Annotated in this window: 84 protein-coding genes, 1 CRISPR repeat array and 1 riboswitch (1 of these 86 running past the window's edge); of the genes, 12 read left to right on the top strand and 72 right to left on the bottom strand. The window is 38.0% G+C overall.

All coding sequences use genetic code 11. The features are described 5' to 3' along the window. The 3 genes from F3D3_RS11365 to F3D3_RS11355 all read left to right on the top strand — a co-directional run. The coding region (locus tag F3D3_RS11365) for an integrase core domain-containing protein (RefSeq protein WP_139132073.1) at positions 1 to 524 on the top strand (524 nt) is incomplete at its 5' end. Continuing rightward, a complete protein-coding gene (locus F3D3_RS11360; protein WP_242877126.1) occupies positions 521 to 1,327 on the top strand; it encodes an ExeA family protein in 807 nt (268 codons plus the stop codon). The genes F3D3_RS11365 and F3D3_RS11360, both read left to right, overlap by 4 nt. A 10-nt stretch (positions 1,328 to 1,337) precedes the next feature. Beyond that, positions 1,338 to 1,658, top strand: coding sequence for a DUF6618 family protein (locus F3D3_RS11355; RefSeq protein WP_069873694.1), 321 nt, complete (start codon positions 1,338 to 1,340; stop codon positions 1,656 to 1,658). Between the two features lie 193 nt (positions 1,659 to 1,851). Continuing rightward, positions 1,852 to 5,019: a CRISPR direct-repeat array (repeat unit 30 nt; unit sequence ATTTCAATACATCAAATGTTAAGGTTCAAC). Positions 5,020 to 5,206: 187 nt separating this feature from the next. Here the strand turns inward: F3D3_RS11355 and cas2 are convergent. From cas2 to F3D3_RS11310, 9 genes are all read right to left on the bottom strand, one after another. Continuing rightward, a complete protein-coding gene (gene cas2, locus F3D3_RS11350) occupies positions 5,207 to 5,458 on the bottom strand; it encodes a CRISPR-associated endonuclease Cas2 (protein WP_069874028.1) in 252 nt (83 codons plus the stop codon). Positions 5,459 to 5,494: 36 nt separating this feature from the next. Next, complete coding sequence (gene cas1b / locus F3D3_RS11345; protein WP_069873998.1) at positions 5,495 to 6,496, bottom strand: type I-B CRISPR-associated endonuclease Cas1b; 1,002 nt, start codon at positions 6,494 to 6,496, stop codon at positions 5,495 to 5,497. Between the two features lie 25 nt (positions 6,497 to 6,521). Then, entirely contained in the window at positions 6,522 to 7,013 is a 492-nt protein-coding gene (locus F3D3_RS11340; protein WP_069873996.1) for a CRISPR-associated protein Cas4, read from the bottom strand. A gap of 37 nt (positions 7,014 to 7,050) precedes the next feature. Next, positions 7,051 to 9,570: a CRISPR-associated helicase/endonuclease Cas3 gene (locus F3D3_RS11335; protein ID WP_069873994.1), complete on the bottom strand. Its 2,520-nt coding sequence runs from the start codon at positions 9,568 to 9,570 to the stop codon at positions 7,051 to 7,053. A gap of 59 nt (positions 9,571 to 9,629) precedes the next feature. Beyond that, complete coding sequence (cas5b, locus tag F3D3_RS11330) at positions 9,630 to 10,361, bottom strand: type I-B CRISPR-associated protein Cas5b (RefSeq protein ID WP_069873989.1); 732 nt, start codon at positions 10,359 to 10,361, stop codon at positions 9,630 to 9,632. A gap of 1 nt (position 10,362) precedes the next feature. Further along, the gene (locus tag F3D3_RS11325) at positions 10,363 to 11,310 is read right to left on the bottom strand and encodes a type I CRISPR-associated protein Cas7 (protein WP_069873987.1); all 948 of its coding nucleotides are present in this window, start codon (positions 11,308 to 11,310) and stop codon (positions 10,363 to 10,365) included. Next, positions 11,297 to 13,066, bottom strand: coding sequence for a hypothetical protein (locus F3D3_RS11320; RefSeq protein ID WP_069873986.1), 1,770 nt, complete (start codon positions 13,064 to 13,066; stop codon positions 11,297 to 11,299). Before F3D3_RS11320 ends, F3D3_RS11325 begins: the two co-directional genes overlap by 14 nt. A gap of 14 nt (positions 13,067 to 13,080) precedes the next feature. Beyond that, positions 13,081 to 13,764, bottom strand: a complete 684-nt coding sequence (locus F3D3_RS11315; RefSeq protein ID WP_069873984.1) for a hypothetical protein — start codon at positions 13,762 to 13,764, stop codon at positions 13,081 to 13,083. Positions 13,765 to 13,846: 82 nt separating this feature from the next. After that, positions 13,847 to 14,809, bottom strand: a complete 963-nt coding sequence (locus tag F3D3_RS11310; RefSeq protein ID WP_069873982.1) for a YafY family protein — start codon at positions 14,807 to 14,809, stop codon at positions 13,847 to 13,849. 487 nt (positions 14,810 to 15,296) lie between these two features. Here F3D3_RS11310 and F3D3_RS11305 point away from each other — a divergent pair, with 487 nt between their 5' ends. Next, on the top strand, positions 15,297 to 16,874 hold the full coding sequence (locus F3D3_RS11305; RefSeq protein WP_069873980.1) for a hypothetical protein: 1,578 nt from the start codon (positions 15,297 to 15,299) through the stop codon (positions 16,872 to 16,874). Positions 16,875 to 16,973: 99 nt separating this feature from the next. Here F3D3_RS11305 and F3D3_RS11300 read toward each other — a convergent pair whose 3' ends face one another. From F3D3_RS11300 to F3D3_RS11100, 41 genes are all read right to left on the bottom strand, one after another. Next, positions 16,974 to 17,201, bottom strand: coding sequence for a hypothetical protein (locus F3D3_RS11300; RefSeq protein WP_069873978.1), 228 nt, complete (start codon positions 17,199 to 17,201; stop codon positions 16,974 to 16,976). A gap of 176 nt (positions 17,202 to 17,377) precedes the next feature. Continuing rightward, a complete protein-coding gene (locus F3D3_RS11295; RefSeq protein WP_069873977.1) occupies positions 17,378 to 18,196 on the bottom strand; it encodes a Cof-type HAD-IIB family hydrolase in 819 nt (272 codons plus the stop codon). Positions 18,197 to 18,297: 101 nt separating this feature from the next. Next, positions 18,298 to 20,412 carry a ribonuclease R gene (rnr, locus tag F3D3_RS11290; protein WP_069873975.1) on the bottom strand — a complete coding sequence of 705 codons (2,115 nt, stop codon included), beginning with the start codon at positions 20,410 to 20,412 and terminating at the stop codon, positions 18,298 to 18,300. A 206-nt stretch (positions 20,413 to 20,618) separates the two neighbouring features. Further along, positions 20,619 to 22,490 carry a copper amine oxidase N-terminal domain-containing protein gene (locus F3D3_RS11285; RefSeq protein ID WP_069873973.1) on the bottom strand — a complete coding sequence of 624 codons (1,872 nt, stop codon included), beginning with the start codon at positions 22,488 to 22,490 and terminating at the stop codon, positions 20,619 to 20,621. 94 nt (positions 22,491 to 22,584) lie between these two features. Further along, a complete protein-coding gene (locus F3D3_RS11280) occupies positions 22,585 to 22,842 on the bottom strand; it encodes a hypothetical protein (RefSeq protein ID WP_069873972.1) in 258 nt (85 codons plus the stop codon). A gap of 177 nt (positions 22,843 to 23,019) precedes the next feature. After that, the gene (locus F3D3_RS11275; protein WP_069873970.1) at positions 23,020 to 25,002 is read right to left on the bottom strand and encodes a sodium-translocating pyrophosphatase; all 1,983 of its coding nucleotides are present in this window, start codon (positions 25,000 to 25,002) and stop codon (positions 23,020 to 23,022) included. A 294-nt stretch (positions 25,003 to 25,296) separates the two neighbouring features. Next, positions 25,297 to 25,530 carry a preprotein translocase subunit SecG gene (gene secG / locus F3D3_RS11270; RefSeq protein ID WP_069873968.1) on the bottom strand — a complete coding sequence of 78 codons (234 nt, stop codon included), beginning with the start codon at positions 25,528 to 25,530 and terminating at the stop codon, positions 25,297 to 25,299. Between the two features lie 291 nt (positions 25,531 to 25,821). Beyond that, positions 25,822 to 27,111 (bottom strand): phosphopyruvate hydratase, encoded by a 1,290-nt coding sequence (gene eno / locus F3D3_RS11265; RefSeq protein ID WP_069873967.1) that lies wholly within the window; start codon positions 27,109 to 27,111, stop codon positions 25,822 to 25,824. A 138-nt stretch (positions 27,112 to 27,249) separates the two neighbouring features. After that, entirely contained in the window at positions 27,250 to 28,782 is a 1,533-nt protein-coding gene (gene gpmI, locus F3D3_RS11260; protein ID WP_069873965.1) for a 2,3-bisphosphoglycerate-independent phosphoglycerate mutase, read from the bottom strand. Positions 28,783 to 28,789: 7 nt separating this feature from the next. After that, positions 28,790 to 29,536: a triose-phosphate isomerase gene (gene tpiA / locus F3D3_RS11255; RefSeq protein ID WP_069873964.1), complete on the bottom strand. Its 747-nt coding sequence runs from the start codon at positions 29,534 to 29,536 to the stop codon at positions 28,790 to 28,792. A 10-nt stretch (positions 29,537 to 29,546) separates the two neighbouring features. Continuing rightward, positions 29,547 to 30,737 carry a phosphoglycerate kinase gene (gene pgk / locus F3D3_RS11250; RefSeq protein ID WP_069873962.1) on the bottom strand — a complete coding sequence of 397 codons (1,191 nt, stop codon included), beginning with the start codon at positions 30,735 to 30,737 and terminating at the stop codon, positions 29,547 to 29,549. A 79-nt stretch (positions 30,738 to 30,816) separates the two neighbouring features. Further along, positions 30,817 to 31,875, bottom strand: coding sequence for a type I glyceraldehyde-3-phosphate dehydrogenase (gap, locus tag F3D3_RS11245; protein ID WP_069873960.1), 1,059 nt, complete (start codon positions 31,873 to 31,875; stop codon positions 30,817 to 30,819). A 20-nt stretch (positions 31,876 to 31,895) separates the two neighbouring features. Then, entirely contained in the window at positions 31,896 to 32,981 is a 1,086-nt protein-coding gene (locus F3D3_RS11240; RefSeq protein ID WP_084388973.1) for a sugar-binding transcriptional regulator, read from the bottom strand. Positions 32,982 to 33,239: 258 nt separating this feature from the next. After that, the gene (gene rpoN, locus F3D3_RS11235; protein WP_242877125.1) at positions 33,240 to 34,694 is read right to left on the bottom strand and encodes an RNA polymerase factor sigma-54; all 1,455 of its coding nucleotides are present in this window, start codon (positions 34,692 to 34,694) and stop codon (positions 33,240 to 33,242) included. Between the two features lie 214 nt (positions 34,695 to 34,908). Beyond that, positions 34,909 to 35,838 (bottom strand): ABC transporter permease, encoded by a 930-nt coding sequence (locus F3D3_RS11230; RefSeq protein WP_069873957.1) that lies wholly within the window; start codon positions 35,836 to 35,838, stop codon positions 34,909 to 34,911. Then, positions 35,838 to 36,953 carry an ABC transporter permease gene (locus F3D3_RS11225; protein ID WP_069873955.1) on the bottom strand — a complete coding sequence of 372 codons (1,116 nt, stop codon included), beginning with the start codon at positions 36,951 to 36,953 and terminating at the stop codon, positions 35,838 to 35,840. Before F3D3_RS11225 ends, F3D3_RS11230 begins: the two co-directional genes overlap by 1 nt. Positions 36,954 to 36,998: 45 nt before the next feature. Then, a complete protein-coding gene (locus F3D3_RS11220) occupies positions 36,999 to 38,522 on the bottom strand; it encodes an ABC transporter ATP-binding protein (RefSeq protein WP_069873953.1) in 1,524 nt (507 codons plus the stop codon). A gap of 238 nt (positions 38,523 to 38,760) precedes the next feature. Next, positions 38,761 to 39,852, bottom strand: a complete 1,092-nt coding sequence (locus F3D3_RS11215; RefSeq protein WP_069873952.1) for a BMP family protein — start codon at positions 39,850 to 39,852, stop codon at positions 38,761 to 38,763. A 344-nt stretch (positions 39,853 to 40,196) separates the two neighbouring features. Further along, positions 40,197 to 40,514: a co-chaperone YbbN gene (locus F3D3_RS11210; RefSeq protein ID WP_069873950.1), complete on the bottom strand. Its 318-nt coding sequence runs from the start codon at positions 40,512 to 40,514 to the stop codon at positions 40,197 to 40,199. 11 nt (positions 40,515 to 40,525) lie between these two features. After that, positions 40,526 to 41,467 carry a thioredoxin-disulfide reductase gene (gene trxB, locus F3D3_RS11205; protein WP_069873949.1) on the bottom strand — a complete coding sequence of 314 codons (942 nt, stop codon included), beginning with the start codon at positions 41,465 to 41,467 and terminating at the stop codon, positions 40,526 to 40,528. 104 nt (positions 41,468 to 41,571) lie between these two features. After that, positions 41,572 to 43,224, bottom strand: coding sequence for a Na/Pi cotransporter family protein (locus F3D3_RS11200; RefSeq protein ID WP_306455950.1), 1,653 nt, complete (start codon positions 43,222 to 43,224; stop codon positions 41,572 to 41,574). A 152-nt stretch (positions 43,225 to 43,376) separates the two neighbouring features. Then, a complete protein-coding gene (gene trmL / locus F3D3_RS11195; RefSeq protein WP_069873947.1) occupies positions 43,377 to 43,847 on the bottom strand; it encodes a tRNA (uridine(34)/cytosine(34)/5-carboxymethylaminomethyluridine(34)-2'-O)-methyltransferase TrmL in 471 nt (156 codons plus the stop codon). A 17-nt stretch (positions 43,848 to 43,864) separates the two neighbouring features. After that, positions 43,865 to 44,329, bottom strand: a complete 465-nt coding sequence (locus F3D3_RS11190) for a chemotaxis protein CheX (RefSeq protein WP_069873945.1) — start codon at positions 44,327 to 44,329, stop codon at positions 43,865 to 43,867. Between the two features lie 243 nt (positions 44,330 to 44,572). Continuing rightward, positions 44,573 to 45,169, bottom strand: a complete 597-nt coding sequence (gene cobC / locus F3D3_RS11185) for an alpha-ribazole phosphatase (protein WP_069873943.1) — start codon at positions 45,167 to 45,169, stop codon at positions 44,573 to 44,575. Between the two features lie 3 nt (positions 45,170 to 45,172). After that, entirely contained in the window at positions 45,173 to 45,898 is a 726-nt protein-coding gene (locus tag F3D3_RS11180) for a DUF2225 domain-containing protein (protein ID WP_069873942.1), read from the bottom strand. Next, positions 45,898 to 47,985 (bottom strand): cell division FtsA domain-containing protein, encoded by a 2,088-nt coding sequence (locus tag F3D3_RS11175; RefSeq protein WP_069873940.1) that lies wholly within the window; start codon positions 47,983 to 47,985, stop codon positions 45,898 to 45,900. Before F3D3_RS11175 ends, F3D3_RS11180 begins: the two co-directional genes overlap by 1 nt. Continuing rightward, a complete protein-coding gene (nth, locus tag F3D3_RS11170; RefSeq protein WP_069874023.1) occupies positions 47,982 to 48,617 on the bottom strand; it encodes an endonuclease III in 636 nt (211 codons plus the stop codon). The genes F3D3_RS11175 and nth overlap by 4 nt, the downstream gene beginning before the upstream one ends. Positions 48,618 to 48,744: 127 nt before the next feature. Continuing rightward, positions 48,745 to 49,521: a folate family ECF transporter S component gene (locus F3D3_RS11165; RefSeq protein ID WP_175438355.1), complete on the bottom strand. Its 777-nt coding sequence runs from the start codon at positions 49,519 to 49,521 to the stop codon at positions 48,745 to 48,747. 59 nt (positions 49,522 to 49,580) lie between these two features. Then, positions 49,581 to 49,674: riboswitch (THF riboswitch) on the bottom strand. Positions 49,675 to 49,751: 77 nt separating this feature from the next. Then, the gene (locus F3D3_RS11160; protein ID WP_069873937.1) at positions 49,752 to 50,102 is read right to left on the bottom strand and encodes a PilZ domain-containing protein; all 351 of its coding nucleotides are present in this window, start codon (positions 50,100 to 50,102) and stop codon (positions 49,752 to 49,754) included. Between the two features lie 111 nt (positions 50,103 to 50,213). Next, positions 50,214 to 51,875 carry a glutamine--tRNA ligase/YqeY domain fusion protein gene (locus tag F3D3_RS11155; RefSeq protein ID WP_069873935.1) on the bottom strand — a complete coding sequence of 554 codons (1,662 nt, stop codon included), beginning with the start codon at positions 51,873 to 51,875 and terminating at the stop codon, positions 50,214 to 50,216. 81 nt (positions 51,876 to 51,956) lie between these two features. Continuing rightward, entirely contained in the window at positions 51,957 to 53,762 is a 1,806-nt protein-coding gene (locus tag F3D3_RS11150) for an HD domain-containing phosphohydrolase (protein WP_069873933.1), read from the bottom strand. Between the two features lie 18 nt (positions 53,763 to 53,780). Further along, positions 53,781 to 54,929 carry an aminotransferase class V-fold PLP-dependent enzyme gene (locus F3D3_RS11145; RefSeq protein ID WP_069873932.1) on the bottom strand — a complete coding sequence of 383 codons (1,149 nt, stop codon included), beginning with the start codon at positions 54,927 to 54,929 and terminating at the stop codon, positions 53,781 to 53,783. 11 nt (positions 54,930 to 54,940) lie between these two features. Next, positions 54,941 to 55,963: a lysylphosphatidylglycerol synthase transmembrane domain-containing protein gene (locus tag F3D3_RS11140; RefSeq protein WP_069873931.1), complete on the bottom strand. Its 1,023-nt coding sequence runs from the start codon at positions 55,961 to 55,963 to the stop codon at positions 54,941 to 54,943. A 190-nt stretch (positions 55,964 to 56,153) separates the two neighbouring features. Then, positions 56,154 to 56,807: a phosphate signaling complex protein PhoU gene (gene phoU, locus F3D3_RS11135; protein ID WP_069873929.1), complete on the bottom strand. Its 654-nt coding sequence runs from the start codon at positions 56,805 to 56,807 to the stop codon at positions 56,154 to 56,156. 26 nt (positions 56,808 to 56,833) lie between these two features. Continuing rightward, positions 56,834 to 58,996, bottom strand: a complete 2,163-nt coding sequence (locus tag F3D3_RS11130) for a methyl-accepting chemotaxis protein (RefSeq protein WP_084388971.1) — start codon at positions 58,994 to 58,996, stop codon at positions 56,834 to 56,836. Positions 58,997 to 59,045: 49 nt separating this feature from the next. Continuing rightward, positions 59,046 to 59,825, bottom strand: a complete 780-nt coding sequence (pstB, locus tag F3D3_RS11125; protein WP_069873927.1) for a phosphate ABC transporter ATP-binding protein PstB — start codon at positions 59,823 to 59,825, stop codon at positions 59,046 to 59,048. Positions 59,826 to 59,850: 25 nt separating this feature from the next. Next, positions 59,851 to 60,774: a phosphate ABC transporter permease PstA gene (pstA, locus tag F3D3_RS11120; protein WP_084388970.1), complete on the bottom strand. Its 924-nt coding sequence runs from the start codon at positions 60,772 to 60,774 to the stop codon at positions 59,851 to 59,853. Next, the gene (gene pstC / locus F3D3_RS11115; RefSeq protein ID WP_069873926.1) at positions 60,774 to 61,697 is read right to left on the bottom strand and encodes a phosphate ABC transporter permease subunit PstC; all 924 of its coding nucleotides are present in this window, start codon (positions 61,695 to 61,697) and stop codon (positions 60,774 to 60,776) included. The genes pstA and pstC overlap by 1 nt, the downstream gene beginning before the upstream one ends. A gap of 75 nt (positions 61,698 to 61,772) precedes the next feature. Then, positions 61,773 to 62,822: a PstS family phosphate ABC transporter substrate-binding protein gene (locus F3D3_RS11110; protein WP_069873924.1), complete on the bottom strand. Its 1,050-nt coding sequence runs from the start codon at positions 62,820 to 62,822 to the stop codon at positions 61,773 to 61,775. A 314-nt stretch (positions 62,823 to 63,136) separates the two neighbouring features. Then, the gene (pnpS, locus tag F3D3_RS11105; RefSeq protein ID WP_069873922.1) at positions 63,137 to 64,903 is read right to left on the bottom strand and encodes a two-component system histidine kinase PnpS; all 1,767 of its coding nucleotides are present in this window, start codon (positions 64,901 to 64,903) and stop codon (positions 63,137 to 63,139) included. A gap of 44 nt (positions 64,904 to 64,947) precedes the next feature. Further along, complete coding sequence (locus F3D3_RS11100) at positions 64,948 to 65,646, bottom strand: response regulator transcription factor (RefSeq protein WP_069873921.1); 699 nt, start codon at positions 65,644 to 65,646, stop codon at positions 64,948 to 64,950. Between the two features lie 161 nt (positions 65,647 to 65,807). Between F3D3_RS11100 and F3D3_RS11095 the strand changes: the two genes are divergently transcribed. Further along, on the top strand, positions 65,808 to 67,169 hold the full coding sequence (locus tag F3D3_RS11095; RefSeq protein WP_069873918.1) for an MATE family efflux transporter: 1,362 nt from the start codon (positions 65,808 to 65,810) through the stop codon (positions 67,167 to 67,169). Between the two features lie 9 nt (positions 67,170 to 67,178). Here the strand turns inward: F3D3_RS11095 and F3D3_RS11090 are convergent, their stop codons facing one another. The 19 genes from F3D3_RS11090 to F3D3_RS11000 form a co-directional block, all read right to left on the bottom strand. Beyond that, positions 67,179 to 68,168, bottom strand: a complete 990-nt coding sequence (locus tag F3D3_RS11090; protein WP_069873917.1) for a methyl-accepting chemotaxis protein — start codon at positions 68,166 to 68,168, stop codon at positions 67,179 to 67,181. A 4-nt stretch (positions 68,169 to 68,172) separates the two neighbouring features. Then, positions 68,173 to 69,306 carry an FIST signal transduction protein gene (locus tag F3D3_RS11085; RefSeq protein WP_069873916.1) on the bottom strand — a complete coding sequence of 378 codons (1,134 nt, stop codon included), beginning with the start codon at positions 69,304 to 69,306 and terminating at the stop codon, positions 68,173 to 68,175. A 232-nt stretch (positions 69,307 to 69,538) separates the two neighbouring features. After that, entirely contained in the window at positions 69,539 to 69,847 is a 309-nt protein-coding gene (locus tag F3D3_RS11080; RefSeq protein ID WP_069873914.1) for a hypothetical protein, read from the bottom strand. Continuing rightward, positions 69,847 to 70,044, bottom strand: a complete 198-nt coding sequence (locus F3D3_RS11075) for a hypothetical protein (protein ID WP_069873912.1) — start codon at positions 70,042 to 70,044, stop codon at positions 69,847 to 69,849. Before F3D3_RS11075 ends, F3D3_RS11080 begins: the two co-directional genes overlap by 1 nt. Positions 70,045 to 70,062: 18 nt before the next feature. Then, complete coding sequence (cobC, locus tag F3D3_RS11070; RefSeq protein ID WP_069873910.1) at positions 70,063 to 70,680, bottom strand: alpha-ribazole phosphatase; 618 nt, start codon at positions 70,678 to 70,680, stop codon at positions 70,063 to 70,065. A gap of 4 nt (positions 70,681 to 70,684) precedes the next feature. Beyond that, positions 70,685 to 72,007, bottom strand: coding sequence for a DVU_1553 family AMP-dependent CoA ligase (locus F3D3_RS11065; protein WP_084388969.1), 1,323 nt, complete (start codon positions 72,005 to 72,007; stop codon positions 70,685 to 70,687). Between the two features lie 30 nt (positions 72,008 to 72,037). Beyond that, positions 72,038 to 73,393 (bottom strand): radical SAM (seleno)protein TrsS, encoded by a 1,356-nt coding sequence (trsS, locus tag F3D3_RS11060; RefSeq protein ID WP_069873908.1) that lies wholly within the window; start codon positions 73,391 to 73,393, stop codon positions 72,038 to 72,040. Positions 73,394 to 73,487: 94 nt separating this feature from the next. Then, positions 73,488 to 74,660, bottom strand: coding sequence for a DVU_1551 family NTP transferase (locus F3D3_RS11055; RefSeq protein ID WP_069873907.1), 1,173 nt, complete (start codon positions 74,658 to 74,660; stop codon positions 73,488 to 73,490). Next, complete coding sequence (locus tag F3D3_RS11050) at positions 74,650 to 75,693, bottom strand: XdhC family aldehyde oxidoreductase maturation factor (protein ID WP_069873905.1); 1,044 nt, start codon at positions 75,691 to 75,693, stop codon at positions 74,650 to 74,652. The genes F3D3_RS11055 and F3D3_RS11050 overlap by 11 nt, the downstream gene beginning before the upstream one ends. After that, complete coding sequence (locus F3D3_RS11045; RefSeq protein WP_069873902.1) at positions 75,693 to 76,145, bottom strand: DVU_1555 family C-GCAxxG-C-C protein; 453 nt, start codon at positions 76,143 to 76,145, stop codon at positions 75,693 to 75,695. Before F3D3_RS11045 ends, F3D3_RS11050 begins: the two co-directional genes overlap by 1 nt. A 16-nt stretch (positions 76,146 to 76,161) precedes the next feature. Beyond that, positions 76,162 to 76,830, bottom strand: coding sequence for a DVU_1556 family methyltransferase (gene trsM, locus F3D3_RS11040; protein WP_069873901.1), 669 nt, complete (start codon positions 76,828 to 76,830; stop codon positions 76,162 to 76,164). Then, positions 76,827 to 76,976: a DVU_1557 family redox protein gene (locus F3D3_RS11035; RefSeq protein WP_374700073.1), complete on the bottom strand. Its 150-nt coding sequence runs from the start codon at positions 76,974 to 76,976 to the stop codon at positions 76,827 to 76,829. The genes trsM and F3D3_RS11035 overlap by 4 nt, the downstream gene beginning before the upstream one ends. A 70-nt stretch (positions 76,977 to 77,046) precedes the next feature. Next, entirely contained in the window at positions 77,047 to 79,365 is a 2,319-nt protein-coding gene (locus F3D3_RS11030; protein ID WP_069873896.1) for a pyridine nucleotide-disulfide oxidoreductase/dicluster-binding protein, read from the bottom strand. A gap of 116 nt (positions 79,366 to 79,481) precedes the next feature. Beyond that, positions 79,482 to 82,238: a molybdopterin-dependent aldehyde oxidoreductase gene (locus tag F3D3_RS11025; protein ID WP_069873894.1), complete on the bottom strand. Its 2,757-nt coding sequence runs from the start codon at positions 82,236 to 82,238 to the stop codon at positions 79,482 to 79,484. Between the two features lie 82 nt (positions 82,239 to 82,320). Then, positions 82,321 to 83,346: a molybdopterin-binding protein gene (locus tag F3D3_RS11020; RefSeq protein ID WP_069873893.1), complete on the bottom strand. Its 1,026-nt coding sequence runs from the start codon at positions 83,344 to 83,346 to the stop codon at positions 82,321 to 82,323. A 434-nt stretch (positions 83,347 to 83,780) separates the two neighbouring features. Next, positions 83,781 to 85,775 (bottom strand): sigma-54-dependent Fis family transcriptional regulator, encoded by a 1,995-nt coding sequence (locus tag F3D3_RS11015; RefSeq protein ID WP_069873891.1) that lies wholly within the window; start codon positions 85,773 to 85,775, stop codon positions 83,781 to 83,783. 429 nt (positions 85,776 to 86,204) lie between these two features. Continuing rightward, entirely contained in the window at positions 86,205 to 89,642 is a 3,438-nt protein-coding gene (locus tag F3D3_RS11010) for a leucine-rich repeat protein (protein WP_069873890.1), read from the bottom strand. Positions 89,643 to 89,863: 221 nt separating this feature from the next. Beyond that, positions 89,864 to 90,064, bottom strand: coding sequence for an ABC-2 family transporter protein (locus tag F3D3_RS11005; protein WP_175438353.1), 201 nt, complete (start codon positions 90,062 to 90,064; stop codon positions 89,864 to 89,866). A gap of 71 nt (positions 90,065 to 90,135) precedes the next feature. Further along, entirely contained in the window at positions 90,136 to 90,852 is a 717-nt protein-coding gene (locus F3D3_RS11000; protein WP_069873887.1) for an acyl-[acyl-carrier-protein] thioesterase, read from the bottom strand. A 264-nt stretch (positions 90,853 to 91,116) separates the two neighbouring features. Between F3D3_RS11000 and F3D3_RS10995 the strand changes: the two genes are divergently transcribed. The 3 genes from F3D3_RS10995 to F3D3_RS10985 all read left to right on the top strand — a co-directional run bounded on the left by F3D3_RS10995 (position 91,117) and on the right by F3D3_RS10985 (position 95,708). Beyond that, the gene (locus F3D3_RS10995) at positions 91,117 to 92,355 is read left to right on the top strand and encodes a uracil-xanthine permease family protein (RefSeq protein ID WP_069873885.1); all 1,239 of its coding nucleotides are present in this window, start codon (positions 91,117 to 91,119) and stop codon (positions 92,353 to 92,355) included. A 172-nt stretch (positions 92,356 to 92,527) separates the two neighbouring features. Then, on the top strand, positions 92,528 to 94,534 hold the full coding sequence (locus F3D3_RS10990) for a diguanylate cyclase domain-containing protein (RefSeq protein ID WP_069873883.1): 2,007 nt from the start codon (positions 92,528 to 92,530) through the stop codon (positions 94,532 to 94,534). A gap of 67 nt (positions 94,535 to 94,601) precedes the next feature. After that, positions 94,602 to 95,708 carry a glycosyltransferase gene (locus F3D3_RS10985; RefSeq protein ID WP_069873881.1) on the top strand — a complete coding sequence of 369 codons (1,107 nt, stop codon included), beginning with the start codon at positions 94,602 to 94,604 and terminating at the stop codon, positions 95,706 to 95,708. 205 nt (positions 95,709 to 95,913) lie between these two features. On the opposite strand, the gene F3D3_RS10980 is transcribed toward F3D3_RS10985, so the two are convergent. After that, a complete protein-coding gene (locus tag F3D3_RS10980; RefSeq protein WP_069873880.1) occupies positions 95,914 to 96,828 on the bottom strand; it encodes a hypothetical protein in 915 nt (304 codons plus the stop codon). A 63-nt stretch (positions 96,829 to 96,891) separates the two neighbouring features. Continuing rightward, positions 96,892 to 98,295, bottom strand: a complete 1,404-nt coding sequence (locus F3D3_RS10975) for a PLP-dependent aminotransferase family protein (RefSeq protein ID WP_069873878.1) — start codon at positions 98,293 to 98,295, stop codon at positions 96,892 to 96,894. Positions 98,296 to 98,428: 133 nt separating this feature from the next. On the opposite strand from F3D3_RS10975, the gene F3D3_RS10970 reads away from it, so the two are divergent. From F3D3_RS10970 to F3D3_RS10955, 4 genes are all read left to right on the top strand, one after another. After that, positions 98,429 to 99,181 carry an ECF transporter S component gene (locus tag F3D3_RS10970; RefSeq protein WP_069873876.1) on the top strand — a complete coding sequence of 251 codons (753 nt, stop codon included), beginning with the start codon at positions 98,429 to 98,431 and terminating at the stop codon, positions 99,179 to 99,181. Between the two features lie 177 nt (positions 99,182 to 99,358). Beyond that, positions 99,359 to 100,459, top strand: a complete 1,101-nt coding sequence (locus F3D3_RS10965) for a glycosyltransferase (RefSeq protein ID WP_069873875.1) — start codon at positions 99,359 to 99,361, stop codon at positions 100,457 to 100,459. A gap of 88 nt (positions 100,460 to 100,547) precedes the next feature. After that, the gene (locus F3D3_RS10960) at positions 100,548 to 101,228 is read left to right on the top strand and encodes a response regulator transcription factor (RefSeq protein ID WP_069873873.1); all 681 of its coding nucleotides are present in this window, start codon (positions 100,548 to 100,550) and stop codon (positions 101,226 to 101,228) included. Then, the gene (locus F3D3_RS10955) at positions 101,218 to 102,828 is read left to right on the top strand and encodes a cell wall metabolism sensor histidine kinase WalK (RefSeq protein WP_069873871.1); all 1,611 of its coding nucleotides are present in this window, start codon (positions 101,218 to 101,220) and stop codon (positions 102,826 to 102,828) included. Before F3D3_RS10960 ends, F3D3_RS10955 begins: the two co-directional genes overlap by 11 nt. 49 nt (positions 102,829 to 102,877) lie before the next feature. On the opposite strand, the gene F3D3_RS10950 is transcribed toward F3D3_RS10955, so the two are convergent. Then, positions 102,878 to 103,099: the 3' portion of an S-layer homology domain-containing protein gene (locus tag F3D3_RS10950; RefSeq protein ID WP_069873870.1), read on the bottom strand. Its footprint extends 4,392 nt past the window's final position; 222 of the gene's 4,614 nt are visible here — the last part of the coding sequence; the start codon falls outside the window, past its right edge; the stop codon is at positions 102,878 to 102,880.

The following is a 103,099-nucleotide window of genomic DNA, read 5'->3' as shown; positions in this document are numbered from 1 at the left end:
CAGCGCGCACTGGCTCAGTGCTCCATTACGACAGGCCTTACACGCCAACACAAAAAGCAAAAATCGAACGTTGGTTTCGCACCATGAAAGATCAATGGCTTGCGGCTCTGGATATTCGGGATTTTCATTCCCTTGATGAGTTGCGTGGTAATCTTTTAGCTTACGTCCAAAGGTATAATCAGTCACCACACGCCTCACTTAAAGGGTCTTCTCCACAGGATCGCTTCTTTTCAGAACCCGAACGCATCAGGCGTCTTACTGATGAGGAGATTCAAAAACACTTCCTCCTTGAAATTGAAAGGCGCGTTTCCATCGATTGTGTCATCACCATCGATCAGATTGAGTATGAAGTTGATTATCGCTTTGCAAAGCAAAGAGTTCGCCTACGCTACTCTGCGGATATGGCATCTATTTTTATTGTTGAACACGATGGCACTTTTACACCTATCCGATTACTCAACAAACACGAAAACGCCTTTGTTAAACGAGAAAAGTTACATTTGTATAGAGGTGAAGAAGTATGAACATGAACTATATCGCCCGCTACGGTTTGGAATTCAACCCTTTTTTAAAGAATTCTAAAGAAGTTCTTGTTGACACCAAAGAATATCGTGAAACCCTTTTCCGTCTTGATTATTTAGTCAAAACAAAGGGATTTGGTCTTCTTACGGGCACTCCTGGTCGCGGAAAAACCACTGCTATCAGGCACTGGGCGAATAACCTCAATCCCTCTTTATATAAGGTGATTTACTCTAGTTTTTCTACGCTCACAGCTAATGATTTTTACCGCAATCTTGCTGTAGAACTTGGAGCGCAACCCGCTTTTCGTAAGCCTGATAATTTCAGAACTATTCAAGATGAAATTTCACGACTTGCCATTGAAAAACGAAAAACACCCGTTATTATCATTGATGAAGCCAACTATATCAATACCGCCATTCTCAATGACCTTAAGATTCTCTTTAACTTTGAAATGGATTCTAGAGATCGCGCTGCCATACTCCTTGCTGGACTGCCTTCTCTCAATTCAACACTTCGTTTGGGCATCCATGAGCCCTTTCGTCAGCGCATCGTGATGAACTATGACATGGGGGGCTTAACAAAAGAAGAAGGTCGATGCTATATAAATGATAAGCTTAAAGGTGCTGGATGCACTCAATCCATTTTCGATGATAATGCTATCGAAGCCATACTCAATGCCGCCGATGGCACACCCCGAATTATCAATAAGTTTTGCAACGCGAGCTTACTCATCGGCGAAAGTCACAAAGCGTCATCTATTAATACTGACATGGTCATGCAAGCCATTAACGATACTGAACTCTAGGAGGTTTTTTATGATTTTTGATTATCGTTGTTCTAAAAGTAAATCTAAGTCTGGCTCTTGGGAAGGTCAAGTCCAGTTGCTCACTACCGTTCATCCCTATGAGATAAAAATAACCGCTCGTGGAAGTTGTTTTCACATCATTTGTGGTCACTACGCCCATGGTAACTTCTTATGTATTCCTACCCATGGCGTGGCAACTGAACTTGCGGCACTAACCGATACCTTCTGGAACTTAGAACGCCTTACGAATTATCATCCGAATTTTTCAAAAACAGATGCCATCAGCATTATTTATGCCTTGAAGGCGATTAGTTCATATATAGATATTTAACTCAAATCATAAGCGAGGTCACTCGCTTTTTTTCTTTGGATCATTTAATATGCACTAAATATGAGGCAGTTTATTTAATGTGCTCATTAGGCCGCTAATAATTTGCTTCTGATCCCTAGACTAGGCACAATTTAGGATTAAACAATGCGACTGATGGTGGTGCTTTTAATTTGACGGATAACACAGAAGACGCATTTCAATACATCAAATGTTAAGGTTCAACGTTGAGTTTGATGACGAAAAAGAATCTAATGTAGCATTTCAATACATCAAATGTTAAGGTTCAACGTGCCTTCGTTAAACATATCCCACGCCTTGAAGCTATTTCAATACATCAAATGTTAAGGTTCAACAAAAAGCGGAAAGCAATACGCGGATTTTATAAGAGCATTTCAATACATCAAATGTTAAGGTTCAACCACAATGGGAGAATTGGCAAAGAAACGGAATGTAATTTCAATACATCAAATGTTAAGGTTCAACGGCAATTCTACGATAAGACAGAAAAACTAATGGAAAATTTCAATACATCAAATGTTAAGGTTCAACGTGAGAATACAATTTACCAAGGTGACATATTTAAGACATTTCAATACATCAAATGTTAAGGTTCAACACATAAAGGACAGCTGATTGACTTAATAACTATATCATTTCAATACATCAAATGTTAAGGTTCAACGGGTTAACGCTAGAATTTCAGAATTATCTTCTCTTAATTTCAATACATCAAATGTTAAGGTTCAACCAAGTTTCATTGCCATATCAAACAACCCAGATTAATTTCAATACATCAAATGTTAAGGTTCAACAAGAATGCGAGGACTATGATGATGATTCGGTCAAATTTCAATACATCAAATGTTAAGGTTCAACGCTTTTTGGCAAATAGGGCACATAACCATTTATGCATTTCAATACATCAAATGTTAAGGTTCAACTCCCCCAGTCAAATATCTAACAAGTTCATTACTCTCATTTCAATACATCAAATGTTAAGGTTCAACATTCAGAGACAGCGAAAAAGTTGAAGGCTTTTTCTAATTTCAATACATCAAATGTTAAGGTTCAACTATAACGCCAGTAAAATGACGGATAAGACTATAATATTTCAATACATCAAATGTTAAGGTTCAACAGCGTTGACACCGGTTGGATCGGAGAGCTTGACGGATTTCAATACATCAAATGTTAAGGTTCAACATCTACAAGCACATGAACCGTTAAAAGGATCATCATTTCAATACATCAAATGTTAAGGTTCAACGAAAGTAGGTGATTAAATGTATTTTTGCAAATCGCTATTTCAATACATCAAATGTTAAGGTTCAACCAGGTTGGCATCATGGAACGGATCGACAACAACTATTTCAATACATCAAATGTTAAGGTTCAACTTGTTTTTTACCTACTTTCAATAACTCAGCATCTTCATTTCAATACATCAAATGTTAAGGTTCAACCCATCGACGACTGCGAGTTCAAGCGCAATTGCCATATTTCAATACATCAAATGTTAAGGTTCAACCAATCAGTCAAGTATTGACAAGAACCCTTTTCAGTAATTTCAATACATCAAATGTTAAGGTTCAACATCTCTGCTATTATGAACGCACTTGAAACAAGTTCATTTCAATACATCAAATGTTAAGGTTCAACATTTGCAAAACGTATTTATAACATGGAACGAACAATATTTCAATACATCAAATGTTAAGGTTCAACGCACCCGCACCGTTTGTAGCGGACAAGATACGAATATTTCAATACATCAAATGTTAAGGTTCAACTCAACATATGATCGCGAAAAGAAAGAAATGTATCTATTTCAATACATCAAATGTTAAGGTTCAACTACCATCATGTCAAGGGGTTTGTATCGATTTAAATTCATTTCAATACATCAAATGTTAAGGTTCAACAGTGAACACCGCAACAAGCGACACCGGAACAATAGTATTTCAATACATCAAATGTTAAGGTTCAACTCGTCTCGAAAATATACACTAAAGCAAATTAACACATTTCAATACATCAAATGTTAAGGTTCAACTTTATCTTTCACCTTCCAACCTCCTATCATTAAATATTTCAATACATCAAATGTTAAGGTTCAACTTATATACAGCGCACAGGGACGCTTATAATATCCTATTTCAATACATCAAATGTTAAGGTTCAACTATTTCTAATAATCTACACTTTTCAATGCTACTTGTATTTCAATACATCAAATGTTAAGGTTCAACTTGCATTTTTGCTGTTTTTGACATGAGACATCACAATTTCAATACATCAAATGTTAAGGTTCAACGGTATCTGTCACTTTCATCTAATAATCCCTTTGGGAATTTCAATACATCAAATGTTAAGGTTCAACAAATTCACCGCACCAACAACATGCACGTTTACACGAATTTCAATACATCAAATGTTAAGGTTCAACGTCAACGCTATTCGATTCAATGATGCGATTAAGCTCATTTCAATACATCAAATGTTAAGGTTCAACACTGCATCGGCTCTTTTTGTTTGTCTGCCAAACCTATTTCAATACATCAAATGTTAAGGTTCAACATCTCAAACTCTATAACCCGATGTGGTTTGCCAAATTTCAATACATCAAATGTTAAGGTTCAACCGAGACGAAATTGTTAAAATTAAACAATCTGTAAAATTTCAATACATCAAATGTTAAGGTTCAACATGGATTGTCAGAAGTGGTTTTACAAGATACCAAGTATTTCAATACATCAAATGTTAAGGTTCAACATATAAGCTTAGAAAAGAATACCTCTTTAAAATAGCATTTCAATACATCAAATGTTAAGGTTCAACGATGCTACCGTCACCGCTCCTTATGTCGGTTGGATTTCAATACATCAAATGTTAAGGTTCAACTTTAAAATACGTTCAATTTGGAGGAGGTTGTGATAAATTTCAATACATCAAATGTTAAGGTTCAACAAATTTGTTTCCATTTTTCTTCTTAATAGCACTAATATTTCAATACATCAAATGTTAAGGTTCAACTGTAAGTGTTAAGCCGTGGGATGGAAAGTTTTATTTATTTCAATACATCAAATGTTAAGGTTCAACGACAATGCAAACGCAAGGTGCTAGGGCTAAAGTGTATTTCAATACATCAAATGTTAAGGTTCAACGGATAACTGGAAGAAATGTAGAGTCCTTTTTATAGAATTTCAATACATCAAATGTTAAGGTTCAACATTAGAATTGATTTAAAAAACGGCGAACTTTACGGATTTCAATACATCAAATGTTAAGGTTCAACTAATTTATTTAATTAGAAAGGATAGAATATGATAGTATTTCAATACATCAAATGTTAAGGTTCAACCATTCTATAATGCCCATTCACAAATAATCCAAATTGATGAATCCATTCAAATTTGAACATTTTAATTAAAATTACCTTATGTTTTTTCGAAATTGTAAGTGCATTCTCAAATTCAAGTACAGCTATTTAAATCAGAGCGTTGTACATTTTAATTCCACAAAATGGTTTCCTTTTTTATTACATATAATTACAAAATTAGTTCTTCTCCATAATCATATTTAAAGCCGTGTGTCTCTTCTTCAAAAGAACTTTGACCAATCATTTTTATAATTGTGATTGTATCAGTATCCTTGTTGATGACTTTCTTTATTTCATTTCTCAGTGATATTAATTGAGATGGGGTTATTTTGCCTCTAAAAATAGACTTTTGAAAATGGGACAAATATTTTTTGCAAATCTTGAATACTTTCTGGCACTTCTTTTCTTCAACATCATACATCACAAAGACATAATTATAATTGTATGACCTCTTCAATTATATCATCTCCTTCATCGTAAAAGGGTGAAATGGTTCATCTTCAAGTAAAAATTTAACCAGTTTGTACCCTTCAAGTTTTATCGCTGTATTGTAAGAGATGCGCCGGTTGAGTTTCGCATGTTGAAAAGTAGAGTCCAATTTTTTCTCAAGTTCGATGGTGAATTTTTTTCGACCTTCTTCGTTGAGATAGCAATAATTAACCTTGCGCTCGAAATGTTTTTCTACTTGAATCATTTTCTTGTTGATCATGTTAATGATCACTGGAATTACCACATTAAGCTTAAAGGCTTCCGCAATATCAAGTGAAAGTGAAAAGCGTCCTTCGCTAGGTTCATGCAAAAAGCTAATACTCTGATCTAAATGTGTGTGATAAATTTGTGTAATCGTCTTAGCGTATATCAAACTATTGCCATAAGAGATCATCGCATTCAACGGATTATCAGGTGGTCTTTTCACACGTTTATTAGAAATGAATTCTGGATCAATAAATTGATTAAGCCCTTTATAAATATGAGCCCAAATCATACCTTCAACCGCTAACGTCGATTTAATGTTATCGGATTGATCCATTAGTCTTGGGATATTATATTTTAAATCAAGCAGAGCATTTTCAATGCTATCACACTTTTCTTTTTTTCGAGTTTGAATAAGTTCAATCGCATTTAACCGAATTCCATTGACAAAGGCTTTTGAAAGTATATCCCTTTGATTGACATATGCAAGTGCCTGCTTCACAGTTAGGCGACCACTTAGATATTTTTCACGTGGATAGAACGTTCCTGAATAAGTGCCATAATAAGTGAAAAAATGAGTCACAACACCATTTGAAGATAAAAAATCAAGCAGCTTCGTATTGATTGATATCTCATTCATCATAAACATTTCTCTAATGCCTACAATTGGCAAATACACTGTTTTTCCTTCAGATTTAAAAACAAGAGAGGAGTCCTTACGTTTAACCTCTCCCATGGAAAAAATATACCTTGTATTACCACTCATAAAACCCCCTCCTAACCTATAATGATCAGAGCATACAATACGAATAATAAGCACATTTTTTACACTTACTTGCATAGAGCACAGGCGGTACTTTTTCAGCATTGATAAGTTCACTTATTTCAGTTTCAAACCTAGTAAGTTCATGCTCGATTGAATCATCTAGCTCATAAAACAATATTTTGGGTGACTGGTTCGCCTTTTCTAAGCATATGAGTTTACCTTTTTTCAAAATGCCTTTGCCCTTTAATACTTTAAGGTAATAAAGAAGCTGCCATTTTGAGGCTTCCACATCACTATTTGACTTTTTATACTCTATTAAATATTCGCCATCTATCTTATCCAGTTTGATATTTTCAATTGCAATCTCGCTTTTTTCTTCTACATAACGTTCTTGATGAAGTGCCTTACCAATTTTTACAAGTTCACTGTTATCCTCTAAGTTTATTTTATTCCCAAATAGATAGCACTGTCTCTTACAGTGAAAATAGTAGTTCATTAAGGTTCCGCTTATTCGCATTTTTTCACCTCATACTTATAGCTTAAAGGGACTTTTTCTATAAAATCATATCCTCGTATGATTTTGAGGCCCCACCATTAATCTCCTTATAATACTTACGGTTAAATTTTTCGTCTTCTAAATACATTTCTTCGCCCTCACTTAAATAGTACATTTCTCCAATGAGATCATCATATTTTAGTGGCTCGGCATGAACGCTGTACGTGAAATATGAAATAACTCTATTTAATTTTGAAAGCTCAATCTGCTTTTGTGTATAAGGCTTATCCATGTTTAAAAGCAAATCTTTATACTGCTGCCAAACCACTGCACCCTCTATTATTACCCCTTTTGCATTTAAATTTCTAGGTATAAAAATAGTAAATGTCACCTGATCAATCAGTTTCATATGCTTGTAAAATTTTAAATAATCTTGCTCCTGAACATAGGATTGAAACAATGCTAACGCATTTTTATTGGCTTTCAATTTTTCGGTAGCCAAACGTTTTAATACATCATCAAAATAAAGTCCAAATTGCTTATCAATAAACAACTGTCTGTATTTCAAATTTCTTAGATTAAAATCAATCCGAACATCATCTCTGTAAATGGTTTTAGCTTGCGTATAATCGAAAAAAAACACTTTGCATCCTAGACGCATACAAGAACGATTGATTCTGCCTATAAATTGCTCTTCAGAATCTATCAATGAAATATCCTTATAGCCAATATCCATATCTATATCTACGCCTGCCTCAATCACTTGTGTTGCCACAACGATCACCTTCTGCCAGATAAATTGTTTTAACGCATCCTGAGCCTTTAACTTTGAAATCATTTCTTCTCTAAATAAGATATGATCATCTCCAGTGAGCTCTTCAACCGCATAATCAGTAAAGCGATCATCCACCTTTAGACTTTTAAAAAAAGTACGGGCACTCTCTTTATCTATAAATTCAATCAAAATTCTATTTTTCTGCTTTAAAATAACATTTTCAAAGAGGTGTGTTTTTAAAGCCTCCAGTGTGATGACACCACAATCTAGCATAGTGCAATCCACTGCTACACGATCTTTAAAATAGGGACTTTGATAATATCGACTGCCATCTTGTAATAGATTAACAGCCACATTCGAGCCACTTAATATATTGAGTTGTGGCAACGTTGCAGACATGATAATGAACCGAATATTCAAGCATTTAGCATAGTGTTCCATGAGTAAAATAAGTTCACTCCAAATCATGTTTTTATAACTTTGAATTTCATCAATTATAACCAGACTGTTTGCCATATGAATCAGTGGCAAATGGGATTCTCGCCCTACGCCCATAAGGTTCGAAAAGAATTTCACATGACTGGTTAACGTAATCGGATAATGTAAAAAAATACGGTCTAAATAACTTTTATTATAATCTCCTATTTCTGATTCTTCACTCGCTTTTTCTTTAATCGGAGAAATCGCATTTACCACCGCCACTGAAGATGCATCAAAAAGCTTCGACAAGACTGATTGTGTCTGATCTATCAGTGTATTAAACGGGAAAACATAGAAAATTCGATTAATAGAAGGCTCTTTTAATAGTGCTTGCACAGCAATATTGATAGAAGTTAGGGTTTTACCGCTTCCAGTTGGCGCTTCAAGGTAAAAAATTGATTTGTCTATATGCTTTACAAAAGTATCTGCCGCTTCATTAAAAATCTCTGTCCTCAAATGGTTAATGGATATTGGGTGCTGGTTAAAATCAAACATTTGAATAGACTGAATTAAAGGATCATTAAAATAGGTGTTTGTAAAAGTTTCTGCATCCTCTATATAACCAAAATCATCTATCACACTTTGATTCATAAAATCACCAGTTGCATAAAAGTCACAAGCGACTATTCCCGAATAAAGTACTTTATTTAGTATCAGCAATGTCAAATCCCTAGAATCAGTCATCGTATGATTTGTGTAATTTGAAATAAGAGTCTCCAAACGATCTGATTCATACTCGAACAATCTTTCCTTGAAACAATAACCCTCAATACGATTTGGATGATCCTTAAGCCCCTCAAGTACACCCGCTAACCTATCTGCAAAATGATTTAGATCTTTTAAATAGCCATGATGTCTCGAAATCATATAAGCAAAATTAACGATCATCTGTTTTAAAAACTTTACGGATTTCTGTTTAAACCCTTGGCCTTTCAAGCTAGCAAATTGAATGTCAATGTAGAGTAATGAGGAGATAATACTGTGTTCACTCATCCCCTCCGATATTAAATCAAAATGAGGATTTTTCATCTTTTCCACTTGGAAATCTCGGTTAAGCTTGCCTATATCATGGTAATAGATTGCTTCTAAAAACAAATTTTTCACATAGGCATCAACCGCTTTCACTTCTATTTCTGCTATTTCAGGCTTAATCAGTTTTCTGATCATCCCATCAATACATTCGGACAATCCATTTTGAGTTGAAATTTTCATAAAGTAATCCAAAGTCAATTGACAATGTTCTTCAAGTGTTTCATTTTTATTGGGGCGTTTATGAGCATAATAAATCGAATCATTTTCTACACATTCACTTATTTTTAGCATTTTACCTCCCTGTGAAAATCCACCCGTTCACAGGGAGGCTATTCTTTTCTTTCACGGCATCAAATAAATACAATATTTTGTTGGTTGTATGCATACACTTTGGCATTTGAAGTTGAAATTCTACGATTTGTAAACCCTATTTTTTTGAATTCATACATATTTTCAGGCGTAAACCCCACTGGCATATAATCTTTAAACATAAAAGGTGGTTCATCCTCATCATCAAAATCATCTTCAAAGATAAAGTCATCCACTTTGAATAGACTCTCCAGTGTTTCAGCCCCATCAACCTCATGAATTTCGACCAGAAAAGGTTCTGTAATATCAGCCATGTGATCATTCTTTCCAAGATAAGGCATGTAGACTGCTTCGCCATTTAACAGAATATTTTTCAGATGTCCTTGTAAGTCTTTATCCTCTAACGATGTGAAATCAATAAGGATTTCCCATTTAACATCTTCAAGCCACTGTTCACGCACGATCAAATTGTTACCCGTTTCGCCACTTGCATACCCTACAGAATTATTGAAGGTTTGAACTTTTTTTGAGAACAAGCCTCTTTTATTCCCAATAGGCAAGACAGCCACTTTAAGGAATTGCAATTTCTCATAAAATTCTGGATATTGACTTTCACCCTGTTGAGTGTATCCTCCAAGTCCTAATACCGCACCTAAGATCCCTAGAAGTTGAGGCTTCGGTAAATGATTGTATGTGTAGTAACAATACGAATTGACATCTGGCTTTTTAAAGTGTGCCGTTTGTCCCGATATTAAAAATCTTATCACTTCCATGCTACATCACTTCTTCTCTGGTCAAAATATGATAGCATTTCACTTTACTACTTGGATCAAGATCTTTTATTTCAATACTTAATGGATCAAAGTAGATTTCCACGCAATCAATTTCATCCATCGTTTGAATAAGCTTAGAGAGTTTTGATAAATTGAGTTGATTTACAGCATCCTTTTTTTCGAACTTCATATAATTGGATAAGTTCGGGAGTGCTCTCTTCGATTCACCCTTCATTTCAACAAAAATACTGTACTCATTATCACAACCAAATTTACTGTTTGTTGCAAATGCCGTTGCCGACACAAGTGCTGCCTCTTTAAATTTTTCATAAGCATCTTGCGTATACCCTTCAAATCCGTCTATTATCTGAGCATAATTATTATAATTATCTGGATTAACAGTGAAAGGATAACAATAATGAGCCTCATCTGCAACAATTTTGGTGCCTAATGACGAATTATTGGCATCCTCTTTTTTAGAATTTCTAAATGGAGATAAGATATCTTGAATCTCCACCCTTGTATCGTCATATTGATTAAATCCTTGGCCAATTTGAACCGCACCTGTAATGGAGATATTTGCATTCGCCTCTGCAAATGTCGCCCCAAAATTCATAACATCAATGCATTTAAAAAGATTACATACCAATGCATTTGTACTGGTCTTCTTAGATGCACTTTCATTAAAAAGCTCTTCATAACGCTCTGCAAGTGACTTAGGCGAAATGGAATTTTTATCATCCTTTTTTTTCTCATCCTTTAATGATTTAATGTAAAGCACTTTTTCGCCCTCGTTCATCCATTTAACCTTCATAGGGTATTTTAAAGCTTTATCACTGCCATATATTTTGCCTTTGGACGTAGTCTTCGGTCTGCCTGTAAAATCCGCATTCCAATTGGACATATTGCCAACAATACCTATAACCCCATAAACTCTATTCTTCTTCATCTAAAACAACCTCCCTTTTCATAAACATCATATTATCTGATAAATAGCCTGCTAGAAATAAATCGCTTTTCTTTTGTTGATCGCTTTGAAAGCCCAGAAGCATCGCATACATCTTATTGAAGCGCTTGTCCCACATATTAATCGCATGAGCATATCGTTTAAACCAATAGGTTAATTCTTCATTAACCTGTGAAATGGAATTGCGGTTCATAAACGGTTCCACCATATCATGTGATTTTTTTTGCGCTTCCGATTTTGAAAATAAATAATATGCAACCTGTCCAGCTGCAAATGAGTACTCTTCTATCGTTTCAAAATCCTCAACAGTCTTGTCTTCTACCTTCTCAATAATACGTTGCTTTAACTGTTTGATCTGTCCCATTAAGGCGCCTCCCATCTCATAATCTCTAATTGAATAAAACAAGTTAAAAGCATCTCTTCCTGACTTTATGCCGCGATGACATAATGCTTCTACTATGAGCTCAAATCCAATCTTTTGATTAAATTCAACTAAATTTTCTTTGATCCCCTTTTTATAAAAGTCAAAAATCATATCTCTTGACTGCAGTAAGTAATTGAGGAGATTTTTTGTAATATATTGATTTGGTGATAAATCTTTTGCCTCTTTTTTAAAATTGTACATCAAGTTCTTAGAAAAGTAGAGTTCATCAATAGCCCTCGTTGTGCCGTCAACTGTTCCTCTGCCATAGTCGCTGTAATCCTTTAGTTTTAAAATGCCATCCTCTGTCATATTTTTATATTCTAAATGATTCACAACCCTAAAATTCATTTTTGCCCCATAAGCTGGTATAACATCAAAATCTCTGATTTCAATCTCTCCATTATTTTGATTGAGCTCCAAGTAATTTGCACCATATTGTTTTTGAGCAAATTCATTTAGAAGCGGCATCTCAAATTTTTCGTGATGTGCTTGATATCTGATGCCATAGCCTTGTGTCTTTAAATACTGACTGTATTTATAGCCCAAAAGAGCAGCTTCTAAGGTCACGCGATAGGGTACCGTTATATTCATCGTCTTATGCTCTAAATATGGTTTTTTTGAGTTTAAGCCCATATTAAGATTCGACAACCCTACAATGCCCCTTTCAGTTTTCAGATTATACTTATCCGTATTAAAAATCTTATGATATAAATATCGATTGCTCTCCCTCAAGTAAATCTCATAATCAAAATCAAAGAAGATCTTTATATAATTTTCATATGCCTCTTTCTCGGATTCTATAATCTCATAGATTTTATGAAATTCTGCCGTCATAAAGCCCTTACAAAACTTATAAATAGCGTCGTCAAAAGGTAGATTTAATATTTCTAAAACAGCTTCCTCATTTAAACTATCTGAGATTAAATAGTCATAATAATTTTGAGTAAGTTCCTGTATTTGACTTCTATTAAGCATTTTATCTGGACCAAAGAAACTCTGTTTTTTAATAAACCATGTCAGATAATTATTGCTGCTAATGCGCTTACTATTAACCTTCTTCTTTTTAGCTGAATCATATAAATCACTTGGTACACATTTGTTAGAATTAATATACCTTGAAATTAAATCCCTCTTAGCAAACCAATCGTAATCTTGGCTGATCTCTCGCTCTTTTTTAAAGATAAAAGATTCCAGCTCTCCATTTGAACGCACTCTGATATAGAGCCCTTGGTCTAAAGTGTAGTTTGCCGTTATGAGATCATCGCCTTGCTTTTCATATGCAATTTTAAAATCTTCAAGTAGTGTTTCTATCATTTACTCACCCCCCTCTATATGCAAAATCCGGCACCAATTGATGATGATTTTTCTAAGATACCAGTCGTATACGCCAGATAGGCCATGTCTAACGAAAGGGCATCTGTATTAAACGCAAGTAGCAGTTTGTGACCAATGAGCTTACCTTGTTTATAAGGTATGATGATATTTTTCTTGTTTTTAATTTCAAGATATTGGATAAAAGCATCGCTTCTTTCTGGCATCTTACCCTGTAATGCCTCATACTTTGTGACTAAATTTTTTTCGATTTTAGATTCTAAGGCTTCAACCCCCTCTTCTCTCGTCCAGTATTTTTTACCCAGTGTACAGATAACAGGCGTTGCCGTGTAAAGTGGTTCACTAAACTTAAACCGCTTTTGAATTAAGTTTGCCCCTAACATCTTCATTTCATCTGTTTGAGTTACGGCTAAGGCTATTGAAAAATTTTCTGCAATTTCCTTAACTGGCGTACGCATCTTAAAGACATAGACTCTTCCTTTAAGGTAGATTTTGTCGTTTTCTCTTGGAAATAGGTAATCAAAACAATACAATTTAACATGTTTTTTGCCATGAAGATTCTCTAAAAAAGGTCTTTTTTCCATAGCATGATTAATCAATTTAGCTATTTTCTCATGAACTTCTCGTGCAGGGATATCTTTCTGTAGATAGACCGTATTGGTAATTTCATAATAATACATTAACTGCCCTCCTCTCTATTGGATTAAATCATTTCATCTGATTTAAGCTCATTATAATCCGAATAAGTAACAAAAAATGGCTCTAATTAAAATGTTTTTGATATATTTTTTCAATTTTTTCTCTGTACTTATTCTTGATATATTCGGGTTCTAACACATCCACAAATTCTTTCATAGAGAGCAACCACCCGATAATTTCCTCTTCACCTTCCAGCGTTCCAGTAAATTCGATATGGTTATCATCGATTCTTTTAATACTCTGATCCTTTGTCCATTGTTTTTCGCTAATAATTTCATCAAATGGAAATGCGACTTTCAATTTCACCTCATAATTCTTTCCTCTGTGAATGCCAATACAATACTCAAGCAGTTCATCATTGGTATAATCATGACTTTTTTCAAAGAATGCCTCTAGAACTCGAAATTTTTGAATTCGAGTCAATTTAAAAATTCTGAGTGCATTTCGAAGTTCACAGTATCCCACCAAGTAAGGTGCTGACTTGTAATAGATAATCCCGTACGGATGAATAATGCGTTTTTCAGAATGCTTTTGGACATTGTTTATGCGCTTGTAAGATTCAAGTTCAATTTTTTTTTGATTTCTAATGGCATCATTTAATTTAATCTGTTTTTTTCGCTCTTCTTTTGGTTCATGGTTATCTTGATGTGCTTTTAATATGAAATTTAAAGGACTCTCCTCTTGATGATTTTGAGTGATTTTTAAAAACAGTGTTTCAAATTCCGGATAAATCTCTTTGAATCTTGTTTTAATCATTTCCCTGCAGACTCTTAGGCTTTCATATTCTTCACGATCAATAAGCAATTGTTTAGATAAATTCCTTTTATTCAGCCTATAACCGCCATGAGGTCCTGTGTACACATCAATGTAATATAGCCCTTCTTCATTGATCTCAGAAATATAACCTGAAATCGTTTTAGGATGAACGCCCAGATACTGTGACAATTCATTTCTTGGAACAAGATCTCTTTGTTTTAAATATTCAATAATTTTACCCACACGACTTGCTTTAGATATAATTTTCACCCCCTTCCTACCAATGTCCTGATGAACAAATGCGACTAACGTCCTATCTTATTTTAACTTTCCAAATTATGTATTGCAAGTAGTGATTTGATAGTTTTTAGCTGAAAATTCGTTTCTACAATAAATCTTGATAAAGTTATGCTCTCATTATACAAATCATGTCTAATCAGTTGACACTGTAAATCTAAAATTACTTCTTTCACGAGGAGAATTAGATTTTGCGGTTTTAATAAAACAGTATTTCCTTTATTTCCCATCTGTAAAAATCGAGTAAATTATAGTCTAAATTCAAATATTTCAGGAGATTCCTGTTAGCTTATCAAGCATCAAACATGCTATAATAACAATATCACTTCATATTCCTAATTCAGAAACTCCCGCTGAATGCAATCTGGTAGGATTACGAAGGTTGCGAAGGTTGCGAAGGTAGCGAAGCTGACTGAGTGTATGCTTTGATAAATATTATAATTCTACAAGGAGACCAACTATGAAACTGAATCGATTTTCAAAAATTATCATTATGGGCTTTATCACATGCCTAATGGCAACAACCTCTACATATGCAATTGGGGCGCAACACTTACCAACCCTTGTTGCAGAGAAACGTGCAATTGAAAAAAAAGTTACTGTTTCTGAAGAAGAAATCTTGAACCAATTAAAAATTGCTGAATCGCAAGTAAGTCAAGAAGAAAAAGATGCCTTTGAAGCAAAATGGAACATCATGACACCGCAAGAAAAGCATGATTATTTATTACCGATTTACCTAGATGAACTCAATAGCTTACACACAAAATTAAAAATTGCAGAAAACGAAGTAAATAATAACAACGTCTTAGATATGAGTTTTTTACAATTTTATCAATCCGAGTTAATCGAATTTGGTAACAAAATAAGCATAATATCTGCTGTCCAAACTTACAAGTACAGTGCCTACAAACCTCTTAAAAAAGCTGTTGATGAACTTTATACACTTGCTGGAATCCTTGATTTAGGGAGCGCAGGCCTTGCATCTTCTGCAATTGATTTAGAAAATGGCACATCTGGTTCAGAATCAGAATACGAAAATCACAGTCAATATTATAGTGAATTTTATAATCAAGCTTATGAAATCAGCTTAATGCGTGAATATGGCATTGAAATTGATCAAAACTTAAACAGAATGCTTCAAGAAGTCGCACTTGCTCACAAAGAAAATTTAAAGCGTTATAAAGATGTATTTGAGACCGTTACCAAATGTGTAGACCTCTACTCCAAAGGCGGAACAGACTCAACGCTCTACCGTGCCACAAAAAACATGGATCGCCAATTATACGTTGATTTTAATATAAGGGACACAAGTGATTTTAGTTCGATCCAAATAGATGAAAATGATATTCTAACGCCTTTGGCATATGAAGTCATAGCAAGTTTTAGAAATGTTTATGAAGTAACCGAAGGTTACTTAGTATATGCGATAGTAGGAACACCGAGTAGAATGCAAGCTGAAATGGATGCTGCCCTCTCTAAAGCAAAAATTGACCTAAATCTATTCGAAGAACAATGTAATGTTTATTTAAAAGCTGGTGAAATCATCAATCAAAATATTTTTGATACTATTACCAGAATCAAAGCAGACCGTCAAAAAATAGCCCGTGCAAATGGCTATTCGTCTTGGGAACTATACCAAATTTATTTAGAATCACTTGAAAAAGCCAAATATGATAGTCGCGTTAAAGCAAAAGCAACTGAGCTTGCCGTCGTTCAAAAAGAATACGAAGAAGAAATGCGCCAATTAGAAGCAGAAGCACATGCGGAGTGGCTGAGAAATCGCGTTGACTTTAGCAAACCATCATCACAGCAAAATCATGCTAAAGGCTTCTACATGGATAAAGCACTCTCTCGTATAAAGAAAAATAGTTTTCTCAGTTCATTTGCTGATTTAAGTCTTAAATTTGAATCTCAAGCTTTTGACGAACTTTTTAGAATAAGAGCAAATGGAGGCGACACAGCACTCTTACAAGAGCTTTACGACAGTCACCCAAATGAGTTTTCACTTATTCGCGATCTTTATCATTACTATAAGTAAATAAATCATCACTCCACACAAAAAAAGCCCTGTGACCCTACTCAAATTTCGAATAGTCTCACAGGGCTTTAATGATTTAATATTTAGGGTTTAATAGATTCATGCAATTTCAGGATTGCCTCTCCTTTTGCTTTGGATCAGTCTTATCTTATCATTCACTTGTTGTCGATATTGAGCTTGCCATTTTTCAGGAATTTGACTCAATTTGTCATCTGAATTTTCCTTGCACATCACGGTTCTAACGGCTGTTAACAGCGCATCTGTTTCAACGCGAACGGGCTCTGCACGTTCTGATAATACAACTAAATTTTCGATCGTCTTTTTCATAATTCACCTCTAATAATATGTAGAGCTTAAACACTCTTTACACGATTGCTAACTTCTACTTCATATTACATCAGAGGTATTAAAAGCACATTACCATAAGGTTAATTGATTATTTAAATTTGTCAAAAATTTATGTTCAAACCTTATCCGAATCTCATTCAAACCTTGCTCGAAACTTAGCCAATCAAATCCTCCAGTGCATGCAATAACCCATCTTCATCATTACTCATAGCGATGTAATTTGCCACCGCTTTTAAGGCTTCAGTTGCGTTGCTCATGGCAACGCCCACACCGGCGTACTGGATCATATCCATATCGTTTTCATTGTCGCCAAATGCAAGGACATCTTCAATCGGAATGCCATAGTAACTGCGTATGGCCTCTATGCCAGTGGCTTTGCTGACGCCTTTCGCCATCACGTCAAATGAAGTTTCAAGGGACTTACAAGTTTCAAGACCCTCAATCTCCTTGATTTCGGACATTACCGCTTCAAACACCTCTGGGTTCTCACTCCAAAGGCCAATCTTATAAATCGTAATATTGTCCACAAGTGGCATCAAATCGGGATGAAATGCCACCTTAAAATGAAAGGTTTCTGGCAACTTTTTCATGCCCTCAGCATATTTTTGTGCTAGATTCATATTTTTTTCTGCGTGGATCACATCACTCTCGTAAAGATGAAAATAAGCATCATGCTTTTGACAAATTCTCACGACTTCTCTTGCCAGTGGTTTCGGTATCTCAATCGCTTGAATCACTTCACCTGTTTTAAGATGCTTTACCACAGCACCGTTACAGGAGATCAGGAAGCCATCATAATCAAGGTCCTTTGTTATAATGCGACCTGCACTGTGCATCCGACCTGTGGCTATGGCAAACAGATGCCCTTGATGGATTAAGTCGAATATTTTATTTTGAGTCTTTTCAGAAATGGTCTTATCACTTCTCAAAAGCGTCCCATCTATATCACTTACAATTAACTTCTTATGCGTCATCACTTTCTCTATCCTTTTCTTGTGACATACGTCCCACCCTAAGAAGAGGGGGACTTCTCATTCAAGTAACCTAACGGTTACAACATCAATTAAGTTGGCACTTACACCAAATCGAAATCAACTTGTCTGAGCGTTGCATCTGCCTTGATGACTTCAACTTCAACGGTTTGTCCCAGTTTATAGACATTCTTAGTCCGTTCACCGATCAGTTGCATATGCTCTTCATCGTATACATAATAATCATCATCCAAGTTTTCCATTCTCACTAAACCCTCAATGGTATTCTCCAGTTCAATAAACATCCCAAAAGAAGTGATCGTTGAAATAAGCCCTGTAAAATGCTCACCGATATGATCCATCATGTATTCCGCTTTTTTCATATCATCTACATCGCGCTCAGCCAGTTCAGCAGTACGCTCTTTCTCGGAACTCTGTAAGGATACCTCATCCACGATTGCTCTTAGAGCTTTGATGCGATCACCATTTAGCCTTCCCTGTAGCAGATCTCTTATAATCCGGTGGATCTGTAAATCTGGGTAGCGTCTAATCGGCGATGTGAAGTGACAATAGTACTTCGCTGCAAGACCAAAATGGCCATCATTATTAGGCGAGTATCGCGCCTGTTTTAAAGATCTAAGCGTCAATTTACTGATCACATGTTCCTCAGGACTGCCTTTCACTTCGGTTAACATCTGCTGAATTGCCTTTGGATGTAAATCTTCTGCACTCCCCTTAACTTTTTTGCCAAAGTTATGCAAGAATTTATTAAGTGCTTCAATTTTTTCTTCATTTGGGATTTCATGAATACGATATACAAAGGGCAGTTCAAGCCAGAACATATGCTCTGCAACCGTTTCATTAGCCGCAAGCATGAATTCTTCTATAATTTTATGTCCAATTCGGCGCTCTAATTTGCCTACAAATATCGGTTTGCCTTCACCATCAAGCTGAATTTTAGATTCTGCAAAATCAAAATCTATTGCGCCACGTCTATTGCGCCTCTTTTTCAAAATGAGAGAAAGTTCTTTCATGGTTTCAAATTCACCGAAGAGATCGCCGTATTTCTCTTTGAGTTCGTGAGAAATTTTGCCCTCTACAATATCCGATACATCATCATAATTCATGCGTTCCACTGTTTTGATCACCGATTCACAAATCTTGTGATTGACGATGTCCCCGTTTGAATCGATCTCCATGACACAAGACATGGTCAAACGATTGAGTTGCGGATTCAAACTACAGATGCCATTGGAAAGTCTCTCAGGCAGCATCGGGATCACACGATTGAGCAGGTAAACACTCGTTGCACGTCTGAGTGCCTCTTTATCGATTTTAGAGTGTTCTTTTACATAATAAGTCACGTCAGCAATATGCACGCCGAGCTCATAGTTGCCATTAGGCAGCTTAATCACATGAACCGCATCATCTAAATCCTTGGCATCTTTACCATCAATCGTGACAACCTTATAGTCCCTGAAATCCTCTCGCTTTTTGATTTCATTTTCTTCCACTTCAATGGGGATGTTCTCTGCCTCTTGAAGCACTTTCGTGTTAAAAACTTCTGGCAGTTTATAAGTTCGGATGATGGATAAAATATCCACACCAGGCTCGCCCACTTGACCTAAAATCTCAGTGATTTTACCTTCTGGATTGCGTCGATCTTCTGGCCATTTGGATATTTCAACGACGACTTTATCGCCTTGTTTAGCGCCAAGCGCATTGTTGCGTGAGATGAAGATATCGCTTCTGATCCTCTGATCATCTGGCACCACGAAACCAAAATTCTTGCTTTCTTCATACGTGCCCACGATCACTGTATTAGAGCGTTCAACGATCTTGATCACTTCACCTTCGCTCTTCTTATCGGGGCCACCCATTTTAGTGAGTTTGAGCATGACTTTATCGCCATTCATCGCACCAAATAGGGCACTTGAAGGTACAAAGACATCTTTCATCTCAACACTCTCAATAATGGCGAATCCAAAGCCTTTTGCAGTCATCTGAATTTTGCCTACATATATTTGAAAAAATTCAGGCAAAGCAAATTTGCCTTTTTTAGTTTTAATGAGTTTTGCATCCACTACCATTTCCTCAAGGTAAGTAAACATGAGCGGTATATCTTCTTTGGGAATATTCATTTGCTCCACTAAATCCATTTCTACAAAGGCTTTTTCACTATTTGCCTTAAAGAATTGTAATAGAATATCTTTATTCATTTGTTGCCTCCTTTAACGACGCATTATTATAGCCTCGATCACAATTAATTATAACGTATTAACCTGATAATTTATAGGTGCCTTGCGTAAAATTTGTGGAAACAATAGAAAAGAGCTGGCATTCTCAATGGAATGGACCAGCTCTTTTCATGAGTTAAATATCAATATAGAGTGTCAGAATTCATAATTTGATCAAGCCTCTGCCTTTAATTCAGAGGTTTTAAATAACCCCCACCAGATAGTGAAATCGTCTTGCTTTTAAGCCATGCATTATCATCTTCACTAGCATTATAGTAGAGTGTATAGCCATTGCTGATGATATTGGAAAGTGTTGTATCTTTATCCGTTAACACATCCACATAGCTTGTTGCCGTTAAGGAGATTGAACTGTCTAAGTCCAAATTCAATTCAATATATTTTGCAGTGTTTGATACATCTATACTCCCTGCGAACACCGAATCGTCCGTTAAGTTTAGAGTTAAGCTACTAATTGAATCCACCGTGATCGCACCTTTTAAAATTTGATTGCTTGCATTAAAGATCATCGAAGAACCATTACTACCCGCTGTGCCCCAGTCGCCTGCGCCAAGCGTCATTAACTTTGATGTCGTATTATTGAGCGTTACATTTGTCAAATTGATTTCGCCTTGTGTATTGGTGCTGTAGAACATTGGACCTTCCTTTGAAGTAATAGATCCATTGGTCATTGTAAATACACCTTTTCCGACTTCAGCATCTCCAGAAAAACTCTGGTAAATCATGACGCCCCATTTTTTTGTCCCAGTTATATTAGAATTAATAAGCTCAAGGCTATTTCTTCCCTCAATAACCGCAGCTTCTGATCCAGTGGCTACACTTGTGATGTCCGTGCCTTTGATTTTTCCAGTTGAATAAAGCCCTGGAGAGCCATCACCAGCCGTATTGAAAGTGCCCGTTGTCACTGTAACCGTTCCAGACCCCCTATCTGTGGCAATAGCCGCACAGTGATCGCCTAAAGTTTTAATGGTGACATTAGACGCTATGATGGTGCCGCCATTAGTGGCATGTAAGCCTCTAGAGGAATTTTCTGTCGTGGAGATATTCAAGTTACTGACCGTTGCTTTAGAATTCGTTCCTGTGGAAACCACCGCATTTGCACCCTTTGCATTTGTTGTAATCTTAGAATCTGAAAGCGTCAATGCACTGCCGTCCATCACGAGCACAGCGCTGTTTAAACCATAAAAATTGCTTGTTTCTTCGTTTGATGAATCTCCTGTCTTGGTGAGCGTTGAATCCGATAAGGTTAATGTCGCACCTGAATTCACCCATACTGCAGATTCATCTTCATCTGTTGCGCTGTATGTTTGGGAACTCAAAGTCTTGCTCCCTGTTGCAAGTTCATATACACTTGTAATCAATGACGACACCGATGTGGTGGTCGTCGCCTGAGCATTTGGAGGTGTACCGCTTGGCTTTTCACCAGTAGGCGGTTCTCCTGTTGGAGGTTCACCCGTTGGTTTTTCTCCTGTCGGTGGTTCACCTGTTGGTTTTTCTCCTGTCGGCGGTTCACCCGTTGGTATTGTTGCAGTTTTGGTACTTGTAGAAGTTGTATCATCCGTATCAATCGTAACCGTTCTCGTGCTACTGTCCCAAGCCACCTCTGCGCCAATCGCCTCAGCGAACAATCTCACCGATACCATTGTTCTGCCGTCTTTTATGAAAGAATTGGATTGAACATCCTTAGTCGTGCCATCTATAAGCGTCACATAACTTTTGCCAACGATATGGCTAAATGCTTTACCCACAGTGACTGTTTCAGTCTCTCCATCCCAAGTCACATCCAGATCAAGCGCATCACAAATAAATTTTAAAGGGACGTAGACTCTACCCTCTCTAATTTCGGCACCTGCTTCTGATAAATCCAGTGTAACACCATCTACGACGATATCAATTCCAACTGAAATGGCTTCACTTGAACTTGAAGTCGACAAAGTCTTTTCTACGGCATAAGTTTTCGTCGACATGCCCGTATACGCACTGACAACAGAACTTGAAAAGACCATAAGAACCACTAAACCAATAACCACACTTTTTTTCATAGTCACTACCTCACTTTAATTTACTTTTATGAATATGAGTATATTCAAGTAAAGTGATACGTATGTGATTGGATTGTGATGGTTTTGTGAAATTTTATTTATAACTTACGATGCTAACCCCTTCAAAAGAAATTACCGCTTCTAAAACTTTTAGCAATGCATCCTCTGGCACTGAAAAGAACTCAGAAGGTGTTGCCATACCAAGCGCTTTGTATTTTCTATATCGGCAGGCATTCAAGCCTTCAATGAGTGAAATTCGAATCACCACAGGTCTAGAGACTTTATTAAGATCATGGCTCTTTTTAAAAATATGATGTATGAGTAGAAAAGTCACTAATTCATTATCATACACTTTTTGAGTGAATCTAATCTATTTCCATTTTCATGTGTTTTACTGTAAAACCTAAAAAAGAGCCCATTATAAGGGCTCTTTTGAAAGCGTTATGATTGTTATCGAATTTTGGTTTAAACTAATTTTTAAGATGTTCTGTTTTAAATGCTATGATTCAAATTTGAATTCAAAGTCTATCTATAATAATGAACCCATAGATGCAAATAATGGTGCAAATACAAGTGAAACGATCGTCATAAGCTTGATTAGGATGTTGATTGATGGACCAGAAGTATCCTTAAACGGATCCCCTACTGTATCGCCAACAACAGAAGCTTTATGTGCTTCTGAACCCTTACCGCCATAATGACCTTCTTCAACGTACTTTTTAGCATTATCCCATGCGCCACCTGCATTTGCCATGAAGATTGCCATGAGCACACCTGTAACTAAAGCGCCCGCGAGCATACCACCAAGTGCTTCTGGTCCTAAAATAAGACCCACAACAATCGGTGCAAGTACTGCCATAATACCAGGAATCATCATTTCTTTAAGTGCTGCACCTGTACTAATGTCCACACAACGTGCATAATCTGGTTTAGCAGTACCTTCCATGATACCAGGAATATCTTTAAATTGTCTACGTACTTCTTCGATCATTTGGAAAGCGGCCTTACCGACTGATTCCATCGTCATTGCTGAGAATAAGAACGGCAGCATACCGCCAATAAATAAACCGACCACAACTTTAGGATTTAAGATATTGATCGTTTCAAGATGAATCGCTTGAGAGTAAGACGCAAACAACGAAAGTGCTGTCAATGCTGCAGAGCCGATTGCAAAACCCTTACCGATTGCTGCTGTTGTATTGCCAACTGCATCTAATTTGTCTGTGATTTTTCGAACTTCTTTTGGCAACTCACTCATTTCTGCAATACCACCCGCATTATCTGCTATAGGACCGTAAGCATCAACTGCCACAGTAATGCCTGCTGTTGAAAGCATACCTACTGCCGCAAGTGCAATACCATAAAGTCCCATAAATTTAAAAGCTAAAAGCGTCGCTGCTGAAATGAAAAGAATTGGCCACATTGTTGAGAACATGCCCACTGCAAGACCAGAAATAATAGTAGTCGCTGGGCCTGTTAAAGACTGTTCTGCTATTTTTTGTACATATTTGTGGTCTCCAGAAGTATATATTTCGGTGACAACACCAATTAAAGTACCACATACAAGTCCAGCTGTAATTGCATAAAATGCAGAAAGATTACCGAAGAAATGATTGCTTAAGAAATAAGCAGCTACCAACACCAAGAGACCACTCGCATACGTTGACTTTTTAAGAGCACTGTGTGGATCTGAACCCTCTGTGCCTTTAACAAAGAACGTGCCAATAATAGAGGCTATTATACCACATGCTGATAAAATCAATGGGAAATATGCGCCTTCCATACCATAAACGGCAAGGCCAAGTGTGATCGATGCAATAATAGAGCCTACATACGACTCAAATAAGTCAGCGCCCATACCCGCAACGTCACCCACATTATCGCCTACGTTATCAGCGATTACAGCTGGATTTCTCGGATCATCCTCAGGAATGCCCGCTTCAACTTTACCAACAAGGTCAGCACCCACATCTGCTGCTTTGGTGTAAATACCACCACCAACACGTGCAAAGAGTGCAATCGAAGAAGCACCAAGACCAAAACCAGTAACGATCTGTGGATCTCTAAAAATAAAATACAACATGCTGACGCCAAATAGACCAAGCCCCACAACGGACATGCCCATTACAGCACCACCAGAAAAAGCAACTGACAATGCTTTATTCATACCACTTTCTTTTGCAGCAAAAGCTGTCCTCACATTAGCTTTTGTTGCAACTTGCATACCGAAAAATCCTGCTAAAGCAGAAAAAAATGCCCCACATAAAAAGGCAATTGCAGTTTGATAACTGTTTAATCCAACCGCAATAATCACTGCTAAAATACCTGCAAAAATAACCAGAACCTTGTACTCTCTTCTTAAGAAAGCCATTGATCCTTCGTGAATATAAGATGCAATCTCATTCATTCGATCATGTGTGACCGTTACTGTATTGATCTTTCTTATAACCAAGAAGAATGCGAACACGAGCGCGATAATGCCTACACCCGCTGAATATAATGCGTAGTCCATTTAAAATTCCTCCCCACAAATAAAGATTTAATGAAAACAAACACACTAGTTTAAACTTTTCTTCTCATAACATGTAAGTCACAATTTCTTTTTTCACTGACCCTCATAACGTATGCCGTTAAAAAGAATCTTGTCACTTAAAAACAAATTTCGATAATCATTGTCCACCAAAACTTTGTTTTGCTGGACACGTTCTCATCTAACCGCCTAGAGCAGGCTGAACATTCCTGACTCTAAGCTGGACGAAAACTAATGATACTAATAAAAAAATATACAATAATTAGCTTAAGCTAATTATTGCATATATGCTAATAGTAATGCTGATACAATAAACACTACTGCTGATACTTTGGTCACTTTGTCAAACTTATCATCGTAGTCTCTTGCCTTATTTTTACCCCAGATTTGCTCAGCGCCGCCACCAATTGAGCCTGATAATCCCGCTGACTTACCTGATTGTAATAATATACTCGCAATTAATACTAATGATGCCAGTATTAAGAATACTGTTACGATTGTCGATAACATTTTAACACCTCCGTTTATACTTGCTTAACATAGGTATTTTAACACAGTATGTCCTAAAATACAATTAATTGTTTCGTTTTTATCAAAAAAGCACAAAGGCTTGATGTTGCTATTCATCAAGCCTTTGAACATTTACCCTAGTTTCGTAACCAAAATTTGCTAATATCATTTAACTTTAACTTGAGATGCTAACTCAAGTTAATTTAAAGCAAACATAGACAAGTATTTTTCTTACCTTAAAGTATAAATTATGGTTAGAGTGTCAACATCCGTTTTGAATAAACGCTCTAACTATCTTAAGTTGTAAAATGCCGATAAACCAGCATAGATTGCATTATCACCTAATTGTTCTTCAATTCTTAATAATTGGTTGTATTTCTCAACACGGTCCGTTCTAGCAGGTGCACCAGTTTTGATTTGACCAGAGTTTACAGCAACTGCGATATCCGCAATTGTTGAGTCAGAAGTTTCACCAGATCTGTGCGATGTAACAGTTGTAAATCCAGCTCTTTTAGCCATTTCGATTGCATCTAATGTTTCAGTTAATGAACCAATTTGGTTTAATTTGATTAGGATAGAGTTCGCTGATTTTTCTTTAATACCTCTTGATAATCTTTCAGTGTTTGTAACGAATAAATCATCACCAACGATTTGAATTTTGTTACCCAATTTTTCAACCATTAACTGCCAACCTGACCAGTCTTCTTCGTATAAACCATCTTCGATAGAAATGATTGGGTATCTTTCTACTAAGCCAGCATAGTATTCTACCATTTCAGCTGAAGTATATTCTTTGCCATCACTTGCTAAAGTATATTTGCCAGTTTTTTCATCGAATAATTCATTAGCAGCAACGTCAAGTGCCAATCTGATTTGCTCACCTGGTTTGTAACCTGCTTTTTCAATAGCTTCCATGATTACTTTTAAAGCATCTTCATTTGTCGGTAGATTTGGTGCAAAACCACCTTCATCGCCTACGCCTGTTGCCAAACCTTTTGCTTTAAGAACGCCTTTTAATGTGTGATAAATTTCAGCACCCCATCTTAAAGCTTCTTTAAAGCTCGTTGCGCCTACTGGTAAGATCATAAATTCTTGAATATCTACATTGTTATCCGCATGAGCGCCACCATTCATGATATTCATCATGGGTACTGGCAATGTTTTCGCATTTGTACCACCAACATATTCATATAATGATAAGCCCACAGATTCTGCAGCTGCTTTTGCACAAGCAATAGATACGCCCAAGATTGCATTTGCACCTAATTTTGCTTTATTTGGTGTGCCATCTAATGCGATCATCATTTTGTCGATGCCTACTTGATCAAATACATCCCAGCCTTCTAATTCTGGTGCGATGATTTCGTTAACGTTGTTGACTGCCTTCTCAACGCCTTTTCCTAAATATCTACTTTTGTCGCCATCTCTCAATTCTACTGCTTCAAATGCACCTGTTGATGCACCTGATGGTACAGCAGCTCTACCCATAGAACCGTCTTCTAAAAATACTTCTACCTCTACTGTAGGGTTGCCTCTTGAGTCAAGAATTTCTCTTGCAAATACATCAGTAATAAATGACATAACGAATACCTCCATATAATATATAATTTATGTGTCACATTTTCATGTGTTGGTAACTTTCCTTTTAGAAGCTACAGCTGTGGATAAACTATGAGTTTACCCACAGCTATAAGCTTTTTATATCTAAATTCTTGAAACTTAATTTTTCAAGACAATTGAGGTTCCAGTCATCTCTATTGGTTTTTCAAGGCCCATCATCTCAAGCATGGTTGGCGCAAGGTCGCAAAGTCTTCCATCATCAGCTAGTTTAGGATTTCCGATCCCTCCCACAATGCAAGGCACCTGATTTATGGAATGTGCAGTCATTGGTTCACCTGTATCCGTGAGCATTTCTTCAGCATTACCATGATCCGCAGTGATGATGAAATTCCCCCCGAGGGTTTCAAGTTTACGCACAATTTTACCTAGGCACTCATCCACAGTTTCCACTGCTTTTATAGCTGCTGGAATAATCCCAGTATGCCCTACCATATCCGCATTTGCAAAATTTAAAATGATGAGATCATAATAATCTCTATCAAGCTCTTCTAAAAGTTTATCGGTGACTTCATAAGCAGACATTTCAGGCTTAAGATCGTAAGTTGCCACTTTTGGAGAAGCTACGAGTGCTCTATCTTCGCCTGCGTTTGCCGCCTCAACGCCACCGTTAAAGAAAAATGTTACATGAGCGTATTTCTCTGTTTCAGCAATTCTCAGTTGCTTTTTACCAAGAGCCGCCATATACTGCCCAAGTGTATTGTCAATCGTTTGTGGTTTGTAAGCCACTGTTACGTTTGGCATAACCTTGTCGTACTGTGTCAAACACACGTATGTGGTTTTAAAGTAATCTCTTTCAAAGCCATTAAAAGCTTCATCCACAATTGTTCTTGTGATTTCTCTTGCTCTATCGGGTCTAAAGTTGAAAAAGATCACAGAATCATTTTCACAAACAGTTGCAACGGGATTTCCCGCTTTAGTAATCATCGTAGGCATGATGAATTCATCTGTTATGCCCGCTTCATAAGAGGATTTCATAAGAGTCGCTGCAGATTCCACGCTTGCACCTTTGCCTCTTACAAGCATATCGTAAGATCTTTCGATACGTTCCCATCTTTGATCTCGATCCATAGAATAATAACGGCCTGAAACAGATGCAATCACACCGAACCCGATTTCAGCCATAAAAGTTTCCAGTGCTTTGATATAATTGATACCGCTTGTAGGGGAAGTATCTCTACCATCCATAAAAGCATGTATATATATGTTGTCAAGACCTTGATTTTTTGCGAGCGTAATCAGTGCTTTTAAATGTTCAATATGACTGTGTACGCCACCATCTGATAAGAGTCCCCAAGCATGGAGCTTTGTGCCATTTGCTTTTGCATTTCTCATGGCAAGTAATAAAGCTTCATTTTCAAAGAAATCACCATCCTTGATGGATTTGGTTATTCTTGTAAGCTCCTGATAAATCACACGACCTGCACCGATGTTGAGATGTCCTACTTCCGAGTTACCCATTTGTCCCTCTGGTAAGCCAACCTCTAACCCGCTAGCGCCGATTAATGTATGAGGATATTTTTCAAGATAATGATCGTAGTTAGGCGTACTTGCAAGTGCAACTGCATTTCCAGTTATCACGTCGCTTTGTCCCCAACCATCCATTATAATGAGTGCGGTAGGTTTTTTCATAATTTACTCCTTAGAAATTCACAAGCTGAACGAAATCAGCCTCTAAAAGGCTAGCGCCGCCAACAAGTGCGCCGTCGATATCCGATTCATTCATAATTTCTTCTACATTGGAAGGTTTAACACTGCCACCGTATTGAATTCTAACTTCTTCAGATACCACATCTGTATATAAGTCTTTAAGGACTTCTCTAATATAAGCAATCACATCATTTGCATCTTGGCTACTCGCAGTTTTGCCAGTTCCAATTGCCCAAATTGGCTCATAAGCAACAACGACTGTAGGGACATCTTTAGCATCAATCCCTTCAAATGCGTTTACAATTTGAGTTTTACACACCGTTTTTGTGTCGCCTGCTTCTCTTTGCTCTAGCGTTTCACCACAACAAACGATAGGTACTAAACCTTTAGCAAGTGCTTTTTTAGTTTTAAGGTTAACGGTTTGATCTGTTTCTCCGTAATATTGTCTTCTTTCAGAGTGGCCGATAATGACGTGTGATACGCCTATTTCAAGTAACATATCAGCAGTGATTTCTCCAGTGAATGCGCCTTTATCTTCAAAGTGCATGTTTTGAGCACCGATCTTAACATTAGTCCCTTTTGCAGTTTCTACCATACTTTGAAGTAACGTATAAGGTGCACACAATAATACTTCTACATCTGTATTTGCCACTTCCGATTTGATCGTCTCTACAAAAGCAATGCCCTCTTTAATGGATTTATGCATTTTCCAGTTGCCTGCGATAATTGGTTTTCTCATGCTTTGCCTCCTATTTTTCGTTAAGTGCATCAATGCCAGGTAATACAAGTCCTTCTAAGAATTCAAGCGATGCACCGCCACCCGTTGAGATGTGTGTCATTTGATCGCCAAAACCTAAGATGTTAACCGCTGCAGCACTATCTCCACCGCCGATAACAGTCGTTGCATCAGAATCCGCTAGTGCTTTTGCAACTGCAATTGTGCCTTTTGCAAAGTTTTCAAATTCAAATACGCCCATAGGACCATTCCAAATTATTGTCTTTGCTTTTGCCACTACCTCTGCATAGTTTTTAGCAGTTTTAGGCCCAATATCAAGACCCATATAATCCGCTGAAATATTTTCATCCGCTGTTACGATTGGTGCTGAATCCTTATTAAACTCAGCTGCTACAATGTGATCTACTGGCAACAATAACTCTACGCCTTTAGCTTTAGCATCATCAAGCATTTTTTTAGCATATTCTACCTTGTCTTCTTCGATTAATGATTTACCCACTTCAAAGCCTTGTGCTTTTAAAAATGTGTATGCCATACCACCACCGATTACAAGTGTGTCTACTTTTGTGAGTAAATTTTCAATCACTTTGATCTTATCAGAAACTTTAGCACCACCAAGAATTGCACAAAATGGTCTTTCAGGGTTATCAACTGCTTCCCCTAAGAATTTAAGTTCTTTTTGGATCAAGTATCCGCAAACAGCTTCATCAACAAATTCAGTTACGCCAACTGTTGATGAATGCGCTCTATGAGCAGTACCAAATGCATCATTTACAAATAGATCCGCTATTGAAGCCAAATCCTTTGAAAATGCTTCACCATTTTTTGTTTCTTCTTTTCGAAAACGCGTATTTTCTAAAAGCATCACTTGACCATTTGTAAGTGCCAATGCTGCTGCTCTTGATTTTTCGCCAACAACTTCTGCTTCTGAATGAAAGACAACAGTTTGACCTAATAATTCTGATAATCTATCCGCAACTGGTTTCAAACTAAATTTCGCTTCAAATTCTTTTGGTTTTCCAAGGTGTGAACAAAGAATGACTTTAGCACCGTTTTTTATTAAGTATTCAATTGTTGGCATAGCACCTAAAATTCTGTTTTCATCTGTGATTTTACCTTCTTGAATCGGTACATTGAAATCACATCTCACCAATACTTTTTTTCCAGTTACATTTACATCTTCAATTGTTTTCTTATTATACATCTACAAACCTCCAATATATACATGAAGTGAACCCTGACTAAGTCAGGGTTCACAGTCAGACATAGTCCGAAATCAATTCTTATTTATTTGCCATGAATTTCATAAGATCAACAACTCTGTTTGAATAACCCCACTCATTATCATACCAAGACACAACTTTGAAGAATCTTTTTTCGCCTGGAAGATTATTTTGAAGCGTTGCTAATGAATCGTAGATAGATGATCTATCATCATGGATAAAGTCAGTAGATACTAATTCTTCGTTAGCATAACCTAAAATATCTTTTAAGTATGTTTCAGAAGCTTTTTTGAGTAATGCATCGATTTCTTCAATAGAAGTATCTCTTGAAGCAGTGAATGTTAAGTCAACTACAGAAACTGTAGGTGTCGGTACACGGAATGACATGCCTGTTAATTTACCTTTTGTAGCTGGTAAAACAACACCAACTGCCTTAGCAGCGCCTGTTGAAGATGGAATAATATTGATTGCAGCAGCTCTTCCGCCTCTCCAGTCTTTCTTAGAAGGACCATCAACAGTTTTTTGAGTTGCAGTATATGAATGGATTGTTGTCATAAGACCCGTTTCAATGCCAATACCTTCTTTTAAAAGAACATGAACTACTGGTGCTAAACAGTTTGTAGTACATGAAGCATTTGATACAATATTATGAAGTGCTGGATCATATTCATTTTCATTAACGCCCATAACGATTGTTTTTACATCGCCTTTACCAGGAGCTGAAATGATAACTTTAGAAGCGCCAGCAGCTAAGTGACCTTTTGCAGCTTCAGCTTCAGTGAACAAACCAGTTGATTCGATTACATATTCTACGCCAAGTGCCTTCCAAGGAAGATCAGCCAAGTTTCTAGTTGCTTGAATACATTTTGTTTCTTTTCCATTAACAACAATAATATCTGCTTCAGCTGATTCAGGATTGCTCTTTTTAGTTGAAATCTCGCTCTTAAATTTACCTTGAACTGAATCATACTTTAATTGATATGCAAAATAATCAGCATCAGTTGCCATATCTACTACAGCTACGACTTCAAACTCTGTACCAATAAGACCTTGCTCTGCCATTGCAGTAAAAACAAGTCTACCAATTCTTCCAAAACCATTAATTGCAATTTTTTTCATTTAACATGTCCTCCTTAAAATTATAAAAGTTCGTTGATTTTCTTAGCTGTCTGTTCATCTGTGACAAGAACTAAGTTTGGATTGAGCTTGCTGATGGCGATTATAGATTCAGCCTTATCTATGCCTCCAGCAACTGCTATTACATTCTTGAGCGCTTTAAATTTATCTAAATCAATACCAATGGTACTGATTTCGTGGACTATTTCACCATCTTTATTGAAGTAATATCCAAATGACTCTGCTACAGCACCTTTTTCAATGATGCCTTCAATTTCATCAGCATCTAGTACTCTGCGTGTCGCCATAACATCTGCACGTCCAATACCGAAGAGCAAAACATCAAGCTTGTCGATATATTCTAAGATGCGTCTAATATTCGGTTCATTTTTTAATTCTTCAATTGTGGCCTTTGACAAGTTATCTTGTGTGTAAAGCATCTGATACTTTGCACCAAGTTTATTGGATAGTATCTCTGCAAGTGTGTTGGCTTGGTATTCATTTTTGTTGCCAAGACCACCCCGAGCAGGGACAACCATGATATCGTTATGGTCAAATTGCGTCCATTCCGCTTTATACCCATTAATTGCTTTTTCTATCGAAGAACCTCCTGTTAATCCAATAATACTTTTAGGATTAATTAAAGTGCTTAGATATCTTGCTGCTTCATAACCGATTTCATTGAGCGATACATGATCATCATGAAGCCCAACGGAACCGACAATCACTTTTTTAATCTTCAACTTCTCTGAAATTTCAACCTCAAGCTCATTAATACCATTGACTTGATAGAATATATCCGTTAATGCAGATAGCACGTCTTCACCTTTTTTGGTTATCCTCATGCCATCGGGATAATAATCTATGAGATGATTGTCTTTTAAGATGTCGCATTCTCTTCTGACGACACGTTCCGTATAGCCCATTGTAGAAGATAAAATTCTTCTGCCGATGGGTTGATTAAACTTCACCGTGTTTAAAAGATTAAATCTAAGGGGAAGAAGTTCATCCATCTCTGGAAAAGCATATTTTAGAACAAATATTAACTTTTCTCTATCTGAATTTTGTGTTTGACCCATTTCATCACCAACCATTGGGATGTTATTCATCCTCTTTAATTTTTTTGCGTCCCAGTCATCATAAAAAAAATATGCGTTTGTAAATTGGCTTCCGCTTTTCGCTTTAAAATTGTTTTTTATACCCGACTTACATGTTAATTATATCATCCTAAAAACAAAAAACAAGGGGTTTTTGAAAAAAAGTGGACTTTTTCCATCCCCGATGGTCTTTTTGCGTCCCAATAGGTGTTTCCGTTAATCAATTAACAGGCCCTAGTATGTCATTATAACGTCTAGGGCCTAGTTGGGTTAAAATCTTTTCCGCTTTGAAGACGGCGGAATATTCAGTTCATCTCGATATTTTGCCACAGTTCTTCTCGATATATCAATCCCTTTTCGATTGAGCTCATCTGTTAAAAACTGGTCACTTAACGGCTTCTTCACATTTTCGCCATCAATCATTTCTTTTATAACAATTTTTACACTTTCAGAAGAGACACCTTCGCCGCCTGCACCTTTAACACCACTTTGAAAAAAGTATTTAATCTCAAAGAGACCGTTTGGACATTGGATGTATTTGCCACTGACCGCTCTACTCACTGTGGATTCATGTACTTCCACCTCTTCTGCAATATCTTTTAGATTTAAAGGTTTCAAATAGAGTAATCCCTTTTCAAAGAATTCATATTGATATTCAATAATCGCCTTGCAGACTTTATAAATGGTATTGCGTCTTTGCTCTATGCTTTTTATGATTCGAAGTGCAGCTTGTAAGTTTTTATTGAGATAATCACTGGTGAGTTCATCTCTATCGACATTTTTAAGCATCGTTTTATAAAAGCCGTTAATTTGCAGCCGTGGATTTGCAGCCTCATTAACTGCGATTACATATTCGCCTTTCACTTTTTCCACATACACATCTGGCACGATGTATCTCACATCTCTCATGGAGGCAAATAATCGACCCGGTTTGGGCTCAAGCGATTTGATGTAATCATATGCAAGCTGAACGCGTTCAACCGTTTCATTGACTTTTTTAGCAATTTGAGCAAATCTTTTCTGCCCTAAATCTTCTATAAAATCTTTGACCAATAGCGCTTCAATGCTATCTTCAAAGCCTTGCTGATACATCTGTATTAACAAGCATTCTTTTAAATCTCTTGCCCCAACACCAGGTGGGTCAAAAGATTGAATTAATCGAATTAAAGTTTCTAATTCTTCCATGGATAATTCGAAAAACGCTGCTGTCTCTTCCATATTTATTTCTAGATAACCATTATCATTGATGCTTTCAATTAAAAAATCACATATAACATAGAAACGCTTTTCTAATTTCGCAAATTGCAATTGCATTAGAAGATAATCCTTTAAGGTCTCTTCATCCGCTACAAAATTGTCATAACTAAACTCTTGATCAAAATCATAGCTGACATTGCCCATCGGTCTAGCATCTTCAAAATAATTGACCATTTCTTCCCAGTCTATTTCTTTTTTGATGCCTTTATCAAGATCGTATTCAAAATCCGTATCTACTTCTATATCATTTTCGGCTTTGATGGGTTGCATTTCGTCTTGATCCGTTGCTGCGTTGGATAATTTCTCTAATATTGGGTTGTTAAGGAGTTCCTCCTCAATGAATTCATTTAGTTCTTGTGCATTATATTGTAGAATTTCAATTGCTTGTTTCAGCTCTGGTGTCATAATTAATTTTTGTGTTTGAACTAAATTTAAATTAAAATTCATCTTCATCTTAATTTCACCCATTCTTTGTTATTTCATTGGAAAAATTGTCAATTTTCGCAAGTTCTACGCTTCACTTTAAAACACTTCTCTATTATAGCAAATTTGCTGCCACTTTTGAACACAAAATGAACAAGTTTAATGCTTACTCAATAAGTATTGACAAAAAAAATGTTCTAAACCCCACCTAGACTCTAAAGTACTGGTGTGATTTAGAACACTTAAATTCCATTAAAATTTATCTGTGACCTTTCTCGTAAGCTGTACCAACCGCTTTTGGCGCAGTTGCTCTGCCAATAAAGCCTGATAGTACAATGATCGTCGCTAGATAAGGCAACATCTGCAGAAATTCTGATGGTATAAAGTCAAAACCAAGTGTAGATGCTTGAATTTGAAGTGCTTCACAGAATCCAAAGAATAAACTTGCAAGCATCGCGCCCACAGGATGCCATTTACCAAAGATCATAGCTGCAAGGGCGATAAAGCCTTTACCAGAGGTCATACCTTCCCTAAATAAGCTAATGGTACCCAGAGACAGAGAAGCGCCTGATAAGCCAGCCATCATGCCAGAAATGCCCACACAGATATATCGGATTCTATAAACATTGATGCCCACTGTATCGGCAGCTTTCGGATGTTCCCCAACAGCTCTGATTCTCAGTCCAAGCGGCGTTTTATAAAGCACATAATAAGAAACCGCCACTGCTACAAATGCCAGATAGACAAACGGCGTCATCCCACCGAACAACTTGCCTATAACAGGAATATTCTCTAAAAAATGAAAAGGATTCGTTGTCAACGCTTTTTTCACAGAATCCGTCTGTCCCGAACGCTTCCAAACAAGTTCTAATAAAAACGCTGTAATACTGACTGCAAACAAGTTAATCGCCGTACCGACCACCACTTGATTGCCTTTTAAATGTATGGCAATTACAGCCAAAATCATCGAAGTCATAATACCAGCAGCCATTGCCGCAAGTACACCAATCCAGGGCATGTTCGTAAACTCAGTCACTAAAATGGCAAAGAACGCGCCCATGATCATCATCCCTTCAAGGGCGATGTTCGTAATGCCAGACCGCTCAGTGAATACACCACCAAGAGCCGAAAAGATTAGAGGCGTTGCAAGTCTCAACGCAGATGCAAGTAAAGCAATAAATATAACCATTATTTTTGCACCTCCTGAGTTTTATTTTTTGAAAACTTCTTTTTGATGTCTGGCAGATACTTGACCACTTGTTCAGCTGCAATAAAGAGTATAATAATCGCTTGGATAATCCCAACAACTTCTTTTGGGATCCCTGCCATTTGCATTTTGCGTTCCCCGTTTGCAAGCACACCAAATAAAAGTGCACTCGCTAAAATGCCTATTGGATGATTTTGACCTACAAGCGCAACTGCAATACCACTGAATCCATATCCAGGCATACCCGCCGCTTGATCCACTTTATAGCTAAGACCTGCAACCGTTACTGCACCTGCAAGACCCGCGATCGCACCTGAAATAACCATTGCAAGCGTGATGTTTTTGGCAATGCTGATGCCGCCGTATTCGGAAGCATATGGATTATGCCCAACCGAACGCACTTCATAACCTAATGTTGTTTTGAAGAGCACAAACCAAATTACAATTGCAGTGATCACCGCTATGAAAAATCCAATGTTTACAGAAGAATAGCCAAATGCTGGCACAATTTTAGAAAGTAGAAGTAACCGACCCTGTTCTGGGAGCATAATTGTACTCGCTTTTTTTTCAGTGCCCAGTAGTACGGATGGATTCAAAATAGTTCGAACGATATAATTTGAAAGATAAAGTGCAGTATAATTCAACATAATTGCGACAATAACTTCATGTACGCCTCTTTTAGCCTTTAGAATACCAGGGATAAATGCCCAAATTGCACCTCCCAAAGTACCTGCAAGCAACAATAAAACAACCAATATGCCACCTGGTAAGTCTCTAAAAATCCATCCAGCGCCCACTGTAAAAATAGCACCCATGATGTATTGACCTTCAATGCCAATATTGAAGAGACCACATCTATAAGCAAATGCAAAGGCTACCCCAGTAAAGATCAAAGGCGTCGTCTTGAGTAAGCTCTCTCCAAAACGGCCAAAATTGCCAAGACTTCCTGAAAACAGTTCGTAATAAGCAACCAATGGACTATGTCCCGTCCATGCGATAAACAGAGCCCCAATGATAAATGAAACTAAAATTGCAAGCAGCGGGAATTTAACGTTATCTATAATTACTTGTAAAAAATTTTTCTCCTTGTTTTGCATTTTGTCACCCCTAATTCGAGTCCGACCACCATAATCAGACTCAATCTATTTATTAACCTTACCACCAGCCATCATAATACCCAGTTCTTTTTCATCAGCGGTAGCACCACTTACAATCCCGACGATTTGACCATCATAGATAACACCGATGCGATCCGCAAGTGCCAAGACTTCATCGAGTTCAAGAGATACCAATAAAACGGCTTTACCCATATCGCGTTGTTCCACTAATTTCTTGTGAATGAATTCAATAGCACCCACGTCAACCCCTCTAGTAGGTTGTGATGCAATAATGAGTTCTGGATGTCTATTCAGTTCTCTAGCCACAATGAATTTCTGCTGATTACCACCCGAAAGCGCCTTTGCCGAAACCCTCTCGTTTGGTGTCCTAACATCGTATTCGGTGATGAGGTTCCTACAGTATTCATGAATATAGTCGTAATTGAGTATGCCATGTTTACTGAAAGGTTCATCTTTATGATTGCCTAGACAGCCATTCTCCGCAAGAGAATGTTCAAGCACTAGACCTCTTTTGTGTCGGTCCTCTGGTATATGCGCCATGCCACTATCAATAATTTTCTTACTAGACATCTTTTGAAGGTCCTTGCCATTGACCGCAAAGGTGCCTTTAATGGATTTTCTTAAGCCTGTGAGCACTTCAACAAGTTCGGTTTGCCCATTACCATCAACACCTGCAATCGCAAATATTTCACCCGCTTTGACTTCAAAAGATATTTCTTTAAGGGCTTTTGAGCCTCTATTATTCATTGCTTCTATGCCATGAACTTCTAAAACAGTCTTGCCTGATTTATGATCTGCTTTATCCACTTTTAAGTTTACTTTACGGCCAACCATAAGTTCTGCAAGTTCATCAATGTTCGTATTTTCTTTTTTAAGGGTTTCAATTACTTTGCCTCTGCGCACGACTGTAACACGATCACTCATCGACATAACCTCTTTGAGTTTGTGCGTAATCAGGATGATCGATTTGCCTTGACCTACTAATTTTTGCAATATCATGCCAAGTTCTTCGATTTCCTGTGGTGTTAAAACTGCTGTTGGTTCATCTAAAATTAAAATTTCAGCCCCTCTATAAAGGGTTTTCAAGATTTCTACTCTCTGCTGCATGCCTACGGTAATGTCTTCAATTTTGGCATTTGGATCAACAGCTAATCCATATAATTCCGATATTTCTTTAACTTTTTTTGAGGCAGTTTCCATATCCAATTGGATATTATGAGGTCCTTTAGAAGTTTCTGCACCCAAAATGATATTTTCAGTAACTGTGAATGGCTCGACCAACATAAAATGCTGATGGACCATCCCAATTCCAAGCTTGATTGCGATGTTAGGGTCTTTGATGTTTGCGAGTTGTCCATTGACAAAAATTTCACCTGATGTCTGCTCATACAAGCCATAAAGAATATTCATCAAAGTGGTTTTACCCGCACCATTTTCACCTAATAATACATGGATTTCTCCCTTTTCGAGTTCAAAATTCACACTGTCGTTTGCAACCACACCAGGAAAGACCTTTGTTATGTTTTTCATTTCGACAACTTTTGCCATCTTAAATTCCCTCCAATGATGTTCATAAAAGCAAGATCAAAGCGTATACTCAGTCCGCTTCGCTACCTTCGTAACCCTTGCACAATCCTATCAGATTGTATTCAGTGGCCGTTTGCACGCCCTCTGAATTAGGGAGATGAACCCCCACTTTAAGACGTGGGGATTCATCTCCCCAAGGGTTATATTAAGAAAGAGTCAGATGTCGGGGACACCTGACTCTTAATCCTTTAATCATCCACTATAATGTTGGTGCCTCAAAAGCATTAAATTCAGCTTCTGTTGAAGGCGCTACAAATGTGCCCGCTTTAATAGCTTCAAGATATTTATCAGCTGCTGCTTTTAAATCATCTGTCAAGTTACCCGCTTTATCACTGTAACCAACGCCGCCACTTTTAGCATCAAATACTAATGTACCACCTTGGAAACTACCATCTACAACAGACTTAGCAACTGAATAAACGCCAACGTCAACGCGTTTGATCATAGAACACAATACACTTTCAGGTGCCATATGAGATTGATCTTGGTCAACGCCAATTGCCCAGAAACCTTCTTCTTTAGCCGCTTCGATTAAACCAGCGCCAACACCGCCAGCAGCATGGAAAATAATATCTGCACCCGCTTGATGTTGAACTAAAGCAATTTCTTTACCTTTTGCAGCATCTTCAAATGAATCTGCATAGTTCACGATAACTTCGCAATCCGGATTTACAGCCTTAACACCAGCTCTAAAACCGTACTCGAATTTTTCGATTAATGGGAATTTCATACCGCCGATAAAACCAACTTTATTGGTTTCAGTTTTAAGACCAGCAATAACGCCCACTAAGAAAGAACCTTCGTTCTCAGCAAAAACGATTTCTGCAACATTTGATTTGCCTAAACCTTGTGAATCCACAATCGCAAATTTTTGTTCTGGAAACTTATCTGCTGCTGCTTTCATGGATTCATCAAATAGGAAACCCACACCAAAGATAAGGTCTGTTTGCTCTTCAGCAAATGAAACTAAGTTTGGTGAATAGTCATCTGCACTTTGAGATTCAAGAACTTGTCTTGTAATACCAAATTCTTTCTCAGCATTTTCAAGACCTAACCAAGCAGAGTCGTTGAACGATTGATCGCCAAGTCCACCTGTATCTGTGATCATACCCATTACCATATCGCTTTTTGGTGCTTCTGCAGCTGGTTCTGCTGCTGGTTCTGCAGCTGGTGTTGCTTCTGCTGCTGGTTCTGCAGCTGGTTCTGTTGCCGCCGGTTTAGATGCACATCCTGCTAACATCATACCCACAAGCATAACGACCATTATTAATGCAATAGCTCTTTTACTCATTTAATAAATCCTCCTCTTATCAATATAGAATTTTGCCCGAATTATACTAATTCTACACAAAGTGAAAAACTCCTCTTTTTATTCAATTTTTTTAGAAAAAAATTAAGAATTTTTACGACACTAATCCCCCTTAGATTCGATTATTAGGTATGTAATTATGCTGAATTAACATAATCCTTAAACCTTACCTAATCATTATATCCAATTTACCATTCAATAATCATTATATTATTTTAATAAACTAATTCTATAAAAGTGATCATTGTTTGAATTATTTCACAATTACTTTGTATGTTTTTAATAAACTTATAAAATAAAGTGTTCATTATGATTTATTGGGTATTCTACAAGTGTTTTAAGATATTTTCTACAATCACTTGACGGTTGGCAGCCTCTTTTGTGCATTCAGCAATTCTTTGGCCATCTTTATAAAAAACAACTGTTGGAATTCCAAGTACGCGCTGGCTGATTGCTAATTTTCTCTCAGCAGTTGTATTCAGTTTTCCAAAGTGTGCTTTTCCGTTGAATTCGCTCGCAATCGCTTCAAATTCTGGCATCAATGCCTTGCAAGGTTCACAGCCATCACCGAAAAAATCTACGATTACAAGACCATTTTTACTGATGACTTCCTCTTGAAAATTTTCTTTACTAAGTTCTATCATTTTTTTGCCTCCTACTCACCAAAGTGTTCATCTACATATTTTTCGGCTTGAACTGCTGCGATAGCACCATCTGCAGTAGCCGTTACAACTTGTCTTAAAGACTTAACGCGTATATCTCCTGCGGCAAAAACGCCCGGTATATTCGTCCTCATATTTTCATCTGTCTGAATATAACCCATAGCATCGAGGTGTACTAGGTTATTAACAAGATGTGTCTCTGGCAGATATCCCGCAAAAATAAATAGGCCTAGAATGCCATCATTTTCGTCTGCCATAATCGTCTTGACTTCACCTGTTTTAAAGTTTTCAAGTACAAAGCCTTGGACGAGACCATCTCCTAAAATTTCTTTAATCCCTGAGTCATAGATAAAATCCATTTTGGGATTCTTCATAGCTTTCTCTACGATGGATTTTGCAGCTCTAAAAGTGTCTCTTCTATGAATAACCGTCACTTTTCTTGCAAATTTCGTGATGAATAGCCCTTCTTCGAGTGCAGTATCGCCACCGCCGATGACGTACACTTCAAGACCTGTGAAAAAATCGGCATCACAAGTTGCACAATAAGATACGCCTTTTCCCGTAAGTGCAATTTCGTTAGGAACGCCCAGTTTTCTAGGTACAGCACCCATTGCCAAAATCACTGATTTTGCTTCATATAATCCTTTATCTGTATGCACTTTTTTAATATCATTTTGGAGTTCTAATTTTTCAACTGTTGCCTTTAATCTTTCAGCACCGAATGCGTCACATTGCTCTACCATCCTAGCCACTAGCGCAGGCCCAGTCACGTCTTTAATTGAACCTGGATAGTTTGCAACGTCATCAGTCCCTGTGATTTGACCTCCGTTTTTATCTTTTTCAATGATCAAGGTCTTCATTTTAGCTCTTGCTGCATAAAGTCCAGATGATAGACCTGCTGGACCCGCACCAATGATGATTACATCATATACCATTTTATTTCCTCCTCAAGAGAACAAATCTCCTCTTTTACTATACACCAAAAGAAAAAAGCATGGCAAGCAATTTGGCATGCTTTTTTTAATTTATAACGATTAAGTTAATTTCTAATATCCATTACCGCCAATGCGATGTTGGATGAATGATCTGAAATACGTTCTAAGTTAGAGATTATATCGAGAAATATAATCCCCGCATTGGTCTCGCATCTGCCTTCGTTTAAGCGTCTAATATGTGTTTTTCGAAGCGTTTTCTCCATGAGGTCAATTTCACCTTCAAGTTCAATAACTTCCTGTGCTTCTTTAAAATCCGTATCCTTCATGGCACTGAGCGAAAGTTCAAAACCACTTCGCACTTTACACACCATTTCTTCGAGTTCCAAAACTGCTTTATCAGAAAACTCAATATTATTCTCAATTTTAAAAAGGGCAAGTTCTGCAAGATTATCTGCATGGTCTCCTACGCGTTCGATATCATTAACCGTACTGAATAAACCATCTAAAAGCTTACGGTCATCATCTCCTATTGCAGTATTGGATAATTTCACTAAATAATTGCTGATCTCTCTTTCAAGCGCATTGATTGTTTTTTCTATCCTAAAAGTCTTATCGACTAACTTTTGACTATTGGCTTGAACGGCTTCAGCGGCACTGTCAAATGAAAGCATCGCAAGGTTTCCCATGTGAAGCACTTCCTTGATCACTTGACCAAGTGCAATTGAAGGGGTTTCCAAAATACGGTCATCCAGATATTTGACGCCCATCACCACGAAATCCCGCTCTTCCTGACTCTCTGGAATAAGCTTTTCGACGGCTTTGACAATTAAGCCTGCAAAAGGTAGCAATAGCAATGTATTCATTATATTAAAAAAGGTATGTGCATTGGCAAGTTGTCTTGCAGCATCCGTACTGATCGATTTCACAAGAGACACTGTAATATGGCTAAAGAAAATGATAAAAATTATCGTGCCGACCACATTAAAGAGCAGATGCATCACTGCGGCTCTCTTGGCTGTTCTATTAGCGCTTATTGATGAAATTAAAGCGGTTACGCACGTCCCTACGTTGGTTCCAAGCAAAACTGGAAAAGCCGCTTCAATCGGTAATACCCCCGTCCCTGCTAGTGCCACAAGAATCCCCGTAGTTGCACTTGAACTCTGAACGATGGCAGTAATCAAGAATCCCGCAAAGAAGCCCTTGATGGTTCCCCATAGGCCACCAGTCCCAAAGCTAACAATCATATCATTAAACCCTTGATATGTTTTAAGAGGTGCCATCGCCTCTTTCATGAGGTCCATACCCAAGAATAAAATACCAAAGCCGAGCACAATTTCGCCAAGTACAATGGATTTATTATTTTTAGAAAAAAGCTTAACACCTGTACCTATGGCAATCGCAATGGGTGCTAAAGCGGTCAACTCTATAGAAACTAACTGTGCTGTGATCGTCGTCCCTATATTCGCGCCCATAATCAAGCCAATCGCCTGTGTGAGATTCATAATGCCTGCATTGACAAAGCCAACTACCATCACCGTCGTCGCAGAAGAACTCTGAACAATCACAGTGACTAAAGCCCCAGCAAAAACACCCACTACAATATTACCAGAAATCTTCTCTATAATTTTTTCAAGCTTATTACCAGCTGACTTCTCTAACCCCTCACTCATTATGGTCATTCCATAAAGGAAAAGCCCTAGTCCACCCAGCAAAGGAAATAGGATCTCCATAATTTCCTTTGAAGATATCGCATCCATACAAATCTCCCTTCAATCTCATTGTATTCATAAAAAAAACACTACGATTTATGATTTCCCAACCATTTTGTAGTGATTTTATGAGCCAAATTCCTGAACACCTATTAGCCCAATAGGTGATATGATCCTCAGAAATTTGGCCTCCTGCTCAATTATTTGAGATCAAAAAAAGCATTTTGTCTCAAAGCTTCATATAAAATAATCGCCACTGAATTCGACAGATTCAGACTTCTCAAATGTTCATGTTGCCTCATGGGTATTTTAAACCGCGTATCACTATAGCGTTCATGAATATAAGCCGGTAGCCCTGCCGTCTCCTTTCCGAAGACGATGAAACAGTTGTCTTCAAACTTGAATTCATCATAATAACAATTTGCCTTAGTCGTTGCGAAATAAAGCTTTTCATGACCATACTTTTCAAAGAAAGCATGGTCGTCTTCGTGCACTTCTAAGTCCAAAAATTCCCAATAGTCAAGACCCGCACGTTTTACATGCTTATCATCGATAGAAAAGCCAAGCGGCTTAATCAAATGTAATTTCGCACCAGTAATAGCACATGTTCTAGCGATATTGCCTGTATTAGGTGGGATTTCGGGTTGATATAATACAATATTGATCGCCATAATTTCTATAATTTCTCCTAGCCCTTTTTTATGCCAATATCAAATTCCACTTCTCCAACAGAAGAGACGAGGGGTACAAGAATTGTCTCCATGCCAGCAGCTGAAATTTCAATCGAATTGCCTCTTACCAACGTTGGTGGCGTGATATCGATCTGAACACCTTGGTTAAACAATAATGTTGCAGAGTTCCCCATGATCATATTGCCAAGTTCAGAGAGCGCACTTTTCGCCATTTCATCAATCTCAGGTACAGGCATGCCCATCATCATTCCTGAAGCAATCGTCTTAGCCATTTCCTCTGAAAGACTAAATACAGCTTGTCCTTTAATTTCTCCAGTTATTCCGAGCATAATAACAATCTCTTTCGTCGGAAAAGGATTTGTCCTTATTGTCGGTTTTCCCACAGAAAATTTCTCAGTGACAAAATTATTCAAAACTTCTGTCGATGCTTTGACAAATGCATTAATATATTCTACGTTCACACTACCGCCTCCAATCTAGAGTCCCCATACTCTTTTAATATATATAATATACCATACTTCTTTATAAATAATTCACTTTTTATGATTTTTATAGCACATATACAAACCAAATTCTCAATATATGAATTGGGGCCCAATATATTGAAAACAGATCAAAGTAAATCTACAAAAAACTTACTACTAACACGATAATACCCAATACACGCCTCTGATACGCAAACAATTTTACAGTCAGTAAAATCTCTATTTATTTATGGCATAGATCACAGGCATGCCCATAACGTATTGAATTTGGTTCACACCACAATTCTCGATATGGAATCGCCAGTAACCTTCTAGCGCATCATAGCACAGATAGCTGAGCAGAGCTTGAATAACACCGCCATGTGCGACAAAGAGCAAGTTTATAGGGTCGTCACAATTGTAATCACTTAGGACTGACTTAAAGAAGTGCGTTGTTCTTTGGTACATCTCCGCTGTGCTTTCACCGCCGGGTACTTTAAAATGTTTATAGTCATCAAACCATTGCTTTAAAAGATCTGGATTGCGTTCTTTAATATCATTAAATTTTAACCCTTCCCAGTTCCCAAAGTTCATCTCCCTGAGATTTTCTGTGACAATAGGCGTCACATTACGGTTTCTAGCGATGGCTGCGCAGGTATTTTGAGCTCTTTGAAGATCTGACACAAAGATTTTCTCAAATGGGATATCTTTGAGTTTTTCAGCCACGACCTCAGCTTGTATTTTACCCTTTTCATTGAGCTCAACATCCCAAAAACCAGCAAATTGACTGTTTTCGTTGGCATAAGTCTCACCGTGTCTAATTAGATAAATGTTCATACATTATGCTCCCTGACTGTTATTCTTCATTTTTTCTATCTTATAAGCCTCTGTACAGAGTGTCCATTGATCCTTCGCATAGCTTTTAATCATCCTGTTTTTATAAGCAAATTCATGATTAACCGTATTGCTAAACCACTTTATTGCTTCTTGATAATTGCCCATACGCCTATTGAGCTCTCCTAAAAGATAGATGATTTCAAGTTCTTTTTCGTCGTTTTCATCTCTTTTTTCAGTTTCATATCCTTGAACAAACGCCTCAAGTGCCCATTTTAAATACTTAAGCTCTTCCGCATTACTTTCCAGTTCTCTATAAAACCAAGCTAATCTCAAATAGAGCTTACCCAAGGTGTAGGCACTTGCCTTTAACACTTTATAATTAGCCAGCGCAATCAAGTGTACTCGAATCGCCGTGTTGGTGTCACGCTGATCACAATAATTTTGATACCGCCAATTAGAAGAGATCAATTGTTTTACCAATCCCATATCTGTGCCTGATATTTGTGCCTTGAAGTCCTTCTCAAATTTAGAATAACCGCAATTAGGACAACAGATCACGCCATAGTAAATGGGACTCTCACTGCTGTAATACGTATGAAAGTCACGTTCTCTCAATTTAATTCTCAATGCAGATGTCTTAACCTGCTTTGAGACAAATGCATTTCCGCATATGTTACAAGTATATTGCCTGTCAAATAAATCACTCAATGCACAAAATCCTTTCTTCATTAACGCCAGTTGATATCTATCATATCGCCGTGCTTTAAAATATCCGTGTAGCGTGCGCGTTCCCCATTCAGTTTGAGGACAAGAATGCCCTTGGCACGCGTAATGTCAAAGTCAATATGATCGAATATATCAACAAAAACCGTTTCTTTATTTTTTTGTGGAATCCAAACCAACTCACCATTGACAGTCACTTGGATTGGTCCCGCTGCTGACACGCTCTTTCGCTCTAAAATGAGATCCGCTTGTGTAAGGACTTCTTGGCCTTCAACAAATGCATGTTCAAAGCCATCTGAAGACTCTACAATGTCCGCTTCAATTTCGTAGTCAAACTGCTCGACTATTTTAAAATCAATTTGATCGCCACTTTGTAAGCTGTACTCAAGACTAAGATTTTGATCTCCTTTAAAAAAAGCCACCCTTCTGATGTCGAGTTCAGTTTGCTTTGCTAGCGCCTTTATCGTATCGATGCCAGTGGTTTCAATGACATCTCCTTCACATAATACGTACTCTCCAGTTCTATAACTGCCATTGACACTTACGGCATCCACGATTTTTATGGATTCACCGTTTAAAGTGATGCTCATATCAAAATTGATGACTTCCTCTAACGTCACAACGCGCACAGTCCCTTTTGCCACAGGAATGACGTTAATTTGATCCTTATGATTAATTTTAGAATCCAGACTGGATAAAACCCCGTTGATATAAATCTGAGCGGGTTCGCCGTATTCGCCTTTAATCACCTTAGGCATGCCGTCAACACTTACTGTAAGCGAAGGTCCACGTTCAGCAATAAGACTTCTGGCATTAAAGCCAGCGAGAATAAGCGCATCTGAAACTTGAAGTTGTTTAGAATTAAAGAGTCTAAGGGCACTGTCGTTCACATTCACTTGAATAAAATCGTGCTCCCTCTCCTCAAAAGCTGTAATACCAATCCCTATAGGCGTTATAAATTCAGGCCCAATAAGAGGTTCTTTTTCAAATTTCACTTTTTCAAGTGCATCACAAGTTTTAATCACAACACGCTCTTTTGGCAATCCGAGCGCTTGAGATAGGGATTCTGTAAACCCCGGTATCTGAGAACCCCCGCCGATACAGAAGACGGCACTTGGAGGCTTTTTGTTGAGCTGAATGATGTTCTCTGCAATCTCTTTCGTGATATGGTCAACGGTCTCATTCAAATGCGCCATAATCTCATCCGTATTCTTTTCATGTGACATGCCCAGTACATCTGTAAAAGCGTTTCGGTCATTTGTAGCCAATCTTATTTTTAAGGCCTCTGCTTTGTTGAAATCCAGCAGATAAGTCTGAGCAAGTTTTTCTGTGATTTCATCTCCTGCGAGCGATACCATCCCATAAGAAGTCACTGTACCCTCTTTTGAAATGGCGATATCCGATGTCCCCGCACCAACATCTACAAGTGCAAGGTTTAAAAGTCTCAAATTCGTTGGAATTGCAACATTTATAGCTGCAATCGGTTCAAGTGTCAAATTCATCACTTCAAGACCCGCTTTGTGAATCACTGAATAAAGACTGTCTACGACAATATGTGGCAAAAACGTGGCAATAATTTCCACTCTAATGTTGGCCCCACGATGTCCGATTGGATTTAGAATCAGACTTTGATCCAGATAGTAATTAATGACGCTATAGCCCACACAATAATAATTAGATTGAACTTGATGCTCATTCACCAATATCTTTTGTGCTTGCTGAATGGCTTCCATCTCGATGCTGTCCGTAAGTGTTTTTTTGATTTCTTTCGTAAAATCCAGTTCTCTTTCTACACTGGCACGTTCAGTCTTAAGCGCTCTACCCGCTGCGGCTATAGCAGCACGTTCGAGCTTAAATCCATTTCTCTGTTCTAACTGATCGGTCACATGCCTCACAACTTCAGTCACCTTAGCGATATCGTGAATCTGTCCATCAAACATGGCCCTATCAGGATGCGCCATGATTTCATAATCCACAACGACATAATCATTGCCTTCTTTTTTGGCAATGGTTCCTACCACGCTACGTGTACCAATATCCAGTGCATAGAGTAGATTTTTAGGCACTTCATTGAGTTTTACTGGGTTTATCATAGGACTCTCCTTTTATAGTAAACACAACAGGACGTTAACGGGCATTCTTCACAAAGTGGCTTTCTGGCTTTGCAGACCCGTCTGCCATGAAATATAAGCAAATGATGTGCTTTGGTCCAAAGTGCTCGATCTATTTTTTTCATCAACTGAATTTCGGTATCCTCCACGGTTTTAGCCGACACAATCCCAATCCGATTCGACACTCTATAAACATGCGTATCTACTGCAATCGCTGGAATACCAAACGCATTACTCACCACGACATTGGCCGTTTTCCTGCCGACACCTGGCAACGTCATTAAAAGCGCTATAGTCTCTGGTACATGCCCCTCATAATCTCTGGAGATGATTTCAGAGGTCAAAAGTATATTTTTGGATTTATTTTTATATAAGCCACAAGGCTTGATGATACGCTCAATTTCTTCGATTCCAAGTTGACACATGAGCGCTGGCGTATTTGCTTTTTCAAACAGAACTTGAGTCACCAAGTTGACGCGTATATCTGTACACTGTGCCGAGAGAATAACCGCAATTAAAAGCTCGTAAGGTGATGTAAAATCTAGTTCTGGTCGCGCATCTGGATAAAGCGCTAAGAGTTGTTCAATGATTTCCATAGTTTGTTTTTTAGTCAATTTTATACCAACCTTATCTATGACTTTCGTCCCTGTTTCCGTCAAAAATATTATATCACAGTTGGCGTCAAATATTCATAAAAAAAGCCACACTTTTGTGTGGCTTAATATCTTCATGATTGCATGTTTAGGATCTCGTAGTATGCTCTGTTATATCCATAAATCGAGATAGCGTATATAAGATAAACGTATAAATCGGTATCGTCGGAATCGCTGCAACGATTCTTCCAGGAAGAAAGATCATAAAACCCTTGCCAAACATAATCGAAAGCCAATAGGTGTTCATTAGGAGAGAGATCAACACATACGTAAGTGTCACTGTAAAAGTCAATTTATCAAGACCTATTCTTTCTGTTTTGCCCTTCATATACTTAGAGATACCAAAGGGCATAATGCCAAATAATAAAGCCACCGCAATAACGCTGACAATCAAATAGATCGCAGAAGTATCGTTAAAAACCAAACGCCCTCCCGTTATACCGATCACTTCACTACTAAACATCACCCAAATCATACCCACTGCAAAACCCATAATCATTATGACATTCACAAAGTTGTAATTAAACCTTTGTTTTTGAATCTTCAAAGTTTTAAAAAGTAGCCCCGGGATAATTCCAAAAAGTGCAGAACTTAACGTAAACCCTGGAAAATAGGCGCCTTGCGGATTCATCATGTAGCCGAGTAGATCTGAAATAAAGCCTGTGATACCCCCCATTAAAGGTCCAAATAACATCCCAGATAGCATAATTGGAACGCTTCCGAAACCCACACGAAGTGCTGGCAAACCGCCAAGTGGCACCATAAGTGAAAATACTCTTGTTAAAACAATACTGATTGCCGCCAATAAGGCAGCCTTAACTAGGCTTGATGTAGACATCAAGCGCTTTTTTCTGACTTGCATCATTTTTTTATCCCCTTTCATAGTAATCCTACTATTACATTACTTAAAGGAGATCATAATGCAACAGCGGATGCAGTAAAATATCGCAGAAAAAATTCTTTCGTTTAAGGACAACTTCCCATTCCTTAACACTTAACGCATTTTACTTACTCTGTCACCGTAGTATGATTATTTTTACATGATTTTCACATCATTGCAAGTTAAATTTTAGTAATTGATAGGCTTGTTTTGGGTTAATTGATATACTTGATATCTTCGTCTTCATCTATTGTCATTAAAAAGTTGATGAGTAGCTCTGGCATATAAATTAATTTCAGACCACAATCATAGAAGTTCCCACTTATTCGGCACCATACCACTTTCCCGATAACCACATGGTTCTCTTCATTAAATTGAATGTCTATACTCAAGGTGGTATCATTTTCGAAAAAGCAATTCGATTTAATTCCAAGTCCCCCTAATGAAATATCCTTTAGTGAAATTTCAACAGGGCTATTAATTTCCACAAGTCTATTATTGGTATGAAAATTAAAAGATTCTATTATCCCAAAATTGCTAAGTCGTCGCTCGTGGCGTCTATCCATTATCTTCACTCCCTTGTCTTGACGAGAACATTTGTCGATACTTTATACCTACTTTTATTATACCTTCTATCCTATAAAAAAAACAGTCCCACAAAGGGAACTGTTTTTGCATTAGAGTTTATATGAACTTTTTAGAGAAACAACTCTGTTGAAAACAAGATGTTCAGCTGTACTCAGTTTAGAATCTGCAACGAAGTAGCCATTTCTAAGGAATTGGATATGTTCGCCTCTTTGAGTCTCACTAAAACTAGGTTCAAGCTTACAATTTTCAAGAATAGTGAGAGAGTCTGGATTTAAAACGAGTTCACTATTTTCATCATTTTCATCTGCTCTGATCACTAAATTCTCATACAATCTTACAGTTGCGTTCACAGCATGTTCAGCACAAACCCAATGAATGGTCCCTTTGACTTTTCTTTCTTCGAAGCCACTACCACTTTTGGTCTCTGGATCATACGTACAAAGTAATTCAATCACATGCCCATCTGCATCTTTAACCATTTCGTTACAAGTAATGAAATAGGCCTTTCTGAATCTAACTTCGTTGCCAACATAGAGACGGTGGTATTTTTTGGGTGGTTCTTCCATGAAATCTTCTCGTTCTACATAAAGGTGTTTTGAAAAAGGAACCTTTCTAATCCCCATGGCTTCATTATCCATATTATCGTCATCTTCAAGCCATTCGACTTGTCCTTCTGGATAATTGGTAATGGTCACTTTAAGAGGATCAAGAACTGCCATTTTACGTTTGGCTTTTAATTTTAAGTCTTCTCTGACGCAATACTCAAGAAGTGCTCTATCCACAGTGCTGTTGCTCTTTGCCACACCAATTCTTTCCGTAAAATCTCGAAGCGATTCAGGGGTGTACCCTCTTCGTCTCATGCCAGATATCGTTTCAAGTCTCGGATCATCCCAACCCTCAACCTTACCATCGTCCACTAATTTCTTTAAGTAGCGTTTGCCCAGAACAGAATCTTTAATAAAAAGCTTGGCAAATTCGATTTGTCTTGGCCTTACCACTTTATAATCTTCAAGGTTCATAAGAACCCAGTCGTATAACGGTCTATGATTTTCAAATTCGAGTGAACACAAAGAGTGTGAAATGCCCTCAATTGCATCTTCAATAGGATGTGCAAAGTCATACATCGGATAAATGCACCATGCATCGCCTGTGTTGTGATGTGTAGCTCTTGCAATACGATAAATGACAGGATCTCTCATGTTGATGTTCGGACTGCTCATGTCGATCTTAGCTCTTAAAACACGCGCACTATCAGGAAAGTCCCCCTTTTTCATTTTTTCAAAAAGACTTACATTTTCTTCAATGCTGCGATTTCGATAAGGGCTCTCCTTACCAGGTTCTGTCAACGAACCTCTGGTGTCACTAATTTCTTCTGCGGTCTGATCATCTACGAAAGCCAGTCCTTTTTCCACAAGTTCCATAGCATAATCATACATTTTGCCAAAATAATCTGAGGCATAAAAAAGATGATCCCATTCACATCCAAGCCATTTGATATCTTCCATGATTGAATTTACATATTCCACGTCTTCTTTTACAGGGTTCGTGTCATCAAATCGCAAATTGAATTCACCCCCGTATTTTTTTGCCGTTAAATAGTTTATTAAAATTGCCTTTGCATGACCCACATGTAAATAACCATTGGGTTCAGGCGGAAAGCGCGTATGGATCTTTTTAACATTTCCGTTTTCTAAATCTGCATCAATTATATTGTGAATAAAATTTGACGCCATTATGGTTTCGTCTTTCATAAGTTGCCTCCCAAAAATAATCATAGCTCTATTATACTTAAAAACCAGAAAAATGACAGCTGATTTCAGCAGAAATTTGATTTATACGTAAAAACCTGTCCAATTTTCCATTACTTTTAAAAATGCATGCACAATATTTGGATCATATCGTGTTCCAGACAAGCTCAAAATTTCATCAATTGCTTGTTCACTTGTTTTTGCCTCTCTATAGCTGCGAACATGCGTCATGGCCTCATAAGAGTCAACAACAGTAATAATTCTCGATATCAGGGGAATATCACCGCCGCTTAGACCTTGTGGATAACCCGTGCCATCATAGTTTTCATGATGTGCTAAAACATAATCTCCAATCCCTGCCAGATTAGGCGTTGCCACTAGAAGATGATAACCAATCTCAGCATGCTTCATCACTTCTTTCATTTCTTTTTGATTGAGTTTGCCACGCTTATTCAGAATCTCTTTTGGAATGGATATCATGCCTATATCATGCATGATCGCTGTTAAATCAAGTTCTTCCATAACCGTTTCACTCAAATTGAGATGAGCGCCTACTTTCTCACTGAGTATTTTGATGCGTTCTGCATGTTCAACCGTTTCAAGTGACTCTTCAGATAATTTTTGTTGTAAGGTCTGAATCAACATGGATTTAATGTGCTTAGATGTTTTGAGTTTGTTTTTATACATTTGATGATCTGCCTCTCTAAAAATACCTTCAATCCCTATATTCGATTTTTTTCGACTTGAGAAGCCAAGGGATATGTCTATTTTAAATGGAAAATTGACCACCGCATTGCATTTCGCATGGATACGATCCATTAAAGTGCCGACATTTTTACGCTCCGTTATAATGGCAAATTCATCCCCGCTGAGCCTTGCAATCACATCCTTGGGATCATAAAAAACACTTTTGAGAATTGCCGCAACTTGAATTAAAAGTTCATCTCCGAGTTTATGTCCAAAAGCATCGTTTACCATCTTGAGCCCATTGACATCGCCAATAATGATGGACACATTTTTATCTTCATCATCTCTGTAAGCGATGATCGTTTGATCAAAATACGCTCTGTTATAAAGTCCTGTCAAGGTATCATGTGATGTCAAAAAATTGATTTTTTCAGTTGCGAGCTTGCGTTCTGTGATATCCTGCCCCACAGCATGTATTTCAAAGGGTTCACCATCTTGATAGACCAACCTATAATTGAGTTCAATAAATTTTTTATGACCCTTAAGGTCTGTAATTTCCAGTTCAAAACGTGTCCCTATTTTTTCAACACACTGAGAAAACAAAGAATGTGTTCTGTAATAGAGCGCTAAAAAGTCTTCTATGACACAATTTTCAAAACTGTTGCTGATTTTAAGCGTCTCAATAAAGGTTTTATTGTAATTGGTAATCTCACCTTTCCTATTAAAGGTAAAAATAATGGCAGATGCATTATCAAAGAGTTCTTTGTATTTGGCTTCACTTTCTTTAAGTTTTTCTGAAATACGCACAGAATCATTAATATCCCTTATGATGCCTTTTTCATGAATCAATTTACCGGTGGCATCTCTCTCATGAATCACCCATTCTTCAACCCACCTGATCTCTCCATTTCTACAAACCACTCTATACTGATTCTTGAAATGATTCAAATTCTGCTCACGTACGTCATAGAGCATCTTTTTGGTTTTTTCACGATCTGCTTCATAGACAAAAGCCCAGTAGTCTTTAAGTGCACCCGTGTAAAAATCCTCTGGTTCATATCCGAATATCGAAATATTTTCGGACACAAAGTCAGTGGGAATTGCTTCTGATAAGGTCCATTTAAAAATAACCAAATTGGTCTGATTGATGATATCATATGCTTCTTGTAAATCAATTGATATTGCCCTAGGTAGATGAGCCATAAATACCTCCTTGAATTTCTATTTCAGCAATGTTTCTATTGCTAGAATCAATTGATCGATTTCATTTGTGGTATTAAAGGGGGATACACTTATTCTAAGAACACCCGATGGGTAAGTCCCTATCGTCTTATGTGCTACGGGTGCACATTGTAGCCCCACGCGTGTAATAATGCCATAGTCTTGATTAAGCGCATGTGCCATCCACGAAGCATCCTTATGACTAAATGAAAGTGCCAAGACGCCTGTTCTCTGTGTAAAAGGCACTTCATTGTGGCATGTCACCCCTTTTATAGCACTTAAACCCACCTCAAGTCTTTGAATTAAGCTTCTCTCATGGCTCTGAATAGATTCATAGCCTTTTGCCTCAAGCCACTTGAGGCTCGCTTCAAGCCCCATGAGTCCCATTAAATTTAAAGTCCCCGACTCAAATCGATCAGGCATGATCTTTGGTTGTTCATAGGATTCGGATAAGCTTCCTGTGCCACCGTAGAGGAGCGTATGCGTTTCTAGCGCCATAGCAGGTGAGATTAAAAAGCCACCTGTGCCCGTTGGTCCCATAAGCGATTTGTGTCCTGTAAAGGTGAGGCAATCTATATGTAATGCCTCCATATCAATCTTTAAGAAACCTGCGGTTTGAGCACTGTCAATCAAAAATTTAATGTTATTTTGCTTGGCCATTCTTCCTAATTTTTCGATGTTTAATATCTGCCCCGTTATGTTGGAAGCCTGTAAACTGGCAATTAATCGTGTATTGGGTCTTAGAAGTGCTTGAGTCGCTTCAAGATCCATCTCGCCATAGAGATCAAAGGGGATAAAATCAAATTCTATATTTTTAGACTTTGTAAGGGCGACTAGAGGTCTGAGCATTGCATTATGTTCATAATTAGAAATCAGCACATGATCGCCTTCCCTCAAGTAGCCGCAAAGTACAGTGTTGAGCGCTTCAGTGATGTTTTTGGTAAAGATCACATGATCGGTATGTTTAAAATTAAAAAACTGCGCTAAACGCTCTCTGAGATCATATACCAGCCTATCCACACCACGTGGAGACGAAGTGCTTCTGCCTGCATTTCCAGTGACGCACTCAAAATATTTAAGTGTTGCCGTTTGAACTGCTTTAGGTTTTGGAAACGTGGTGGCACCATTGTCTAGGTAAATTGTTTTCATGTGATATCCTTTCATTCATGTGATTGATGATGTTTCTTTCGAATCGCTAAACTTTCTTTTGCAAAGAAAACCATCCCGATTATTGTGGCCAAATACACGGTTGAGCCTCGCCACAGAAATACGATATTGACAAGGTCCGTTTCACTTACAATTTGTGAGAAAAAATAGGCGAATCCGCCCTCAGCAAATCCAGAGGCACCAGGTGTAAACCCGAAGTACATGACAAAATTCGAGAGCATCTGACCCGTAATCACTGTTAGAGGCGAAATCTTATAACCATAAAGCCTCAATATGACCACAGAAAAAGTAAACACAAATATGAAATGTAAAACGGTTACCAAAAAGCTCAAGAGCAAATGATTCTTGTCTCCACGTAGAAACAAGTCTAAATGCTTAAGAAAATCGTCTAGGCCTATAAGCAGTTTCGTTTTATTGATTTCTTTTAACGGTAACTTGCGAACGCATTTTTCAATAAAAATCATACTCTTTTTTCTGTATTTCCCCACCAACACAATAAACGCCGTCCAAAGCACATAAAAAAGAGAAACCAAGGGCAACCACTTAATCGATTGAATATTCAACGTGCTCAACAATTCTGGATTAAAATAGACCACTATAGGAAGTGAAACGAAGAAAAAAGTAGAGGCTAGGATTGCTCTGATAGAAGTGGCTGCTGCCGCCTCTGAAATCGGAATACCGCGCTCTTTAAGGAAGTAAATTTGAGCGATACTGCCTCCTGCTAGGAAAGGCGTCACATTGCTGACAAAAGTGCCAATAATCGCTTGTTTTACAACGAATCTATAGGGTAAATTGATTTTAAACGTTTTTAGAATCACGTAGAACCGATAGCCATCTAACAGTATATAAATTGCCGTCATTGATCCTAAAATAAGATACCAATAATAAGGGACCTCTTGAAGATTGATCTCATGTTTTAAAAATTTGCTAATGCCAAGAACGGATCCGATTGAAATCAAAATAAAGACGATCATCAAAAGAAGATATTTTTTTATAGAAATATTGTTTTTTGTCAAATAAAATCACCTTCTGCATCTGATTAAATAAAGTAGGTCCAATTCACTATAGGGATGAGATTATTATATCACATGTTTCAAGAACAATTTCAAAAAAAAGACGATCTGCCTCATGATTAAAAATCACTTTGGCAATCGTCTTATTATTGAATTTCATCTCAATGTCAACGCCACGAATCTCTGTGTCTGATCACTCATTGATATCAAAATGTTTGCCTTCAACGCCATAGATAACCCATTCTGCAATATTGGTTGCATGGTCTGCCATTCTTTCAAAGTATTTAGCAATCATCATGAAGTCCATACATTGTCTGACTTCTTTTGGATTTTCTTTCATGATATTTTCAAGATCAGCAAAGATCATATCGTAATAATCATCTACGATATCATCATCTGCACAAATAAGCTTCCCTTTTTCAACATCTTCATCAATGTAACAATCAATCGTCATCTTGACCATGTTTTTCACTTGCTTTGCCATATTGGGAAGATCAATTAAAGGTTTCACGTAAGTCTTTCCAGCGAGATCCAGCGTTAACTTTGAAATATCTTGACAGTGATCCGCAATGCGCTCAAGATCCGTAACGATCTTTAAGATTGACATTAACTTTCTCAAATCTGTGGCAACGGGTTGACGCCTTGCGATGACATTGATACATTTGCTTTCGATCTCAAGTTCCATCCGGTCAAAGCGATCATCGCCTTCAACGATTCTCTGTGCCAATTCAACATCGTGGTCCACCAGTGCATTAATTGTTTCATCAATTGTTTTTTCAATTAATGTGCCCATTTTTATGATATCCACATGAATGGACTTAAGTTCATTATCTAACATGACTCTCATTTATATTCTCCTTGTGATTTGCTTTTCTATAATTTGAAAATTTGAATCGTGCCATCCATCTTTTCAGCAAGTGCACTCAGTCTTTCACAGGCATTAAAAATATCGCTTATAACTTGACTTTGCTCTTCCACCGATGCCACAACTTCCTCAGTACTGGCAGAATTTTCTTCACTTACTGCAGACAGGGATTGGATCATCTCTTCGACCTCAAATCGTGCATTTTCAATATTTATCCTTGAATTTTCAAGCAAACCGAGTTTTTTCTCAATATTTTTAATAGCCTTTGCAATTTCATTATATTTTTTTCTTGTGACCTCAACACTACCTATTTGAGCTTCTGAAATGGAAATTAACGCTTCAACCGTGGTCATTATGTTCTGATTATCCTTTGTGAGGTCATCGATAATCGTATTGATGATACCTGTAGACGCTTTGGATTGTTCTGCTAAAAGCCTGATTTCATCGGCCACCACTGAAAATCCTCTTCCGTGTTGCCCAGCTCTGGCTGCTTCAATTGAAGCATTGAGTGCCAATAGGTTTGTCTGGTCAGCGATAGACCGGATCATCGTACTCGCTTTTTCAATTTTTTTAGAATCCTCAGCGGATTTGATAATACTTCTATGCACTTCTTTATTGGCTTTAGTTGAAGACGCGTTGATCAAGGTCAACTGCTTTATAATTTCTAGACCTTGATCTGCTAAGGCATCTACGTCAATAATAGCATTAGAAATGTCTTTTACTTCTCTTTGATCCTGTTTTAAAATCTCACTCAGTTCTTCTGTCTTCGCAAAACTTTGAAGCGCATGCTTCGCTTGAACACCAGAGCCTAAAGCGATTTCTTGTACAGCAATGGTCACTTCTTCTGTTACCCCCAGTGAAATCGAAGCATTATCATTTAAATTTTTAGCTGCACCTGATACTTGTTTAGAAGAATGATCTACCTCTTTTATGATCTCTTTAAAGTTCGAAACAATCTTTGTAATAGCCCTTTTTAGGTCGCTCATTTCATCTTTATAGTCCATCTTTTCAGCATCAAGGTCCATGCTCAAATCATACTCAGCAATTTTGTGCGTTAAGTCGATGATTTGATAAATCGGCTTTCTTATCGTATTGGCAATCATTATGGCAAGTAGTATACAAAATAAAATAATCACAGCAGATACTCGGAACAAATGCGTTCTGACATTTGCGATTTTACTTAGAGCCTCTTCCTCTGGAACTTCTGTGACAAAACCGACCATCCAATCGCCAATCTGGGTCACAGACAAAGTCCCAATAACGATTTTACCTGCCATGTTTTTGTAATTCAAAGTTTCATTAAAATTCAAATTTTTATCGTTGATGGCCGTTTTTAATACAGCTACGCCTTGCGTTTCAATTGAATTTTCTAGTGATTTTTGTCCATCCTGAATCGCATCCGAGAGTAAAAGTCCTGTTTCATCCACTAAATAGGCATCTGAGGATAAGCCCATTTTTTCAACACCACTTTTTACAATCTCGTTTATGGCACCTTGATTGAGTACGATGTTAAGAGTCCCGATAGCTTCTGAAGAGCGGTTATTATAATTGTAGATGGGAGTCGATAAAACCATGATGTTATCATCAATAAAAGTGTTTCTAAAAATATGAGACCAATTTTGAACGCCCGCTAAGGCTTTTTCACAGTAATCACCTGCCACAACTAAAGGCGCCATATCCAATTTTTCATAATTGATGGAATAAACCACTTCATTATATTGATTGGTTAGAAAGATATCTGTATAAGCATATTGCTCAAGTGCCGTTTGCAAGATATGCTCAAAATCATTTTCAATGATTCCCTTTTCATCTGGTGTGACATTAAAAGTATTTAATTGCTCTATCCCGTCACGTACAATTTTGGATTCTGCAAGAAGTCTAGAATCCCCTTCTCGACTTGAAAAATAAGCTTGAATACGCTCTTGCGATAAATTGGTGAAAAGTTGATTTTGCTTATAAATTTCAGACTTGATTTCCGAACTGGCTTTATCGACGCTAATCATGCCCAGTACTCCTAAAGGCACTAAACTTGTGAGTAGAACCATAATGAGCAATTTAGTCTGTATTTTTAGATGTGTAAAATTAGCCCCTTTACCTTTTTCAAAGATTGATGTTATGCTTCTATGCTTTGTGCTCAGTTTAATCTTGTGAGGCTTCATCTCCACGAACATGCGATTTCTCCTATCAATATTTTTTTAAATAATTGATATTCACAACTGATCAACCAAATCTGCCTGTGATGTAATCTTCTGTACGCTTATCTCTAGGATTTGAAAAGATAATTTCGGTACCATCGTATTCAATTAATTCTCCCATTAGGAAAAAAGCTGTTTTATCTGAAATACGCCCTGCTTGTTGCATGGAGTGCGTAACAATGGCGATGGTATACTCTGATTTAAGGCGGTTGATAAGTTCTTCAATCTTTGCAGTTGCGATTGGATCAAGTGCCGATGTGGGCTCATCCATGAGGATGACATCGGGTTGAACTGCAAGGCATCTTGCAATACACAATCTCTGTTGCTGACCGCCAGAAAGACCATATGCATTATCGTGAAGCCGATCCTTAACTTCAGTCCAAAGTGCGGCACTTTTAAGACTCGTTTCACAAATTTCCATGAGCACTTGTTTATCCTTGATGCCATGAATTTTAGGCCCATAAACGACGTTTTCAAAGATAGACTTTGGAAAGGGATTCGGCTTCTGGAAAACCATCCCTACAGTAGTTCTAAGTTCTTCCACTCTTACGGATTTGTCAAAGATATTCTTGCCGTGATATAGGATTTCTCCAGATGTTTTTACGATGGGTATGTTTTCAATCATTCGATTTAAAGTTTTGATAAAAGTGGATTTGCCACAACCAGAAGGCCCAATAATAGCTGTTACTTCGTTCTTGTTAATCTTCATGTTGATGTCATTCAGCGCTTGATCGCTCCCATACCAAAGGTTTAAGCCCTGTACATCATACACATACTCTTCCGATGTTATGATTTGTTTTGACAATTTAGTATCCTCCATAAAATCTACGTTAAAATCCACGCTGATATTTGTTTCTAATAAAAATAGCAACTGAGTTCATGAGAAATAAAGTGACTAATAAAACAACAATTGTTGCCGCTGCAAGATTTGCATATTCTGGTGTTAAAACGGTGTCTAGGGTCCAATAATATATTTGAATAGGCAACGTCGTAAAATCGTCCATAAACGATTTTGGCACTCTCATAATAAGCGTTGGAATACCTAGCACTACAAGCGGTGCTGTCTCGCCAATTGCCCTTGAAATCGCCAGAATTGCACCTGTTAAAATACCTGGAAGTGCCACTGGTAAAACGACCTTTTTGATCGTCGTCCACTTATCAGCACCCATACCATTCGACGCTTCTCTTAAAAAGCCTGGGACCGCTTTAATGGCTTCTTGACTAGATACCACCACGATTGGCAAAACTAAAAGGGATAAAGTGAGTCCTCCAGCGAGTATGCTTGAACCCAGATTGAAGAATCTCCCAAACAATGATAGGCCTAGTAATCCAAATATAACGGAAGGCACACTTGCAAGATTGGATAAATTGACCTTGATAAAACCTGAAATCTTACCTTGTGTGGCATATTCTTCAAGATAAATAGCTGTGGAGACTCCGATCACAAGGGTCACTGGAATGACCACACAAATCAACCCAACAGTGCCAATAATCGCACCAAAAATACCTGCTTTTTCTGGAGAAATGGAAAGTTTACCTGTTAAAAACTGCAAATCAATCCAACCGATACTCTGTACACCAATTCTATAGAGCAACAAGCCCAGTACGATTAAAGCAAAGATCATAGACGAGAAAAAAGCCTTTTTTGCAATATTATTGAGTAAAATTCGGTGATCAATTCTCTTTTTGTTGATATCTATCTTATACGCTTTATCCGCTTCTTTTGAGGTTAATTCAATTTCGTAATTCATCATTAGTATTCCTCCCTAAACTTTTTAGAGATATATTGTGCGATCAGATTTAGAACCAAAGTAAACAAGAAAAGCATCAACCCTACTGCATACAAGCTATAATAGCCTGTAGTCCCACTCCCCGCATCACCACTTGTAAACTCTACAATATAACCTGTCATAGTTTGCATGGATTGTGTGATATCAAAGGTGAAATTCTTAGAACTACCGCTTGCAATGGTCACAATCATGGTTTCACCAATCGCTCTGGATATTGCAAGTACAAACGAAGCCATAATCCCCGAAATTGCGGCAGGAATAACGACCTTTAAAGTCACTTCCAGTTTAGTGGATCCAAGGCCATAAGCGCCTTCTCTCATGGCCTCTGGAACTGATTTCATCGCATCTTCCGACAGCGATGTCACAAGTGGTAATATCATAATGCCCATGACAATGCCAGGACTAAGCGCATTTTTAGCTTCAAGTGTTGGAATGATTTTCATGAGTAATGGCGTCACAAATGAGTAGGCGAAAAAGCCATATACAATTGTGGGGACACCTGCTAAAAGCTCCATCATCGGTTTTAATACGCGCCTCACTTTATCAGAAGCAAATTCACTGAGATACATAGCGGCTGTAAGCCCTAGTGGCACCGCTACTGCCATTGCAATAAGTGATGTTAGCAAAGTCCCGTTGATCAATGGCAAAATGCCAAAATGCGGTTCTGGACTAAGCGGCGCAAGATTTGTACTGAAAAAGTCAGAAAACGGTACCTTTTGAAAAAATTTATAAGCATCTGTAAAAAGCGTCAAAACAATGCCAATGGTTGTTATTACGGACACTGATGCACATACTAAAAAGAAAATAGGCATTGCCTTATCTGTTGTCCGCTTTTTCTTTGCAAAATTGTTCTTAATGATGGCCCTGACATTCGTTTTTTGTTCCAAGTGGCTCACTCCTCCATAACCTATTTTAAGATGAGGAGTATATCCCCCTCATCTTAATATGACCTACTCTTTTATTTATTTAAGTGCTTCAAGTTGTTTTGCGTAGCCTTCATAAACACTTGCTGGCATTGGTGCAAAACCGTTTTCACCTGCTAATCTTGCTGCGCCTTCTGGCGATACAACATATTTAGCATAATCAAGAACTTGTGGTTTTTCTAAAGCGTACTTCACATTGAGATATGTGAATACAGGTCTTGTAAAACCAGCATAAGCTAATTCTTCACCAATTGTATCCAGTGTCGGTTCCACAGGACCATTACCAAAATCTACTTTTACTGCTGTTAACTTATCTTTATTGCTGTCATAATAACCATAACCGAAAAACGCAATTGCATTTTTATCTTTAGATACCAAGTCTACTAGAGTTGAATACTCTTGCTGTAAATTTGCAGTCGTTACCATTGGTTGCTCATCTAAGATTTTTTCGAAGAAAAACTCATAAGTACCGTGGTTTTCATTCGGTCCATAAAATTTGATTTCTTCTGCTGGCCATTCAGCTCTGATATCCGACCATAATACTTTATCGTCTTCTTTGAATTTGCCCGCTAAATACATATTGACAATTTCATCTTTGGTCATTTCCGTTGCCCATGTGTTGTCTTTGTTGATGACCATGGTTAAGCCATCATATGCCAATTTAAATTCAAATACGTCTTTGCCGTACTCATAACCTTTTTCTTTTAAGCCTTCAATTTCTGCATCTTTAATAGCCCTTGATGCATCCGAAAAATCTATTTCTCCTGGAATGAATTTCTTAAATCCTGCGCTTGAACCTGCACGACCCACTTGTACGCTGACATCTGGTTGAACATTTACCATATACTCTTCTGCAATATTTGCCATCAAAGGATAAACTGTGCCAGAACCATCAACAATAACTTGTCCTTCAAGTTTGCTCACTTCTTCAGCTGGTGCTGGTGCAGCTGGTGCTGGTGCTGCTGCAGCTGGTGCTGGTGTTGGTGCTGCTGCTGCTGGTGTTGGTTCTGTTTTTGAACCACAAGCTGTCATTGTGAACATTAACGTAAATACAAGCATTAATACGCCTAAAACCTTTAAATTCTTCATTATAATACTTCCTCCAAATAGATTGTTTATTTTGTTGTTTAATGATCAACCTCAAATACACTTTAACACCCCTTTGTTATAAACAAATAAATCTAATGTAAAATGGATGTAAAGTGGCTTTGGTATTAAATCCGATTTACCCGAGCACACGCCCTAATAAGTAGCAAAACCAGGGTGCAAGAACGGAGATTTAAAACAGAAAGAGCTGTCTCAAATGATTTTTCAATCATTTGAGACAGCTCCCTTTTTTTCCGTTCTATCCTTTTCGCAAAGCTAGGCTCTTTTCTAGACTCAGCTTTGCTTTAAGCTTCACTTTATTTATTCAGTTTTTCCATGATGCTTTTGTTTGGCAGTAGAATTTCAAAAGTGGTGCCCTGTCCGGGGGTACTTTCCACAGAAATCTTGCCCTTATATAGTAGGACGATGTGCTTCACAATGGAAAGACCGAGACCAGTCCCGCCTTGTGAGCGACTTCTGCCTTTATCCACTCTATAAAAACGTTCGAACAATCGCTCCTTATGCACTTCCGAAAAACCGATTCCAGTATCCTTGACCAAGATTTGAATCCAGGGATTCTTCTCTACAATTGTGACTTGTACTTGGCCTTTCTCCGTATACTTTACAGCATTGTCAATGAGATTGATAAACATTTGCTTGATGCGATCTCTGTTTGCAGAAATGATATAGTCCCTTTCAACACTAAATTTTAAAGCGATGTTTTTTTCATCTGCTTTTGACTTAAGCATTTCAAAGACTTCTTCCAAAACCGCTTTAAGATTGGCTTCTAAATATTCACTGTCCCGATCCATGCTTTCAATTTCAGAGAGTAGTAAAATATCTGTAATCAATCGATGCAACCTATCCGATTCAATTTCTATGATATCTAAAAACCGCATCGCAGTATCATGATCATTTATTGCGCCTTGTTTAAGCGTGTCCACAAATCCCTTAATCGAAGTAAGTGGTGTTTTAAGCTCATGTGAGACATTGGATACAAAATCACTTCTCATTTGCTCAAGTTTCCGAATTTGTGTCACATCTTGGATCACCACGATACTGCCGATATTTTCATCGTTCGCAGTTCTGATCGGATTGATATAAATTCTGAGAATCTTGTCCAGATGCACATATTGTATCTCTTTTATCTGAGATACGCCTTGATTTATTGAAATTTCAACCATCTCTGCAATTTCATCATTTCGGATGATCTTGTACATGGATTCATTTTCCACAACATAATCTTCTGGTAAATTTAAAATTTCAAAGCTGATTTTATTGATCATTAAGATATTTCTATTCTTGTCTATGGCTATAATCCCGTTGATCATACTGTTGAGTATGGATTCCAGTTCGCTATTTCTACTGGTGATCTCGTTGATGGATCTTTCAAGATTTTTACTCATCAGATTAAAAGAATCCGTCAAAAGCCCAATTTGGTCCTTGGACTGATTGTAAATTTTTTTGCCATATTCTCCATTTGATATCAAATTTGACATTTCTGTCAATTGATAGAGAGACTTTGTGATCCTTCTCGTAATTATGAAAGAGATCAAAATAGCCATCAATGCGGTAAAAATAATGACCAACATAGAATAACTTCTGATCGCTTTCGTAATGGCATCAATATCAACAAGAGGCTCGGAGATTCGTATGAAGTAATTCACCCCTTCGATTGTGGTTTTCTTTGCGACATATAGAGAATCCGTATTAAGCGTATTGCTAAACCGCTTTGCGGTTTCGGGTTGACCCGTTTTATTGGTTTCAATAATTTCTGCTCGGTTCAAATGATTGTTCATCAATTCAGGAACTTCATCTGAATCTGCCAGAACCACACCTTCACTGTTTATAATCGTCACTCTGGCATTGATGCTTTGTTTGATTTCTTCACAAAAGCCTTGAAAGTCGAACGCCTCATGATAAGATACTTTTAATAAGTTTTCTGTCAATCTGACTTCATTCGTCAGATTGGTTTCATGTTGGATAAGCATTGCACTTATCAGAGAATTGTTTGTAATCATCACAAAAGACAGCGTCAACACTGTGATGATGATAATAAAAGTTCCCAAAATCTTTTTTCTCATTTAATACTCCTTATATTCACGAGGGTAAAGATTGCTCAGTGTCATTAAGGTTTGAATTTGTACCCGATACCCCTTACGGTTATAATGAGTTCCGGATTTTTATCATCTTCTTCAACCTTTTTGCGCAGTTGTCTGATATGAACATCCACTGTTCTGGTTTCCCCTACATAATCATAACCCCATATGGATTCAAGCAGTTCTTCTCTCGTATATACACGGCCTGGTGATTTCATTAATTTTTCGAGCAGTTCAAATTCTTTAAGCGTCAAGATGAGTTCAACACTGTCTTTAAAAATCTGATGTGTTTCCGTATTGATCGAAAGCCCTTCTTTATTGATCAATATATTCGAACTCGTAGGGAGCTCTCTGAGTTCAGCTCTCCTGAGCACTGCTTTTACCCTTGAAATAAGTTCTCGCGTTCTGAAAGGTTTTCCGATGTAATCGTCCGCACCCATTTCAAGTCCAATAACAGCATCAATTTCCTCGTTTTTAGCTGTTAGCATGATCACAGGTAATCTGGAATGTTCGGATTGTCTTATTTTACGAAGCACTTCTATCCCATCCATTCCCGGTAACATCAAATCTAAAACAACGCCTTCAAGGGTTTGACTTTCTATGATTGTCATTGCTTCTTCGCCCGATTCCGCTTGGACAACCTCATAGCCATTGCCTTCTAAATTATACCTTAACAGTTCTAAAATATGAATTTCATCATCTACTATCAAAATCTTATTCTTTTTCATCCAATCACCTCTATATAATATTTTCCACTCCTACATGAATTCATTATACAACACCATTGTATAATAGAACTTAAAATAAACACAAGGAAATTTATTATGCTTTATCTTCTGTCGAACAAATTGTATAATATCTTTAGGGTTACGAAAATTCAGGAGGCAGTATGATTTCACTCGGCTATAATAAGAATATCACCTTTTATAAAATGCTCTTTGGTATTGCAATTCCAATTGTTTTACAACAGATGATCTCCGCTTCGCTCAATCTAGTGGATAATGTGATGATCGGACAATTAGGGGCTTCCAATATCGCGGCAGTCGGTCTTGCCAATCAAGTTTTTTTCTTAATGACGCTCATCTTATTTGGTACCTATAGTGGTGTCAGTATCTATATTGCACAATACTGGGGCAATCAAGAACTTGATAAAATCAAGAACGTAATGGTGATCGGCATCACATTTGGGACATTGGTTTCAAGTGTTTTTTTTGGGCTGTCTTTTTTCAAATCAACGGGCATCTTAGATTTATTCTCAAATGATCCTGCGGTTATTACCCTCGGTTCAAAATACCTTAAAATTGTAAGCCTAAGCTATATTTTAACCGCACTGAGTTTTGCATATGGTTTTTCTTCAAGGAGCATTGGCAGAGCAAGATTACCCATGTATGCAAGTGCCATCTCATTAATCCTCAACACCGTATTAAACTATGCGCTCATCTTCGGGCATTTCGGGTTTAAAGCATATGGTATTGAAGGTGCGGCGACTGCAACGTTAATTGCCAGAGTTGTGGAACTCAGCATTATATTATACAGCATTTACTCAAGTTCTCCCGTACTCGCTGTGAAAATAAAGGACTTCTTCAACGTCAAATTGACCACTGTTAAGCAGGTTTTCAAAACAGCTTTTCCTGTGATTTTAAACGAAACTTTTTGGGCACTAGGCATGACCACTTATGCCTATGTCTATGCGCATATCGGCACAGATGCCATGGCTTCTGTACAAATCTCCAATATTATTAACAGTCTTTTTATGGTGGCAAGCTTTGGTCTTGGCAACGCTTCAGCTGTGATGCTCGGCAATCTCTTAGGTGCCAACAAAATAGAGGATGCCATTGAATACAACCATAAATTTTTAGCCCTTGCTGCCCTATTTGGTGTTCTTATTGGTTTTCTAATCGTACTGCTTGCACCTATTATGATTCAAACTTTTTTTAAGTTAACACCTGAAGTGAGCCAAATCACCATTAACACCATGCGCGTTATGGCACTCTTTATGCCGTTTAAATTCTATAGTACGATCATCATTATTGGTACCTTTAGAAGTGGAGGCGATACGATTTTCTCTATGCTGCTAGAAGTCGGTTGTGTTTGGCTGATAGGCGTGCCACTCGCCTTTATTGGCGGGTTTGTTCTAAAGCATCCCGTCTATATCGTCGTTGCTATGGTTTCACTTGAAGAAGTCACCAAGGTAATCTTGGGGACGCCGCGTGTAATTTCTAAGAAGTGGGCTAAGAGGATCGTGATGTAAAAGAAAAGACTATAAATCCATTTTTTCTAAAAGTGCTTTGGACTGCTCAATGTATGAAATAATATCCCCAAAGATATAAGTTTTTTCCTCTGTTTCGTTCATCAGTTTCTTCATCGTGATCTCATCAGCTCTTATATAATCGCTGATTGCCATCACTTCTTTTGTGATATTTTCAATGCTAAGTGTATTGTGGCTCACCGTCACATTGACTTCGTTTACGTTTCTTGACAAGTTTTCTTGCAAACCTAAAATTTCATCAAGTACTTTTTTGGTTTTTTGAGTCAGTGCTTTGCCTGTAAGAACTTCTTTTTTCGCCAAATCGTTTTTTGCACCCAATGTATTCATGGCATTTTGAATGCGCATGATATTCGACTCAATTTCAGAGGATGCCTTTTCTGTTTCTTCCGATAGTTTTCGGACTTCGCCTGCAACAACCGCAAAGCCCTTGCCCTGTTCGCCTGCCCTTGCTGCTTCAATAGAGGCATTTAAGGCCAATAGGTTGGTTTGGCTTGAAATGTTTTTGATACTATTTGTAAATTCTTGAATTTTAGTATAGTAAACCTTGAGTTCTCCAAACGCTTCATTAAATTCTCCGAATATTTTAATAATGACATCCACCTGTTCAGACAACGCATTAATATCTTGATCCCCTTTTGAAGTTTCCTGGGTTGTGAGGTTAATGCCGTCAATAACTTGACGCATTTGATCTTTTTCAATTTCAAAATTACTTTTCAAGTGAATCATATTCTGCCCCATCTTCTCCACACTGTCATTATTGCCCACAATGGAATGAAGCATGTCATCAAATTGCTTCGTAATGTCCCCCTCATTGCTCAACACTTGCTCTACGCGCTGATTTAGCAATTGATTGACGAAAATAAGTGTGCTGTGCACTTTCATAAAAGTTGCTCTGTCCACTAAAATCTTACTTGAATCTTTGACCTCATTGCTTGCACCAACAGATTCACTGTACTGATTTTTTTTAAACCATTTCCCCATAAACTCACTCCCCTAAAGTTAATACCACCATTGTTTGGTTGAGATGTGTACTGTCTAATTGTTCCCCATAACTCGAAAAACCTGTCACAGGTCCAAGTTCGCAAAGTGGTCCAATGATTTGTTTGCCTATATTTTCTTTATCAAATTGAAGACGCCTGAGGATGCAATTAAAAACGAGCAGGCCTTTAATGTTGCGTACATTTTCCTTGATGACTCTTTTGGTTTCTTGGATAACCTCTAAAGGATTATTGGGTTCCAATATTTCGAGAACTGAATTGGTGAGCACTCTACAATAAAATTCGATGGATTGATCCGGATTGATGTTAAAAGGCGATGTAATCCATATTTTTTCATCAAGTCTTCGCCCTAGCGGATTTTTTGCAAAATACTGACTGAGTTGATCTGCTCTTATGTTCAACTTCTCCGCATAACACTTGGCTGCTGGTTTATTGTCAAACTCATAGACGGTTCTCTTAGCAACGTCTGCTTTTGTAACCACCATTTGTTTGCCCATGGGCTTGAATATGTTTTCTTTGTAAATGAAAAATGGATGCCCTGTTTTAATAAATGAGATCAGTGCCGCATTACTATACACAACACCATTTAAAGCTATTTTTGTCTCTTTAAAGTCTAAGCCATCCCCTGCTGATGCGCCTATGAGCGGTAAATTATTATCTCCTAAAACGCCATTGATGACCGATAATGCTTTTTCTTCCCCTGCTGATAAGCCATCCATAAGTGTAATGCCAAATAGATTTTTTTGCTTGGCTACCGTCTTTGGATCCACTTTTAATAATTTTAAGGCTTCGTTGATCCGATCATGATATAGAATTGGATATTCTGAAATATTTTCAAGCATAATAGAAGCCACATGAAAATCATCTGATGCAATCGATAAACTGACTAAGGAATGCTCGGTTAAACACTGATTAGAAATTTCACCTGCCGTGGTACAGCCCACTACATCATGTTCTGGAAAGTAAGCCTTAAAAACGCTCGCAATTTCATCAAAGTCATATTGATTTGAAGCAAAAAACATGACATATTTTACATTGGATTGCTTAATTTGCTCATAATTTTCCTTTATCGCTTCGATCGTTGTCTTTTTCGAACTAAAGCCTTGTAAAATTTTCAACATAAAACGCTCCTGTGTTGCTTATTTTTTTTACACCACCATCTAATTGTTAACTTTACGTAATATTTATTATATCACCTTGTTCACTTCAGCACTACTGTTAAATCCTAAAGCTTTCATTTTAATCATTTCAATAAAAAAACGACTCAATATCAATCTTTCATATCCAGTCGTTTTCAGGGTCTATAATTTAATATATTGTCATAAATACGCGTCTGACATTTGATCGAAAACTTTATAACACATACTCAGGATGATCCTGTTCTGAATGATCATGTTCTGAATGATCATGATGCGAGTAATCTGGTCCCTTCCCCATAAAATTCATCATTTTTTCGATTGCAACATCCGAAAGAAATACGATTTCACTTTTTTGCCCTCTTGAATCTTCGCCACACAAAATGATTCCATTGTCATTTTCTTTATAAAATAGCGGCACCTCTCTCTTATAGACTTTGCCAGTCTTGACATCGGTGACTTCAATTGTCACCACTTCTGCTTCAATCTTTTCTGGTAAAAGTTCTTGCTCTATTTGCTTTTCCATTAAGCTTCCTCCTCTTTTTTAGAGGGTGTCTGATCTAAGATCATCCTTGCACCCATACCACACTTTGGACAACAGCGACCTTCATTTGAATCCTCGCATGAAATACAATACGCCGTAAAACATCGAACACACTTGTAAAGCACTTGATTGAGAATCTCATTGCCACATCTTTGACACTTATTTGTATTATTTTCCATTGCTACACCTCCATAATTTCATTCTCTAATTTCCTCTAATAGCATATTCAGCGTTTTCAGTCTCAAATCACTTATTTTACCTTGTATGATGTTAATGCCACCATAATTTTGACTGATTTTGAACATATTTTTCATCTGAATATTTAGGAGATTGCAAAGGATCATCCTATTAACCCCTGCATGACCAACAATGACAACCGATTTATTGTCCTGCCTTATGATTTTTTCAAAGATTGGTAAAACCCTTTTACTTAAATCAATGAAGCTCTCGCCTTCTGGAGGTCTAAAATAACCAATATCTTGCCCCCTTGCCTGAAACGCTTCTGGATAACATCTTGCAATTTCAGCAAATGTCTCGCCTTCCCACTGGCCTAAATTGATTTCTTTAAATGCAGTGATTACCTGTACATGAAGTTCATTTTGAAGGCCTATTTCTTTGGCGGTATCATAGGATCTCATGAGATCACTACAATAAATTGCCTCGATATCTTTATCCTTGAAAAACTGACCAAGTGCTTTTGCCTGAATAACCCCATCTTCACTTAGAGGTAAATCCGTTTGTCCAATAAAGCGACGTTGTCCGTCTACAAGCGTAGGTCTACAGTGACGAATCAAATATAGGGTCTTCTTTGACATGTCTTCACTCCTCTATTTTTCTTTTTGCTGGGTGAGGACAGTAGTCTGTTTTTACGATTATTGAATCCACACCAATACTTAATTTATTTTGTTTTAATGCCCTTTTTATGGTCTCAATGCCTTTTAAACGCTCTATAATGAATTGCTCATCAACGGCGTCTGACAAATAATAAAGCTGTAAACAAAGCGTGTCTTGTACCTTATTTCTTTTAAATTGTATTTTGTAGTCTACTAGCGATTTTATATCGAGTAGAACATCATCTACTTCCCCTTTAGTAAGATAGTCGCCCCCATAGAGCTGAATGCGCCCATTCAGACGTGTTTTAATCACATCTAACCGTTTTAATACAGAGCCACAGCCACAGGGCTCTGAGATCATACGAGATTGATCACCCGTCCTATAGCGTATTAGAGGCATCCCTTCTCTTTTTAAAGTCGTTATCACGACTTCACCAGTCTCACCCACTGGCAAGCAGTTACCCGAAATAGGATCCATTATTTCTATATAAAAATCAGATTCATATAAATGATAGCCCTCATGACACCTACATTCTATGCCCCCGCCAAATCCTGATTCAGTCATGCCATAATATCTAAAGACTTCACAATGCCAATATTGCTCTATAAATTTTACGGCTGTTTGAGAAACAAAGTCCGTACTCAAAAGCATTTTTTTAACCGTTATGATGCCTTTATTCATAAATACACCATATTTCACAAGCGCAAGGACTTGAAATGGAATCCCCACGATCACATCTGGCTCAAGCTCTTCAATCACCTTGAAAGTCTCTTGCAAATCTTTAACCACACCCTGTAATATAGGCGTTTTACCCCCTAATTTAAGCGCATTACCTAAAAGTTTACCGATGCTCCCCTCTCTTTCACAAGGCAATAATATAAGGACTTTATCGCCTACATTCGTAAAAGTATCCATGCCTACTCTAAAATAATCAATAGTTCGCTTTTGATCATGCTCAGTAAAATAGAGCCGTTTGGGGGTCCCTGTTGTTCCAGAGGTCTCTAAGGTCACCACGCGTTTGATGTCATCTTGAGAACAACAAAGCATTTCTAAACCTCTCAATTTTATGTCCTCAGCTGTTGTAAAGGGCACAGATTGCCAGTCTCTTTGCACTATCTCTGGTGTGATCTCTAGCGATATCCCCATATGTGTTCTATAAAAAACACTTTTAGAGGTTGCAAAAGACAATATTTGCGATCGTAATTCTTTTTGATTTTTCGAAATAGCATCCGAAAATTCGTGAAGATTTGAGCCCATTTCTTCTGCCACCCATAAATCTAAAACAGATTTTACTGTACTTTCAAACACCACACGCCCTCCCAACTTTACATATTCTGATCATCTATAAAGGCTCTTACCATCCTTACTTGTGAGGTTATAAGCACAAAATGGAATCAAGTCACCCTTTTGACTTACCACGTGAATATGGCAACTTTTAAGGCGTTTTAAATCAAGTGTCCACGCATCTTGAAATGCCATTCCAGAAATGGCTAAGGTCATTTTGGCCTGCTCTAAAAAATCATCTAAACTTGTCAAATCTGGTATTAACGAAATGGTTTGTTCAGGCTGAACCACTTCAAGTGTATTTAACTTTGGTGCCGACCACTGCCTAGCCACATATTTCATGGCACTTTCCGCAGGTGTTTCCACACTACAGCAACAGGATTTGGATTTACCAAATTCAGAGATACTTTTAAAGTGCCCCTCTTTCTGAAGTGTAAATTTGCCATTAAAAGAACAAAGTGGATGTTCACTTGAGGGCGGTATAAATGCAGATGCTTTAATCCCACCATTCGTTTGTTTCTCGATCCCCCTTAAAAGTTCCGGTATCGTCATCCGCTCATCTGAAAAAGATTCTGGATATCTGCCAAAATGACTAATCGGTTGGAAGTGAACCCCTCGTACGATCGGCATATTATGCGCTGCAAAGTCAATAATCTCGCCAAGCTCTAAATCATTGATGCCCTTCACCACTGTGGGCACTAAAACAACGCCAATCCCTGCCTGTTTACAATTTTCTATGGCTCTTATTTTCTGTTCTAAAAGTGCTCGGCCTCTGAGCGCTTTATATATAGAATCCTTTAAACCATCAAATTGTAAAAAGACGCAATTGAGACCTGCTTTAGCTAATCTTTCGCAATAACTAGAATCTTCTGCCAATCGTATGCCGTTTGTATTGACCTGAAAAAAAACAAATCCCATCTTTTTACCCAGACTTATAATTTCAGGCAAATCATCTCTCATCGTTGGTTCTCCACCGGAGAGTTGAATGTTGAAGGGCCCGCCTTTTGAAAGTAACATTTCATACCACGCCTGAATTTGTGACATAACAGGGTCAACACTATGCGCACTCCCTGCCTCTGCGAAGCAGACTGGGCATTTCAAATTACAGCGCTGGGTGACTTCTAGTAGTACACAACAAGAGTGTTGTTGATGTTCTGGACATATGCCGCACTCATAGGGACATCCCTCACCCTCGCTGGGTTGTAAAACTTTATCAAAAGAATTCCGCTCACCACACCAGCTTTCAATTTCAGGGCTGCCCTCCCAAATAAGCGTTGAAAAGGCACCATGTTCGGGACACGATTTTACAAGATAACTGCAGTCACCCTCTCTGATAATTTCAGCGTCCACTCTGCTTAGACAAACTGGGCAAACGCTTTCGGTTCTAGAATAGACTTTTACTGCATTCATTATTGATAGCCTCCATATTGGGTTAGGGTCTCAAAAGTCAGTTTCGCATTAACCCTCTACCCTATGCTGTATTGCGTACTTCCCGTAAACGACATCATAGAGTAGAGGGTTGCTCAACTTTTGGATTTGACACCCTAACCATACTTTTTTCATTAAAAAAGTCGTATAAATCATCTAATATTAATATACTTTCAATTTTGTCTTTGATGCGCTTGGCATTATAAAACCTGCGAAATAGCTTGTTTTCATCAACTTTGGGATATTTTTTTCGCGTATTTTCAAATCTCGTTTCCAAGGCTATATACTGATCTTCTTCTGTCAACTTGTCCGATAGATAGAGCAATTCTTTCTCAGTAATTTTGAAATTATGGAGTGGCAGTTCAATATCCATATGACAAGAGATAATCTCTTCAAGTCCGTAAAAGCCTTCATTTGAAATCATTTTCGCCCCTAGAAGCGCATGATTCGGCTGTCCTTTTCCCACATCATGTAGTAGTCCTGCCATTTTTATAATCTGTTCTGATACAATCTGACCTTCTTTGTTGTTTAAACACCTTGCAATTTTACATGCCAACTCGGAAACTGCCAAGCAATGCTTTCTCACTTTTTCAGGTACCTGAAATAAATCCAGTAGTGCTTGACACTCCTCTAAATTTGGGGTTAATCGTGTGGCCGCATAAGCCACCATATGCTCATAATCGGCATATGTATCCATATCCATCAAGATGCCGTTATCTGCGCAAGGTAGATCTAACCAACGCGTCTTAAACAATTCTAGGACTTGTCTTAAATTCGCATTTTCATCTGCTTCAAGAATCGTCTTAAAACAGTCTCTGTTGATAAAAGGCGGATGACCTCTTTGACCTAAAAAACTTGGAAAAATAATTTTATCTGGATACGCCGTATGCGCTTCTAGAATTTTTTCTATGGTTTGACTTCTGATCATAGGGATATCCGCTGGTATCAACAGAATGCCTTCCACATCACTTTCTAATGACTCAATCCCCACCTTAACAGAAGAAAACATGCCTCTTTCAGGTGCTTTATTTTCAATGATTTTGATATTTTTTTCAGATAAGACTTGTCTTACTTCTTTTGAGTGATAACCTACGACCACTCTGATATCTTCTATTCCAGATTTTCGAAAAGCTTCAACCACCCACAAAATAGCCGCTTTATTTTCGATTTCAAGCTTTGGTTTTAGTGCACCCATTCTTGAAGATTGCCCAGCTGCAAGTATAAGTGCTGTGATTTTTTCAACTTTCATTTGTATTTTGGGCTCTTACTTTTATGAGCTCTGCCACAATGCTAACCGCAATTTCTTCTGGTGATTCCGCGAAGATTTCTAAACCAATTGGGCAATGGACATTTGAAAAAGCTTCTGATCTATATCCCTTTTGCTCAATGAGATCTTTGTAAATCAAGTCTCTCTTATGGCGACTGCCAATCATGCCTATATATGCAGAAGGCACATGGAGCACTTGATCCAGAATGGTCTTGTCATGCATATGTCCTCTTGTGACAATGACCATATAGCTGTCTCTGTCATATGGCAGCTTAGGTAGAGGCTCTTCTAGAGAAGACACTAAAATAAGAGTTACATTTGGAAAGCGTTCAGCGTTTAAAAATTCTGGACGATCATCTATGACAATCGAATCAAAGCCTACTTTTTCAGCGACTCCGACCAATTTTTGAGAGACATGTCCTGCGCCAAAGACGTACAAATAACCACCACTCTGTATAGGCTCAATCACAACTCTTTTACACTCAAAGCGTTCAGAATGCAGTATGACCTTTGCAGGATTTGAAATCATCCGCTTATAAAATTCACCCTCTCCTTTGAGTTCACCAGTAACGCACCCTTTCGCTTCAACTAAACATTGCTGCCTGTCCCCATTTTGATTAATAATTGTACATAGCCATGCTTTCTCTCTTTTCTTAAGACAGGCAATCAAAGCATTTACAACTTCTAAATTACTGGCTTCATCCGCTGAAATATAGTCTAGTAAAATTTCTCCTGCACCCCCACAGATCATATCCGTCTCAGAAGCTTCCTCTCCTGTGAGCGAAAAACTTTGTATCAGTGAACGTTTTTGCTTAAATACTGCTCGAGCCGTTTCCATTGTCACAGCTTCTAATTTTCCCCCTCCTATGGTGCCAATAATGCTCATATTGTCACATATAATCATATGCGCTCCAAAAGATCTTGGCGCAGATCCCGATTTGTCTATAATCGTCGCCAAAACACAATCTTCTTTTGCCTCTAAAATCTTTTTCAATGAGTGCCAGATAGAATTCATCAAATAGCCTCCCTTATCTCGGATAGAGAGTGATCATACACTTCAAGAATTTCTTTTACCTTCTCAAAGACTTGTTCTATAAGAGCGGGACACCGCTCCATGCGATTCATCGGATTGTCCTCTAGGATTTGAACACAATTAATCCCACCATATAGAGCGCCTACTTCTTCATTAAACCACTGAATCAGTTGATCCATCATGAGTTTTGAAAAGGGCATTTCTGCTTCTTCTTCTGCACCGCGCCCTATATAAAGCGAAAGCAAACAAGCCCCGCCCGTAAGTGCACCACAATTTTTTCCTGAACCACCAACCCCACCACATAAACCACCCATTGTTCTAATTAAATCTATATTGCCCGTCCCCTTTTCTTCGAGTCCCATCATCAATAAAATTTGACTACAACAAAAGCCACTTTGTGAGAGTTCCAAAATTCGCATCATATCACTACTCATTGCGATCTCCTCCCTTTCATTTTTCAGCAACTAAACTAAAATAACCCAGTTTTAAACCCGAAACACCTGTAAGTGAACAAAACTCAGAAAGGAAACCCGACTTTTGATCTCCAGACTGATTCCAAATCATTTCTGCTATATAACTGTGCAAAAGAGGTGTTTTTTCAGACCATTTTAATATTTTAAAGCCTTGAGTCCTAATCAGTTGTTTCACTTCTTTCTCTGTTTTAACAGAAGACTTAATAGAAGACGGACATGACCGTTCTTTCAAATAAACATCTGAAATCACAAGTTTAGAACCTGATTGCATCACCCGATAAGCTTCTTTTAAGACTTGCTGTGGATTCTGAAATACAGATAAAGTGCATTCCATTAAAATACAATCTAAAGTGCTCTCTAAATAGGGCAAGTCTTCTGCATTGCCCACCTTTATGGACAACCCAGGCACGTTTATAAGGCCCTTCTGAATTAGGATTGGAGAACAATCAATGCCCATGACATCATACCCATATTTTGATCTCAAGTGATGAACTACCGTACCAATCCCACAGCCCACATCTAATACCTTAGCGGATTCGTCTAAACCGCACGCCAATATCATTTCATCCGTTAGTGCTACCCCGCCAGGCCTCATCACTTTTATATTTTTTTCAGAAAAAGGATAGGTTTCATAACAATTTTTCATTTGTCTTCCAACGTTTTTTCAACTTGTTCCATCTTGCCAAGTGCTAAATCCTCAGGGATATACACAAGACCACATTTTTCACATTTGCTGAGCTCCACCGGAAAGTTATTGCCTAAATAAGATAAGGTCAACTTCCCAAGTTTCATCTTTTCGCCACACACTGAACAAATTATTTCAGACTGATCTTCACTTGTATATGCTGACATAGATAACCTCCTATATTTCAATTTCTAATCTATGACTATAAGTGTTTAGGATATGATACCCCTCATCAGAAGTGGTGAATTCAACCCAATATGTCACCGCAACAGGTCTGTAATAAGCCACGTAAGTCTCTTTAGTGGCATTCCACATTTTTTGTCCGGTTTCTTCCACATGTGCGATCACTTTGATCAAATCCTCAATTAAAATATTGCGCTTTGCCATGATCGCTCTCACATCATCTGTTATGATTAGATTCACTTTGCTTTCAACCTCCTCTTGGGATTCCCCCCATATGTTTTTGAGAAGCTGCCTTTTAAGTCTACTTCTATTCTCATGTCGATCTGAAAAATCAGGCCCTTTTTTCACAGGATAGGCGTTTGTATTTTCTCCAAAGAGCAAGTCTAGCAAGTGATAGGTTCTCTTATCCTGCCCCGCAAAATTATCTCTGCACATGGCACAATAAACAACATAATCCTCCGAAGCTTCATTTACTCTAGCATCAATGACTGCTTTTGCCACTTCTCGATTTGCAAACATCATAAGACCACCATAACCACAACATGTGGTCTTGTCTTTTGAGTACTTAAGCTCCACAATTTCATGACCCGCTTTTCTCAAAAGATTTCTGACACTATTTTGAAGTTCTTTTTCAAGCCGCGTACTACAGCTGTCATGAACTGCAAGTTTTTGAGGTTCAATCACTCGATCACCCATAGTCACAAAGTCTTTTTCATCTAACAGTGTATAGAGCATTTCTACTTCTATCTCTGGTAGATGTACTTTAAAGACTGAAAAACAACTTGGGCAAGCGGTAATAATTTTAGGTTTTTCTTCTGCAAGCCAGGTCTTTTTAATATGAGCCATGCGTTCGTCAAACAGATCTTTACGACCTGCCCAAAGTGCTGGTGCCCCGCAACAGTCGAGCATTAAACCTGTGCCACCGGGTATATTTTCACAAAGCCAAGGGTATATTTTTTCAACATGTTCTGGCGCAGATGCTGACAATTGACATCCTGGGAAAAAAAGGGTTGCTATTTTAGCGTGATCAGGTGGCCTTTTCATCAATGCAAAATGATCACTTATGCTAAATGCCATATCTCTAAGTGCAAAATCATGTGCGGAAGGTGGCATCTTATTGGTCTCAACCATTTGGACTCTGGCTTCCTTACACACCAATCCCATATCTGCACCATTTGGACAAATCTGTGCACATTGTCCACACTGACTACAAGTATTGATCATCTTATTGGCATGGTGTATGCCCATAACGATGGAGAGATTATTATAAACCTCTCTAAAATAACGTTTTGGATAACCTTTATAGTGTTTCATATATTCACAGGCTTTTACACATTCAAGGCACTCACATAATAAGCAACGATTTGCCTCTGCTTCAGCTTCTGTTTGGTTGTAGCCATGGATTGGATCACTAGGATGAATTGCCCTAGTGACGTTTTCGTCTTCTATGTTGGTAAAGAGCTTTGTCTCAATACTGCCCTCACCTACTCGATTCGCTGTTAAAGAAACCTTTTGGAAATAACGATCAATAGAGTTCGCTGCTCTTTTGCCATCGGAGATGGAGCGCACAGGGAGATAGCCCTCACGATTACCGCATAAAGACCCTCCCGCAAAAACACCGCCCTCTAAAATCTCATAGGTTAGTGGATCAAAGATCAAATTTTGGACTCTCTCACCAACCACCGCATCAAGTTCTGCAATTGAAACATCTAAATAGATTGCTGAATAGGATTCACCAAGTGATGCTAATGATAAAAAACCTTCCTGCCCTATGGCATGTTCAAGTTTGATTTCTATCCCAATCTTCTTCAAATTTTCAAACGCTTCATCTCGAATAGAAGCAGGCAATACTTCTTCTTTATATTGCTTTAGCTGTCCACCAAGACCATTGCTTTTTTCAAAGACCGTCACCTTGTATCCTTTAAGTCTTAAAATTTTAGCGACTGTTAACCCGCTGATCCCCGCCCCTACTATAGCGATACTCTGCGGTTTCTCAGGGGGTAAAAGTATTTTAGAAGGTCCCGAGGACCTCCCCTTTAGTACGATATATTTTTCAAGTTCTCCGATGAGAATCGATTCGTCAAGTTCATTTCTCAAACATTTATGCATACAGGGTGCTTCGCATATATGACTGAGGATGTTCGGAAAGGGGACTGATCTACTGTATAATTTATAAGCACCTTTATAATCTTCTTTTTGGATAGCACGGACAATGCCTTTAACATCCACATGCAGAGGACACTCTGCTGTACATCTGGGTGGATTTTCTTGTGTGCAAAGCCCTTCACGTTCTCTAAGTAAAATCTGGTCCATATCACACCTACTTTTCTTTATTGAAAATTCAGGACGGCACTTTTCAGATTACCGCCCTGAATTATTAAGAGGTTATTTTTCATTATGATATTGCTCAATTATAGGCATAAGCTTTGTTAATCACAGCAACTGCAAGACTCTTTTTTTGCTTCAAGACCTGCTTTAATTTTGGCTGGTAAAGCAGGTATTGCATAAATTCTGACACCACATGCATTGTAAATTGCATTTAATATTGCTGGATGTGGTGCTGTTAAAGGCCCTTCACCAACACCAGATGCGCCGTATGGACCACTTTGACGAGGTGATATATTATAGATAATTTGCATATCATCCGGAATATCATTAATAAACGGAAGTCCACATTTAGTGAGTGTTGTATGCTTTTTAAGGTCTTCAAAGTCTTCAGTAAGTGCAAGACCAATGCCTTGTGCTAACCCACCATAGATTTGGCCATCACAAGTTGCCTTATTGGTTATCGTCCCAATATCTGCAACGGTTGTGAATTTAACCACAGTTGCCTTCCCTGTTTCAAGATCAACTTCAACTTCTGGCATGAAAAGTTCATACATATAATTTGAGAACGGATCGCCTTTACCAGTATCTGGTGCACAGTCCGTACACATTGAAGCTGCCCATTTACCGTCATAACGAAGTGGTATGTTTTCAGCAACCATTTCATCATAAGTTCTGTACTCACCCTTTTCTTTAGTGCCTGATTTTCTCATGGCATTTAAAAGCATTTCACTGGCAACACGGATTGCATTTCCAGTGACAACATTTTGTCTACTGCCACCCGATGGGCCACTGTTAGGGGTGAATGCAGTATCATTCATAATAAGTTTGAGTTGTTCTGGTCGATACCCTGCATGTCTAAGTGTTTCATGTGCATGTGTCAATGTACCAAGGTCAGCACCTTGTCCATGATCTTGCCAAGAGCTACCCACTGTAACGCCGTTAGGTGTCATCTCTACCCATGCTTCTGAGCTGTCTGGTCCGTCAAGGCCACAACCATAAATGCCTAAAGAAAGGCCAACGCCACGTTTTTTACCTGGCACATCATACTCAGCACATCTCTTTTTAGCCTCTTGCCAAAGCGGTCTAAGTGTATCCAGCATTTCTTCGAAGCAGAAAACTTCTGGAATCTGTTGTGTTGGCGTCGTTGCTCCTGGTCTATAAACATTTTTATATCTCAATTCAAGTGGATCCATGCCTAATTTTTCAGCGAGTTCATCCATTGCAATCTCAGAAGCTAAGAATGCTTGTGGTGAACCATAACCTCTAAATGCAGAACCCCAAGCATGATTGGTACAAACTGTACGGCCCATACCTCTAATATTAGGAATATCATAGCCAGCACCTGTGAACTGTGCTTGGCGAAGTGTTAATAAATCACCAAATTCTGAATATGGCCCATGATCGATTGTCCAATCTGTTTCCATTGCCAGTAATTTACCGTCTTTATCAGCTGCCAGTTTACACGTCACAAAACCTGGAGATCTTTTACCCGTATAAGTGATGTTTTGGAACATATTAAAGTTAAGGGATACAGGTTTTCCAGTTGCCAGACATGCGACGCCTAAAAGGGCTTCATTTGTCGGACTAAATTTATAACCGAAAGTTGCACCTGTTGGATTTGCCACTAATCTTAATTTGTCGGGTTCAATACCAATCCCTGGACAAATCATTGCATGGTGCAAATGCAGTGCAATAGATTTTGAATGAATTGTAAGTCTGCCTTCTTCATCGAAGTATGCATTTCCACAATCTGGCTCAAGGGGTAAATGTGGTTGACGGCTACTGTAAGTATTCACCTCAACAATTGCTGCTGCCTGATCAAAATACGGTTTTATCTCTTCGCCTTTTACGATGCCTTGCTCAAAGTAAACATTCGGTGTGCCTTCGTGAATCTCTATGGCATCATCGGCCATTGCTGCTGGCGCACTCATATATGCCGGTAAAACTTCAAGATCTACTTTGACCTTTTTAGCTGCTGCTTGTGCATGCTCTTCTGTATCTGCACAGACAATTGCAATTGCATCACCAAACTGGAATATTTTTTTATCGCATAAAATTGGTCTATCCCAACCATCGCCTTTGTTGGTAGGGAAAGTGATCAAACCTGTAATACGATTTTTTCCTTTGACATCTTTATGCGTAATGACTTGGTAGACACCTTCCATTTTTTCAGCTTCAGAGGTATCAATGCCTAAGATATTAGCATGTGAAACTTCTGCTTGTACAAGTGCCATCCTAAGTGTTCCAGCAGGCATTTGTAATGCAACATCAGCACCGAAATCCCATGTTCCTGTAACTTTACTCACTGCTGATGGTCTGTGATATGTGGTCCCATAAATTTTATTACCTGTTGGGTTAAAGAGAAGATCTTCTTTTCTCATTTCACCTCTTAAAACTTTAGCTGCTGCCATAACAGCATCTACTAATGGCTTATAACCTGTACAACGGCATGCATTTCTATGCTTTTGGAACCAAGCACGAATCTCTTCTCTTGTAGGATCTGTATTTTCTTCTAATAGAACTTTCGCTGATAAGATAAAGCCTGGGCTACAGAAACCACATTGTGCACAACCATATGCCATCCATGCCACTTGAAGTGGATGAAGATTGTCAGAAGTACCAATGCCTTCAATTGTTGTAATCTTTGCTTCTGCAGGTACACGTTTCATCTTAACGATACAAGACCTTACAACTTTACCATCCATGATGATAGAGCAAGAGCCACACTCTCCTTGATTACAACCCACTTTACAACCCGTAAGTAATAATTGCTCACGCAATACTGAAGCAAGCGATACATCTGAATCAACAATCATGGTTCTTGGTAATCCGTTTACAATAAGAACTTTTTTCTCCATGTTACATCTCCTAAATGAATTTTTTTATAGTAAAAAACAACACAACCTTTACGACCCTCCTCCTATCGCCATTTTGTTTTTATTAAAACCCTTTTCCAAATGAACAATTCGGGAATCTGCATGGCTCACATTTCGTGCAAAGACCCCCATGTCCGTAAGTTACAATGTCACGCTTTGTCACTTTTTCACCCGCAAGAATTCTTGGCAATACGAGATCAAAGATCGTGCTCTTGGCATACATGACACAGCCTGGAAGTCCCATTACAGGAACACCCTTAATATCAGCCAGCATAAACATCGCTCCCGGCAGTACTGGCGCCCCATAAGTGATCACAGTGCCACCGGCTTTTCTAATCCCCGAAGGTGTCACATCATCGGGATCGACTGACATCCCCCCTGTCGTAACGATCACCTCAGCCCCTTCATCTATAAGGGTATGAATGGCAGCCGCAATCATATCGATATCATCATCTGAGATGATTTGCCTAATCACTTCGCTACCGAGTTTCTCAATTTTTGCCTTCACCACAGGACCAAACTTATCTTGAATTCGACCCTTAAATACTTCACTCCCAGTGGTGACTATGCCAATCTTTTTCTTGAAAATAGGAAGTACCTGCACGATCGGATAGTGATCACTGGCGATCTTTTCGACTTCTATGATTTTATCTTTGGAGATTACCAATGGCACAACTCTACAGCCAGCAAGCGTTTGACCTACCTCTACCACTTGGTTAGAATGTATCGATGCCAGTACCATTTCTTCAATTGAATTTATATCGACAAAGGGATCTAGGTTAATCTTTAAAAGGCCCCTCACGGTGGCTTTAAGTTCAACTTTGCCCTCTGAGGGTTCTGTAAGTTCAATGCCACTGCCTGTAATGGCACTTGAAATTCTTTTTGCTGCCTCATTTTCATGGCAAGTATCTTCGTTAATTTCCCAAATATAGATGTTCTCTTTTCCTAAGCGCAATAGTTTAGGAATGTCCTCCACTGAAATCACATGGCCTTTTTTAAACGCAGGGCCTTTTCTCTTTTCAGGAATAATTTCTGTAATATCATGGCACAACACCATGTTTATTGCTTGTTCCACTGGTACACACTTCATCAGCTACCTCCATTGAGAATGTCTTCAAAATCTAAATCAAAATCTAAAAAAGAGCGCAGGAAAGGAATCCAGCGCTCTGCTTGAGAGTGTTTTTTATTCCTGTATTCCTTTTTTACCGTAATAACTGCAAAACACAGTTAACGAAACATGAGGCGATTTTCAATACCCTTTGTCATCTTATTCTATACGCAAGAGGGATGCCAAAATGAAAATGGCATCCCCCTTTTTTAGTATTTTGAAACACAATATGCTTCTTTTAAGATCATTTTTATGATTGTGATATCGCTATCAGCTAGTATAGAAGATTCAAGTAAAGTTCAAGCTTAAATTCAACTGGAATGAAGTTGAAAATTATTTTTACTTTTTTCAAATAAAAAAAGTGTTACCTCAGCGTGTAAGGTAACACTTTTTTACTCATGTAGGTAACACTTGTTTCACTTATAGAGCTCATGAAGCTTCATTTTATTATAAATCGTCTTACGAGAAAGCCCCATTTCAAGCGCCACACGACTGACATTTCCCGCATGCCTGTTTAACAGTTCCATAAGTCTATTTTTTTCCGTCTCCCTAGCAGTTTCCTTAGTGAGGATACGACACTCCATTAAGTTCTCGCCAACCACATTTTGCTCTGTAGAAGGCATCTCTTGAAAATTCTGAATGCGTTCTGGAAGATGTTGAGGAAATATGATGCCGTTCTCAGCTAGATTTACAGCACGTTCAACCACATTTTGAAGTTCTCTTACATTACCAAGCCATGCGTACTGTTTCAAATACTCATAGACCGAACGATCCACACGCACAGTACGCTCTCTATCGTTACACAGTTTATTCAAAAAATGTCTAAAAAGCAGTGGAATATCCTCTACACGATTTCTTAGAGGCGGTATCATAATCGCCATGACGTTGAGTCTATAAAAAAGATCTTTTCTAAAACTGCCTTTTTCCACTTCTTCAAATAGATTTTTATTAGTTGCACAGATCAAGCGTGCATTGACAGAAATCATCTTATCCCCGCCAATACGAACAATCTGTTTTTCTTGAATAACTCTTAAGAGTACGGTTTGATGCTCTAAAGGCATATCTCCTATTTCATCTAAGAAAAGAGTGCCACCTGCTGCAAGTTCAAACTTCCCTGGCTTTCCACCTCTCTTTGCACCTGTAAAAGCACCTTCCTCATAACCAAATAGTTCACTGCCAATGAGTTCTCTTGGAATTGCACCACAATTGAGGGACACAAAGGGCGCATTTGATTGCGAGCTTTTATTGTGAATGGCTTGTGCGAATATTTCTTTTCCAGTTCCACTTTCGCCTGTAAGCAACACATTTGAATTGTTGATCGCCGTGAGATTCGCAAGGCGGATGGATTCTCTTATTTCAAAACTGCTGCCAATAATATCTTCAAATTGAAGTGAGGCCGTATAGCCTCCAAACCGATTTAAAAGTTTTTGAACTTGTTTAACCTGTTTTAAAGTAATAAAACTCCCCACCAACACTTCTTTTTCATTATAAATGGGTTCAGAAGAGATAATGCAATCAAACTGACCACTTGGCGTATGAATAACCCCTTCCGTATAGGAACACTGTTTCAAATAGAAATAACCACTGCCAGGCGAACTGTATCTTGGACTTACCATATTTTGAATCAACATCCCTAGAGTTTCTTTCTTCTCACTTCTTAAAATCACCTCAGCCGCAGGATTCATTTCTGATATCGCACCCTCTTCACCTACGATTAAGACACCATCTGAAACCATGTTAAAAAAGTTAAGCAATTTTTTATTTGCAAGTGCCAACTGTCTGTTTTTATTTTCTATTCTAAGTTGTGCCATAATAGCCTCAGCTGTGGCCACAACCATGCCCAGTGTATGACCGTGCGAAGCTTCAAAAGGACCAGAAATGTCTACAATACCGAGTAGGTCTCCATTCACATCAAAGATAGGTGCTGCAGAACAAGTAAGGTCATGATGTTTTTTGCAATAATGCTCTGCACCCGATACTTGAACAGGTGCTTGCTCATACATAGCGATTCCTATTGCATTGCTCCCAGCAATTTCTTCTTGCCAACTTGCGCCTAAGAAGAAGTTTTTCGTAACTGGATTTTGCCAGACATCTTCATCTGCAAACAGCTCCAAAAGATAGCCTTCTTCGTTGACAAGAACCACCACAAACCCCGTTCCTTTTACAAATTTATAGAGCTTCAACATAAAAGGATGTGCAATTTTAATTAAATATGCCTTTTCTTTCAACGACTCATCAAATGCTTCTTTACTTAATGATGCATGCCTAGAATCATTCGACGGATCAACGCCGTAATCTTTACATCTAAGCCACGATTTATAAATTTCGTCTTTTACAGCATTAGATTTTAGCTGCCTTGTGCTTACAAAAGATTCCCAGTTCTCAAGTAACATCTCATTTTTCTTAATCATGTAAACTCCTCACAAAATAACATCTTGGATACGCCTTTGTTACAGTTACTGGATTTTACACCCTAACCATTATTTATAGTCGCAAAGTATGTGCCAATGCTATCCAATTCTAAAAACAATAATCCCGATTCGAGTCGAATTTCGTCCCAGTCATTGGATAGACTGGCTTATTGATTCTAATTTTTATGTAATTTTCTACAAGAAAGAAACAAAAGTGTTTCCTAAATGCTAAAAAACTGTGAAACAAGTGTTACCAATTACACATTAGTGTAACACTTATTTCACAGTTAGTATACAGTGCGTAACCAGTTTAATTCTACCACCCCAAAATTACAATTAGTAACTAAAAACAGATAGCCAGGTTGCCAATGTTGTTAAGCCTGATGCTATCTGTTTTTATATGAAAAATATACCCTCAATAAAGTGTTCTTAATTTCTAGTGAGTAAGTTATACAGTACTTGAGCCATCTCTGCTCTCGTGGTAGGCTCTGTTAGGCCTACTCGCCCTTCAATGCCATCAATTGCGCCTGATCCAACTAATAAAGTCACAGGCACCTTAGCCCAAGAGACAATTTCGTCATCTGTATAGCGTGTCGAATCCGCACCTGCTGTCCCGACCGCTGGCAATGCCTCTATTTGTTTTAGTGCATTATAAAGTAATGTAAGCATTTCTTGTCTTGTGACATTCTTCTCTGGCGCGAACATGTTATTGCCAATACCAGCTGCAATCCCCTGTTTTTTAGCTGCTGCTAAATAACCCGTATAGTAAGTGCTTCCTGCATCCGAGAAATTCTCTTTTGAATTTTCATCCGCTGAAATGCCATAAGCCTTCATCATCATCACAAGGAACTGTCCTCTTGTCAGTTTTGCATTAGGGCTAAAATTGCCATCGCCTGTGCCATTTGCTATATCTCGAGTTGAGATAAAGGTAACTGCATCTGCATACCAAGCTGTTTCTGCAACATCATTAAAGTTGACTTTATTGTATCCCACCGCATAACTTGAAAAGTGATTTGTTTTAAAGGTGATCATACCTGTTTTTACATCATATATACAATCACTCATAAGCTCTGGATGACCTAGAGCGTTAATATAATAGATGACAACGGCATTTGCATCTTCACCAGTTCCCAAAGCATAGGGTACGGACACTGTTACATCTCCTCCAAATTGAGAGATCGTTTGATTCCCACTGGTTACGCTGAAATTATAAACAGGTCTATCTCCAACCCTTTTTTGGGAGGCTTCAGAAAGGGCTACATTATCCACTTTTGAGATATTAACAGCGATATCTTCTGTAACGCCACTTGAAAGGGTCTTAATTGCCGCTTGATCAAATGTAATCGAAGCAACACTGTTTTTGATCGAAAGCGCATCTATTGAACCCTTTAAGAGCATTGACATTGTTGTCTTTGGTAGTATTGCAGATACAGAAGTCGTTGATGCTGCACTTTCTATTTCAATCTCAACAACTGCTTTTGTGCCACTTCCTTTTGTATTTGCAATCTCTTTTGCCTTATTAACAGCATCTGAAATCTGTGCGCTCGTTGGTGATGCAATTGATTTACCATTTCTCTCAACAGCCTTTACAACGGTTGTTGCTTTGGTGATATTGCCTACGGTTTCAGTCTTATCTGTTGTAGCGTTTCCTGTCGCAAGTGTGCTCGTACCAGTCGTTGGTGTACCACCGCCTGATGAGCCACTTTCTGAACTTCCGCCAGAGTTATTCCCTGAAGAAGAATCACTATTTTGAACCCACTGTGCATAAACCGTGATGTCAGAATCCACTACTGTGGATGCCGTAAATGCCATGCCAGTACCATCTGCGGCTGTATTCCATCCGTTAAAAGTATAGCCCAATCTTGTAGGTGCTGTTGGCAGAACAGTTACACTGGAGCCAGATGTTGTTACCACTGTGATTGGGCTCACCTCTGTATCACCACCGTTTTTATCGAAGGTGATCGTACTTGCTTCAAATGGCAGTTTAAGAACAACAAGATTAAAGGTTTGAGTATCCATCGTGCTATTTTTATTTACAGTTGCAGTTAAAGTGATATTGGCATCGCCACTCAAATATGCTGGACGTGTTACAATGCCATCATTACTGATAACAGAGGTATCGCTTGAACACCATGTGATATCTGAACCGTAAGTTGCACCTATTGATGACAGCCTCAAATTTTGTGTAACTGCCGTTGCACTATCACCAGCTGTGTATCCTACGGTAATTGATGCCTTATCTGCGGCTATTATATCAGAAGGTAAAATGGCAACCGTTGAATATCCATTCCAATTCGGTGTTGTAAATCCAGTACTTCCAGCTACATAGTAAATTTCAAAAGCGGGATCTGAGTAAAAAAAACTATCCGTTTTAAACATTTCGGGGGCATTGCCTTCAAAAAACACAGATTTGAGATTGCCACAATCATACGCAGCAGCTTCCTCAATTTCATTGACACTGTTTGGTATTCTTATAGAGTTAACATACATCATCATGCCAAATGTAAGCGTGCTTATTTTTGTCACAGGTTTCCCGTCAATCTCGCGCGGTATTACAACATCACTCTTGATGCCTTGATAATGCTTTATCGCAATCGCACTATCAGAGGTGGTTTCATATGTGAACTCGCCTTGCATAAATTCAGCTGTCACAAGTATATCCTCATCGATCATATCAAAAAACTTTATTGCGCCAGAATTTTCAGTTATGATGAGTCTTATATCCAAAAGATCACCTGTAAGCGGATTCTTAAAATTTATGCCTTTTAAACTCCACCCTTCATCCGGTGTCACTGTTATAGTTACTTCATCCTTACTAATGGCTCTACTCTTGTCCACTGTGATCGACCCATGTAACACTGTATCGGTATTGATAGAATGCAACCTTTCCCACTTCGCATACAACGTTATCTCTTTATTGCCCACTGGTACGATCTGATCTCCATAATAAGCGACACCCGTGCCATCGGCTTTTGTATTCCAATTCACAAACTGCCAATCTGCCTTGACAATAAGGTTATTATTGATACCCACAGTGACAAGATCACCTGTGTGCAGCCCATTGACTCCAGGCATACTGCCAGTCCCACCATTTGCATCATAATTCAAACTATAAGTTGTTGTAGAATCATAAGCGCTACTTGAATAACCCTTCCATGTTGGTGTCGTAAAGCCACTACCAGTTGATTCGTATAGAATTTCAAACGTATCATTTGTATTAGAAAAAACGTTTGTTCCAAAAGTTATAGGTTCATTACCTGTAAATACGGCTTGTCTTAGGTAAGTGCAATCCTTAAACGCATAATTCCCTACGCTGGTTAAATTTGAAGGGAATATGATGCTTTTAAGATTATCACAGCCTATAAACGCACTTGCTTCAATGCTCTCCAAATTGTCTGGCAATGTTATACGTTCTAATAGTGTACAATAACCAAATGCAGCAATTGGTATTTCTGTAATCGAATTCGGAATATTTATGTCCGAAAGCGCAAAACAGCTGTAAAAAGCATTATAGCCTATACGCGTTGCACTTTCTGGAAGAGATACACTTTTTAAAGCATAGCAATTTGTAAATGCTCGAGGGCCAATCGTTTCCACGCCCTCTGAAATGATAACATTGACTATTCCGATATTCGAATTAAAAACATCTTCTCCAATTGCCACAACAGCCACCCCGCCTATTGTTGACGGAATAACCACATTCCCTCCTGCACCAGTGTAACCTGTTATGGTCCCTGTGCCTGAATCAAATGTGAAATCACTCTCTGCTGAGTCCGCCCATACCATTTGACCTCCACTTGTTAAACCGATAAGCAGCGTTAAAACCAGTCCCATCGATATAAACTTTTTCATAGTTGCTTTGTTCATATGCTCCACCCTTTCACTTTCCTTATTATTCCTCACTATTAAAACCCTATTTACTTGATTATTTGAAAATACTTAATTCTATTTTATAATGTCTTTTTATAAATTTATATCACCCACTGGGTGATTTTTAGATGTAAAAAAAGGCTAACACCACATAGATGCTAACCTCCTTAGAACTTTTAAAATCTATTTTACTTTTTATGTGGCGACTCTTACACGACTCAAGAACCCGTCGATTTGTATTTAGAAACGCCAAATTGCCATATTAAAAAACTTGGGAGTAAAAACAAAACACCAGAAAGAGGTGCAAATACATAAGCAATAGAAACTGAATGCGCTTGCCCCAGTAAAAATTGCATCGGCACATAGTTCACCATGCCAAAAGGGATGATAAAAGTGAAAAAGAGTTTGAAGCATTTCATCGTATCAAATACAAAAAAAGATGTCAATCACATTCAACTTACAATGTGATGACATCTTGATGACATTGACGCTATTTCCAAAGCATTCTTATTTTAACGCACTCTTCACTGTTACTATTTTGAATCATTTGTCTTGTTTCTTTCTCCATCAAATCGGTTAGAACACGAACAACATCATTTATAAAGATCTCCTTTTTATAATAAACTTGTAAGCGTTTTGGAGAACTCTTCGCGATAAATTCATAGGGCAAACTGTCTATGCCCCATCTGAGATAAGAGACGTTGTTCACATGTTGGTTAATATCGATATCTGAAAAACAGCTTCTAAAGGACATCGGCTCTATTAACTCAATCTTAAAATCCATATGCTCCAGTTTTAGAGGTTTATCAGCATTTTCTGGCACATCAAAGACCTCATAGAGTGTTTTAGGGATCACCATTTGTTTTCGAGTTTCATAATTAATATAGGCCCATTTGCTAACAGCTGTTACCACGACCACGCCACTTTCATCCACAATTTCATAGGCTCTATAGGCGATAAATTTTCTAAAATACGTGGGCTTCGTTTTAACCGTTAAAGTTTGAACTTTAGTAATCGGCGCTCTAAAATGAACGTCCCATTCAACAATTACCCAAACGGCATTTTCTGCATTGCCTCCCACCACTGCATTGTAATGACAGGTGGAGATGTCTTGTAAAAAATTAAGTAAAGTCACTGTTTTGACATGTTTGTGTGCATTAAAATCAAAGTTATGTAGCGCATAAACTTTTTCGTAATAGGGGGTCATGATTTATTCCTTTCTACTTTAGTGATTACCCGATTTTTAGATTATACCATTTTTGAGCAAAGAATATGGAGGCCAATTGTAAACTTTTCCTTAACAATATCGTGTATCCCACTTGAAAAGCATCGCTTTATATGGTATTATCACTAGCGAGATAGCGTTGTGATCTCATCGTCATTCAACAGCACTTTTTAATTTGGTCCTGTGAGGCTAAAAAGAGAAGATTAAAGTCTTCTCCCCATGCATTAAAATAAGGGAGGTTTTTTTATGTCAACAAATAGTTATGCAGAATCACCAAACACTTTATCGGATCCCAAGAATTTTATCTTAGGGCTCCAACATCTTATCGCCATGTTCGGCGCTACTGTCCTCGTTCCAATCTTAACAGGCTTTAATCCATCCGTCGCTCTTTTTACAGCTGGCTGTGGTACATTGATTTTTCACGCTTGTACCAATTGGAAAGTGCCTGTATTTTTAGGCTCCTCATTTGCATTTATTCCTTTAATCATTCAAGTTAAAGCACTTTATCAAGGTGATCTAGCATATGCCCAAGGTGGGATAATCGTTGCTGGATTTATTTATGTGCTCCTCTCCCTTTTCGTCAAAAAAGTGGGCGTTGATCACATTAAGGCTTTTTTACCAGCACATGTTGTAGGTCCAATGATCATTGTAATTGGTTTGAATTTGGTGCCCACCGCTTTTGGCATGGCAAAGGCGAATTTTATGCTCGCTGGTGTTACACTCGCAACTGCACTTGTTATTAATTTTTTAGGAAAAGGGTTTTTAAAGCAATTATCGATTTTAATCGCTGTAATAGTGGGTTATACGCTTTCACTTGCCATTCACGCGGTGGATTTTACGAGCATTCAACAAGCAGCACTCTTTGGCATCCCAGCATTTACATTTCCTAAGTTCAGCTTAGAAGCCATTTTAATTATTGCGCCTGTTGTGCTTGCTGTTTTTATGGAGCATGTCGGCGATATTACCACTAACGGAACCGTTGTTGGACAAAATTTCATTGAAAATCCAGGTCTTCACAGAACACTGCTCGGCGATGGTATCGCAACTATGTTCGCAGGATTTCTGGGTGGACCCGCAAACACGACCTATGGTGAAAACACAGGCGTCCTTGCGATCACTAAAAATTATAATCCTGCTATTTTGCGTATCGCAGCCGTATTTGCTATTGTTTTAAGTCTTGTGGGCAAGTTAGGTGGGGTCTTAGGATCAATTCCCACAGCTGTCATGGGCGGTATCAGTTTAATGCTCTTCTCTATGATTGCCCTTATTGGGGTCAAAACGATTAAAGATCAAAAAGTTGCATTCAACTTTAAAAACATAGTGATCATGCTTTTAATTCTCTGTGTAGGTCTTGCACCATCGTATGTGCCTTCATTAGCACTTAAAATTGCAGTTCCAAATTCTGAAGTTGCACTATCTGGTCTTAGCTTGGCAGCCCTTTTAGGTGTCATTGTCAATAGCGTTTGGAGCAAATTAGAGTCCTAAGCTGTTTTAAAATAATTTCAAAACCACTTTATTATCTCAAAGCCACTTAAGATATCTACAAATTTGATATGACATCAAATTTATAGATATCTTTTTTTATATTTGATAGATCCCGTTTGTTATTGGGCATAAATAAGTTAGTTGGACATAGACAAGTACTCTGGAGGTTCTCATGCCTAAAACATTAATGGAAAATAATCCCTCACTACTTTGGCTCAAAGGTATCGGAATGGACTTTATAAAGTTATCCTATCATTATCAAGATCCCTTTATCATTTTAAAAGATCAAGACATTCTCTTTTCAAATTTAAGTGCTGATTCACTCTTTAAAACCACACTTGCACATAAAAGTATCGATATGATCACCGAACGGACACATCCTTATCCAAGTTACTTTGATTATTTTGATCATCATCAAATTGACAGCACATCACTCAATGAACCCATACGTTTTAAATGGCGCCATAAAGATGCATATGGCAAGGCATTTCAAGCTGAAATTGTGCTTTTTATTTTAAAAAACGATTTGTATAACAACTATTATGGTGCTTTTATTTTGGATTTGAGCAGGCTTGCCTATGTTTCAAAGACCACCTCCAATGCCCTTTACAATTTATTGACAAACGCAAGAGATGCCACACTCATTATAGATCCTAAATCGGGCTATATTCTTCACGCCAATCAGTTTGCAATTGATTTTTACGGCTATTCCAAAAAAGAGCTCCATCAAATGAAAATATCTGATATTAATCTATTGACCCCCGAAGCCATCCAACGCGAAATGCGCAAAGCATCCGAAGAATCTAGAAACCACTTTAACTTCAGACATCGCCTTGCCAATAATGATATTTGGAATGTCAAAGTCATCAGCGGGCCATTTGAGTACAATCATGAAAAGCTTTTGTTTTCATCTATTGAACCCATCAATCGGTTATCAGAAGCCACTATGGAAAATACCGACTACATCCTTTTATTTAACCATACGCCTGTACCCATGGTCATTATGTCGAGTTCGCTTCAAATTCTCAAAGTCAATCCTGCCTTTGAAAAACATTTTCAATTTACGAATGCGGATCTTCACCTAAAGACTATAAATGATTCTATTGTTCCGAGTGAATTTTCTGAAGAATCTTGGTTCTTTTTAAACATGGTTTTAGAAGGCAATACCATCGAATATGATGTGGTCAGACAAAATAAAAATCGAATCAAAAAATCATACCATATGACTGCATATCCACTTATTCAAGAAGATCTCATCGTCAATAAATTTGTGGCTATGTACGAAGAAATTACAGAAGATCTTAAACAAAAACACCTATATGATCTCTTCTTGAAAACATTTGATCATATCAAAGAAGGGGTTATCATTACACGTCCTAACAAGGAAATCATCTGGGCGAACAAAGCCTTTTTGACACTCACCGACTACGCACTTGAAGAGATTAAAAATCAAACGCCGAAAATCTTAAAATCTGGTGAACATTCAAATGAATTCTATGAAAATATGTGGCTTGCTATAAACAACACGGGGCACTGGTCTGGTGAAATTAGAAACAAAACTAAAAATGGCGAAACGATTCTCGAATGGCTGACGATATTAGATGTCAAAAACAATGTGGGGCAAACGATTCATTATATTGGTGTTATTTATGACATTACCAATTACAAGGCCAATGAAGAAAAAATAATCCATCTCGCTTATTATGATCATCTCACTCAGCTGCTGGCAAGAGGCTATTTTTTGGAACGCGCTGAAGCCTCTTTAGAAACCGCTAAAATAAACGATCAGCGTTTATGTCTTTACTATTTAGACGTTGACTTTTTTAAACACATAAACGATGCCTATGGCCATGCTATCGGCGACTTGGCACTTATTAAAATTGCGCTCGTTTTAAAGACAATCTTTGATCAAGGAGAGTTGATTTCTAGAATTGGCGGCGATGAATTTGTAGTCTTATCTCCCTGTAATGGTAAAAATCTAAAAGAAGTACATGCCTATCTCAAAAAAATTGAAGAAGCTTTCAAGGAACCATTGCACCTAGATGAGCACACGAAGATGATCCTTTCAGTGTCTGTCGGCTATGCAATCTTTCCAAAAGAAGGCATCACTTTTGATGCACTGTTACATGTGGCGGACGATAAAATGTACCAGTTAAAGGCAACGCGTCATTATTCTTAAGGCCTCTGTTGAATAATTTCACGAATTCATATAAAATAGTGAGGGTAAACTAAAACGGAGGAATAAAATGGCCAAAATACTCATATTGACAGCATCCACTGGTGGCGGTCATGATAAAGCTGCTGAAAATTTAAGAATTCTACTTGAAAAAAATGGCATTACGGTTCAAGTGAGTAGTTTTATGAAAGAAATAAATCGTTCTTTGGATTATTTAGTCGTTAACAGCTACAAACAGATGTCCTTAAAATCGCCAAGAACCTTTGGACATTTGTATTATATCAGTAATCGCAAACTTATTAATAACCGTGTCTCTAGTGTCTTCAATATCGTCGGTAAAACACGCCTTCTAAATCACATTAACCGCTTTGAACCCGATGTCATTATAGGCACTCACTTACTTGCCAACAACATCATCTGCAAACTCAAGGCAAATCATCAAATTAGCATCCCTTACATTTCTGTGGTCACTGATTTTCATGTTCATAGAAGTTATATCAACCCTGAAGTCAATGCATATATCGTGGGCTCTGCCTTTACAAAAAATGCCTTGGTTCAAAATGGTATAAGGAGCTCTATTGTTTACAATTATGGGATTCCACTGACACCACCGTATTATGCGTTATCCAAACCAGCTGACAAGATATTCACCTTGTTGATTATGAGTGGCAGTATTGGATTGACTTTTGTGGATGAACTCCTTGAAACCTTAAAACAATATCCAAAACCCATACACTGCAAAGTCGTCTGTGGCAACAACTTAAAATTAAAAAGATCCATTGAAAAACGATATCAATCCGAGATTGAAAGTGGCCTTTATGAAATTTTTGGATTTGCAGATCATGTGCACACACTTATGGAAACTTCAAATGTGATCCTAACCAAACCTGGAGGCCTTACTACTACTGAAGCCATCGCCAAAGGTCTCCCTCTTTTGATTCCCTTTGCGATGCCAGGGCAAGAGACAGAAAATACAGATTTTTTATTGAGTACAGGGGCTGCCTTTAAAATCGAAAGTGGCCAAAAGCTCACTTTTATACTCGATCAATTAATCAACGATCCCGCTTACTATGATCAAGTACGCAAAAATGTATTTGCATTAAAAGATTCGTTTTCACTAGATAGTACACTTGAACTTATTAAAAGCTTTTTATCTCCCTATCCAGTGGGAGTCTAAACTTCCACTGGATGCAATCCGATAGGATTGTGCAAGGGTTACGAAGGTAGCGAAGCGGACTGAGTATATGATGGTCCCTTGGGGTCATCTTCCCTATCCAGTGAGAGTCTAAACGCTCACATCACTGTTAAAAGGCACACTATCAAGAAGACTAAAAAGTCGTTCTGAAAGTGTGCCTTTTATAATAAGCACATTGAAATGGGCTCTAAAGCCCTGCTTTTGAAATATAGATTTCTATGGCACCATAGAAATCTTTTAAATAGAGCTTCACTGCCTCTGTCTCTTCATAACCATTTGCCTCTAAAGTGCCTAAATAATCCGTTACAATCTGAGCTGTAATGGTATCTGGATGCGCCTCAACAAATGCCTTGTATTCAGTCAACTTATCTGCATTGGCATCATGAGTCCCCTTGTCAAAGAGCACTGTTGAGGGAATATAATAGTACAGATATGCTTTATACATTTCAAGCACCATGGGATGTGTCTTCCCATTTTTGTATTGTCTAATGTGATTTTCTGCTAAAAGAATGCGGTTTACCAGTTCATCTTGAGTCACTTCAAGAGAGGATCTGGTCCCTGTGTACGCGTCGGATTCCAATGCTTTCAAATCAATATAGCTTTGTGCTTCATCACTCATAAAAGAAGCATAGGGTTTAAACTTTGAATAATCCGTCACTGGGTATACAAAGCCCTCATAGGGCACAAGTTTATAACCACTTGCATAAATTTCATCAATCACCATGCCACTGCCACCATCGTATTTACCAAAATCAAACTCGCCTTTTTCTACATCAAAGCACTTCATCAGTTCGGTTTGTATATGTTTATTCAGCGAAATGACTTCCACATAATAGAATTGCTTTTTGATGGATAATGCTTCAAGTTCATAGAAATTTTCAGTAGCTTCTTCCTCTGTCATGTTAGCAATATTTTGATCTAAGTATTTAAAGTTACCGATCAAATCCTCGCTGATAATTTCTTTATCAACAGGTTTGTCTAGGTCTACTTGAGCTACTGGGGGTGTAACCGTTGGTGGTAATTGATGTGCGTTTACAGTTTCCTTTTGACATCCCGTAAGCGAAATTAAAAACGCAATACCGATCAACCATTTTTTTTGCATACAGCCTCCAATTCTATGTCATATCATTTATTTTAACCCATTATAGCACTAAAGATGTGTCTTTTATGTGAATTTTTCATTAGATTCTAGGATTATTCGACTCAATTCTCCAATTGTTTGCTCAATTTCATGGTCTTGCAACCCGCTGTAGGATAGAACGAGTATATTGCTGCCCTCATAGTCACTGATCCCTTCAAGTTTCAATCCAATAGTTTCAGCATCTTTGACCACTTTTTCTTTGTTGACGGTTCGACTAAAAGATAACATGACATGCAGTCCAGATTCTTTGCCAATCAATTCGTAACACGCATTTTGATGCATTTTAAAGGCTTCGATTAAAAGTTGGTTTTTTTTGCCGTATATCTTTTTGATTCTTCGGATGTGGCGTTCAAAATACCCTTCTGACATGTAATTGGCAAGTGCCAATTGCTCGATTTTTGAAACCGTCTGTGAATAACGCTCTTTAATAAGATTAAATTTTTGCATCAAGGGTTCTGGAAGTACCATAAAACTGATTCTAAGCGAAGGAATCAGCAATTTCGAAAAGGAACCCACATAGATGACATTTTTCCCCTGATTTAAGCCCTGTAATGCAGGAATAGGATACCCCTCATATCTCAGCAAGCTATCGTAGTCATCTTCAATTATATAGGCGTGATTTTTAGTGGCCCAGTTGATTAATTTGATGCGCTTTTTAATCGGCATGATCGAACCTGTGGGATACTGATGCGATGGTGAAACATAGACGATCTTTGCCTGAGAATCTTCCAACTTCTTGATGTTGATGCCATCCGACTCTACAGGAACCTTAATGGTTTTATACCCATAGTCTTCAAAAATATACATCCCTTTTGAAAAACCAGGGTATTCAAAGGCAATCTGCGCTGCCCCGTCTCTAAATAAAGCGGCAATTAATCCAAACAGATATTGTATACCCGCTCCAACGATGATTTGATCTGGATGACATTTCCCCCCACGCGATTGATGTATAAAATCAGAGATTTCCCTTCTCAGCGCGAACTCACCTTGAACATCTCCGTACGACAGAAGTGTCTTAGTATCGTATTCCAGTACCTTATTGATCATTTTTTTCCAGTCGTTAAAATTAAAGGTCGCTTCCTCCTGCTCATCGCTGCTTTGAATGCGCGCTGTTTTTTTATGGGCACTCACTTTAAGGACAGGAAAAGACCCTTTTGCAAACTGATTGTAGTCATAAACATCAATATTAATGACATAGTAACCACTTTTATACTTGCTTTCTATATAGCCCTCCACAATCAATTGATTATAGGCATTTTCAACCGTTGACTTGCTGATTTTAAGGGCCTCTGAAACCATTCGGATGGAAGGTAATTTTATCCCCTCTTTTAATATGCCTTCATGAATTTCATTTTTAATGTGTTCATACAGTTGAATATACTTTGGGATTTTTGATTTTTCCTCAAAGCTTATCACAAACCCGATCATATTGCCTCCATCTGTCCCTATTCATTTGTACTTATCTGCCTCTTTCGACAAACCCAATTCTATATTATATTATAAATGACTTATGTTTTATTACAAGCATTTTATACGGATTTCTATCTTTTAAGGGGGACTTATGAAAAACAATCTCAAGTTATTAATTTATACCGCTCTAATGACAGCATTTGTATTTATTACGACGTCTATCATTAAAATACCCATTCCATTTACGAATGGTTATATACACGCCGGCGACATGTGCATTTTCATTTCTGGTATTCTACTTGGGCCTTGGTATGGTGCTTTTGCCGCTGGTGTTGGTTCGATGTTCGCAGATGTCCTTGGCGGCTATGCACAGTGGGCAATTCCCACTTTGATCATCAAAGGCGTCATGGGCTTCATCGTAGGTTATTTTGCAAGTGAAAAACGCAATCAAAAACACATTTTAGCCAGCGCTTTAGGCATTTGGTTTGTCTCTTTGATTGGCTTTGTGTTCTCAATTAAAGGCACTGATGTCCATTTTCTTGCCACAAATGTAGATGCGTTATCAGGCGTTGACAACATTGTAGCTGCCATTTCAAAACTCAATTATCAATTGTTAGGCGTCGCTATTATCATCCCACTGATTACAGTTCTCTTTTATCTTCTCAAAGATAAGTATGGCATCACTTTTGGTCAACTCTCGGGGATGATCATTGCAGGACTTTGGATGGTGCTCGGCTACTATCTCGCAGCGAGTATTATGTACGGCAGTTTTATTGTCCCTATATTCAGTATTCCTTGGAATATCATTCAGTTCGTCGGTGGAATCGTCCTTGGATTCATTATACTTGCAGGACTAAAAAAAGCAAATGTGAGTTATGTTTCTCTGCACCACTCACACCTATAACTTATAAGAGTTCATAAGGCGGTGTCTCTTGAAGATATCGTCTTCATCTGTTTTCTTTTAATGCTTATGTATTCTTAAATCATTTTTAATACGATTTTAATATTAATAACGTATTATGAATGTATGCAGATATTCTGCAAACGTTTTATAAACATTAATGGAAAGGGAGGCATTCTCATGAACAAAGTTGGTTTGATCTTTACAGCATCCACTGGTGGTGGACATAATCAAGCAGCTCATTCTTTAAAAAAACAGCTTTCAGATCACGATCTTGACTTTTATGTGATTGATACCTTTAAAGAAAACAGTAAATTCTTAGAGACCATGATTGAAGATGGTTATACTTTTTTAGCGAATTACACGCCGAAACTCTACGGTGAAATTTATAGATTTAGCGGTTATAAGTCTCCAAATAAACAACTCAAACGTTTTTTTAAAGTGATGCTCAAAAATAAGGTCTTGGCTTACATAAAACATTATAATCCAAGTGTCATTATTTCTACACATCCGATTTTTGTGCATATTATCGCTGAACTGAAAAAAGAAGGGTTAACCCAGGCCGCATGTCTTTCTGTTGTCACCGATTTAGGTGTACATCGCTTCTATGCACACGACTCTATTGATGCCTATATCACAGGTTCTAAAGTGACAAACCATCAATTACAGTCCTTTGGCATTTCACAAGAAAAACTATATGACTACGGTATTCCTGTTAAAGCAGAATTTTATAACACGCCTATTCGCCATAGAAAAGATTTCTCCCCCTTTACGATTTTACTCATGGGGGGCAGCATGGGCAGTAGAAAACTTTATAAAACGTTGGAAATGTTGCTTAAAGTAAAAAACAACATTTTAATTCAAGTGGTTTGCGGCAACAATAAAACCGTAAAAAATGCCATTGAGACTCATTTTCAGGACTTACCTACCCATGTTACCTTAGAAGTATATGGGTTTATCAGCAACGTGGACGAATTGATGGATCAAGCAGATTTACTGATCAGCAAACCCGGTGGTCTCACTTTAACAGAGGCGATTAATAAAGCACTGCCCATTGTCATCCCTTTCTACATTCACGGTCAAGAAGCTGAAAACACTGCGATACTTGCATCAGAGGGCCTTGCTGTATATGTGGAGAATCTTCATATGCTCCCCCTTACGATTGAAGCTTTTGTCAACGAGCCCGAACGGCTTATGGTCATTAAAAATAAAATGAGAGCAATGTCATCCAATTATTCTGTGTCAAAGATCGGAGATTTATGCCATGAACTCATGGCGTAGAGACGCCCGCAAAGCAGTTCAAAAAAGGAAGGTCGTTGTAAAGCGACCTTTTTTTTGATATATTTAATAAAAAGCACCTGGAGGCTTTATGGAAAAAATTCTTATTGTTGAAGATGAAAAAAAAATAGCACGGATCGTCGAGTTACAATTAAAGTATGCCGGTTACGAAACGGACTTGGCACAAGATGGTGCTGAGGCAATCGATAAATGTTTAAAAAACAGTTATGACCTCATTTTAATGGATATCATGATGCCCAAAGTGGACGGTCTAACCGCTTGCAAAGAAATAAAGAGACACGATCCAAACAATAAAATCATTATGCTTACTGCAAAAGATGATATCCAAGACGTCATCACGGGACTCGACAATGGTGCAGATGATTATGTGACGAAACCCTTTATTTTTGACGAATTACTTGCGCGTATTAGGGCCAATATTCGCAAAACGGCTTCTATTGTGGCACCTTCTTCTGAAGAAATGCTTCACTTTGAAGATTTGTTCATAAACACTTCAACCTATGAGGTTTCAAGAGAAAACGATCAAATTGATCTTTCAAAGACCGAATTTGATCTCTTAAAACACCTAGTGATCAATAAAGGCATTGTGCTCACGCGCGAACAAATACTCAACAAAGTTTGGGGCTATGATTATTATGGCAGTCTTAACATTGTAGATGTCTATATTAAATATTTACGCGATAAAATTGATCGGAATTATGAGCGAAAAATAATACAAACGGTAAGGGGTCGTGGATACGTTGTCAAATAAACTGAATTATTTTAAAAGACTTCAGAATAGACTTTATAATCCTTTTAAAAAGTTCAAATTGACCACAAGAATCACGGTCTTTAATGTGATTCTTTTTACCATTTTAATCTTATTTGTCTTTTTATTTGTGACATTGCTCACCAGACAATTTTTATTTTATAAAAATAGAGAAGAGCTCATATCCAAAAAAGTACAAGTTGAAGAATTCATCAACGAAGATGTGGACACACTCTATCAAACCCCTGAAAGTCAACGGGTTAACTATCTCTACGAACGCTTGAAAAAGCTTTATCTCTTTGAAAATTACAAGTTTGTCGTTTTGGTTTCTGATGACGCCAATCGCACTTCATATACTTTGAATAAAAATTACTATGATCGATTTATCACACGTGATGAATCTTCTGACACCAGTAACATCACAACGACACTCAAAGTGGATTCAGCACCAGAGGGGACTTTTTTAAATTTAGAGATTTATGACCATCAGGCCAGTGTAGATCATGCTGTTGTTGGGGCATTTCAGATTCCATTTGCCATTGATCAAAATGCATCAGATGTATTTGTCTCTAAGCTTCTGGGGATAGACGTGATGCATACCACTTCTGATATCGTCTTTGTGGATGGCAGCAAGGTTTATATAACACTCTTCTTGACCTCTACTTTGGATGAAGATTATCTACTCAGTTTAAATTCTGCCTTATTTGTATCTTCTATTATAGGCATTCTTTTACTCTCTATTTTTGGAAGATACTTTACGAGGCGTGCTCTAAGACCGCTTGTCAACTTATCTTATATGGCACAGAACATTAACAATGAAAATTTAGACTATCGCATCCCTTCCATTGGCACGAACGACGAAGTCGATACGCTCATTAAAAGTCTGAATTTTATGCTTCAAAATCTCGAAAAATCGTTTGACTATCAAAAACGCTTTGTATCAGATGCTTCACATGAACTGAGAATTCCGCTTACGATTATTCTTGGCTATGTGGACTTATTAAAAACCATGGGCTATGACGAAAAAGAACTCCTTGAAGAATCAATTGATTCTATTGAATCCGAAGCTAAGAATATGAAAAATCTTGTGGAGAAGTTATTGTTACTTGCCAGAGTTGAAAATCGAACATTTGAAGTCAATTTTGATCGCGTTTCTGTTGAGGAAATTTCTGACAAACTCATTCATGAATGCCAGCTCATCTATGAGGATTATACTTTTGAATCTGAACTGGACTATAAAGGGGACCTCATCGCGGATAAAGAACTTATCGTACAAATTTTCAGAGCCCTTGTGGACAATGCCGTCAAATATACAGACCCCCCTGGTACAATCACGGTTACTTCGAAAGAACTTCGCAAATACTATGAAGTTGCCATATCCGATACGGGGCGTGGCATTCCCATCGAGAATATTCCAAATCTCACCAATCGTTTTTACAGAGTCGATGAAGATCGAAATCGAAAAACAGGTGGTGTTGGTCTCGGTCTTGCCATTGTGGAGAGTTTAATGAAAGTTCAAGGGGGAAAAATTCAAATCGAAAGTCAAGAACATTTCGGTACGAAAATAGCACTTCTATTTCCCAAAGACCAATTTATGAAGTAAAACACCCCCTGATCTTAAAATAAGTTCAGGGGGTGTTTTGTGGTTCAATTTAATCGATGATTTGTTTTAGAAAACGATGCAGTATTGAGGCAACTTCTGCACGTGTGGCGCTTGATTTTGGACTGAACTGGTTATCTGTTCCACCGGTCATGATGTCTGCCTTTTGCATCGCAGTAACCGCAGCTTTATAGGGTTCGCCTATGCTGGATGCATCTGCGTAAGGAACTGCCTCACCACCAGCAGGTAGCGTGTAGCCTGTTGCCTTTGTAAA

Origin of the sequence: Fusibacter sp. 3D3 (assembly GCF_001748365.1) — a bacterium.
Classification (GTDB): domain Bacteria; phylum Bacillota; class Clostridia; order Peptostreptococcales; family Acidaminobacteraceae; genus Fusibacter_A.
Note: the sequence above shows the minus strand (reverse complement) of the source record. Positions and strands in the feature narration are given on the sequence as shown.

Excerpts from the sequence above, each read along its gene's own strand:
- F3D3_RS11095 (WP_069873918.1), top strand. The coding sequence starts at position 65,808 with ATGATTTCACTCGGCTATAATAAGAATATCACCTTTTATAAAATGCTC.
- F3D3_RS10960 (WP_069873873.1), top strand. The coding sequence starts at position 100,548 with ATGGAAAAAATTCTTATTGTTGAAGATGAAAAAAAAATAGCACGGATC.
- F3D3_RS11320 (WP_069873986.1), bottom strand. The coding sequence starts at position 13,066 with ATGATAGAAACACTACTTGAAGATTTTAAAATTGCATATGAAAAGCAA.
- F3D3_RS11150 (WP_069873933.1), bottom strand. The coding sequence starts at position 53,762 with ATGGCTCATCTACCTAGGGCAATATCAATTGATTTACAAGAAGCATAT.
- F3D3_RS11090 (WP_069873917.1), bottom strand. The coding sequence starts at position 68,168 with ATGGGGAAATGGTTTAAAAAAAATCAGTACAGTGAATCTGTTGGTGCA.
- F3D3_RS11340 (WP_069873996.1), bottom strand. The coding sequence starts at position 7,013 with ATGCGAATAAGCGGAACCTTAATGAACTACTATTTTCACTGTAAGAGA.
- pnpS (WP_069873922.1), bottom strand. The coding sequence starts at position 64,903 with ATGAGAAAAAAGATTTTGGGAACTTTTATTATCATCATCACAGTGTTG.
- F3D3_RS10985 (WP_069873881.1), top strand. The coding sequence starts at position 94,602 with ATGGCCAAAATACTCATATTGACAGCATCCACTGGTGGCGGTCATGAT.
- F3D3_RS11210 (WP_069873950.1), bottom strand. The coding sequence starts at position 40,514 with ATGATAGAACTTAGTAAAGAAAATTTTCAAGAGGAAGTCATCAGTAAA.
- F3D3_RS11045 (WP_069873902.1), bottom strand. The coding sequence starts at position 76,145 with ATGAGTAGTGATATGATGCGAATTTTGGAACTCTCACAAAGTGGCTTT.
- F3D3_RS11055 (WP_069873907.1), bottom strand. The coding sequence starts at position 74,660 with ATGAAAGTTGAAAAAATCACAGCACTTATACTTGCAGCTGGGCAATCT.
- F3D3_RS11010 (WP_069873890.1), bottom strand. The coding sequence starts at position 89,642 with ATGAACAAAGCAACTATGAAAAAGTTTATATCGATGGGACTGGTTTTA.
- F3D3_RS11165 (WP_175438355.1), bottom strand. The coding sequence starts at position 49,521 with ATGATGCAAGTCAGAAAAAAGCGCTTGATGTCTACATCAAGCCTAGTT.
- F3D3_RS11130 (WP_084388971.1), bottom strand. The coding sequence starts at position 58,996 with ATGTTCGTGGAGATGAAGCCTCACAAGATTAAACTGAGCACAAAGCAT.
- F3D3_RS11295 (WP_069873977.1), bottom strand. The coding sequence starts at position 18,196 with ATGACGCATAAGAAGTTAATTGTAAGTGATATAGATGGGACGCTTTTG.
- F3D3_RS11050 (WP_069873905.1), bottom strand. The coding sequence starts at position 75,693 with ATGAATTCTATCTGGCACTCATTGAAAAAGATTTTAGAGGCAAAAGAA.
- F3D3_RS11325 (WP_069873987.1), bottom strand. The coding sequence starts at position 11,310 with ATGAAGAAGAATAGAGTTTATGGGGTTATAGGTATTGTTGGCAATATG.
- F3D3_RS10975 (WP_069873878.1), bottom strand. The coding sequence starts at position 98,295 with ATGATCGGGTTTGTGATAAGCTTTGAGGAAAAATCAAAAATCCCAAAG.
- trxB (WP_069873949.1), bottom strand. The coding sequence starts at position 41,467 with ATGGTATATGATGTAATCATCATTGGTGCGGGTCCAGCAGGTCTATCA.
- F3D3_RS11025 (WP_069873894.1), bottom strand. The coding sequence starts at position 82,238 with ATGGAGAAAAAAGTTCTTATTGTAAACGGATTACCAAGAACCATGATT.
- F3D3_RS11305 (WP_069873980.1), top strand. The coding sequence starts at position 15,297 with ATGAAACTGAATCGATTTTCAAAAATTATCATTATGGGCTTTATCACA.
- F3D3_RS11145 (WP_069873932.1), bottom strand. The coding sequence starts at position 54,929 with ATGAAAACAATTTACCTAGACAATGGTGCCACCACGTTTCCAAAACCT.
- F3D3_RS11020 (WP_069873893.1), bottom strand. The coding sequence starts at position 83,346 with ATGAAGTGTGTACCAGTGGAACAAGCAATAAACATGGTGTTGTGCCAT.
- cas2 (WP_069874028.1), bottom strand. The coding sequence starts at position 5,458 with ATGTATGATGTTGAAGAAAAGAAGTGCCAGAAAGTATTCAAGATTTGC.
- F3D3_RS10990 (WP_069873883.1), top strand. The coding sequence starts at position 92,528 with ATGCCTAAAACATTAATGGAAAATAATCCCTCACTACTTTGGCTCAAA.
- F3D3_RS11000 (WP_069873887.1), bottom strand. The coding sequence starts at position 90,852 with ATGACCCCCTATTACGAAAAAGTTTATGCGCTACATAACTTTGATTTT.
- F3D3_RS11335 (WP_069873994.1), bottom strand. The coding sequence starts at position 9,570 with ATGCTAAAAATAAGTGAATGTGTAGAAAATGATTCGATTTATTATGCT.
- phoU (WP_069873929.1), bottom strand. The coding sequence starts at position 56,807 with ATGAGAGTCATGTTAGATAATGAACTTAAGTCCATTCATGTGGATATC.
- cobC (WP_069873943.1), bottom strand. The coding sequence starts at position 45,169 with ATGAACATTTATCTAATTAGACACGGTGAGACTTATGCCAACGAAAAC.
- F3D3_RS11240 (WP_084388973.1), bottom strand. The coding sequence starts at position 32,981 with ATGAATAACATCCCAATGGTTGGTGATGAAATGGGTCAAACACAAAAT.
- F3D3_RS11160 (WP_069873937.1), bottom strand. The coding sequence starts at position 50,102 with ATGGATAGACGCCACGAGCGACGACTTAGCAATTTTGGGATAATAGAA.
- F3D3_RS11035 (WP_374700073.1), bottom strand. The coding sequence starts at position 76,976 with ATGAAACTTGGGAAGTTGACCTTATCTTATTTAGGCAATAACTTTCCG.
- F3D3_RS11315 (WP_069873984.1), bottom strand. The coding sequence starts at position 13,764 with ATGTATTATTATGAAATTACCAATACGGTCTATCTACAGAAAGATATC.
- F3D3_RS11180 (WP_069873942.1), bottom strand. The coding sequence starts at position 45,898 with ATGAAGAAAGGATTTTGTGCATTGAGTGATTTATTTGACAGGCAATAT.
- cas1b (WP_069873998.1), bottom strand. The coding sequence starts at position 6,496 with ATGAGTGGTAATACAAGGTATATTTTTTCCATGGGAGAGGTTAAACGT.
- F3D3_RS11030 (WP_069873896.1), bottom strand. The coding sequence starts at position 79,365 with ATGGACCAGATTTTACTTAGAGAACGTGAAGGGCTTTGCACACAAGAA.
- trsS (WP_069873908.1), bottom strand. The coding sequence starts at position 73,393 with ATGAATGCAGTAAAAGTCTATTCTAGAACCGAAAGCGTTTGCCCAGTT.
- tpiA (WP_069873964.1), bottom strand. The coding sequence starts at position 29,536 with ATGAGAAAACCAATTATCGCAGGCAACTGGAAAATGCATAAATCCATT.
- F3D3_RS11220 (WP_069873953.1), bottom strand. The coding sequence starts at position 38,522 with ATGGCAAAAGTTGTCGAAATGAAAAACATAACAAAGGTCTTTCCTGGT.
- F3D3_RS11080 (WP_069873914.1), bottom strand. The coding sequence starts at position 69,847 with ATGGAAAAGCAAATAGAGCAAGAACTTTTACCAGAAAAGATTGAAGCA.
- F3D3_RS11200 (WP_306455950.1), bottom strand. The coding sequence starts at position 43,224 with ATGGATGCGATATCTTCAAAGGAAATTATGGAGATCCTATTTCCTTTG.
- F3D3_RS11015 (WP_069873891.1), bottom strand. The coding sequence starts at position 85,775 with ATGATTAAGAAAAATGAGATGTTACTTGAGAACTGGGAATCTTTTGTA.
- F3D3_RS11100 (WP_069873921.1), bottom strand. The coding sequence starts at position 65,646 with ATGAAAAAGAATAAGATTTTGATAGTAGATGATGAAATTCATATTTTA.
- F3D3_RS11225 (WP_069873955.1), bottom strand. The coding sequence starts at position 36,953 with ATGCAAAACAAGGAGAAAAATTTTTTACAAGTAATTATAGATAACGTT.
- F3D3_RS11075 (WP_069873912.1), bottom strand. The coding sequence starts at position 70,044 with ATGGAAAATAATACAAATAAGTGTCAAAGATGTGGCAATGAGATTCTC.
- F3D3_RS11275 (WP_069873970.1), bottom strand. The coding sequence starts at position 25,002 with ATGGACTACGCATTATATTCAGCGGGTGTAGGCATTATCGCGCTCGTG.
- F3D3_RS11005 (WP_175438353.1), bottom strand. The coding sequence starts at position 90,064 with ATGAAATGCTTCAAACTCTTTTTCACTTTTATCATCCCTTTTGGCATG.
- rnr (WP_069873975.1), bottom strand. The coding sequence starts at position 20,412 with ATGAATAAAGATATTCTATTACAATTCTTTAAGGCAAATAGTGAAAAA.
- trsM (WP_069873901.1), bottom strand. The coding sequence starts at position 76,830 with ATGAAAAATTGTTATGAAACCTATCCTTTTTCTGAAAAAAATATAAAA.
- F3D3_RS11230 (WP_069873957.1), bottom strand. The coding sequence starts at position 35,838 with ATGGTTATATTTATTGCTTTACTTGCATCTGCGTTGAGACTTGCAACG.
- F3D3_RS11085 (WP_069873916.1), bottom strand. The coding sequence starts at position 69,306 with ATGTTGAAAATTTTACAAGGCTTTAGTTCGAAAAAGACAACGATCGAA.
- cas5b (WP_069873989.1), bottom strand. The coding sequence starts at position 10,361 with ATGGAAGTGATAAGATTTTTAATATCGGGACAAACGGCACACTTTAAA.
- F3D3_RS11155 (WP_069873935.1), bottom strand. The coding sequence starts at position 51,875 with ATGAAAGACGAAACCATAATGGCGTCAAATTTTATTCACAATATAATT.
- F3D3_RS10995 (WP_069873885.1), top strand. The coding sequence starts at position 91,117 with ATGTCAACAAATAGTTATGCAGAATCACCAAACACTTTATCGGATCCC.
- gap (WP_069873960.1), bottom strand. The coding sequence starts at position 31,875 with ATGAAAAAAATTGCAATTAATGGTTTTGGAAGAATTGGTAGACTTGTT.
- F3D3_RS11175 (WP_069873940.1), bottom strand. The coding sequence starts at position 47,985 with ATGATAAACCCAGTAAAACTCAATGAAGTGCCTAAAAATCTACTCTAT.
- F3D3_RS11110 (WP_069873924.1), bottom strand. The coding sequence starts at position 62,822 with ATGAAGAATTTAAAGGTTTTAGGCGTATTAATGCTTGTATTTACGTTA.
- F3D3_RS10965 (WP_069873875.1), top strand. The coding sequence starts at position 99,359 with ATGAACAAAGTTGGTTTGATCTTTACAGCATCCACTGGTGGTGGACAT.
- pstA (WP_084388970.1), bottom strand. The coding sequence starts at position 60,774 with ATGATGAATTACGAAATTGAATTAACCTCAAAAGAAGCGGATAAAGCG.
- trmL (WP_069873947.1), bottom strand. The coding sequence starts at position 43,847 with ATGGCGATCAATATTGTATTATATCAACCCGAAATCCCACCTAATACA.
- F3D3_RS11300 (WP_069873978.1), bottom strand. The coding sequence starts at position 17,201 with ATGAAAAAGACGATCGAAAATTTAGTTGTATTATCAGAACGTGCAGAG.
- F3D3_RS11215 (WP_069873952.1), bottom strand. The coding sequence starts at position 39,852 with ATGAGTAAAAGAGCTATTGCATTAATAATGGTCGTTATGCTTGTGGGT.
- cobC (WP_069873910.1), bottom strand. The coding sequence starts at position 70,680 with ATGTCAAAGAAGACCCTATATTTGATTCGTCACTGTAGACCTACGCTT.
- F3D3_RS10980 (WP_069873880.1), bottom strand. The coding sequence starts at position 96,828 with ATGCAAAAAAAATGGTTGATCGGTATTGCGTTTTTAATTTCGCTTACG.
- F3D3_RS11285 (WP_069873973.1), bottom strand. The coding sequence starts at position 22,490 with ATGAAAAAAAGTGTGGTTATTGGTTTAGTGGTTCTTATGGTCTTTTCA.
- F3D3_RS11355 (WP_069873694.1), top strand. The coding sequence starts at position 1,338 with ATGATTTTTGATTATCGTTGTTCTAAAAGTAAATCTAAGTCTGGCTCT.
- F3D3_RS10970 (WP_069873876.1), top strand. The coding sequence starts at position 98,429 with ATGAAAAACAATCTCAAGTTATTAATTTATACCGCTCTAATGACAGCA.
- eno (WP_069873967.1), bottom strand. The coding sequence starts at position 27,111 with ATGTCATTTATTACTGATGTATTTGCAAGAGAAATTCTTGACTCAAGA.
- secG (WP_069873968.1), bottom strand. The coding sequence starts at position 25,530 with ATGTTATCGACAATCGTAACAGTATTCTTAATACTGGCATCATTAGTA.
- pgk (WP_069873962.1), bottom strand. The coding sequence starts at position 30,737 with ATGTATAATAAGAAAACAATTGAAGATGTAAATGTAACTGGAAAAAAA.
- rpoN (WP_242877125.1), bottom strand. The coding sequence starts at position 34,694 with ATGGGTGAAATTAAGATGAAGATGAATTTTAATTTAAATTTAGTTCAA.
- F3D3_RS11360 (WP_242877126.1), top strand. The coding sequence starts at position 521 with ATGAACATGAACTATATCGCCCGCTACGGTTTGGAATTCAACCCTTTT.